Origin of the sequence: Ewingella allii (assembly GCF_044430645.1) — a bacterium.
Classification (GTDB): domain Bacteria; phylum Pseudomonadota; class Gammaproteobacteria; order Enterobacterales; family Enterobacteriaceae; genus Ewingella; species Ewingella allii.
In genome coordinates this window covers 115,343-222,005 of record NZ_JAWUDN010000009.1, presented here as the reverse complement: position 1 = coordinate 222,005, position 106,663 = coordinate 115,343, and the positions used below count along the sequence as shown (strand labels likewise).

The following is a 106,663-nucleotide window of genomic DNA, read 5'->3' as shown; positions in this document are numbered from 1 at the left end:
TGCCTTCGCTTCAGGCTTCGAGCCTTTGGTCTCGAACCGTTCGCTCAGCGCCATTTTTGACTGCGGTTTTGAGGCATCTTGGCCGTGCCGTTTCAGTGGGTTTGGTTTTGGGGTTGTTTTTTACGGATTGGATGGAATGGTTCGGTGTAAATGCCAGTAGGTCGCGTTCAGAAGTGACGCCGAGGGAGTGGTTCGAGACCAAAGGCTCGAGCCGAGCGAAGCGAGACAGCGTTGCAAAGCAACGACCCGAAGGGCGAGGCCAGAGGCCGAGTAATCCCGAACTGAGGGGACCGCCTAAGCGGCGGCACTTCGCGACGATCACCGTGGCCGCTGAAACACGTCCATTCCAACCCTGCGCAGCCTCGATCTTTCAGCAGCAAAAAAACGCAGGATTCCAAAGGGTTTCGTTTAAAACCCTTTGGGCCAGTGTGGGCGGCGAGCCCACGACCTTGACCTTAAGAGCGGGTTTGGGCAGCCCCCCCAAAGCCCCCAAACATGGCTCAATGTTCAATACATTCCTATTGCCACTTTCTCGCTATTGATAGCTAAATTCCTTCGTTTATATCCATTTTAAAAAGGTTTGTTATAGAACCACTACTTTAGTTCTAAAGCCGTCACGGCGGACTTTGGTGGTGCTCACTTGCCAATAATAAAAAGGGTATATCCATGCAAAATATTCGCCGTTTGAACGCGGTTTCCCGCGCTCTGGCTTTAGGGCTTTTATTAACCACCACCAGCGCGGCTATGGCTGCTGACGGAACGCCAGTTCAGGGCGGCACCTTGATTTATCTTGAACAGCAGGCTCACACCAACTTATATCCACCAGCAGGCGGCTTCTATCCGAACGGCGGTATCCTTAACCAAATTACCGACAAGCTGACTTACCAGAACCCGGAGACGCTGGCGATTGAGCCGTGGATCGCTGAGTCATGGTCTTTCAATGCGGATAAAACCGAGTACACCTTTAAAATTCGCCCGGGGGTTACCTTCTCAGACGGCACGCCGCTCGATGCCAACGCCGTGGCGAAGAACTTCGACACTTACGGCTTAGGCAATAAAGAACATCACCTGCCAGTATCCGAAGTGATTAACAACTATGACCACAGCGAAGTGGTTGACCCACTTACGGTGAAATTCTTCTTCAAGAAATCCTCGCCGGGCTTCCTGCAAGGTACCGCCACCATTGGCTCCGGCTTAGTGTCGCTGAGCACGTTAAACCGCGATTTTGACTCGCTGGGCGATGCCACCCACATCATCGGCTCTGGCCCCTTTGTGGTCAGCAAAGAGACGCTGGGGCGCGAAGTCGATTTAACCGCGCGTAAAGACTACAACTGGGGGCCGAAAAACCTTAAGCAGCAGGGTCGCGCTAACCTTGATGGCATCAAAGTAATTGTCACCAATGAAGACAGCGTGCGCATTGGCGCGCTGCTGGCCGGTCAGGCTGATTTTATTCGTCAGGTTCAGGCTTATGACGAAAAACAGGCCAAAGACCAAAACTTCCCGATTTACGCTGCTCCGACTAAAGGCGTCAACGACGGCATCGCCTTCCGCCCTGATAATGCGCTGGTTTCTGATCTTCGCGTGCGTCAGGCGTTGCTGCACGCCACCAACTCTAAACAAGTGGTCGACACCCTGTTCTCCCCTAACTATCCACAAGCTACCTCGGTGGTGGCCAAAACCGCCGCGGGCTATGTGGATTTGAGCAACAAACTGACCTATGACCCGGCGCAGGCCAAAAAGCTGTTAGACGAAGCTGGCTGGAAAGCCGGGCCGAACGGCGTTCGCCAAAAAGATGGCAAAACCCTCTCTCTGACCGTGTATGAATCCCTGCCACAGCCGCAGAACAAAGAAGTGCTGCAACTGGTTTCCCAGCAGTGGGGTCAGGTCGGCGTGAAGCTGAATATCTTGGCGGGTGACGCCGGTAGCCGCGTGGCGGACAACCTCGACCCAGAGAAAACTGCCGCTTACGTGGTGGAAGTCGGCCGTGCCGATCCGGACGTCATCAAAAGCGCCTTCTACCCGACCAACCGCGACGTGCTGCTGCAAAAAGGCGGTTCAAGCAGCAAGGTGAAAAGCTTCCGTGACGACAAACTCAACGACCTGCTGACGGCGGTTTCTGCCGAAGTCGACCCGAAAAAGCGTCTGGCGCTGACTGGCGACGTGCAGAACTACCTGTTGGATCAGGCTTATGTCATTCCAATTTTCGAAGAACCGCAGGTGTTTGCCGGTGCTCCGTACCTCAAAGGCGTGAACTTTGAAGCCGTGGGCCGCCCAAGCTTCTACGGCGCATGGTTGGAAAAGCACTAACAGGCAGGAGTAGACAATGAGCCGATACTTTAGTGGTCGCATCGGGCAGGCAGTGCTGGTGCTGTGGGCGGCGTTTACCGTCTCCTTCATCCTGCTGCAAGTGCTGCCGGGTGACGCCATCCTTATCAAATTCCAGAATCCCGATATGGGACTCAGCCCGGCGCAGATCGCGGATATGCGCGCGGTGTACGGAGCAGATGTGCCGGTTTGGCAGCAATATCTGCACACACTGGGCAATTTCCTGCGCGGCGATCTGGGTTATTCGATTCAGGCAGGCGTGCCGGTGACGGAGCTGCTGAGCAGCAACTTCCCGCCGACGCTGCGACTGGCGGTACTCGGCTTTATCTTGGCGGCGGTGGTGGCGGTGGCCATCGCCTTCCTCTCCAGCCTGTTGCACTTCGGCTGGCTGAAGTCGGCATTCCAGTCATTGCCGTCGCTGTTTATTTCGATCCCAACCTTCTGGCTCGGCATTGCGCTGATCCAGTTCTTCTCTTTCCACTTACGCTGGATCCCGGTGATTAACCCGGGTGAATGGGTCGGGCTGATTCTGCCGATCGTTACGCTGGCGGTGCCGATTTCAGCCCCGCTGGCGCAAATTTTGATCCGCAGTATCGATCAGGTGCAGACCCAGCCCTTCGTGGCCGTCGCCCGTGCCAAAGGTGCGTCGCGCAGCGGCGTGTTGTGGCGCCACGTTGCGCGTAATGCCCTGCTCCCTGCCCTGACCATTGCCGGATTGCTGTTTGGCGAGCTGATTGCCGGGGCACTGATCACCGAAACCGTCTTCGGCCTTAACGGGCTGGGGCAGCTGACCCAGCAGGCGGTCAACAATCAGGATGTGGCGGTGTTACAGGCCATTGTGGTTATCTCCGCCGCCGCCTTTGTTGGCATCAACTTGTTGGTCGACTTGGTTTATCCGTTACTGGATCCGCGCCTTAAATCCACTGCCGGAGCGCACGCATGAGTAGCTTACCCATTGAGCAGTTAGGTCAGGAGAAAACACGCCTCGCGCCTCGCCCGAAAACCCGCAGCGCCCTGTTCACCCGCGTTAAGCCGGGGCTGATTCTGGCCTGGGCGGTGATGATCGTGGTGATTTTATGGGCCATCGCGCCGTGGCTGTTCACCTCTTATAGCGGCACGGAAGGCATTGCCGGGGCGCAGCGTCTGGCACCTCAGGCCGGACACTGGCTGGGCACCGACCAGCTGGGCCGCGATGTCTACGCACGCATTGTTTACGGCGCGTCGCACTCGCTGTCCGGCGCACTGGTTGCCGTGGCGCTGGGGCTGGTACTCGGCACCGCGCTCGGGCTATTCGCCGGCGCAGTTGGCGGCTTTGCCGATACTCTGGTGATGCGCATCGTTGACGTACTGCTGTCGATCCCCGGCCTGCTGCTGTCGCTTTCGGTCATTATTCTGCTCGGCTTCGGTACGGTTCACGCGGCAATCGCCGTCGGCGTCACCTCGATTGCCAACTTCGCACGCCTCGCGCGTTCAGAAGTGGTGCTGGTGCGTCACAGCGATTATGTCGAAGCGGCCTATGGCAGCGGCGGTACCTTCCTCGCGGTGCTGTGGCGGCATATTTTGCCCAACTCGCTGACTGCCGTGCTGGCCTTTTCCGCCCTGCAATTTGGCAGTGCGATTTTGGCAATTTCCACCCTGAGCTTCTTGGGTTACGGCACCCCGCCGCCAACCCCGGAGTGGGGCCTGCTGATTGCCGAAGGGCGTAACTACATTTCCACGGCATGGTGGTTAACCACCTTCCCCGGCATCGTGGTGGTGTTGGTGGTGCTTTCCGCCAACCGTATTAGCCAATCTTTCCGCAGGAGCCGTCGATGAGCCTGAATGTCAGCTTTAACCGCACCGCCGCCGAGCAGCGCACGCCGGTGCTGGCGCTGGAAGACGTCTCCATTGCTTACAGCAGCGGTACGCAGAGCCAGCGCGTGGTGCACAATGTCTCTTTCTCGATTTATCCGGGGGAAGTGGTGGCGCTGGTCGGCGAGTCCGGCTCCGGCAAAACCACTACCGCGCAGGCGATTATCGGCCTGTTGGCGGAAAACGGCCATTTGCAGGAAGGGGCGATTCGCCTTAATGGCACCGACATCAGCCAGTGGTCGCAGCGCCGCCTGGACGCGCTGCGCGGCGCGCGCATTAGCCTGATCCCGCAGGACCCGACCAGTTCACTCAATCCGGTGAAGACCATCGGCGCGCAGGTGGCGGAAATTTTGAACATTCACCGCCGCCTGTCGCGCAAGCAGCGCGACGAGCGCGTGGTGGAACTGCTGGCTCGCGTCGGCCTTTCCCACCCTGAGCTGCGCGCCAAGCAGTATCCGCACGAGCTGTCCGGCGGCATGAAACAGCGCGTGCTGATTGCCATCGCCATTGCGCTGCAACCGGCTTTAATCATTGCCGATGAGCCAACCAGCGCGCTGGACGTCACGGTGCAAAAGCGCATTCTGGATCTGATTGACGAGCTGCGTCAGGAGTTCGGCACCGCCGTGCTGTTCGTCACCCACGACCTCGCGGTGGCCGCCGAGCGCGCCGACCGCCTGCTGGTATTTCGTCACGGCAAAGTGCAGGAACAGGGCATTACCGCCGAGGTGCTTAGCGCGCCGAAAAGCGAATACACCCGCCAGCTGTTCGCAGATGTCCCCGCCCTCTCCGGCAGGCATCGCGCATCACTGCGCGCTACTGGCGGCGAAGCGATTTTGCGGGTTGAAAATCTGGTGAAGGACTTCTCACTGGGCGGCAAAGGCAAACCGGCTTTCCGAGCCGTGGATAATGTCTCCTTCACTATCGCACGCGGCACCACCCACTCGCTGGTCGGGGAGTCAGGCTCTGGCAAGACCACGCTGGCGCGTATTCTGCTCGGCTTCCAGCGGCCGGATTCAGGGGCGGTGTTAATCGACGGGCAGGATATTACCCAGCTGAAAGGCGAACCGCTGCGCCAGCTGCGTAAGCAGATTCAGCTGGTTTATCAGAACCCGTTTGCCTCTCTCGACCCTTCGCAAACGCTGTTTAGCGTTATTGAAGAGCCGCTGCTGAACTATGAACCTATTGCCGCCGACGAGCGCCGCCGCCGGGTGCACAGCATCGCCCAGCGCGTGGCCCTGCCGCTGGAACTGCTCAGCCGTAAACCGCGCGAACTCTCCGGCGGCCAGCGTCAGCGCGTGGCACTCGCCCGTGCGCTGATCCTCGAACCGAAGATTCTGGTGCTGGATGAAGCCACCTCGGCGCTGGACGTCACGGTGCAGGCGCAGATCCTCAGCCTGTTGCAGGAGTTGCAGGACTCCCTCGGCCTGACCTACCTGTTTATCTCTCACGACCTCGCCACCGTCCGGCAGATTTCGCACAGCGTTTCGGTGCTTAATCGCGGTCAACAGGTGGACTCCGGCGACGTCGAATCGGTGTTTGCTCATCCGGGCAGTGATTACACCAAAGAACTGATTAATGCGATCCCGGTCAATGGCCGTCATCGCGCTGCATAACTGAACAGCGTTAAGGAATTGAAATGAGTACAAAACGTCTTGGCTTTTTTACCCGTTTATTGGATGACGCCAGCCCGCAAGAGCGCTATCGCTTAGCCACTGAGCAGATCGTTTTTGCCGAACAGCAGGGGTTTGACGCGGCATGGGTGGCGCAGCACCACTTCCACGAAGCCGAGGGCGGCCTGCCCGCACCGCTGGTGTTTCTGGCACAGGTTGCGGCGCACACCCGTTTCATCCGTCTGGGCACCGGGGTGATCACGCTGGCGATGGAAAATGCGCTGCGCGTGGCCGAAGACACCTCGGTGCTGGATTTGCTCTCCGGCGGGCGTCTGGAAATTGGCTTAGGATCGGGCGGTACGCCGACCTCATTCCCGCCATTTGGCTTGGAAAGCAGCCAGCGCGGCGCGGTATTTAGCCACAACCTCAACACATTGTTACAGGCGTGGCGCGGCGAGCCGCTGGCTGGAACCGATAACCGTTTATACCCGGCTGCGCCTCAGCTGGTGAACCGCGTCTGGCAAGCCACGTTTTCCGTCGAAGGCGGCACGCGCGCGGGCTTGGCCGGTGATGGCCTGATGCTGTCACGCACCCAGCCGCGCCCGGCGGATGCGCCTAACCTGACGCTGGCCGAGATTCAAAACCCCATTATTGATGCCTACCTTGCCGCCCTGCCTGCGGGCGTCGAGCCGCGCATCATGGGCTCGCGCACCGCCTTTGTGACCGAAGACGGGGCCGAAGCGCGCCGACTGGCTGAGAAAGGCCTGCGCCGTCAGGCGGAGAACCATCGCGCCAATGGTCAGACGGTTCACGGCGACACCTTGGATGACCATATTCGCGCCTTTGACGCGCACATTGGCTCGCCGGATCAGGTGACGGCTTCCCTGAAACTGGACAGCGCGCTGGCGCGGGTGACCGACCTGTCATTCCAGGTTCACTCGATTGACCCGCCACACCCATACATTCTGCGCTCCATCGAACTGCTGGCCCGCCACGTCGCGCCAGAGCTGGGCTGGACGCGCCGCACGCCAAAATCCGTGACTTCACCTCTGCACGAACTTGTTTAAGGAAACGCCATGACTACCGCTCAAGATTTGCTCGACCAACTGGCTGTGATTGACGCTGGTTCAGAACTGGCGCAGGCGCGCGAAACTCGCGATGCCGCCACTCGTCACGCCCAAGGGAGCTACGAAACCATTTTTAGCGCCGACGACGGCGTGGATTTCACCTTGGCCGAACGTCTGTTGCTGGCTGAAAACGTCGCCCGCTGGCATGGCGACAGCCAGCTGGCTTCCCACTATGCTGAGCGCCTAAACGCCCTGCCCGATGAAGGCAACACGGCGCGTTTGGAGTCTGCACTCGACCACGGCGAACGCCTGAGCTTTAAACCGGCCAGCGCCACCGCCGCCCACTTACAGGCTTTGCAGCAGGCGGGCTGGTCATTAGACGCCATCGTCACCCTGTCGCAGCTGATTGCTTTTGTCAGTTTCCAGACGCGCCAATTGCGCAGCTACCGCTTGATTGGTGGTCATTCGGTGGAGAACGCCAGTGACCGGAAAGTTGCGGCGGGCCACTGGCGTCACGATGGCAAAACCCACAGCGGGCGCTCTGCGCCGAAGGTGTTTACGCAGGCCGAACTGGGCTGGGAGCCGTGGATCCCGTCGAAGAAGCTGGAAGAGTTTGATGCCGAGCAGCAGGCTATTCTGGCGCGCTTCGGCCATACCGACTCCGACTATTTCCGCCTGTTAGGCCGCAACCTGCCGGTCCTTGAGCAACGCACCCTGACCGACAAAGGCATTTTCTACACCAGCGGCGGCCTGCCGCGTAAAGAGCGCGAAATCGCCGCCACCGTTGCCAGTAAAATCAACGGCTGTATCTACTGCGCCTCGGTGCATTCGCGCAAAGCCAGCCAGTTGTCCAAGCAGACCGAAGACGTGCAGCGTCTGATCGACACCGCGCCGGGCGGCATTCTCAGCGAGGGGCAGTCCCCGCGCTGGCAGGCGCAGATCGACTTCGCCGCCGCGCTCTCCGCCACGCCGCCAACCGCCAGCAGCGCCCATATCGTCCGACTGCGCGAAGAGGGGCTGAGCACGCTGGAAATCGTCGACTTAGCGCAATCCACCGCCTTCTTCGCCTGGGCCAATCGCCTGATGTTAACGCTGGGAGAACCTTTTGATGACTGAGATTTCAACGCCGGAACAGGCAGTAGAAACGAAAACTGAGATAACGCCGCATCTCGACCACGCGGTGATTAACGTGGCCGGATTGCTGGATCACGCCCAGCAGCAATTCCGCCGCTTGGGCTTCCAGCTCACGCCGCGTGGGCATCATTCGCTGGGTTCGAGCAATCATCTGGCGATTTTCGGCGAGAACTATCTTGAACTTTTAGGTTATGAAGCCGCCAACGAGCACACCCGCAAAGACCTGTGGCTCGCGCCGCTCGGCCTGACCGGGCTAGTTTGGAAAACGCAGGACGCCTCGGCGGTATTCCAGCATTTGCAGCAGCAAGACATTGCGGGCTCAGCGCCCGCCGATTTTTTCCGTCCGGTGCAGCTTAACGACGGCTCCGAGCCGAATGCGCGTTTTCGCACCGTGCCGCTCTCCGCCGAGCGCGTGGCCAATGGCCGTAGCTTCTTCTGCCAGCACATCACGCCGGAGCTGGTGTGGCGCACCGAATGGCAGCGCCACCCGAACGGGGTGAGCAATATCACCGGTTTCGTTATCGCGACCTCCGCGCCGCAGGAGACCGCCAGCGTTTATGCCGAATTGTTCGGCGAGTCGGCGCTGAGCCACGGCTCGCACGGTCAAGTGGAGATCAAAGCCGGACGCGCCACGGTGCGTTTCATTCCCCCAGAGCGCGCCACCGCCCTGTTCGGCAAGATCCCCGAAGGGGAAAACGGCACGGCGCGCATGGTCGCGCTGGAGTTTGCCACCGCGTCGCTGGACTTGGTGAGACAAAGTTTGAAAGTCGGCGAAATTGCGTTTTCGGATACGCCGGAAGGCGTTGTGGTCAGGGCTGAAGATGCACTTGGGGTGGCATTGAGTTTTAGGGAATGAGTCTGGGGGCGGCTTGCGTTGGCATGCAAACTGGCCTTTAAGGTCAAGGTCAAAACCGTGCGCTGCCGCCACACCGGTCTTAAGGTCAACACCTTGCGTTGCCACGCAAACTGGCCTTTAAGGTCTAGGTCAAAACCGTGCGCTGCCGCCACACCGGCCTTAAGGGGCGCCTATCGCCGCGCCCCTTAAGAATCCCCGGCTCTTTACTGCGCGCTGTCGCTGGCTGGATGGACGTGTTTCAGGTACTTCAGTTATCCACCGCAAAATGTCGCCGCTTAGGCGGTGCCTTCGCTTCAGGCTTCGAGCCATAGGTCTCGAACCATTCGCTCAGCGCCATTTTTGACTGCGGTTTTGAGGCATTTCGACCGTGCCGTTTCAGGGGGTTTTGCTTTGCTCCTCCCCTATTTAGGGGAGGAGCAGAACGTCGTTCTGACCTTCAAATTGATGAAAAGTCTAAACTAACTCCCACTCGCGCATCTGTTTTTTGATTTCTCTTGCCGAGGCCAGCCGGATTTTTGGCACTGTCCATTGTGCAAACTGCTTCGTATAACGTTGTCGATTTTTCGGTGTGACGAAAATGATGTGGTGGAACATGTCCCAGTTCAGACTGTCTTTGCCCCCTTCCAGAGCGCCGTAGCGATGTTTTTCGAACAATGTCCGATTGAGATAACGCACAACGCTTAATGCCGTGGAGACATCCAGCACAATAATCCCCGTTGCTCTGGCGAGGCGCTGTGGCTGCAACTTCGAGTAATTGCCGTCAATAACCCATCTTTCGCCTTTTATCTCTTCATCGTGAAGCGCGATGAATTCCTCCGTTGGCCGAGGCTGCCACTGAGTGTTAGGTAGATGATACAGCCGGTCGAGATGAACAATCTTCAAATCCAACTTCTTGCCGATGGCATCAGCAAGCGTTGATTTACCACTATTAGAAGGACCCAAAATACAGATTCGATGACCAAGATCAGAAAGTTTCATGAGTACCTCAAAGAGCAACTGCTAAGCAAAAAGGGGCGGCATTATAAGCAACCCATTGCCAGCTTTCTACTTTGAAATAGAGAAGAGATAACACCAACCTAAACACTGGCTGACTGAAACGGCACGACTGAAAAGCCCCTAGACGGCAGTCAAAAATGACGCCGAGGGAGAGGTGAGAAACAACGAGCGGGGGTATACGAGTTGGTCCGAACCCGAACTGAGGGAACCGCCTAAGCGGCGGCATTTTGCGGTGAACACCGAGGTTTCTGAAACATGTCCGCCCAACCAGCGAAGCGCGCAGTGAAAGAGCCCGGGGGTCCAGGGGGCGGTGGTGATAAGCCGCCCCCTGGTCGGTGTGGGCCGAAGCCCACGGTTTTGACGTTGAAGTTAAAACTTCACGGCAGGTCTGGGCAGCCGCCCATCAAAACTTATAATCAACCGCCACAAAGTATCGACGACCATCCTCGTTATAACTGTAAGCATCGCGATTCAAGTCTTTATCCAGCAGGTTCAGCACGCCGGCGCGGATCTTCACGGCTTTGTTTACTTTGTATGAGCCGCCGGTGTCCCACATGGTGTAACCGCCCGGCGTCGCGCCGTTGTCGGTCACGGTGCGGGTCTGGCCTTTCATGTTGGCAGTCAGATAAAGATTCCAGTCGTCCTGCGGGTTCCAGTCAAGGGTGGCGTTGGCGGTGTGGAAGGGCAGCGTGTTGAGTGGCTTGTTGCCGCCATTGCTCAAGTCGCGCCCGTCGTTGTAGGTGTAGTTAAGCTTCAGGCCAAAGGCTTCGCTTAACGGCAGCTTCAACTCCGTTTCCAGCCCGCGAATACGCGCTTTGTTGACATTGTAATATTTGAAAATCGGATTGCCCGATTTATCAAAACCCACAAAGTTACTGTAGCTCGGTGCCTCCGCGCGGTCGCGGGTGCGGTTGATGCCAATCATGTCGTCAACGTCGTTCTGGAACACCGTGGCGCTGGCGGTGACATCTTCCAGCAGCCCCTCTTCGCCCGCGTAGTACAGGCCAAGTTCGACGCTTTCGCTGGTTTCTGGCTTGAGGTCCGGGTTACCGACGATTTGACAGGCGCCGCGACAGGAAGCGCTGGTCCAGTCGGAACTGAGTTGCAGCAGAGACGGGGCTTTGAACGCCGTGGCCCAGCCCCCTTTTACCGTCACGGTGTCGGTAGCGTTATAGACCAAATAAGCACGCGGCGACCAGTTCACGCCGTAGTTTTCGTGGTCGTCCATGCGCACGCCGCCGGTGAAGGCCAGATTTTCAAACATCCGCCATTCATCTTCGACAAAGATCGCATACTGGTTGGCCTGAGTGCTGCCGCTGCCGGACAGATTGATATTATCTTCCAGCTTGTCGTTGCGATACTCACCGCCGAGGGTGAATAACTGATTGATTTCACCCAGAGGCACGACAATTTTGCCGTCCAGCGAGTTGTTTTTCGAGGTAATAGTGTCGCTGTTTTTATTCTCAAGATTTTCGCCGTAGAAGCGCAATTCGGTATTCGCCCAGCCCCAGCGGCCATTGTGGCCCAGCGAGTAGTTTTCGCGCTCGAGACGGTTTTTATCCAGCGTGTCAGAATCGCGATCCTGACGGTTGAAACCATACCCGAAAGTCATGTCCTGATTGTCTTTTGGCGTCAGGGTGAATTCAGCATTGGCGTTGCGCATGGTGTAGCCCTCAATGCGCGGCAAACCGGCTGAACCACTGGAGGAATCCGTCTGATCTTTCTCACGTTTTCCCAGTGCACCGTAGACTTTCACCCCGAGCATGTCGTCAATTAACGGGCCGCTGGTGAAGAAATTACTGTTATAGCTATCGCCGCGATCGCGGTGCTCCTGCACGGTGGTATCCGCACTTAAGGTGCCGTGCCAGGCTTTGCCGACTTTGCGGGTGATGATGTTGACCACGCCACCCAGCGCGTCGGAGCCGTAGAGCGAGGACATCGGCCCGCGCACCACTTCGATGCGTTCGATGGACTCTGTGGGGATCCAGCTGAGATCAAAATCGTTATGGCGGAATACGGCGTTGCGCGAGTTAACGCGTTTGCCGTCGACCAAAATCAGCGTATAGCTACTGCTCAGCCCGCGAATACTGACGCCTTGACGGTTGTCGCCTTCGCTGGTGAGCTGCACGCCTGGCACGTCTTTCAGGACATCTTTCAGGTTTTGTACCGGCTTTTTATTTAAATCATCGTGGGTGATGACGCTAATACTGGCGGGAGCATCTTTGAGGTTTTGCTGCACCGAAGAGGCGGTAACGACTATCTGATCCTCGTTATCCTTTGCCTCTTTAGCGTCGTCGGCAAACACCGGAAACGCTGCGGTGAACAGCTGTGCGCATAATCCGGCCTTCATTGCCGGTGTCCATGTAACCTTGACCATGTTGCATTCTCTCCATGAGATAAAATAACAAGCGAACTTGTTAAATAGCCAATATCACCGGATGACAGGCGTGGGTGTGCCGCCCGGGATAAAGGATTGTTATTTGGTTTAGGCTCACAAATTGAAGGTTGAAGCATCAGGCCACTACTTTGGCGACCTGGTTATTTATAAAAAAGACTGCGCATATGCTCTACTTGTTTCGAGTTGCCGAAATGCAGCCAACGCATCTGCAGCTAGAAACATGACGGGCATTTTATATAGAGGGGGCGCTAACTAACCCATCAATCAAGATTTGCGGCGTTCCTTGCGAGCAGCGCTCGATACGTCCGCGCACGCCATAGACGCGTGCCAGACTGTCCGGCGTGATCACCTCTTCCGGCTCTCCATCGGCAATCAGATTGCCGTCTTTCAGCATCAATACGCGATCGCCGTGGCGCAGCGCGATATTGATGTCATGCACCACCACCACGGTGACGATATTGCGTTTTTGCGTCTCTTTGCGCACTAAGTCCATCACGTGGAATTGATAGTTCAAGTCCAGTGCAGACAAAGGCTCGTCGAGCAGCAACAGCGACGGTTGGCGAATCAGCGACTGCGCCAAGCCCACCAACTGCTTCTGACCACCAGAAAGCTGGTCGAGATAGCTCAGGGCCAGATGTTCAATCCCCAGCTGCTGCAACAGCGTCATCACCTGCTCGGTGGTTTCCGCCTGTTTGCCATTACTGCCAGAGGCGCGTTGAGCCACAATGATCGACTCCAGCACGTGCAGATGCACACCCGCAGGCAGCGACTGAGGCAGATAGACCACCTGCTCGGCGCGGCGGGCAAAAGGCATGGGCATCAGGTCGTGGCCGTCGAGGATCAGCTGCCCTTCGGCGCGATTCAGCCCGGCCAGCGAGCGTAGAAGCGTGGATTTCCCACTGCCGTTCGGCCCCAGCAGCACGGTAATTTTACCCCGTGGCAGCATCGGCACATTGAGGTCACTGATCACCAGACGTTTCGGGTAGCCCGCTTTAAAACCGCGGATTTGCAGCCCTTGGGTGGCCGCGTTCAAGTCAGTTTTTGCAGTAAATTCTAAAGTGGTATCAGACATCAGACGTTCCCCCGATGACGCAGAATAATACTCAGGAAGAACGGCACGCCAACCAGAGAAGTCACAATACCCACCGGAATAATGACGCCCGGCACCAGATTTTTTGAGGCAACGGAAGCCATCGACAGTACCAGAGCACCAATCAGCGCACTGGCTGGCAGGTAGAAGCGATGATCCTCACCGAACATCAGGCGAGCAATGTGGGGCGCAACCAGACCGATAAAGCCGATTGGGCCGACAAACGCCACCGCCAGCGCGGAAAGAATACTGATTCGCAGCAGAGTGCCGAGGCGCAGGCGGCGCACGTCGATACCAAAGCTGATGGCGCGATCTTCGCCGAGGCGTAGAGCGGTCAGCTTCCACGCGCTCATCATCGACCAAGGCAGCAGCACAAAGAAGGCCAGCAGCATCACGCCCAGCTTGACCCAAGAGGCACGCGCCAGACTGCCCATGGTCCAGAACACCAGACCTTGCAGTGTATCTTCAGTGGCAATGAACTGCATCAGCGAGACTAAGGCATTGAAAGTAAAGACCAGCGCGATGCCGAACAACACCACGCCGGAGCTGGCAACCCGCGTCCAGCGCGTGATGCCGTCGAGCATCAATGCGGCGAGTAAGGCGAAGATAAAGGCGTTAGCCGAGATAAACCACTGATCGGGCACGCCCGGAATACCAATGCCGAGCACAATCGCCAGCGCGGCACCGAAGGCCGCTGCCGAGGAGACGCCGAGGGTAAACGGCGACGCCAGCGGGTTGTTGAGGATAGTCTGCATCTCTGCCCCGGCGAGGCCGAGCGACATGCCCACCGCGATAGCCATCAGGGCATAAGGCAGGCGGATATCCCAAACAATAACGCGTGTCCCGGCATCCGCAGAGGCGGAATCAAACAGCGTTTGCCAGAGTGTACCGAGCGACAACCCCGATGGCCCCATCACAAAGTCGATCAGCAGCGAGGCGACAATCGCCAGCACCAGCACCAACATGATTAATAGACGGCGACGGACAATATTTTGGTAGCGTCCCATCACGCTGCCATCAGCCTGCGGGCTGGTATTCAGCAAGGGATCGGTAGTTGCGCTCATGTTTCTAGACATCTCAGTGATTTATAAATCTCAAACGTGCAGCAGCTTACTGCCCGCTTTCCTGTTTTTTGGCTTCAGTCCAGTAGGTGCCGGAAGGCTCTACCGCCAAAAACTGTTGGTACATCTGTTTCATGGTCTGCTCAGGATCTAAATCAGCAAACTTCTGCGGATAGAACCACTTAGCAAACGCCTGCACCGCCAACACGTTATACGGTGAGTTGTAATAATTGTGCCAAATACCGAAACTGTGCCCCTCTTCCACCGCCTTCAGGGTAGAAATCCCCTTGCGCTGAAGCAGCGGCGTGAAGCTCGCCTGAGCCTGCTCTGGCGTCACCTGCGCGCCCAGAATCAGACTGGTCGGCAGTGAGGTATCTCCGGCTTTCTTCGGCGCACCGCCACCGCTGGCGATGTAAATGTCCGGCTGGGAAGCGATCACTTTTTCCAGATTGACCAGTCCCAACGGACCCGGCAGCAGCGGCTTGGAAATGTTAACGCCACCGGCCAAATCGATGAAGTCGCCCATATTGCCATTTCCGGCTGAGCGGCAGCATTCATCCGTGGTTGATGCACGCAGTTCAATAAACACTTTCGGTTTATTTTCTTCACTCACCTTGCTGGTGACATCAGTTACGCGCTTGATATTGTTGCGATAAAACTGGATGTAATCCTGCGCCTGCTTTTCACGGTTGAGCACTTTACCCAGTAATTCCATACTTGGCAGAGTATTTTTCAGCGGCGAGGTGCGGAAATCGATAAACACCACCGGCACGCCCGCTTTCTCAAGCTGCCCAACTAACTCGCTGCTGCGGCCGGGGCCGTGCCCTGCAAGGCCAAAGATGGCGATATCAGGTCGCAGCGTCAGCACCTTCTCCGGGCTGATGCTGTCAGCCGTCGTAGTGCCAATCAGCGGTATTTTATCAATTTGCGGAAACTTCTCGCGATACACCGCATAGGTTTGAGGGTCCAGTTTACGGAAATCCCCCTGCCAGCCGACAATGCGGTCAAAGGGCTTCTGCCCTTCCAACAAAGAAACCGCGTAAAACAGTCGGCCTTCGCCCAAAACAATGCGCTGTACATTATCCGGTACGGTCACGGTTCGCCCGGCGATATCCGTTACGGTAACCGCTAATGCCTGTGTGCTGCAAAGCCCCAGAATCAGGCTAATTGCCGCGCCCTTCACTCCTGTAAAACGATATTTATCCTGCATAATCATCTTCTTGCAATTCCTTTACGTTTCCCTGAAGAGGGCATAACAATAATGGAAACGATAATAATTATCAATGCGATATGCAGAAGCTATTAAGACTACAGGATGTTCTGGCCGGAAAAAATCAATGGCAGGTAACAAAGCGTTAACCTGTACTACTAAAGGCTTCTCGATAAAAAAAGGCAGAGCTTTAGCCCTGCCTTTTCCATATCTTGCTGTTTTATCGGTTATTTATCTTGGTGCTCAGGAAATTCCATTTCGCTGTATTTCACGACTTTGGTGCCGCGAGTCCACTTGTAACCGAACCAGATGATCAGGAACAGCGGCAGGCCAATATAAGTCGCCGCCACGCCATACCAATCGATAGTATCTTTCAGGAACGCCTGATAGTTCTGACCTAAGGTGATAATCAAGCACAGCACAAAGGCGAAAATCGGGCCGAACGGGAAGAAACCGGACAGATAAGGCAGGTCCTTCAGGTCACGCCCCTGCGACACATAGCCGCGACGGAAGCGATAGTGGCTGATCGCAATCCCCAACCAGGCGATGAAGCCGGTCATGCCCGAGGTGTTCAGCAGCCACAGGTAAACCGTTTGGTTGCCGAACATGGAGCTGAGGAAGCACAGAGCCGCCACCACGGTAGTGGCATAGAGCGCGTTGCGCGGTACGCCGCCTTTGGACAGCTTGGCAAAAATACGCGGCGCTTTACCTTCGGAAGCCAGAGTAAACAGCATGCGCGTTGAGGCGTACATGCCTGAGTTACCGGCTGACAGCACGGCAGTTAGGATCACGGCATTCATTACCGCAGCCGCTGACAGCAGGCCCGCATTGCGGAATACCAGCGTGAACGGGCTGACGCTAATATCGCCCACTTCGTTGCGCAGCAGATTCGGGTCGGTGTAAGGGATGATCAGGCTGATCACCAGAATCGCCAGAATATAGAACAGCAGGATACGCCAGAACACCTGACGCACGGCGCGTGGGATGTTTTTGCCTGGATTTTCAGACTCTCCGGCGGCAACGCCAATCAGCTCGGTCCCTTGGAAGGAGAAGCCGACTATCATCGCCACGCCAATCATCGAGGCAAAACCTCCGGCAAACGGCGCATCGCCAATCGCCCAGTTATGCCAGCCCGCGCTTTCGCCACCGCGCATAATGCCGGTGATCATCAGCACGCCGACGATGATGAAAATGATCACCGTGACCACTTTGATCAGCGAGAACCAGTATTCCGCTTCACCAAAACCGCGCACGGAGATGTAGTTCAGCAGGAAGATCAGGCCAAGGAATAAAGCGCTCCAAATCCAGCCCGGCGTGTCGGGGAACCAGTAGTTCATCACCAGCTGAGAAGCCACGAGGTCAACGGCGATGGTCACTGCCCAGTTGTACCAGTAGTTCCAGCCAAGGGCGAAACCAAAGCCCTCTTCGACATATTTCGAACCATAGGTTGAGAAGGAGCCGGAAACCGGCATAAAGGCCGCCAGCTCGCCAAGGCTGGTCATCAGGAAATACACCATGATGCCGATTAACGCGTAGGAGAGCAGCGCGCCGCCCGGCCCTGCCTGAGAAACCGTCGCCCCAGAGGCAACAAATAAACCAGTACCGATTGAACCGCCAATGGCGATCATAGTTAAGTGGCGGGCTTTAAGCTCGCGACGCAGGCCAGACGGTGCCGGCTGCGAATTTTTAGTCGATGGTTGAGCCATTTTTGCCCTGTTTAAGCTGTTATTTGAAATTTTACGCGCGGATTGTAGCAAAACGTGACTGTCTGAATAGCAGGAACGACCTGTTATAAGACACCTTCATAATAGCCTAGGGATCATTAGCAAACCTTGGGGGTAATACGTCAAGTTGCAGGGTTATTCGCCCTGCAACTCACAGTATCTCACTCTTTATAAAGGGTCTTTACAGTAATCGAGGAAACGCGATAAGGCGTTGGAAATATGTTTCTGACGATGATGAATCAGGTACAGCTTGCGCACCAGCGGCGGAATGGGCAGGTGAATTTCCACCAAAGTACCACTGGTCAATTGCTCCGCCACCACCCGGCGAGATAAACAACTGATACCGATTCCATGGCGAACCGCGTGTTTGATTGCCTCGGAGTTGCCAAGCTCCATCACCAGATTGAAATCTGGCATTTGCGGGAGAAGCAGGTGATCCAGCACTTCTCGCGTACCTGAGCCGCGCTCGCGCAGGATCCAAGGCTCCTGAGCCAGCCTCTCCATGGTGACGTTTTTCCCCGCCAGCGGGTTGGCCGGGGCGCAAAACACCACCAATTGATCATCCAGCCAAGGCTGGGTGAGCAGCTCGGGCATGGTGCATGGCCCTTCAATCAGGCCGAGGTCAACGCGAAATTCCGCCACCGCGTTAATCACATCATCGGTATTGCCGACATTCAATTCCAGCGGCGTCGCGGGAAAATCCAGTCGGTAATTGGCAATCATTCCCGGTAGCATATAGTTACCGATGGTACTACTGGCGCCGATACGCAATGAACCATTGTCTTTACTGAACAATCGCTCGATTTCTGCCGCCTGCTCCAATAAAGCCAGAGCTTTAGGATAGAGCAGACGACCATGCTCGTTAATGACCAGCCGTTTCCCCACACGGTCAAACAACTGGACGCCGAGCTGACCTTCGATATCAGCCAGTGCTGCACTAACCGCAGATTGCGATAGCGACAGAACAACTGATGCCTGCGTCGTCGATCCGCTTTTCAACACCTCGGCAAAAACTTCAAGTTGTCGCAATGTAATGTGCATAAATGGTTATCCGTCACGCGAGCCACTTCGCCCGCGTTTTGTGTTGCTCATCAGAGGTTTTTTTAGTTTCAAAAGTGCGAATCGCAGAATGAACCATCCAAATCCGGCCTCATTCCTTTGGTTTCGTTTAAGTATAGCCGCAATGCACCTGTCAATCATGCTGAGCAACAGTTGTCATATTCTATACCGCTTTTTACGATAGGTTATAAAGTTATAATCAATTTCTTTTTTATATAAGCCGCGGTTAGTCTTATCTCAGGAATCACTGAGAAGGCCAATACCATGAATCATGCAACCCACCCACTCAACGAAAAACAGGCGCATCGCTTCTTCCCACAGCCAATGTGGTTTGGACGCGTTTTGCCCGGTTTAGTTCTCACCGGCGCTGTCACTCTCGTCTCCTTGTGGTTGAGCAACTTCCCGCAGCTGAACCATTTGGGGCTCAGCGCCCTGACGCTGGCGATTTTGATAGGTATGGTTATCGGCAACACGCTCTATCCGTCGATTCGACCTGTTTGCCACGACGGTGTGAATCTCGCCAAGCAGCGCCTGCTGCGCCTTGGGATCATCCTTTACGGGCTGCGCCTGACCTTCGCGCAAATCGCCGACGTCGGCGCGACCGGCATTCTGATTGACGCCCTGATGCTCTGCTCTACCTTTGCCCTCGCCTGCTGGCTGGGCAAAAAGGTCTTCGGGCTGGATAGCGAAACCTCCATGCTGATAGGCGCCGGCAGCAGTATCTGCGGGGCCGCCGCGGTGATGGCGACCGAGCCGGTGCTGAACGCCAAGAGTGAGAAAGTCACGGTGGCCGTCGCCACGGTGGTTATCTTCGGCACCGCCGCCATCTTTATCTATCCATGGCTGTGGCAGCTCAATCTGCAACACCACTGGGTTGATTTCAGCGCGGCGCAGTTCGGTATTTACACCGGTTCGAGCGTGCATGAAGTGGCGCAAGTGGTGGCAGCGGGTCAGGGCGTTAGCCCGGATGCTGAAAACGCCGCGGTGATCGCCAAGATGATCCGCGTGATGATGCTGGCCCCCTTCCTGCTACTGCTTTCAGGCTGGAAAAGCCGGGGCAAGGTGCAGGCTTCGCCAAACGGCGGCCGCATGAGCAACATCACCATTCCATGGTTCGCCCTGCTGTTTATCGCGGTCGCCGCCTTTAACTCGCTGGATATCTTGCCGCACAGCTGGATTGCGCCGCTGATCACCCTCGACACCGTGCTGCTGGCCATGGCGATGGCGGCGCTGGGCCTGACCACTCACGTCAGCGCGCTGCGTCAGGCGGGTTTGAAGCCGATTCTGCTAGCCGCCGTGCTGTTCATCTGGCTGATTGTCGGCGGTGCGGGAATCAACGGTTTGGTACAGCATTTCTTCGGCTGATAACAAACTCCTGAAGAGTTTTTAACACTTCTCTGCTGCATGCCAACCGCCAAGGCGCTATGATCCGAGCATAACAAGCATGAATCGCAGAGGAGTGAACATGAAGTTTATTGGTGCACATGTCAGTGCCGCGGGTGGCGTCGATCAGGCGGTTATCCGCGCGCACGAGCTGGAAGCCACGGCGTTCGCGCTGTTTACCAAGAACCAGCGCCAGTGGAAAGCCGCACCTCTGCCAGAGGATGTGATTGAGAAGTTTAAGGTCGCGTGCGAAAAATACGGCTATAGCAGCAATCAAATCCTGCCCCACGATAGCTATCTGATTAACCTCGGCCACCCGGTGGACGAAGCGTTAGAAAAATCTCGCGAAGCCTTCCTTGATGAGATGCAGCGCTGCGAGCAGCTCGGCCTGTCGCTGCTGAATTTCCATCCGGGTAGCCACCTGATGCAAATCGACGAAGATAAATGTCTGGAAAAGATCTCTGAGTCGCTGAACATTGTGCTCAGCCAAACCGAAGGCGTGACGGCCGTCATCGAAAACACCGCCGGTCAGGGCAGCAACTTGGGTTTTCGCTTTGAGCATTTGGCGAAAATCATCGACGGCGTAGAAGACAAAAGTCGGGTAGGCGTCTGTATCGATACCTGCCACGCCTTCGCCGCAGGCTACGATTTACGTACTGAAGAAGAGTGCATCCAAACCTTCAAACACTTCGAAGACGTGGTGGGCTTCAAGTATCTGCGCGGTATGCACCTGAATGATGCCAAGAGTGCCTTTAACAGCCGCGTTGACCGCCACCACAGCCTTGGTGAAGGTAACATAGGCAAAACCGTCTTTAGCTGGATGATGCGCGATCCGCGCTTCGACGGCATTCCGATGATTCTCGAAACCGTCAATCCTGATATCTGGAAAGACGAAATTGCCTGGTTGAAGTCCGAGCAGAAAGCTCAGAGCTAATCAGCTAAATCTGCAATAAACTCCAATAAAAAAGGGCGCCTGGGCGCCCTTTTCTTCTCCTGCTAACTCGCTATTACTGAGCAACCACTTTTGCCGCCAGAGCAGCATCGGAACGGCGCAGCAAGGCGTAAGAGACACCTGCCAGCAGCGTACCGGCGATAATCGCCACCAGATAGCCGAGGATTGGCGTAATTGCGCCTGGAATAAGCAGCACGAACAGACCACCGTGCGGTGCCATCAGTTTAGCGCCGAATGCCATGGAGAGTGCGCCGGTCAAGGCACCGCCCGCGATACAGCAAGGCAGGACACGCATTGGGTCACGCGCCGCAAACGGGATCGCGCCTTCAGTGATGAAGCACAGCCCCAGCACCATCGCCGCTTTGCCGCCTTCGCGCTCACCCTGTTCAAACTTCTTACGCGCCAGAATGGTCGCCAGACCCATCGCCAGCGGTGGCACCATACCTGCCGCCATAATCGCCGCCATTGGGGCATACACCGAGGAGCTGAGCAGCGTCACGCCAAAGGCATAAGACGCTTTGTTCACCGGGCCGCCCATGTCGGTACACATCATCGCACCAAGGATTGCGCCGAGCAGAACCGCGTTCGCCGTCCCCATGGATTGCAGCCAGTTAGTCAGGCCAACCAGAATTTTAGAAACTGGCGTACCCACCACGTAAATCATCACCAAGCCAGTAACCAAGCTCGCCAACAAGGGAATGATTAGGATAGGTTTCAGTGCTTCCATACTTTGCGGCAGACGCAGCTTGCTACCAATAAATCTGGCGACATAGCCCGCAAGGAAACCGGCGATAATCCCGCCGAGGAAGCCAGCGCCGGTGCTCACGGCCAGCATGCCGCCAATCAGGCCCGGCGTCAGGCCCGGACGGTCAGCGATGGAGAAAGCAATAAAGCCAGCCAGTACCGGCACCATCAAAGCAAAGGCGGAAGCCCCACCGATTTGCATCAAGGCTGCGGCCAGCGTGCCTTTCACTTCAAAAGCTTTAATCCCGAAGGCGAAGGAGAGCGCGATACACAGGCCCCCCGCCACCACCATTGGCAGCATGTAGGACACGCCGGTCAACAGGTGGCGATACGGACCTGCGCCCGTCTCTTTCTTCTTACCGGCAGCCGCCTGAGAACCCTGCTGTTTCGGCTCGAAGACTTCGGCTTCAACCAAGGCTTTGTCCAACTCCTGCTTGGTCTTTTTCAAGGCCAGGCCGGTGGAAGTGCGATACATCGGCTTACCGGCAAACTTCTCCAGATCCACTTCAATATCAGCCGCCACGATAACCAAATCGGCTTCAGCCACTTCTTCTGGCGTGATGGCGTTACCCGCGCCAACGGAACCGCGCGTTTCGACTTTCACCCACCAACCGCGTTTTTTAGCTTCGGTTTCAATGGCTTCAGCCGCTATAAAGGTGTGAGCCACGCCGGTCGGGCATGCGGTGATCGCCACAATGCGTTTCGGGCCATTGCCTGCCGCCGCTTTAGCCGGAGCGACTGCTGGTGCGACATAAGCTTTGGCTTCCGCCGAGGCGCGTTGCAGGAAGATTTTCGGCTCGCGAATAGCCAGTGCGACATCGCCAACAAACACATTTTTGCCGACCAGCTGGGCATCAGCCGGTGCGTTGTCACCCGCCACCACCACCAGCTCGGCGTCAGCGACGCTTTCAACCAGAGTGTGGCCTGTTTTCGCCGCAGCAGCAGCGAGCATTTTTTTCGCCAGTTGGCTGCGAGCTTGTCCCAGCGAACTGTCTAACATCAGCAGCGTTTTCATTCTGCCTCCTGCGGTCAATTAAAAGGTTTCAGATCAACACGGGCCATCATCGCTGCCAACTGCGGGCGATCGGTGACGCCGACGTTACTCTGGCTTACTGCCAAAGCAGCCACGGCGGTGGCGAGTCGTAAGGTATGTTCACTTGATTCACGCATCAGCAGGCCGTAAATCAGCCCGCCCACCATGGAGTCGCCGGCACCCACGGTGCTGACCACTTCACAAGCCGGCGGTTTGGCAATCCATGCGCCAGACGCGTTAACCCACAGCGCCCCTTCGGCACCCAGCGAAATCACCACGTGGGCGATCCCCTGGTCGCGCAAGGCGTGCGCGGCTTCAACCACGTCGCTCAATTCAGGCAACTTGCGTCCGGCCCAAATTTCTAATTCGCGGCGATTAGGCTTCACCAGCCAAGGTGCGGCTTTCAAACCGGCAACCAGCGCTTCGCGGCTGCTATCGAAGATGATGCACGGGCACTGGCTGCGCAGGCGCGTCATCCAGTCGGTAAAGGCTTCCGGGTCAACGCCGGTCGGCAGGCTGCCACAGACGGCCACCATGTCGAACTGGCCGAGCCATGAGAGGGAATCTGTGACGAAACGCTCCCAGTCCTGCGGCGTAACGTTAAAACCGGAGAAGTTGAAGTCGCTGACTTCGCCATCTTTCTCGGTCAGTTTGACGTTGATGCGGGTACGGCCGGAGACCACCTGAAAACGGTTGGCAATGCCAAGGTCGCTGAACAGGTGCTGAAAGCCGTCCTGATTGTCTTTGCCGAGGAAACCGCCCACGGTGACATCAATGCCTAAGTCTTTCAGAACCTTGGCAACGTTAATGCCTTTACCGGCAGCGTGCAGCCCGGCGGTTTGCACCAGATTCACTTCACCCCGTTCAATTTCAGGGCAGTAGCCGACTAAATCGTAAGCCGGATTTAAGGTAATTGTGGCAACTCTGCGACTCATGCTCCCTCCCCAAGACCCGCGGCAATAGCCTCGCCGATGGTTTTCAGTGCCAGTTCTGCATCTTCGCCCTTAGCGGTGAAGCGCAGGTGATGTCCTTTTTTCACGCCCAGCGCCACGACTTTCATCAGGCTGCGGCCGTTGGCAGGTTTACCGCTGCCATCGAGATTGGTCACGGTGATTTCACTGGTGAACTGCTTGATTACGTTAACCAGCGCGGTGCCCGGCCGGGCGTGTAAACCGTGTTCATTTCGCACCACGAACTCTGCCGTCAGCAGGTTGGTTTGCTCTTCCACCTCGCTGGTCAGCAAGGCCAGCACGCCCACGGCGTCCGCCGTCAGCAAGCGTTCAGCTTTTTGGCTGATCAACAGGTCACTGAGGTAGTTAAGGACGGTTAACGGCTGGTCGTCGGCCACGGCGATGGTCAACAGCGCGGCCACGGTTTCGCCTTCATGCTCAAAGGCTTTGGCGGCGCGGCTGAAGGTCGCGGCGCTTTGCAGATTGCCTTCGGTGCTGTCACTCAGCCAGATGCCTTGGCCGAGATTGAGCGGCTTGCGGCTGATAACGTCGCTGACGAACGCGGTGTCCGCCGCGCCAATCTGCTGCAAACGACCGGCATTCAGTGCCTGAAGGGTCATCAGGTTGTCGGCGGCGACGTCGAGGGCGATAAGCTGGGTGTCGAAGTGGAATTCAGCGGCGTTTTTCTCGCCCATCAGCAGGCTGCGCAGCTCTTCAGCAGAGTCGGTTTTCGCCATGCGTTCGGCCACGCTGTCATCACTTAATACGTGAGTCAGCTGGCGCAACAGGCTGAGGTGCTCGTCAGAGCGGGCCGCGATGCCAATCACCACAAAGGCGGTCTGCCCCTCTCCCCACGCAATACCCTGCGGGAACTGGTAAACCTGAACGCCGGTGTTGAGCACCAAGTCGCGGGTGTCAGTGGTGCCGTGCGGGATAGCAATGCCGTTACCCAGATAGGTAGAGGTCTGCAACTCGCGCTGCAACATGCCATCGACGTAGCCTTCGCTGACGCGCCCGGCCTGGGTCAGCGCAGCGGCAACCTGGCGGATCGCCTCTTGCTTATCGCTGGCTGACGCCCCGAGATGAATATCTTGCTGTGACAACTGGAACATAATTCTCCTCTCCTGCTGAATTTGAATCGTTTCAGCTTCATTGAGAAAAAAGGAGCGCTGCCAGATGAAACAGGTAATCGGACAACGCTGAAACGTTTCAAGCAGTCTCATTCTGGGCGATTTTTAAAGCAAGCATTCCCTGAATTGGCGTAACATTTTTTTGATGCCACGCACATTTTGCCCGTCAGAGGCCCATTTTCTACCCACGAAAAGCTAAAAGCTGAAGCTGTGCTGAAGTGCTCCTGAAGTGGCTGTAAGCTGACCTTAACGGCCAAGAGAGAGGCGAAAACCGATTCCACGGCGCGGCGTTTTTTACCACAAAGTGCGGTTTTATTATTCAGTATGGCAAATACACTGCTGTTTACCTTTTTACTGATTAAAACCGGTTTTTGTTTTTTTTAAACAGGCGTAACATTCGCGCGAATTTATTACTCTCCTAGACGGGTTTTCCCCTAAAAATGTCGACATCTACCGCTACAGCTCGCCGCCTCCCCGACATCACGTCAACGGCCTTTTTGATCGTTGCCTTCTTAACCGGGATCGCGGGCGCACTGCAAACTCCGACGCTCAGTCTCTTTCTGACCAGCGAAGTGCATGTCAGCCCCTTTATGGTGGGGATCTTCTTTACCGGCAGCGCGGTGATTGGCATTTTCGTCAGCCAGCTTTTAGCCAGTTGGTCAGACAAACGCGGGGACCGCAAAACGCTGATCCTCTATTGCTGCATTTTGGGCGCACTGGGTTGCGTGCTTTTTGCCTTTAACCGCAGCTACTTTGTGCTGCTGTTGGTGGGGGTGCTGTTGTCCAGCTTTGGCTCAACCGCTAACCCACAGTTATTTGCGCTAGCGCGCGAACACGCCGAAAAAACCGGCCGCGAAGCGATGATGTTTAGCTCGATTTTGCGCGCACAGGTTTCACTGGCGTGGGTAGTCGGCCCGCCGCTGGCCTTCGCGTTAGCCATGGGCTTTGGCTTTACCTTTATGTACAGCGCGGCGATGCTGGCCTTTCTGGTCTGCGGCCTGATGGTCTGGATGTTCCTGCCGTCCATGCCGAAAGCGCGGGTCAAAACCACCGCCACCATTGAAGCACCTCGCCGCAACCGTCGCGACACCCTGCTGCTTTTTATCGCCTGCACATTAATGTGGGCCGCTAACAGTATTTACCTGATCAACATGCCGCTTTACGTGGTGAACGAGCTGCACCTGCCGGAAAAACTGGCGGGAATTTTGATGGGAACCGCCGCTTGTTTGGAAATTCCCACCATGCTGATCGCCGGCTATCTGGCGCGCCAGTTGGGTAAACAGTTCCTGATGCGCTGCGCGGTGATTGCGGGGGTGGTGTTCTACGCCAGCGTGCTGTTCAGCACCAGCCCAATGGCGCTGATTGTTTCACAGTTGCTGAACGCCATTTTCATCGGCATTTTGGCGGGAATTGGCATGCTCTACTTTCAGGATTTAATGCCGGGTCAGGCGGGCGCGGCCACCACGCTGTTCACCAATTCAACCCGCGCAGGCTGGATTTTGGCCGGGTCGCTGGCGGGCGTCATTGCCCAGTTCTGGAGCTATCACGCCGTGTTTTATGCCGCTTTCGCGATGGTGGTCGGCTCGGTGTTTTGTATCTGGCGGGTGAAAAATGTCGATGAAACACCGGTAGAAGCGACAATCACGATCAATGAATGATGGTGCATTCATTACCGTCAATTAAGGCGCGGTATCCGCTTCCAGACGAGTGAGGTAGATCAAGGCGTCGTCGCGATGGGTATGACACATTTCGCGGCTGGCTTGCAGACTGGCACAGACCTTGGGGCGCAGCGGCGAAGTGAAAATGCCGCAGAGGAAATTGTCCGCCAGATGGATGCAGCGCGTATTGGCCGGTTTGCCGTTTGGCATCCCCGGTATCGGGCTGGAAATCGAGGGCGCAATACAGCAAGCGCCACAATTGGTACGGCAATCCATTAGCGCCTCCGTTTGGCGGGTTAATTGAGGCGCGACAATAACAGTCGCCCTTATCACTCTCCAGCGAAATCTTTCTCCCGCGACCACTTTCTGACTAGACTTTATGATGCGACAAATGGCGCTAAATCGGCGGCAAAGTGCGGGATAACGAGTAATCTGCTTGCCTGAAATCGGCGGCGCGAGTAACGTGTCGCCAAATATTTTTAACTCCCCTTATGACAGGTTATTTATATGGCACGTGCTAACGAAATTAAACGCGGCTTCGTTGTTAACTACGACGGTAAATTGCTGCTGGTAAAAGACATCGATGTTCAAAGCCCAAGCGCGCGCGGTGCCAGCACCCTGTACAAAATGCGCTTCTCCGACGTGCGCACTGGCGGCAAGGTTGAAGAGCGTTTTAAAGGCGACGACATTCTCGATACCGTCACCCTGACCCGCCGTAAAGTGAACTTCTCTTACGTCGATGGCGACGAATACATCTTTATGGATGATGAAGATTTCACGCCTTACACCTTCAACAAGGCGCAGATCGAAGACGAACTGCTGTTTATCCCGGAAGAAGGTTTGCAGGGCATGCAGGTCTTGACGCTGGACAGCCAACTGCTGGCGCTGGAATTGCCACAAACCGTGGATCTGGAAATCATCGAAACCGCGCCAGGCATTAAAGGCGCGTCAGCCAGCGCACGCAACAAACCGGCGGTCATGAGCACCGGTTTAAGCATTCAGGTCCCCGAGTATCTGAGCCAGGGCGACAAAATCCGCATTCATATCGCAGAGCGTCGTTATATGGGCCGTGCTGATTAATCAGCGGCGAATATGACTCCACATCAAGAGCGCTTCGGCGCTCTTTTTTATGCCTGAAAAGCTCGAGTTACATTCCGCACTCATTCCACTTTCGATCTACTTCACAGATTCCATCTGAATCTGGACTAACCAATTTTCATTTCTGTCGTATGACTTTACACTCGAAGTCCTGATTTATGGCCCCATTGTCATCTGCATCACCGCTCCTGGCAGGCCATTAAAGAAAAAGACCTATTTTGGCCTGACCAATTAATCTAATTCTTATCATTGGAGTGATGCATGAAAACAATCGCCACGGAACACCTCCCTTCGCAAGTTCAGCTTCCCCAATACGATCGCGACCAGCTGAAAAGCCGCATCGTGCATATTGGCTTTGGGGCTTTCCATCGCGCCCATCAGGCTTTGATGACTGACCGCGTGCTGAATAAGCAAGGTGGTGATTGGGGGATTTGTGAAGTCAGCCTGTTTGGCCGCGACAATCTGATTAAAGCGCTGCGCCAGCAGGACAACTTATTCACCGTGCTGGAAAAAGGGGCCGAAGGTAATCAGGCCATCATGATTGGCGCGGTGTGTGAAACACTGCATGGCCGGATCGAAGGCATTAACGCCGTGGTGGAGAAACTGGCTGAACCTCAGGTTGCCATTGTCTCACTGACGATCACGGAAAAGGGCTACTGCATTGAGCCAGGCAGCGGCAAGCTGGACCTCGACAACCCGCAGATTCAGCAAGACCTGACTGGCGAACAGACGCCGTCAACAGCGCCGGGCATTCTGGTCGAAGCCCTACGTCTGCGCCATCAGCGCGGTTTGCCCGGCTTTAGCGTGCTCTCTTGTGACAACATCCCGGAAAATGGTCACGTGGTGAAAAATGCCGTGCTGGGGCTGGCTCAGGCGCGCTCCGCCGAGTTAGCCGCGTGGATTGAAAGCCATGTCACCTTCCCGAGCACCATGGTGGATCGTATTGTCCCTGCCGCGACGGAAAACGCTCTCGACGAAATCACCGAGGCGCTGGGCGGCGTGGCTGACCCTTGCGGCATCGCCTGTGAGCCATTCATCCAGTGGGTGGTAGAAGATAACTTTGTGGCGGGCCGCCCGGCGTGGGAAGAGGTCGGCGCGCAGCTGGTCAGCGACGTATTGCCCTTCGAGCAGATGAAACTGCGCATGCTGAACGGCAGCCACTCATTCCTCGCATACCTTGGCTATCTGGCGGGTTATCAGTACATCAATGAATGTATGGAAGACCCTAACTATAAGCGCGCGGCACACAATTTGATGCTGAAAGAACAGGCGCCGACGCTAAGCGTCAAAGGCATTGATCTGGAAGATTATGCCGACAGCCTGATTGCCCGTTACAGCAACCCGTCGCTGAAACACCGAACATGGCAGATTGCGATGGACGGCACCATGAAGCTGCCGCAGCGCATGCTCGACTCCGTGCGTTGGCATCTGCAAAACGGCGGTGACTTCAGCCTGTTAGCCTTAGGGGTTGCGGGTTGGATGCGTTACGTCGGCGGCGTAGATGACGCCGGCGCGGCGATTGAAATCAAAGATCCGATGGCAGACAAACTGGCAAAAATTGTCAGCGAGAGTGAAGACGGCGAAGCGCGAGTCAGCGCCCTGCTGGCCCTCCACTCCGTGTTTGGCGACGCGCTGGCGAAAAACGCACAGGCCGTGGAGGCCATTCAGCAGGCTTACGCCAGCTTGCAGAAGCATGGCGCGAAGCAGAGTGTCGCCAATTACGTGGGTTAAGATGCAGAATTGATGCTGACACGGCTGCTTTCAGGCAGCCGTTAATCATTTAGCAGAGAGGGCGTGGATTCAAACAGATAACCATCGAAAGCCGGATCTTCAGCGTCCGACACCGCCAGCAGCAGCGTTTTGACATTTTCCAGATGCTGCCACATCGCCTGTTTTGCCGCTTTGGCATCGCGCCGCAGCACTGCTTGTAGGATTGTTTGGTGATCTTGCAGCCATTGATGGTGATCGTTTTTCCCCACGTGCTGCTGGATGCCGTGCCACATAGGGCTGCGATGGCGCACCTGCCACAGCTCCGCCACCATATTGGCTAACACGCTGTTTTGAGACGCCTGTGCCAGCAGGTTGTGAAACAGCTCATCGGCAGTTTCATCCACCACGCCCTGCTCGATAAATTGCCGCTCCATCTCAATAGCATCGCGCATTTTTAAGATGTCCGCCTTGGTGGCCTGGGTGGCGGCAAAGGCGGCGACTTCGCTTTCCACCAGCTGTCGCGCCTGAAGCAGCTCAAAAGGTCCAAATCCGCTATCCCCCTGAAAAGTACTCCACTTCCCCGACGGCTCCGGCTGCTGGGTCAGCACATAGACGCCGGAGCCTTTACGCACTTCAACCACCCCTTCTAGCTCAAGCATGATCAGGGCTTCGCGCACCACGCTCCTGCTAACGGCAAAGCTTTCGGCAATTTCTCTTTCTGGGGGCAGCCTGTCGCCCGCCATAAAATCCCCTGCCGCAATGGCGCTACGCAGTTTGCCGCCGATGTCCTGATAAAGCCGCATTGAATGACTCCAAGGGAGAATTGGTCTGGCAGATTAAACGAGGATTATTCGTTTAGCGCCATAGAATAGGGAAAAGTATATCACCGGGTTATTAGTGCAACGAGTATCAAGGGCGGGAAGTGCTGACGAGGTCAAAATTGGGCTGACCAAAAGCTGGATAGGTCAGGCCGAAAAGGAGGTAAGCGGTCGCTTTCCTCCTTGGTCGACATGAGTATTAGCCCGCTAGTTGTAACTAACGGTCATGATAGCCAGATGAGGATTGTTATTAACATTACGGGTAGAAACCTGCCCGATAGAGTGCGGCAGTGAAAAATTAGGAAGATTTTTAGTATCGATAGTGTTGGTCTGCTGGATGGTTTTACCGCCCCTGTAGCATTCACTGACCACTTTATTGGCGGACGTATTCAACATACATCCATCTTCAACGATGGCGCCATAAAAACGGATGGTGCCACCTGAAGAACTTACTGCCGCCTGTGTCATCCCTGAGGTACAAAATCCAAAAAACAAGATCGCAATGACTTTGTTCATGGGTGCCTCAATTACAGTTAGTTTACTTACGTGAAACATTAATTTAACCAATATAAAAATACAGACTTATCTGACAAATAAGTAGGGTTTCGCCTACAAGATTTTCTTATGCACAACGTGCTCTACACCTCTATTTCATCGGCGGAATACTGGATTTTCTTGATAGCTGGCGGCATCTTATTACTCCAAATAATGACCCATGACATGCAATGCCAATAAAACCGTTTATTTTCATATAGTTAACGTAACGCCTTTAATAAGGGATTTTTGATGACCAAAACCAATCTGATCACCGGCTTTTTGGGAAGCGGAAAGACCACTACCATTCGCCATTTGCTGGCTCAGAAACCTGAGGGGGAAAAGTGGGCGGTATTGGTTAACGAATTTGGTGAAATTGGCATCGACGGCGGCCTGTTGGCAGACAGCGGCGCGGTGCTGAAAGAGATCCCCGGCGGCTGCATGTGTTGTGTCAACGGACTGCCGATGCAGGTAGGCCTGAATATGCTATTGCAGCAGGCAAAACCGGACCGGTTGCTGATCGAACCCACGGGCTTGGGCCATCCGAAGCAGATTTTGTCGCTGCTAGGTTCCGAGGTGTACAAAAGCTGGCTGACCCTCAACGCTTCACTCTGCCTGCTTGATGCGCGCAATCTCAGTGACCAACGCACGGTGGAAAACGAGAATTTCCGCGATCAGCTGGCGGCAGCGGACATCATCGTGGCAAACAAGTCCGACGTTTATAGCGAGCACGACCATCAAGCGCTTAGCGCGTGGCAGAACCAGTGGGCCGCAGGCCGTGAAGTGGTGATTGCTGCTCAGGGGCAGATTGATATTAGCCTGCTGGACAAGCCGCGTTTAAACCAAGTTCAGCTACCCGACGGTGCGCATCATCACTCTCACCCTGCGCAAAAAGGGTTGGCGGCGCTAAGCCTGCCAGGCCATCAGCGCTGGCGGCGGGCGTTAAATCAGGCTGACGGCTATGCAAGCTGCGGCTGGATTTTCGACCAAGAGACGGTTTTCGACACTACAGGTTTGCTCGACTGGGTGCGCCTGGCGCCGGTAGACCGAGTGAAAGGCGTCATGCGTATTAAGGAAGGCACCTTGGTGGTCAACCGTCAGGGAGAAGATTTGCATATTGAAACTCGCCCGATGGCGCCCTTAGACAGCAGAGTTGAGCTAATTACTCGCAATGAAACCCAGTGGAATGAACTACAATCTTCTTTGTTGAAGATTCGTTTAAGTTAAGCGGCTTACCGTATCGCCCACAATATTACTTAACATTCGCTAATTAACAGGTCCCTACTTATGTGGCGTCGCAATATCCCCTCTATCCTGATACTGAATGTATTGGGTATTGCTTTGTTTTTATCTTATTACCTGCCCGCGAACCACGGCTTCTGGTTCCCTATCGACTCGTCGATTTTCTTCTATTTCAACCAACATTTGGCGACTAACCAGACCTTCCTGCACGTGGTAGCCATCACCAACAACCGGGCTTTTGATGGTATTTCACTGCTGGCAATGGGCCTGTTGTACTTTTCTTACTATATAAAGAGGGATACCGCCGGACGCCGCCAGATGATTTTGATTGGTTTCGTCATGCTGCTGACCGCCGTGGTGCTTAACCAGCTGGGGCATTTACTGCCCGTCAGTCATAAAAGCCCATCGCTGAGCTTCCCAGATGTGAACCGCGTGAGCGAATTGACCGGCATTCCGACCAAAGACTCTTCGGGCGACAGTTTCCCCGGCGACCACGGGATGATGCTACTGGTGTTCACCTGCTTTATGCTGCGCTACTTGGGTAAAACGGCCTTTAGCGTTGCGCTGCTGATCACCGTCATCTTCTCCCTGCCGCGCCTGATGATCGGCGCACACTGGTTTACCGACATTGCAGTAGGGTCATTGTCCGTGGTGTTAGTGGGAGCAAGTTGGTGGTTGATGACCCCGGCAAGCGACAAATTGGTAGGTTGGTTAGACAGAACATTACCCAAGTTGCGTTCAAAATAAGCCATTTTTAGGCCAAGCATATTTTTTAACATCTATTCATAAATATTATGGTTCGGCAGGTTAATCTCACACTGCCGAACTTTCCGTTTAGACATTATCTGGCATAGCTTTATTGAATTTTTATTACACAGCCCGCTTGTGCTGTGCTTTTGAGCCAAAGCCGTACAAATAACGCTCATCTCTTTTTACATTAACGCTAACATCACTTTACATCACAATTTCATATAAAAAATCCCGCAAAACCTCTCGCAATCCCTTATTCATTACGGTACTCTCCAAAACGCTTGCACAGAAATGTGGCATAAATGGCTTGATCCAAGAAAAAGTGTGTCGTAACGCACATTTCCCTCGTCAAGCGTTTGCTGCTCCTGTTTGCGGCAGGTAGTCTCGCTTCGTTTGGCAATTTATAACGATTAAATCGTTAAGGACTTCAAGGGATAACAACAACAATGGTCAAGTCTCAACCGTTTATGAGATATGTTCTGCGGCTGATACCCGCAATTGGCGCGGCAATTCTTCTCTCCGCGTGTAGTGGCACACATTCTTCGAATACAGAAAACGCGCAAACTGATATGCGTGCAGTAAATGACAAAGATGGTCTTCTACTGCAAGCCTCTCAGGATGAATTCGAAGCAATGGTTCGCAGCGTCAACGTAAAATCCAAAATCATGGATCAGTACGCTGACTGGAAAGGCGTTCGTTATCGGTTAGGTGGTGACAGCAAGCGTGGTATCGATTGCTCAGCCTTCGTTCAGGTAACCTTCCGCGAACAATTCGGCATGGACTTACCTCGTTCAACTTATGAACAAGAGGAAAAGGGCAAGAAAATCCAGCGCACGAAATTACGTGCCGGTGATCTGGTTCTGTTCCGTGCAGGCTCTACGGGTCGCCATGTAGGCATTTATTTAGGTAACGATCAGTTTGTTCACGCTTCCACCAGCAACGGTGTGATGATTTCAAACTTAAACGAAACTTACTGGAATAAACGTTTCCGTGAAGCAAGACGAGTTTTAGTTAGTGGTGAACATAGCTAACGTATAAATAAACTCTTGTTGTCCCAAGCCAAGCGAACTATAAAAAACGTCATCTCCGGATGGCGTTTTTTTTTGTTAATTTTATTAGGCTTCGTTATAAAAATATTTGAAGTTTATTTAATGACAGTTAATCATTTCTCTACGTTATACTTTGAATTCCGCAACATACTGAGTGAAGGTTGAAAAAATGGGGTTGAATTCGGCTCTCACCCATAGTGTTTTACCCAGACGTACTTATCTTATTCGAAGCCTATTTGCCGCCACCCTGCTCTTTTTCATTTTCTCTGCCGCAACGCTCTACACCATTGCGATAAAAAATAAACAGCAACAACAGCAAGTCAGCGATCGCACCGTAGAGTACAGCAAAGCGTATTTGCAAAATCTCACCGCAACCATGAAACGCCTTAGTCAGTTGCCAGAGAAAAACTGTGACATGGCAACCGATCAGCTAAGCCGCGACGCGGCCCTTACCCTTGGGGTTCGCGATTTCCTGCTGGTCCGTGAAGGCAGGGTCTACTGCTCGTCGGCGACCGGCGAAATGTCTCTGTCTGTGCAAGACTTTTTCTCCGGACTCGACTGGCGCAAGCCGCTGGATATTCAGCTTGAGCAAGGCACCAGTTTCATTCCAAACCGGCCGGTGATTGCCGTCTGGTATCGCAACCCTGACGTCAGCGACAGCGGCATTTTGGCCACCATTGAGCTGACGCTTTCTCCTTATATGCTGTTTGCCCAAACCGACGAAGGCTACCACGGCTTTGCACTGATAGTCGGCGACCGGGCACTGACCTCCATCGGCAGCTCGCTGATGGCGGTAAAAGATCTGCCCCATAGCCACTATTCTGAAATCAAAATCGATGACTATCCTTTCACTCTGCGCCTCTACGCGCCGCAGCTGACGGGTGAGAACATCCGCTTTACCCTGCTTGCCAGCCTGCTGCTGAGTTTGATGGTCGGCGCACTGATCTATTTCACCCTGATAAGCCGCCACAGCCCGGAGCGCGAAGTGCTGCTTGGCCTGAAGCACAACCAATTCTTTGTGGAATATCAGCCGGTGATGGAGACCCAAACCCTGAAAGTGGCGGGTATTGAAGCCCTAATGCGCTGGCAGCACCCGGTGGAGGGGCGCATTCCACCGGACATCTTTATCAATTTTGCCGAGTCGCAGGGATTGATCGAGGCGTTGACCCGTCGCGTGATGCAGCTGGCAGCCGCCGATGCCCATCGCCTGATGCAGGTCATGCCGCCAAAAGCCAAATTCGGCATCAATATTTCGCCGCATCACATGAAAAAAAGCAGCTTCCGCGATGACGTGATGGACTTCTTGTTCGCCATGCCAAAAGACTATTTTCAGGTGGTGTTTGAAATTACTGAACGCGGCATGGTGGATAACGAAAGCGCCATGCGGGAATTCAACTGGCTGCGTCAGCAAGGCATTGAAATCGCCATTGATGACTTCGGAACCGGCCACAGCGCGTTGATCTATCTGGAGAAATTCACGCTGGATTACCTGAAAATCGATCGCGGCTTTGTGATGTCTATCGACCAAAACACCCTGATCGCCCCGGTGCTGGACACCGTGCTGAAACTGACCGAAGAGTTAAACCTGAAAACTATCGCTGAAGGGGTAGAAACGGTTCAACAGGCCAAATACCTGCGTAAACACGGCGTCAGCCTGCTTCAAGGCTACCTCTACAGCAAGCCACTGCCGGTGGATGAAATCATCGATTACACTCGCCAAGTGAACGGCGGATTGCTCTCTCCTGAAAAGTAAAAGGTTCTTAAGGTTGAGGATTTCTCTCCATGGTACATTTTGTCTTAGACTCTGTTTGATACTGTGGTAAAACAGCAGGAATAAGATAAAAAGACGCTATTGGTAGCATTTTCAACCAGTTTGCCATCAGCAAATTTAGCGGCAGACATCCCGAGCACCTGAGGTGCCGGGAGCGCCCCCCTTTTAGTAGGAGCGACGTGCAGGATGTTTTCGCGACTCATCACAGCAGCTTTATTTTCCGCGCTGAGCCTTTGCGCTCAGGCCGAAGTTATTCAGGACAGCTACGCCTTCTCCGTTCTGGGTGAACCTAAATATTTTTCCAACTTCAGCAACTTCGATTACGTCAATCCGGCGGCGCCGAAAGGCGGCACCATTCGCCTGGCGGCCATTGGCACCTATGACAATTTCAACCGCTACGCCTCGCGCGGCAACCCGGCGGTGCGCAGCGACACCCTTTACGACAGCCTTTTTACCACCTCTAGCGACGAAATCGGCAGCTATTATCCGCTGGTTGCCGACTCCGCGCGCTATGACAGTAACTTCCGCTGGGTCGAAGTCGATATTAACCCACGCGCCCGTTTCCACGACGGCAGCGCCATCACCGCCAGCGACGTGGCGTTCACCTTCAGCAAATTTATGACCGAGGGCGTGCCGCAGTTCCGCGTGGTGTACAAAGGCGCCGAGGTGAAAGCCATTTCACGCCTGACGGTGCGTATCGTCCTGCCGCGCCCGGACAAAGATATGATGCTCGGCCTGCTCGGCTTGCCTATCCTGCCGCAGAAGTTTTGGGAAAAGCATAAGTTTAACGAGCCGCTTTCTACTCCGCCGTTGAGCAGCGGCCCTTATCGCATCAGTGATTACAAACTGGGACAGTTCGTCACCTACTCCCGCGTGCCGGACTACTGGGCGGCCAATTTGCCGGTCAACCGCGGGCGCTATAATTTCGACACCATTCGCTACGACTACTACCTCGACGACAGCATTGCGCTGGAAGCTTTTAAATCCGGTGCTTTCGACTTCCGTATGGAGGCTTCGCCGAAGAACTGGGCGACGCAATATAAAGGCGCCAACTTCAGCAAAAACTACATTGTGAAGCAGGATGACCAGAATCAGGCCGCGCAGGACACCCGCTGGCTGGCCTTCAATATTCAGCGCCCGCAGTTTAGCGATCGTCGGGTGCGCGAGGCGCTAACCCTGGCCTTTGATTTCGAATGGATGAATAAGGCGCTCTACTTCGGCTCGTGGCAGCGCGCTAACAGCTATTTCCAAAATACCGAGTACAGCGCCAGCAACTACCCTAACTCCGCCGAGCTGGCGTGGCTGGCTCCGCTGAAGGGGCAGATTCCCAACGAGGTCTTTAGCAAGCTTTATCACCCACCTAGCTCCGACGGCAGTGGTAATGACCGCACCAACCTGCTGAAAGCCACTGAGCTGTTAAAACAGGCGGGCTGGGAAGTCAGAAACCAGCAGTTGGTTAACGCCAAGACCGGCAAGCCATTCACCTTTGAATTGCTGCTGCCTGGCGGCGCGAATACCCAGTATGCCCTGCCCTTCCAGCATAATCTGGCGCGTTTAGGTATCAAAATGACCCTGCGCGAAGTCGATAATTCACAGTTTATTCGCCGTATTCGCCAACGGGATTTCGACATGGTGCCGAACGTTTACAGCGCGATGCCCTACCCCAGCCCTGACCTGCAAATTATCTGGAACAGCAAATACATTGATTCAAGTTATAACCGCCCCGGCGAGAAAGACCCGGCGGTCGATAAGCTGACAGACGAGATAGCCGCCAACCAAGGCAAGCAGGACGCCCTGCTGGCTCTGGGACACGCGCTGGACCGCGTGCTGACGTGGAACATGTATATGATCCCCATGTGGTACAACAACCACCAGCGCTACGCCTACTGGGACAAATTCTCCATGCCATCCATTCAGCCAATGAATGGACTGGAGCTGGACACCTGGTGGTATGACTTCAACCGCGCTAACCGTTTACCGGCAGAGCGGCGCTAAGGAGGGCCTGTGACATCCTACATCCTGCGCCGCCTGCTGCTGATCATCCCCACCCTGTGGGCGATCATCACCATCAACTTCTTCATTGTGCAAATCGCCCCCGGCGGCCCGGTCGATCAGGCTATCGCTGCGATTCAAATGGGTAAAAGCAGCGGCATCCCCGGCAGCGGCGGCGGCAGCGATCTCGGCAAAGCCTCGCCTGGCGTGGGGCAAGTAGGCGACAGCCAGTATCGCGGCGCGCGCGGGCTGGACCCGGAAGTCATCGCCGAAATTACTCACCGTTTTGGCTTCGACAAGCCGCTGCATGAGCGCTATTTCGACATGCTGTGGAGCTATGTGCGCTTTGATTTCGGCGATAGTCTGTTTCGCGGTTCCAGCGTCATGCAGTTGGTCAGGGACAGCCTGCCGGTGTCGGTCAGCCTTGGCCTGTGGAGTACGCTGATCATCTATCTGGTGTCGATTCCGCTGGGCATTCGCAAAGCGGTGAAAAACGGCACGGCTTTTGATAATTGGAGCAGTTCGCTGATCATCATTGGCTACGCCGTGCCCTCTTTCCTGTTCGCCATTCTGCTGATCGTGCTGTTTACCGGCGGCAGCTACCTCGACTGGTTCCCGCTGCGCGGCCTGACCTCGCCCAATTTCGACCTGCTTCCGTGGTATGGCAAAGTGACCGACTACCTCTGGCACATCACGCTGCCGGTGCTGGCGACGGTGATTGGCGGTTTCGCCACCCTTACCATGCTGACTAAAAACTCCTTTATGGATGAGATCCGCAAACAGTATGTGGTGACGGCGCGAGCCAAGGGGCTGAGTGAGAAGAAAATTCTGTATCGCCACGTGTTCCGCAACGCCATGCTGCTGGTGATTGCCGGGTTCCCGGCCACCTTTATCAGCATGTTTTTTACCGGCTCACTGCTGATTGAAGTGATGTTCTCGCTGCAAGGGCTGGGCCTGCTGGGCTATGACGCCATTGTGTCGCGCGACTTCCCGGTGATGTTCGGCACGCTGTATATCTTCACGCTCATCGGCCTGTTGCTGAACATTATTAGTGATTTCACTTACACGCTGGTTGACCCCCGCATCGACTTTGAGGCCCGCCAATAATGACGCTAAGCCCTCTGAATCAGGCGAGATGGGCGCGTTTTCGCGCCAATAAACGCGGCTACTGGTCGCTGTGGATTTTCCTCACGCTGTTCATTCTTTCTCTGCTTTCCAACATCCTTGCCAATGATAAACCCCTGCTGGCGAGCTATCAGGGCCAGCTGACGGTGCCGTTTTTGTTTGATTACAGCGAAACCACCTTCGGCGGCGAGCTGCAAACCCCGACCGACTATCAAGACCCCTTCGTCGTTGGGCAAATCGAGAAACACGGCTGGGCGATTTGGGCACCGATTCGCCACAGCTTTAACTCGATCAATTTCGCCACCGATCAAACTTTCCCTTCGCCGCCTTCTGCCGACAACTGGCTGGGTACCGACGGCGACGGCCATGACGTGTTGGCGCAACTACTGTACGGCCTGCGTATTTCGCTGTTTTTCGGTATCACGCTGACGGTACTCTCCTCGCTGATTGGCGTGCTGGTTGGCGCGACCCAGGGCTACTACGGCGGGCGTATTGACCTGCTGGGCCAGCGGCTGATTGAAGTCTGGTCGGGGATGCCGACGCTATTTTTAATCATCATGCTGTCGAGCGTGGTGCAGCCGAACTTCTGGTGGCTGCTGCTGATTAGCGTGCTCTCCGGCTGGATGATTCTGGTTGGCGTGGTGCGCGCCGAGTTTTTACGCACTCGCAACTTCGACTATATCCGCGCCGCGCAGGCGATGGGGGTCAGTGACCGGATGATCATGCTGCGCCACATGCTGCCGAACGCCATGGTGGCGACGCTGACCTATATGCCCTTTATCCTCTGCGGCTCGATAACGACCCTCACTTCGCTGGATTTCCTCGGCTTTGGCCTGCCGCCGGGGTCGCCGTCGCTGGGTAATCTGCTGCTGGCCGGGAAGAATAATTTGCAGGCCCCGTGGCTCGGCATCAGCGCCTTTGTTGCGCTGGCCCTGCTGCTTTCACTGCTAATCTTTATCGGCGAAGCCGTGCGCGATGCTTTTGACCCATCGTCAAAGCCGCAGCCAGTCTCCACCAAGGGCCGCTGATATGAGCCACTCTGCTTTGTTAGACATCCAACATCTCAGCGCGGCCTTCGAGCTGGGCGACACCTCGTGTCAGGTGATAAGCCAAGTTTCGCTGAAGGTTGATCAAGGGGAAACGCTGGCACTGGTTGGCGAGTCCGGCTCAGGGAAAAGCGTCACCGCGCTGTCGGTGCTGCGCCTGCTGCCTAACGTGACCTATCCCGAGGGAGACATTCTGTTTGCCGGCCAGTCGCTGCTCAATGCCAGTGAAAGCACCCTGCGCAAAGTGCGCGGCAACCAGATTGCGATGATTTTTCAGGAGCCGATGGTTTCACTGAACCCTCTGCACAATATTGAAAAGCAGCTGGCGGAAGTGCTCTCTTTGCACCGGGGAATGGGCCGCGAAGCCGCGCGCGGCGAAATAATCAGCTGTCTCGACCGCGTGGGGATCCGCCAGGCGACATCTCGCTTAGGGGATTTCCCCCACCAGCTTTCCGGTGGCGAGCGCCAGAGGGTGATGATTGCCATGGCGGTGCTCACCCAGCCCAAGCTGCTGATCGCCGATGAGCCGACCACAGCGCTGGACGTCTCGGTACAGGCGCAGATCCTCAAACTGCTCAACGAACTGAAGCAAGAGCTGAATATGGGGATGCTGTTTATCACCCATAACCTGAACATTGTGCGCCAGCTGGCAGATAACGTGGCGGTGATGCAGCACGGCAAGGTGGTGGAAACCCAGCCGCGCGCCCTGCTCTTCAGCCAGCCGCAGCACCCTTACACCCAGCGCCTGCTGCAAGCGGAGCCGCAGGGTCGCCCACGGCCGCTGGATAGCACCCAGCCGGTTCTGTTGGAAGTTAAAGACCTTAGCGTGACCTTTTCCCGTAAACGCGGCTTACTGCGCCGCACCGTTAGCAGCAAGCAGGCGGTGAATAAACTGAGTTTCAGCCTGCGTCGCGGGGAAAGTATTGGCGTGGTGGGGGAATCTGGCTCAGGGAAAAGCACCACCGGGCTGGCACTGCTGCGCCTCATTAGCTCGCAAGGGGAGATCCTGCTCGGCGGCAAGCCGCTGCATCAGTTGACTCGCCGCCAGATGCTGCCTTATAGAAGCCGGATGCAGGTGGTGTTTCAGGACCCCTTCTCGGCGCTGAACCCGCGCTTTACCGTGGAGCAGATTATCGCCGAAGGATTATTAGTTCACGGCAAGCTTGACGCCAATCAGCGCCAACAGCGGGTGATTAAGGTGATGCAAGAGGTGGGGCTGGACGCCGAAACGCGTCATCGCTATCCGGCAGAGTTCTCCGGCGGGCAGCGCCAGCGCATTGCTATCGCCCGCGCGCTGGTGCTCGAGCCGGAAATCTTAATCCTTGATGAGCCAACGTCGTCGCTGGATAAATCGGTACAGGCGCAAATTCTGGCCATTCTCAGCGAGCTGCAACTGCGCCTCGGCCTGTCTTATCTGTTTATCAGCCACGACCTGCGGGTGGTGCGCTCGCTGTGCCACCAACTGATCGTGCTGCGGGACGGGGAAGTCGTGGAACAAGGAGATTGCGAGGCGATTTTCCGTGCGCCAGCACACCCCTATACGCAGGAGTTGCTGTCACTGTCGGCCTTAGAAGATTGAAGCGCGGAAAGTTAGAAAGGGTAAAGCGCGGAGACAGTTTCAGCGATAGCCGCGCCGGTATTTTTCAGTCGGCAGAGGGTGGCGCTTTCATCGTCGCGTTTTACAAACAGGCAGGGCTGGCCGTCGCACTCGACGACAGAGCTTTCCACCTGAATCTCCTGCAAGCACTCGGTCAGATGGTGCATAACCTGCCACGCCACCTCGCCTTCGTGGCTCAGTAGCTTCAGTCCAATCAGGTTGCTGCCCTCTTCGCTACCCGGTAGCGGAATCGGTTCAACCTTGATGCCGTCAAAACCCGTTAACCAACGGTAACTTTGCGGCAAACGATGTACTACCGAAAGTTGGATATTATTCACGAGGATCCCCAGATGATTCACTCATTACTTCATTCACGCAAACGCTGCGTGTATAGCAAGTTATAGCCTTTGAACTCAAAGTGCGCTCGCCGATTCAACAAAATAATTAACATTATTGTAACTTCACGAACACAAAATGTTGGCTAATTGATGATTTTATGTCCAGCTCGTGGTCGTTCTGCGAGCCAGATCTCGTTTTGACCTCTTTGTAACCTTTTTCACCCCATATCTCAACCAATTTAATTCATCGGCGTTACTTTCTTGACTCTATTTTTTTACAATTTAAAAACATCTTTTGTTAAAGAATATCGCACGATTTGTTTTCACCCTTTTTAATTTTAGGATTATTATCCGCACCGTTTTTACTGCTTTATGTTTTTACTGCTTTCCCTTTCCTGAGCCCGCTTGGCTCATATTCCAATACCAGCGAGAATTGAAATGGATAATGATCCGTCAATGATTGATAACAATGCGCCCGAAAATGGTACCGGTTTCAGTCGCCGTGACCTGATTAAAGGGCTCACCTCTGCGATGGTGGCCACCACCTTACTCGGTTTTCCGTTCCTGACTCAGGCGGAAAAAGCCACGGCAGAAGCCTCCCCGGTAATTTTTGGTCAGTTCTACCTTGTCTCTCAAGCCGTCACTGAGCATAAGAATCTCAGCGAAGGGGCCTCAGCCCAAATTTTCAACGCCCTGTTGCGCGGCCAGTCCGACTTCCCTTTGCAGGTCAGTAGGCTACATGCCCTGGTTAACAGCAATCAGACAGCAAAACAGCTGCAAGCGTTAGCCAAACAGCAAGGTCTGGGCGATCTAGTGACTAACATCGTCACCGCGTGGTACACCGGCTCGGTCGGGCATGGTACCGATTCCATTTTAATCTCTTATAAAGACGCACTGATGTACCGCCCGGTGAGTGATGGCCTGATTGTGCCAACTTACTGCGGCAACGGTCCGCTGTGGTTCACCGCCGCGCCGCCAGCCGCCGCCATGCCCGAAGCGATGAGTGCCGACCGTTTCGGCCCGGCTACAGATACCAACCAAGTGAGTAAATCCTGATGAAAAAACCTGAATTTATGGCGAACGGTGATGCGTCCGCTGATGTGATTGTGGTCGGTTCTGGCGTAGTTGGCGGCATGATTGCCGATCAGCTGGTCAGTCAGGGTTACTCAGTGTTGGTGCTAGAGGCCGGTTTGCGCATTGAGCGCGCTCAGGCGGTAGAAAACTGGCGCAACATGCCGTTTGAAAACCGCGCTGGCTCTGACTATCAGGGGCTTTACCCGCAGTCGGAAAACGCCCCGGCTCCGCTCTACTTCCCAGAAAACAACTATGTGCATCTGACCGGCCCGAGCGCCAGCAGCTTTAAACAGGGCTATCTGCGCACCGTCGGCGGCACCACCTGGCACTGGGCAGCCTCCTGTTGGAGACACGTACCGAACGATTTCAAAATGAAAACGCTGTACGGCGTTGGCCGCGACTGGCCGATCTCCTATGACGAGCTTGAGCCTTATTACTGCCGCGCCGAAGAAGAGATTGGCGTTGCCGGGCCAAACGACCCCGAGCTGCAATCCCCTTCCGAGCGCAGCAAGCCCTACCCGATGGAGCAGGTGCCTTACGGCTATGGCGACACCCGTTTTGCCGAAGTGGTGAACCCGCACGGTTATCGCTCAGTGCCCATCCCCCAGGGCCGCAGCACCCGTCCGTGGAATGGCCGCCCAACCTGCTGTGGCAACAATAACTGCCAGCCAATCTGCCCAATCGGTGCCATGTATAACGGCATCGCCCACGTCGAACGCGCCGAAAACAAAGGTGCCGTGGTGCTAGCCGAGGCGGTGGTTTACAAAATCGATACTGACGAAAATAACAATGTCACCGCCGTTCACTGGCTGGACAACAAAAAGCAGTCGCATAAAGCCACCGGCAAAGTGTTCGCACTGGCCTGTAACGGCATTGAAACCCCGCGCCTGCTGCTGATGGCGGCTAATGAGAAGAACCCGAACGGCATCGCCAACTCGTCCGATCACGTCGGCCGTAACATGATGGACCACTCGGGCTTCCACTGTACCTTCATCGCCCAAGAGCCGCTGTGGATTGGCCGCGGCCCGGCGCAGAGCAGCTGCCTGGTTGGCCCACGCGACGGCGAGTTCCGCAAAGAATATTCCGCCAACAAGATGATCCTCAACAACATCAACCGCGTGATCCCGGCGACCTCCAAAGCCCTGCAAATGGGTCTGGTGGGTAAAGAGTTGGATGAAGAGATCCGCCGCCGCGCCATCTATGGCGTGGACCTGTCCATCAGCCTCGAGCCACTGCCAGACCCGAATAACCGCCTGACACTGAGCAAAACCCGTAAAGATCCCCACGGCCTGCCGTGCCCGGATATTCATTACGACGTCGGCGATTATGTGCGTAAAGGCGCAGAAGCGGCGCACAAGCAGCTGGAGCACATTGGTCAGCTGTTTATGGCCGATGAGTTCAACATCACCACCAGTCTTAATGCCAACAACCACATCATGGGCGGCACCATTATGGGCAGCGATCCGAAAGATTCTGTGGTAGACGGCAACTGCCGCACCCACGACCACGCCAACCTGTGGTTGCCGGGCGGCGGCGCGATCCCCTCTTCCAGCGTGGTCAACAGTACCCTGACCATGGCGGCACTGGGCCTGAAAGCGGCCGATGATATGGCGAAGAAACTGGCAGGTGCGGCATGAAAATAACGCTTCTGAAGGGCATCAGCCTCGCGCTGTTTGGCATCGCTTTGAATGGCGCGGCGCAGGCCGATCTGTCACAGGCAGAGCTGGCGCAGCAGGGCAAAATGGTCGCCAGCGCGGCCGACTGTCAGGCTTGCCACACCAATCCGGGCGGCCAGCCTTTCGCCGGGGGATATCCGATCCACTCGCCGATGGGCACCATTTTCACCACCAACATCACGCCATCCAAGCAGTTTGGTATCGGCAATTACACTGAGGAGCAGTTTGCTCGCGCGGTGCGCCAAGGGGTGCGCCCGGACGGCAAAAACCTCTACCCGGCCATGCCTTACACCTCTTATAGCCACATGAGCGATGAAGACATCAAAGCCATGTATGTCTACTTCCAGACGCAGGTCAAACCGGTCGAAAGCCCGACGCAAGAGACGGCGCTGCCCTTCCCATTCAATATGCGGATTGCCATGGCGGGCTGGAACTTGATGTACCTCGACAACACGCCGTTTAAACCGGATGCCAGCAAAAGCGCCGAGTGGAATCGCGGCGCTTATCTGGTCAACGGTGCCGGGCACTGTGACACCTGCCACACCCCGCGTAACCTGATGATGGGTTCGGTGACCGATAAGCCATTGGCTGGCGGCATGGTCGGGCCTTGGTATGCGCCAAATATCAGTTCAGATCCGGTGAGCGGGATTGGTAACTGGACCCAGGCTGAGCTGGTGGAATACATGAAAACCGGCCGCGCTAATGGCAAGAATCAGGCCGCTGGCCCGATGGCAGAAGCCGTCGAAAACAGCCTGCAATACCTGCCTGACTCCGACCTGAACGCCATTGCCTTCTACCTCAAGAACAGCCCCCCGGTGCGCGACCCTGAGGATAAGCAGTCTGCCGATACCTTTGGTAAAGCCTTTAACGTCGAGGAAGGTTTGCGCGGCGCCCATCCGGCCAACGCCAATGGCACCATTGATAGCGGCGCGGCGCTGTTCAGCGGCTATTGCGCCAGCTGCCACCAGCCGGACGGCTCGGGCAGCAAAAATCAGGCTTATCCATCGCTGTATAACAATACCGCGACCGGGCTGGGCAATGCGTCTAACCTGATTTCGGCGATTCTGTACGGCGTTGATCGCAACGTCGGCGACCACCACGTGCTGATGCCGAAATTTGGCGAAGGCTCTTATGTCGGCCAGCTTAGCGATCAGCAAATCGCGGATATTTCCAACTATGTGCTGACCCACTACGGCAACGCGGCGATTCAGGTGAATGCTCATGACGTCGCGGTGTTACGCGCTGGTGGGCCGATCACCCTGCTTGCCAAGTTGCAGCCTTATATGGCTCCGGCGATGGTGGCTGGCGTGGTTATCTTATTAGTGCTGATTTTCTGGCTGGGAAGACGGCGTGCTAACGCCTGATTGAGAGGAAATCAACACCCGGCGCTCTGCCGGGTGTTTTCATTTTAAGCTTGGTGCAGACTAGCCGCGCCCGACCAGCGGCATGGCCGACGCCATAATGGTCATGGATAACACGTTGGTATCCAGCGGCAGTCCGGCCATAAAGGCCACGGCTTCCCCCACTCTCTCTACCGGAATTACCGGCTCTTCGGCAATCTCGCCGTTGGCCTGCATCCTGCCCGCCAGCGCCAAATTCCCCATATCCGTCGAAGCATTGCCAATGTCGATTTGCCCACAGGTAATGTTGAAGGCGCGGCCATCCAGCGCCGTCGATTTGGTCAAGCCGGTGATGGCGTGCTTGCTGGCGGTATAAGGGGCTGAGTTCGGCCGCGGGGACTGGGCCGAAATCGAACCATTATTAATGATTCTGCCCCCCATCGGGCTTTGCTGTTTCATCAATCCCACCGCGGCGCGGGTGCATAAGAACGCGCCGGTCAGGTTGGTATTGATCACCGACAACCACTCCTGCACCGGCAACTGCTCGATGGGCAGGTCTTTGGCATTGGTGCCGGCATTGTTAAACAGTAGGTCCAGTCGGCCAAAGGTGGCTTGAATATCAGCAAACAGCGCATCCACTGATTCTGGATTGGTGACGTCCAGCTGGCGCGCAATCGCCTTCCCCGACGGCAGCTCTACCAGCGCCTGTTCCAGCTTCTGCGGGTTGCGCCCGGTGATGATCACCGTGAAGCCCACATTGGTCAGCGCTTTTGCCGCGTTCAACCCGATACCACTGCCACCACCGGTCACTAAGGCTATTTTGGTCATGATCAATCCTTTTAATTCAATGCCCGTTTACACGGCAGCCAGCATGCCACCGTCAATAAAGAGTAGATGACCGTTGACGAAATCGGAGGCCTTGGAGGACAGATATACCGCGCCGCCGATCAGCTCTTCCGGGTTGCCCCAGCGGGCGGCCGGCGTGCGTTTGCACAGCCAGTCGGAGAACTCTTTGTTATCCACCAGCGCCTGGGTCATATCGGTTTTGAAGTAGCCCGGCGCGATGCCGTTGACCTGAATATTGTAGCGGGCCAGCTCGACGCACATGCCGCGGGTCAACATCTTCACCGCCCCTTTCGACGCGGCGTAAGGCGTGATGGTGTCGCGGCCCAGCTCACTCTGCATTGAGCCAATGTTGATGATTTTGCCGCGTTCGCGTTTCACCATGTAACGCGCCACGGCCTGTGACACCAGAAACACGGATTTTTGGTTAACCGCCACGATGTCGTCCCAGTCTTTCTCAGGGAATTCGGTAAATTTGTGGCGGCGCTGGATACCGGCGTTGTTAACCAAAACGTCAATCGGGCCGATTTCACTTTCAATCTGGTCAATGGCGGCGTTCACCGCTTTGCTGTTGGTGACGTCAAACGAGATGGCGTGAGCAATAAAACCTTCGCCGCGCAACGCCTCGGCCGCCTTTTCGGTGGTGTCTTGCGAGGTGCCGTTGACGATAATTTCTGCGCCGTGCTGCGCCAGCCCTTTCGCCAGCAGGAAGCCAATACCGCGCGTTGAGCCGGTGACCAGAATTCTTTTATTATCGAGGGAGAACAGGTTTGTCATGATGGCGTCCGTCTATAAATAAGCTGTAAAAGTGAGGAATTCGATATGTCACACTTAAGCGGTTTATCGGCGGGCAAACTGTGACGCAGATCACTGTGCTCCGTGTTAACAAACTCTGTTACCACAAGCGTGATCGCTATCATTTTGCTAACATGTTTCCTGCATAATCATGCTTCTTTCTTCTTACAGGACCCTGCACGGATGAGAAACCAGCGCGTCACCTTGCAAGATATCGCGTTACTCGCCGATGTAACCAAAATGACCGTCAGCCGTTTTTTGCGTACCCCTGAGAAGGTGTCGCCCGAGACGCGCGATCGCATTGCTAAAGTCATGGAAGAGGTGGGCTACCCGCTGGAAGATGTCGAACGACCGCAAAAAACGCCACGCATTGGCATTCTGGTGCCCTCTTTTAATAATCAGATTTTCTCCGATTTGCTGGCAGGCATCGAATCTGTCACTTCGCAGCAGGGCTATCAGACGCTGGTAGTGAACTATGAGTACAGCAAAGAACGGGAAGAAGAGCATATTATCAATCTGCTGACCTACCAGCTGGCAGGTCTAATCCTGACTGACTCAGTACACACCCTGAAAGCTGACAAATACCTGAATGCCGCCGCCATTCCTATCGCGCAGGTGATGGACCTCGATGACACTCATGGCCGTATCGCGGTGGGTTTCGACAACTTTAAGGCCGGGTATGATATGGCTAACACCCTGCTGGCGAGCGGCAAGCAGCAGGTGGTCTATTTCGGCTCGATGTCCGACGCGCGGGACAAAAAACGCTACCAAGGTTACAGCCTGGCGATGCAAGAACGCGGGCTGGAGCCAATGCACATCACGCCGAACCGGGTGTCGTCGGTGTCGATTGGCGCGGGTATGTTAGCGCTGGCGCAGCAGCTCTACCCCGAGGTTAACGCAGTGTTATGTACTAACGATGATATTGCGGTGGGCGTGTTACAAGAGTGTCTGAAACAAGGGATCAAAATCCCCGAGCAGATGGCAATTTCCGGCTTCCACGGTCTGGATATTGGCCTCGCCACCACCCCGCTGCTGGCCAGCGTCATCACCCCGCGTTTTGAAATGGGCAAAGTGGCAGCGGAGATATTACTGAAAAAAATCAAAAACCTGCCGACCATTGAACGCGTCGACCTGCATTACCGCATCTCCCTCGGCGGCACCATTTAACTCCCCTTTATCCTCCCCTCGCCGGGGAGGAACCCAGATCACGTTACCAGTAACATCCTTTTTTAACATGATCCAACGTGACCTCAGTCACAAAATAGTTTCCTGAAAATGCTTTTATTAGGGCATCAACTGAGAAGTGCAGTGTCACTTTAAAGATAATCCGAATAGCAGCAGGTAACTGACATGACTTCACTGAATAAAGCGCGGGTATTAATTCTGGCTCCGGTAATGGATAGCCTGACTGAAAAATTGGAACAACAGTTTTCCGTTGAGAAATATTTTGAACAGGATGATCCGCACTCATTTCTGGCGAATAAAGGAAAAGGCATTGTCGGCTTAGTCACGCGCGGGGATTTCGGCGCAAAAAATAGCGTGCTGGAATTACTGCCGGACTTAAAGGTTATTTCGGTATTTGGCGTCGGCACCGATGCCATTGATGTAGAGTATACTGCCGATAAAAATATCCACGTCGAAATTACCGAAGGGGTATTAACCGACGACGTCGCCGATATGGCTTTGGCGTTATTACTCGCCACTTCGCGCAATATTTGTCAGGCCGACCAGTTTGTTCGCGACGGTAAATGGCCAAACGGCGGTTTCCCATTATCCAGCAAAGTCAGCGGCAAACGAGTGGGGATTTTCGGTATGGGTCAGATTGGTCAAGCCATTGCCCGCCGCGCGCTGGGCTTCGACATGACCGTGGCTTACGCCAGCAACCACAAGAAACCTGAACTTCCTTACACCTTCTACCCGGACGTTAAGCAGCTGGCAGCCGAAAGCGATGTGTTAATTATCGCCGTCTCCGGTGGCCCGAAATCAGCCGGAATTATCGATAAATCGGTATTTAACGCCCTGCCAAACAGCGCGCTGGTGATCAATATTTCTCGCGGCAGCGTGATTAACCAAGGCGATTTAATTCAGGCATTAACAGATAAACAAATCGCTGGGGCGGGTTTGGACGTATTTGCCGAAGAACCTCAAGTTCCACAGGAATTAATTGCCATGAACAATGTGGTATTACAGCCGCATTTGGGCAGCGCAACCCATGAAACACGTCAGGCAATGAGTGAGAAAGTCCTGAGCAATTTACATAAACATCTGGATTAGAAATATTGCTCCCACCCCATGACCTTAAAAAAAGGCGTTAATAAAAGCGCTTTATATAAGAACTGATGGACCCTTTGCCGGTGATGTAAATCACCGGTAGAGATTCCCTGTATAACCGAGGTGTTAACGATGGATAATAAAATCCCTAAAGCCCGTTGGTTACGCGTCATCACGCCAATATTAATCGCCTGTATTATCTCCTTTATGGATCGGGTGAATATTAGTTTTGCGATGCCCGGCGGCATGGATGCTGAATTAGGTATTACCGCCTCGATGGCCGGTCTTGCGGCAGGTATTTTCTTCATTGGTTATCTGTTCTTACAGGTGCCCGGCGGCAGCATTGCGGTTCACGGCAGCGGCCGTAAATTTATTGCCTGGTCACTGGTAGCGTGGGCGGTAATTTCCGTGCTGACCGGCATGGTCACCAACCAATATCAACTGCTGTTCCTGCGCTTCGCGCTGGGTGTCTCTGAAGGCGGGATGCTGCCGGTAGTGCTGACCATGGTCAGCAACTGGTTCCCGGATAAAGAGCGCGGGCGTGCAAACGCCTATGTGCTGATGTTTGCCCCGCTCGGCGGCATGATCACCGCCCCGCTCTCCGGCCTGATTATTGACGCCCTCGACTGGCGCTGGTTGTTTATCATCGAAGGTGGCCTGTCGCTGGCGGTGATGCTGTTCTGGTGGTTCACCATCAGTGACCGCCCGGAAGAAGCCAAATGGCTGTCCGAGCGCGAACGCGACTACTTGGTAACAGAGCTGAATCGCGAGCGTGAAGCCCTGCGCGCCTTGGCCCCGGTGCAGCGCGCGCCGCTGAAAGAGGTGTTCCTCAACGGCTCGATTCGCAAACTGATCATCATTAACTTCTTCTACCAGAGCGGGATTTACGGCTACACCCTGTGGTTGCCAACCATCTTGAAAAACCTGACCGGCGGCGACATGAGCTCGGTGGGCATGCTGGCAATCATCCCTTACGTCTGCACCATGCTGGGTATTTTGACCATGTCGGTATTCTCCGACAAAACCGGCAAACGCCGCATGTTTATTGTGCTGCCGCTGTGTGGCTTCGCCGCCTGTCTGGCCGCGTCGGTGATGGCTAGCGGCAATATCTGGGTTTCCTACGGGTTCTTGGTCGGCAGCGGGTTCTTCCTGCAGGCCGCCACCAGCGCCTTCTGGACCATCCCGAGCAAGGTCACCACGCCAGAAGTGGCGGGCAGCGCGCGCGGCGTGATCAACGGTCTGGGTAATCTCGGCGGCTTCTGCGGCCCTTATCTGGTGGGCGTGCTGGTGGGCCTGTATGGTCAAAGCACGGCGATTTACGCGCTGGTTGCCTCACTGCTGATTGCAGCGCTGGTGACCATGACGCTGCCGAAAGAGTGCGATATGGCGCTGGTTCCCGGCGCTCGCGCCAAGGCGATGGCGGATGACTACGCGCGGGCCAAAGCGTCGCGTAAAAGCCAGAGCGTGAATGCGCAGATTGCAGGATAAAACGAGGAGCTGGCTCCCTGCCCTAGATCGGGAGGGAGCCAGAGGAAGTGACTTAAGACTCTTTCGCCACGGCCGCTTTTAGCGGCCGACTTGCATATAAGTAGAGCATCATGGCGATAGCCACGCAGAACGCCATACTGATGGTCATCGGCCAGGCGCTGTGCGCAGGCACCATCGCCAGCAGCGCGGTGATTAACGCCCCGGTGCCGAAACGCAGGGTTCCCGCCAGAGAGGCCGCCGTGCCCGCCATGTGAGGGAAATCATCCATAATCACCGCCATCGCATTCGACGTGACCATGGCGATAACCCCGACATACCCCGCCACGCCGATAACCAGCGTCCAGAATGGCAGATTGAAGATGCACACAATCACCAGCCACAGCCCCATCACGAACTGCACCATCAGCCCAAAGCGGAACATCCACTCCGCCCCTTTGCGGCGAACATAGCGGCCGTTGATCACCGTCAGGATCACCAGCGCCACCACGTTTAAGGCGAAGTAGAAACCAAAGTTCTGTGGAGAAACGCCGTTCAGCTCGATATAGACAAAAGGCCCGGCGCTAAGGAAGGAGAACATCCCGGCGAAGGAGAAGCCGCTCGCCAGCATATAGCTCAGCACGCGCTTGTGGCGGAACAGCGAGGCGAAGTTGCCGAGGCTGGTGCGCAGGCGGAATTTCTGCCGACGCTCAACCGGCAGCGTCTCTTTGATATAGACCCCCACCAGCGTCGCGGCGATCAGCGCGGCAATCGCCATCGCCCAGAAAATCGCGTGCCAGCTAAACACCACCATCAGCAAGCCACCCAGCATAGGCGCCAGCAGCGGAGCGACGGTCATCACCAGCACCACGAAAGACATCATTCGGGAGAACTCGTCTTTGGTGAACATGTCGCGCATCAGAGCGTTGATCACCACGCTCGCCGCCGCAGCCGACAGGCCGTGCAGGAAACGCATGTGGACCAGTTGCTCAATCGACTGCGCCATTGCGCAGGCCGCTGCCGCTAACGCGAAGACCAGCACGCCCCAGAAGATAACCGGCTTACGACCAAGGCTGTCTGCCATCGGACCGTAGAAAAGCTGCCCAACGGCAAAGCCCAGCGTGTAAGCGCTGAGGGTCATTTGCACACTGCCCGCTGGCACGCCAAACTCTTTGGCAATGACCGGCATACTTGGCAAATACATGTCGATAGCCAGCGGCATCAACATCGACAGCAATCCCAAAATGAAGATCAAACCCACATGGGATACCCGTTTCTCTTCCACGTTCACCTGCTCCTTTTCACGACATAAAAATCATTAATTATCAGAGCCAAACCCTAAATCATTCGCGTTGCAACAAGGCGGCAACCGGGGTGAGCAAGGGCAGCCAACGCCGTTGCAGCGCGAAGGATGACGGGTTTATCGGCCAGGAACGTCTACGCTGGCTATCTCTGCTTCTGTTAATGGGCGGTATTCGCCCGGCTCTAGATCTTCATCTAACACGATGTCGCCAATGCGTTCGCGGTGCAGCTCCACCACGCGGTTACCCACGGCGGCAAACATGCGTTTTACCTGATGGTAACGGCCTTCGCTGATGGTCAGGCGCACGACGCACTCTTCCAACTGCTCCAGCACGGCTGGCTTGGTCAGCGACTCTTCATTGTGCAATTGCACACCGGCGGTGAACTGCGCGGCGGTATCTTCGGCCAGCGGCTGTTCGAGGGTTACCAGATAGGTTTTCTCGCAATGATGTTTCGGAGAGGTAATGCGGTGCGACCACTGGCCGTCGTCGGTCATTAAGACCAGACCTGTGGTATCGATATCCAGACGCCCTGCGGCATGCAGCTTGTAAGCCACCGGCTCTTCGAGGAAATAGAGCACCGTCGGATGATCGGGGTCATCGGTTGAGCACACATAACCCTGCGGCTTGTTGAGCATAAAGTAGCGAGGACCGGTGATCTGCTCCAGCACGTTGCCGTCGAATTCGACGCGCTGCTGGGGGTCCAGCTTTAGCGAACCGGTTTTGACGATCTCGCCGTCCACGGTCACGCGTTTGTTACGAAGTTCGCGCAGCGCGATTGCGCGGCTTACACCCAGCTGCTGGGCTAAAAATTTATCGAGACGCATTGAATCTGCCTAACCTTTCTTGGCGACCTCGCAGGCCGCTCTACTGATAAAATACAACACCCCGCCGCTACCAAAAGGCTGCTGACGGGGTTGAGAGTTATTCGGTACGTATCTTTGCAAAGCGTTAGTCATCGCAGAGCGTGACCAGAATTACGCGGGGGCAGCCGGGCTGCCGATGTGAACATTCAGTATAGCCGTGCTTGCCGCATCATCATAGAACCTTATCAATGAGAAACAAAAACACGGCACGCAGAGATAATCGCCATCAATGCCAAAAGTTGGCATACTCCATAACTGGCTTTATTTACAGTACTAACCTGTGTGGATTAACGTGACTGCTTTTACACTTCGCCCCTACCAACAAGATGCCGTTGACGCCACGCTGCGTCATTTTCGCCAACATGACGAACCGGCGGTGATTGTCTTACCCACCGGCGCGGGAAAAAGTCTGGTGATCGCCGAGTTGGCGCGGGTTGCCCGTGGCCGCGTGTTGGTACTGGCGCACGTCAAAGAGCTTGTGGCGCAAAACCACGCCAAATATCTCTCCTACGGGATGGAAGCCGACATTTTCGCCGCCGGGCTGAATATCAAACAGAGCAGCGGCAAAGTGGTGTTTGGCAGCGTGCAGTCGGTCGCGCCCAATCTGGCGGCCTTCGGTGGCGAATTTTCCCTGTTGATCATCGACGAATGCCATCGAATTTCTGACGACGAAAACAGCCAGTATCAACAAATTATTCATCATCTGCGCAGCAATAACCCGCGCCTGCGCCTGCTGGGCCTGACCGCCACGCCTTATCGGCTGGGCAAAGGCTGGATTTACCAGTATCACCATCAGGGCATGGTGCGCGGTGACGCCGACAGCCTATTCCGCGACTGCATTTATGAATTGCCGCTGCGCTACATGATTAAGAACGGCTTTCTGGTGCCGCCGGAGCGGCTGGACATGCCGGTGGTCAGCTACGATTTCAGCCGCCTGCAAGCCAACAGTAACGGCCTGTTTAGCGAGGCGGACCTCAATGACGAGCTGCGCCAGCAGAAGCGCATTACGCCGCATATCATCAGCCAAATTGTCGAGTTCGCCGCCGAACGTAAAGGCGTGATGATTTTTGCCTCGACGGTCGAACACGCGGGCGAAATCTACGGCCTGCTGCCCGCCGGGCAAGCCGCGCTGATCAGCGCCCAGACGCCTGCCATAGAGCGCGACCGGCTGATCAACCAATTCAAGCAGCAGCAACTGCGTTTTCTGGTCAACGTTTCGGTGCTGACCACCGGCTTCGACGCGCCGCATGTCGACCTGATTGCCATTCTGCGCCCTACCGAATCCGTCAGCCTATACCAGCAAATTGTCGGCCGCGGGCTGCGGCTTTCGCCGGGCAAAACCGACTGCCTGATTTTGGATTACGCCGGAAACCCGCACGACATTTTCACCCCTGAAGTGGGCAGCCATAAGCCGGGTAGCGACAACAAGCCGGTGCAGGTCTTCTGCCCTGCCTGCGGTTTCGCCAACATCTTCTGGGGGAAAACCACCGAGGACGGCACGGTTATCGAGCACTTTGGCCGCCGCTGTCAGGGCGTGTTAGAAGATGACGAGGGGGAGCGAGAACAGTGCGATTTCCGCTTCCGCTTCAAAAGTTGCCCGCACTGCGGCGCAGAAAATGACATTGCGGCGCGCCGCTGTCACCAGTGTCAGGAGATTCTGGTCGACCCGGACGACATGCTGAAAGCCGCACTGCGCCTGAAAGATGCGTTGGTGCTGCGCTGCGGCGGCATGAATCTGGAAAACGGTCGCGATGAGAAAGGCGAATGGCTGAAAATCACCTATTACGATGAAGACGGTGCCGACGTCTCCGAGCGTTTTCGTTTAAGCACACCCGCCCAGCGCATGGCGTTTTTGCACAACTTCCTGCGACCACATCAGCGCGCGCCGGGAGTGCCGCTTGAGTGGCAAACCGCCGCAGACGTGGTGGCCCAGCAGGTATTGCTGCGTCATCCCGACTTTGTGGTAGCGCGGATGAAAGGCCAGTTCTGGCAAATTCGCGAAAAAGTTTTCGATTATCAGGGGCGCTATCGGCGGGCCAATGAGCTGCGCGGATAACATCCAGATAGGCCTTTTAGTCCTAATGACAATCCGGTATAATGCCGCCCGCTTTCGCCTCGCGTGGAAGCTGTAATACTCAACTCGTCACTCGGTCGCAGGTGGCGGGGCAAACATTCTTATATAGAGAAACATACATGTTCACTATCAATGTAGAAGTACGTCCAGAAGCAGAGCAGGGCAAAGGTGCGAGCCGCCGCCTGCGTACAGAAAACAAATTCCCAGCTATCGTTTACGGTGGCTCAGCTGCTCCAGTTTCTATCAAACTGGACCATGATTCTGTTAAGAACATGGAAGTTAAAGCGGAGTTCTACTCTGAAGCTATTACTCTGGTTATCGACGGTAAAGAAACCAAAGTTAAAGTTCAGGCTGTACAGCGTCACCCGTTCAAGCCAAAACTGGCTCACATCGACTTCGTTCGCGTTTAATCGCTAACTGAGTTGTAACGCATCGGGACGCCGTGCGAGAACAAATAAGAAACGCCGCTTAATGCGGCGTTTTTTATATCCTTCATACTTGAAGCTGCCGCTGCGTTGGCCGCTCTCGCAACCCGAATCACTGACCAACGTCAGCTCATCGGGATTGACTCCATTGCCGCCTTGCTGCAACTCCAATTATTTCGGCTATACCTGTGTTCGTATTACTTTTTACTTACTCGACGATCGACGTTGCAACTGGTCGCGCAGATTCGGCGGTGTGCCTTTGATAGTTAACGTGTCGGTGGCCGGGTCCCAGAAGATGCGCTCGCCCATCAGCATGGCGTCGAAATTGATGCTCACCCCGCCGCCGCTACCGGCAAACTTGGTTAACTGGCGCAGCGTGCCGCGATCGGCCGGGAAAGTCTCTTCCAGCTGATAACCCTGCTCTTGGGAAAACTCTTTGAATTTCTTGTCGTCCCAGGGTGGCAGCTCGTCGGACAGCGCGTCGAGGGAGATCTCCTCCCCCGCCTGAAGCTGTTCGTTGCAGTAGCTATAGACCTGCTGGCGCACATTTTGGCGTTCGTTCTTATCCAACTGGGCTTCTGCGCAGAAGTCATCCACCGCCTGCAATAAGCCACGGTTTTGCGCTTTAGTGTCCAAGCCTTCTGCCGCAGCGAGGAAATCCATAAAGAAGTCGGACACTTTACGACCCACGCGGCCTTTCAGGAAGGTCAAATAGCGGGTGGATTCTGGATTGGTTTCCCACTCGGTTAAATCAATTCGCGCGACAATGTCGGCATGGTTGATGTCGAGATAGTGAATGCTGCTGACGTCCAGTTGCTCGTTAACACGCATACTGCTACGGCTGTTAAGCACGGCAATCAGTAAATACTCAACCGCCAGAAAGCGATAATGGCAGAACAGCACCACGCCGCCTTCGGCAAAAGGATATTTCGCCAGTTCATCGCGCAAACGGCCGGTGGCCCCGCGGCTAAAGCCAAGGAAATCCTCATCGCCTTTGCGGCAGGCGCGCAAAGACTCGGCCAGTTCGCTATCCTGATTAAACAGCCCATAAGCTTTGCTTTTCGCGCTGTACACGCGATGCAGTTCGGCCATCATCTCTTCAACCGCGGCATTCGGGGTTAACAGCGTATCGCGCAGCACAACGTCCAGCGTTTGCTCGTCACGCTTGTTCAACTGGTGTAGAGCAATCTGCTCGATATCCAGACTCATGGCTTCTCCTAAAATGAGTGTCTTTATATAAATGCTGTAGAAATATCTGAAAAGGGGGCGGCTTGGTGGAATGATTTTTTCGCCGAGGCGGGTATTCAAACACTTAATATAGAGGGCTTGCAACCGCAAAGCCTTGAAGTTGGAAACACAAATAAATACATCTCATCAATACCCCAACGTTCAACACATTATAAAAATGCGGAAACTGATGCCACGATACGTTAAGATATTGCACTTTGTCAGGCTTTGAGCACATTAATCCATGCCACAATCATCTCGTTACAGTGACGAACACGTTGAACAGATCCTTTCGGAACTGGCCACCGTACTGGAAAAACACCGCGCACCCACCGATCTCTCTTTGATGGTGTTGGGCAATATGGTGACCAACTTAATTAATACCAGCGTTGCGCCAACCCAGCGCAAAGCTATCGCAGGCTCTTTTGCTGGCGCGCTTCAGGCGTCAATAAGAGAAGATAAAGCCCATTAATCAACTATTTGCCCAAAACCTCTTATGGTGACAAATCGTCAGCGCTATCGCGAAAAAGTATCCCAGATGATCAGCTGGGGGCACTGGTTCGCCCTATTTAACATTCTGCTCGGTCTTGGACTCGGCAGCCGCTACCTCTTTGTCTCCGACTGGCCCTCTTCTCTCGAAGGACGCATTTACGCGTTGGTAAGTTGGCTTGGGCATTTCAGTTTTATTGGCTTCTCCGCCTACCTGCTGATCATCTTCCCCCTGACCTTTGTGGTGATGTCGCAGCGGCTGATGCGTTTCTTATCCGCCATTTTAGCCACCGCCGGTCTGACGCTGTTACTGGTCGACACCGAAGTCTTTACCCGCTTCCACCTGCACATCAATCCTGTGGTGTGGGAACTGGTGGTCAACCCCGGTCAAGGCGAGCTGGCCCGCGACTGGCAGCTAATGTTTATTGCCGTGCCGGTGCTGTTCCTGATCGAAATGCTGTTTGGCACTTGGGCATGGCAGAAGCTGCGCAGCCTGAACCGTCGCAATTTCGCTAAGCCGATTGTGGCGCTGTTTATCGTCAGCTTCTTTGCCTCGCACCTGATGTATATCTGGGCCGATGCCAACTTCTATCGCCCAATCACCATGCAGCGTTCAAACCTGCCGCTCTCCTACCCAATGACCGCGCGTAAGTTCCTCGAGAAGCACGGCTTGCTGGACGCACAGGCTTATCAGCAGCGCCTGATTGAGCAAGGCAACCCAGAGGCGCTGTCGGTAGAGTACCCACTCAATGACATTAGCTTCCGCGACACCGGCCCTAAATATAATTTGTTGATGATTGTGGTGGATGGTATTCACGCCTCAACCACGGTCAAAGACATGCCAGCGCTGACCGATTTCGCGCGGCAAAATGTTAGCTTCAACCAGCATTACAGCTCGGGTAATCGCGTGGATAGCGGCCTGTTTGGCCTGTTCTACGGGATTTCGCCAACCTATATGGAAGGCATTATTGCCGCGCGTAAGCCTTCTGCGCTGATGTCCTCGCTGGCGAAACAGGGCTACGAGTTTGGCCTGTTCTCCTCCGACGGCTTCAACAGCCCACTCTACCGTCAGGCTTTGCTGACCGACTTCACCTTGCCGACCCCAGCGGCGCAGGGCGATACCCTGACGGCTCAGCAGTGGCAGCAGTGGTTAGCCGCGCGCGGTAGCCGCCCGTGGTTCTCTTACGTGAATCTGAACGGCGTCTCGACGGCGCTGCGTCAAGGCAGCAATGCCGCCGTGCCGACTGGCAATGTCTTTATGCAGCGTTATCAGCAAGGCGCGAAAGAGGTGGATCAGCGTATCAGCGAGATCCTGCAAGACCTGCAAAAACGCGGCGAGCTGGATAAAACCGTGGTGGTGATCACCGCCTCCCACGGCATTGAATTTAACGAGAACGGCACTTGGGGTTCAGGCAACAACATGAACCGCGACCAGATGCGTGTACCTCTGGTGGTTCACTGGCCGGGCACCCCTGCCCAGTCGATTAATAAGCTGACAGATCATGAAGATGTGATGACCACCCTGATGCAGCGCCTGCTGCACGTCACCACGTCGCCAGCGGATTATTCGCAAGGTGAAGATCTATTTGCCGCCAAACGCCGCCATGACTGGATCTCCACCAGTGATAACGGCACGCTGGTGATCACCACGCCAACCCAGACGCTACTGCTGGAGCGCAACGGTGATTTCACGGCTTATGACGAACAAGGCAAACGCATCAAAGATCAGAAACCTGAACTCGGCCTGCTGTTACAGGTTCTGACCAATGAGAAGCGCTTTATTGCGGATTAGTTTTCAGACGACTCCACACTAAAAAGGCGTTTTCGTTGCAGCCAGTTTGGACACGGCCAGCACGGAGAAACGGCAGCGTACTCAAGTACGTGAGGCTTTCGAGTACTGCCCGGGTTCAAAATGGCAAATAAGATAGCCTTTTTAAAGCTGCGCCAGCCATAGGCGCAGCTTAATCCCCCAATATGACGTCCAGCCCGTCGTGGTACTCACCACCCTGCCCTTATCGATAATCACAAACGTCGGAGTGACGCCAATGTCCCACGAGGCGGAAATATCGCCGCGCGGGTCATTCACCACCGGCATGCTGATATTCTTGCCCTGCAAATAGCGCTCGATTTTGTCCTTATCCCCTGAACGCAGCGCCACGCTCAACACGTTGCCGCCGTTAGCCGACAGCTTGCCGACGTCCGGAGTGGTGAACTTACAGACGCTGCACCAGCTGGCCCAGAAGTAAACCAGCAGCGGCTGCTGCTGGCTTTTCTCATTGAGCGTCAGGGTCTGGCCATCGAGGGTCTGCAATGTCTGGTTGCCGAAATCGACCGGAGCCTGCGGCGCGCGCATGAAGTCCATGCCGAACAGCACCGCCATCAGCAGTACCGCGCCAACCAAGATCTCTTTAGCCCAACGTTTAGCTTTTCCCATCTTTCACCTTCTTCAGCTGGGCATTCACCAGCTCTTCTAAGTCCTGATAAGAGATAGCGCCGGGGATGATCTGGTCGCCAATAATGGTCGCTGGCGTACCCTGAATGCCCAGCACTTCGGCAATTTCCACGTTAGTTTTCAAGGTGGTATAGCTTTCTGGCGTGACTTTTACCGGCGGCAGGCCGACTTTGGCGATGGCAGCGTCGATGCTCTCCTCGTCATGCGGGCCTTTTTTCGACATCAGGCGCTGGTGCAGCGCCATAAATTTGTCCGGCTGCTGCTCCCACACGGTCATGGCAGCGCGAGCAGAGCTGATGGAACTGGCGCCACGGAATGGCAGCAGTTTTAGCACCACCGCGACGTCCGGATGCTCCTTCACAACTCTCTCCAGCAGAGGATCAAACTGCTTGCAGTAAGGGCAGTTGTAGTCGGTGAAGGAGACCAGCACCAGCTTGGCGTCTTTAGCACCAAAGCGCGGCGTGGCCGGGTCGCGGAACAGCATATCCTCCGGCGTCGGGTTTTGTGGCGCAGCCTGCGCTAAAGCCATCGGTGAAAGGGCCATCATTAAAATCAGCATTAAGGTTTTCATTATTTATCTCCACGGGCGTCTTGCAGCCCTTTTAAAACGGCGTCGCGAGTCAGCAGTGGCGATAAAATCTCACCCGTTGGCAGGCCCGGACCATAAATTTGGTTGAAAGGAACGGCAACGCTGCCGCGCTTTTGCAGGAATTCATTAATCGGTTTGGAAGGACGGCTCCAGTCACCGCGCAGGGCCACCAGGTTGTCGGCGGTCAGAGCTTTCTGCACGTCTTCGCGCAGTAAGACGTTAAATTTGTTGGCTTTGCAGGTGACACACCAGTCTGCCGTGACATCCACGAACACCACTTTGTTGTCCGCCACCGCCTGAGCAATCGCCTGCTCGGTTAGCGGCTGCCACTTCACGGCATCCTGTAATGGCTTAGCGCCGTTGGTATAGGAGAGCGCCGCCGCTAGCATCACCAGCCCTGCCACCAGCAGGCTGACACATAGGGCAATGGCGGTATTACGCGCCCCGTAGCGGCGCAGCGAACCCACCACCAGCGCCAGCAGGAACACCGCCGCGACAATCAGCACGCTTTGCAGACTGAAGTGGTTGAGCATCAGGCTGAGCAACCACAGCGACGCGGCAAGCATCAGCAAGCCGAGCGCCACCCGCAGGCGCAGCATCCAGCGCCCCGGACGCGGCAGGCGCAGCGCCAGTCCCGGCCAGGTTGCGATCATCAGCCACGGCAGGCTCATGCCGATGCCCAGCATCAGGAATAATCCCCACAGCACGGGCAGAGGTGCCGCCAGCGCGAAGGCCACGGCGGTGCCCAAGAAAGGCGCCGAGCACGGCGTAGCTAGCAGCGTCGCGAAAGCCCCTTCGGCGAAATTGCCCTTCAAACCGCCACGTTTTTGCGTCGCCAGACGGGTGGTCATGGCAGAAGGCAGGTTGATTTCGAACAGGCCCAGCAGGTTGGCGGTGAACAGCGCGGTCACAATCACCATAAAGCTGATAAACCATGGGTTCTGGAACTGAATTCCCCAGCCAAGGGTCTGGTTACTGTAGCGCAGCACGGTCATCAGCAGCGCCAGCGCGAGGAAAGAGCTGATAATGCCCGCCGAAGAGGCCAGGAACTGCACCCGAACGCTTTTACGGTCGCGCTGCTCCACCTGCAAAATCGAGCCGAGTTTCATACCCAGTACCGGCAGCACGCACGGCATCAGGTTAAGAATAAAACCACCGGCCAGCGCCATCAGCGCCACTTGCCACAGGGCAATGCTGCTCTGCGTGGCGGGTGCCAGAGGCTCCATCTTGAGGTCGAGCTGCTGGGCGATACCGCGATCCGCCAGCACCGCGCTGACCGGCTTGCCCGTCAAGTCTCCGGCTTTATCTCCCCACTCGTCGGTGACTGGCACGGTGATCTGCGCAAGCATGCCGTCCACCTTGACCGTCGGCTTGCCGAATGAGCTGCCTTCGAGGGAATCGATAAACAGCTCCGGCTGCTGCCAGCCTTGAGCGCGCTCGGCTGAAATCAACAAAGTGCCCTGCCGATAACCCGCCGACACCTTATCCGCCAGCCCCTGCGCAATCGGGATTTGCCCCATAGCGCTGGCAAAACGGCTGGCGAAATCGCCTTGGTCACCGCCTGCGCGCAGGTCCAGATTGAAGTCGTAATCGGTGAGGATACAGACATTGCTACAGGTCGGCAGGGTCAGGGTTCCCGCCAGTTTCTCAGGTACTTTGCCTTTGATAACAATCGGCAACGTCACATTGTCGTGATAGCCCTGCGTGGTTATTCCGGCGACGTCGAAACGCGCGGGAGTCGGCCAAGACCAGTCGGCCTTAGTTGATGGGTCTTGCCAGGCGATAACCGGCGCAACGCCGCCCTCACCCGGCGATCGCCAGTAGGTTTTCCAGCCTTTTTCGAGGCTGACAGACAGTAAAAGATGGGTTTCATCCGCCGCGCCGTCGGCAGGCTCAGCCTGAAAACGCACTTTGGCATGGCTGTTTTGCGGGCTTTCTAACCAGCCGGAATCCGCCGCATGAATGGCAGGTAGCCACAGCAGCAACAGGCTGGCAATCGCCGCCCTGAAGGCATAACGCATAAATTTTCTCCAAAAATAAAAGACAACATCCGAATCAAAAGGCGGACGTGTTTTTATTCCCGGAAGACGCAGAGCCGCAGATGCACCCGTAGTATCGGCACTGGAACGACTTCAGGCAGGCGAGTACGAAGAAGGGCCACGTTGCCAGGCGAGAGAAATGCCAGCAGCAAGCTAAAGACCAACAGCGCGAAATCAAGAATGGCAGGAGGAACGGAAAGCAGTGATTTGCTGCTCAACTCGCAAGGAGTGGGAGTTTCAGTCAGATCGGACGTCGGCTGGGATGAGACCGTTTGGGACACGGCGTCCTGACGCAGAGAGGCAGACAACGCGTTCAGCCCGGCGATGCGCTGCGTCATACAGGTAAGTATGACCAGACAAGCCAGGCAGAAAAAGAGCAGTGCTGAACGCCGTTTTTTATCCATTAATCCCTCATGAAAGTACGCCAGTATTCTAGCCACCGACCAAACATTCACAAGGATTATGTATCCGCCATTACAGGACTTTACGTTCAAGGTGCTGAAATGGCACCCAATCCGTCGCCTAAAACATTGGAATCGGCCAAGCGATACTGTATATTTAGCCAGTTAATTACCTATTAAGGATTGAGACTAAATGTTAGTAGAGCTGGTGTATGACAAACGCAATGTTTCCGGCATTCCTGATGCCAACGACAAAATCCATGCCGAATTAACCAAACGCGTTCATCGCCTGTTCCCGGATGCGGCGGTGAAGGTCAAACCGATGCAGGCCAACGGCTTGAACACCTCGGGCGCCAGCAAGCAGGACCGTTCGCAGTTGAACCAAATGCTCGAAGAGATGTTTGAAGAAGCGGATGAATGGCTATCCGTTGAATGAGACAGAGAAAGGTTCGCCATTAAGGCAAATAACGGGTAAAAGCTGCTCAGCAAGTCGTATTTACTTACAAAGGGCAATTGAATTAAACATAACCCAGCAACGGCTTATTATAATATGTCTATGATACTAAAAATCATATCAATCAGAATGATGAGTCCTGTTATTTCCGCTGGGTTTTTAACCATTTCTGGGTCCATAACCCCCTTCGCGACGGCAGGCTTGTCATTTTTGGCACTATCACGCCCATGACTTTGCGAAGTAAACATGCCTCCAAAAAAACCGACTAAGCCGGCTGCACAACCCCACTTTTATTCGAAGCGTTTTGCCCTTATTTGTGTTGGCATTTTGGGTTGTATGGCATTTTTACTGGCCCGCGTAGGCTATTTACAGCTGCTGAACCGCCCGATGCTTGAGCGTCAGGCCGACCAGCGCTCTTTGCGCTCCACGGTGATCCCAGCCGATCGCGGCACCATTGCTGACCGCAGCGGGCATCCGCTGGCACTGAGCGTGGCTTCCAAAGACATTATTGCCGATCCCTTCCGCGTCCTTCAGCTGCATAGCGATCTAAATAGCCCGAAATGGCAGTATCTGGCGCAGGCCCTGAACATGCCGCTGCCCCAGTTACAGCAAATTATTACCAGCGATCCTAATCGGCGCTTTGTCTACCTTGGGCGTAAAATCGAGCAAGGCATTGCCAATGATATTGCTCAGTTGCATCTGGGCGGCATTACCAGCCAGCACGATGACAGCCGCTACTACCCGATGAGCGACGCCGCCGCCAATCTGGTGGGGATTGTCGGCACGGATAACGAAGGTCTGACCGGCATTGAGAAAGGCTTTAATACCCTGCTCGAAGGCAAGCCGGGCATGCGCGAATACCGCCAAGACGGCCACGGCAACGTGATTGGCGTGTTGAAGGAAGTCCCGCCGCAACAGCCGCCAACGGTGAATCTGAGTATCGACAGCTTTATGCAGTACGTGATGTATTCACGCCTGCGCGCCGGCGTGATGCTCAACCAGGCGGACTCGGGTGCCGCCGTGCTGGTGGATGTGAATACCGGGGAAATTCTAGGGATGGCCTCCTACCCTTCTTTTAACCCGAACAATTACGCCGGCGTTCAGCCAAAAGACATGCGTAACGTGGCGATAAGCGACAGCTTCGAGCCGGGTTCTACGGTAAAACCTCTGGTTGTGATGGTGTCGCTGGCGCGCAAAATGATCCGCCCGGACTCGGTGCTGGACACCCACCCGTACACCGTCAACGGCCACTTAATCAAAGACGTCGGCCACTGGCCTGCGCTGACCATCACCGGCGTGTTGCAGAAATCCAGTGACATCGCGGTATCGCACATGGCGCTGGCGATGCCCGCACAGGTGCTGGTTGACCTCTACCACTCCTTTGGCTTGGGTAAACCGACCGACTTGGGCATTGGCGGCGAGAGTAGCGGCTACTTCCCGCTGCACCGCGATCGCTGGGCTGACATTGAGCGTGCGACCTTCTCCTTTGGCTACGGACTGCGCGTAACGCCGCTGCAAATCGCCCGCGAATACGCCACCATTGGCGCATTGGGCATTTATCGCCCACTGTCGATCACCAAGGTGACACCACCGGTGATGGGTAAGCGCGTGATGTCGGCGGACGTGGTGCAAACCGTGATCCATATGATGGAAAGCGACGCCCTGCCCGGCGGCTCTGGCCTGAGCGCGGCGGTGCCGGGTTATCGTTTGGCAATCAAAACCGGTACGGCGGAAAAGCTGGGGACCAGCGGCAAGTACGATGGCGGCTACGTCAACTACACGGCGGGCGTGGCTCCGGCCAGTAACCCGCGAGTGGCTCTGGTGGTGATGGTCAACAACCCGCAGGCGGGTAAACACTTTGGTGGTTCAGTGGCCGGGCCGATTTTCGGCCAAATCATGGGGCAGGTGTTGAATCATATGAACATTGCTCCTGACGCACTGGTGCCTGAGACGCCGCCGGAAACCATCATCAACGGCGGCCAAAAAACCAACTTAGTGCGCCGTAACGCCAGCTCAGAGTGATTTTTTACCCGCGCAGACTGGATTTCTGCGACTAATATGGGTAACTTCCCGCTTGTCTCGCCCAGCAAGGGTAAGCTAAGAGGAAGAGTGAAAACTCTGAGAAGTAAAACGATGAAACGGCTTTTTATGGTTTTAGTGGTCTTTGTCGCAGTGTGTGTCGCCGTTATTGCATTAAATATGCACGGCACCGGCCCTTGGTAATAGGTACCAGCCACTTTCCAGAGAGGGGTGATTTTGCCAACAGGTAAGCGATTTATCCTACTGATTATTGCGATTTTGGTTGGCATCGTCGTACTCGACGATATTATCGCGCGGGTTATCCACTGGATCTTACTGCACTAATCAATGGCCCGTTGGGTCGGAGCGAGTCCTCTCCGTCATCGGGTCATTTTTTGCCTTACCCCTGAATTTATAAGGGTTTTCTTTCTCAACAACACCTCTCTGCTACTTAAGGCTCCTGCGCCATCACGGCGAAGTTGTGTATAATAGCTTATCGAACATTAAGAAAGACGGGTTATGGCTCAGGACATTCATCTCACAATCGTCTGCGCACTCAGCAAATGGATCGAAGGCCATCTTGGGCGCGTTATCCACCTTGAAGAATTGGCTGAATACTCGGGCTATTCGCTGTGGCACATGCAAAAACTGTTTAAAGAATCTACCGGCATTTCGCTTGGTAAGTACATCCGTGAGCGCCGTTTGGCGAGCGCGGTCTATCAGTTAAGCAGCAGTGACACGCCGATTTTCGATATCGCGATGGATTTTGGCTTTGGCTCACAGTCGCATTTCACTTACATGTTCCGTAAGCGTTTTAACATCACGCCTTATGAGTTCCGCCAAAATCCCGATATCAAGCTAGAAGTCGCCCCGCCGCTGCATATCATTCATCAAAAAACGGCCTAAATTCGGTGTTAGAATCCAAAGTCGCTCAGTGAAGGATAATCATCCGGGCGACGCCCTAACGGCCAGTCGAACTTGCGTTCACTCTCTTTGATGGGCAAATCATTGATGCAGGCGTAACGGGCAAACATCTGACCTTCCTCATTAAATTCCCAATTTTCATTGCCGAAGCTGCGATACCAGTTGCCGGAATCATCACGCCATTCATAAGCAAAACGCACCGCGATGCGCGCGCCGTCGAAGGCCCACAGCTCTTTAATCAGGCGATATTCCAGCTCTTTGGCCCACTTGCGCTCCAGAAAGGCCACCACGGCGTCTTGCCCTTCGGCGAATTCACTGCGGTTTCTCCAGCGAGTGTCTTCGGAGTAAACCTGACGCACGCGCTGCGGATCGCGGCTGTTCCATGCATCTTCGGCTAAACGAACTTTTTCAATCGCGCTTTCACGGGTAAAGGGCGGCAATGGCGGTTTAATTGGCATAAGCACCTCAGGTTAGAAATTTAGGTAGACAACTCTGTCTACGTAATTAAACTAGCTCAAGTAGACAGAGTTGTCTACACTAACCATCGCCGAAAAATGAAATCAATCGCTGACTGGAAATCCTAATGCCTTTCTCTCCTTCTACCGACATCAGTACGCTGGCTGCTCGCGACCGCATCCTGCTGACGGCTCATCAGCTGTTTTACCGCGACGGCATTCGCGCCACGGGTATTGATCTGATCATCAAACAGGCTGGCGTGACCAAAGTGACCTTTTACCGCCATTTTCCTAGCAAGAATGCCTTGGTTTTGGCTTTTCTGGAGTATCGCCATCAGCGCTGGATGAGCTGGTTTACCAACAGCTTGCAGAAAAACATGGCGCAGCCGAATGCCCAACTCGCCGTTGCACTGCCAAAAACGCTGGAAGAGTGGTTCTGTGATGAGGATTTTCGCGGCTGTGCCTTTATCAATAGCGCGCTGGAATTCGCCGAAGCCCTGCCCGAAGTGACTACCCACGCGGCGCAGCATAAGCAGCAAATGGCTGAGGAGATTGCGCGTTACCTGCCTCAATCAGCACCCGATTTTATGGCGCAGGCCATTGCGCTGTTAGTGGATGGCGCGATCGTTAATGCGCAGATTGGCGGTGAGAATAAACAGGAGACTGCCCTGCTCTGCTCGGTGCTGGAGCTATGGCTTGTCCCGCGAGCAGCCTAGGCGACGGGCACAAAAAACGCGGCACGGGCCGCGTCTTCTGTTACTGCATCATTCTGTGTCTGAGAATGCCTGTCTCTGGTGGCAATGGTCCACCCGAACAGGTTAGAACTGGTACACCAAGCCAACCGCCGTGACGTTATCCGTGTTGATACCGGCATTTTGGGTGAACTGGTTGTCATCAAGCAGGTTGATTTTGTAGTCGACGTAAGTGGACATATTTTTGTTGAAGTAATACGTCGCACCCAGATCCACGAATTTGACCAAGTCCTGATCGTCGTAGTTGTTACCCACGCGGTCAGTACCCAAATCAGAGCCGCGAGTCTGGTTATAGGCCACGAACGGACGCAGACCGAAGTCGAACTGGTAGCTGGCGTAGGCTTCTACAGACTGAGCTTTGTTAGCATAACCGTAAGCTTCTGAATCCGTCGAACCGAAGCGTGACGCGTTATAGGACTGGGTAAACATCGCCGCCAGATAGACATTGTTGGCGTCATATTTCAGGCCGCCGCTGAAACCTTCGGCTTTCTTACCATTACCCATAATGCCCGGCGCGGAGTTCTGCTCGTCGGTGCGGTCTGAGTTGAAGAAGGCACCGGCCACGCTGACGCCAGCGCCAATGTCGTAACTCAGAGACGCACCGTAGCCGTCGCCGTTCTGCGTCAGGACGTCACGCGTACCCGGCTCACCGCCACCGCTGTCGTTTTTGCCTTGATATTGCAGAGCAAAGTTCAGGCCATCGACTAAACCGAAGAAGTTGTTGTTACGGTAAGTGGCTACGCCGTTGGTACGCTGGAACAGGAACTGGTCCGCGCCATAGGTGGAACCATCGAACTCTGGCTGTAAGTCGGTCCATGCCGCGACGTCGTACAGCACGCCGTTGTTACGACCGTAGTCGAATGAACCGTAATCGCCGAATTTCAGACCTGCAAAACCGTAACGGGTAAATGAACGGTTATCTTCACTTTCCGCCTGATTGGCTTGCACCTGATACTCCCACTGGCCGTAACCGGTCAGTTGGTCAGTGATCTGAGTTTCGCCTTTGAAACCAAGACGGATGTAGCTCTGATCGCCATCAGAACCTTTATCGCTCGAGAAATAATGTAAACCATCGACCAAACCATACAGGTCGAGTTTATTGCCATCTTTATTATAAACTTCTGCCGCACTTGCTGATCCTGCGACTAATAAAGCCGGGATCATAAGAGAAAGAATACGACGTTTCATTTTGAGCTATCCTCGTAGGGTGTCGAGCCTGCCACTGATTGATAAATGCAAGGTGAAGGTAAAACGTTTCGAATTATATGCTCGACATGGCAAATCCATTCTCTGGATATAAAGGGAATTAATCCAGAAAGAAAATGATACCAAATTAATGATAATGTTTCTGAACAATTATTAGATGTAAGAAAATATTAATAGAAGGGAACTTTTCGCTAGCTTTACACATGTTAAAATAAAGCACTAATCGCTAAAATACTGAAAAAACCTTACAAAACAACAAACTAAAATACATGACAGAGCACTAAGTGATAAAGCAAAAAAAGTGGGAATCTATATACTTTATCTCGCTATCATCATTATTGTTAATTATTACCCTCATTACCAGATTATCTGGAAACAACAACCGGTCTTATGACCGGTTTTTTTTTGCCAAAAATGCGGTAGTTTCTCTATGTGACATTCCCATGAAAATGTTATTTCCTCGCGGTAGTATAATAATAATAATTCGCAAATAATTTACTTTTGACATATTAACTCCTTATTTCCTACATACTCCTTCCGTATTTCTTATCGCTATTTACTTAATGCCTTCACATTTCCGACAGCATTTTATTAATATCCGCTAGAAAAATAACCAGTAATAATGACCATAAAACAGTCAGTTAATTAATCTTGCGGGTTTGCTCTCCACAAAGATCTCATTATTTGTACAGTATTAGTCACGCGGCGGGCGGATCCGGTACTATAAGAGCAATCTCGCTGATGTGATGATTTGCAACCGATACACTGTCGCCTATCTAAGGCACGTCGCGCGTTAAATTGATGACATCGCCCCCCCTATACGTCCCGAATTGAAGGAATCTCATGCCACAAGAGAATCAGCACGACAACCTCTCCAAAGCCAGAATGCTTCTGGCAACCCGCCGTTTTGTTAAACTCGACGAGTGGCTGTTGTCGCTGATGCGTGGTTGGCAAAACCAAACTGATACTCACAGCGATTACGGTCTGGTGCTGCATCCGGGTACGCTGATCGCCGGGGCTGAAAACCATACCGTTGATCCGCTGGATATCCTCAGTGACTGGGCGCAGCAGTGCCCGCAGAGCTACCACGCCCACGTGCTGCTGGGAATGTTTTGGCACGAACAGGCTTGGGTCATCCGCAATGCCAACGGTGAGCATGTAGAAGATAGCCAGTGGCTCGGCGCTCAGCTGTGCTGTGACTATGCCGTATTGGCGTTCCTGCGCGCCATCGAGTTGCACCCTCGCCCAACCCACGCTTTCCGCCACCTGATGAACCTGACCGGCGGCTTTGGCGAACCTTACTGGCTGCGCGACCTGTTCGCGGGCAAAGCCCCACTGCCGCTGCATGAGAAATTCAACATTGCCGGCAGTCAGGTATGGCAAACCGGCGTGGGCTATCTGCACGCCATTGGCGTCGAACCAGCCACTCACTGGCCGCAAAGCCTGCCCGCCGCGCTGCAGCAGACGCGCAAGGCAGAGGAAGAGGCGCTGGATTATTGGCTGCGCATGGCAATGTCGGTGCGCCACAGCGATGTCGGCACCATGGAGTCCTACCTGATTTTCCACTCTGCCGCCTGGGGCGGTGACGATAGCCAGCAAATGGCGATAATCGACGGCCCGCTGTGCGCCGAGTTTGACGAAGACGAGCGCAACCATTTCCGCGCCAACGCCCTGATTGACGCCCTCTCCGGTGAGATTGCCGATAAAGACTCCGAGCGCGCGCAGTACCTGCAAGCCCAGTTGCACCACCTGCTGGCTCAGCCACTGCCCGACGCCACCCGCATTCGCTTATTAGATTTGTACGGCACCTGCGCCGCCTATTGGCAGGATGACGATCAGGCCGGGCTGGAGATTTATGACCAGCTGTTCGCCGTCTCCCCGCAGGCCATGCCGGGCCATTTCGCCGCGATGTTTATTTCCAGAGCAGTGCTGGCGAATGAGCAACAGCAGGGGCTGCCGACGCTGACCAGCCTGCTGATTCGTGCTATTAACCGGCCTGAAAATCCGGTGCTGGTGGCCTATGCCGCCACGGCAGTGCAATTTGGTCTGTATGGTTTGCCGCAGCAGCCCGAGCTGAGTGATGACTTGCTTGACCACGCCGTTCGCCTGATCCAGCTGTCTGGCAGTGACAGCGCGGCCAAAGATTTGATCACCATCGCCCACGATATGGCGATTAACGATGACTTCGACGCCGCCCACTTCCTGATGACCGAAATGGCCCGGCGCGGCAATGCGCTGCACACCTACGAGCTCTATTTCTTCTACCGTAACGGCTGGCATCAGGAGGTTCCCGAAGCTTTCCACAGCGACAGCAATGCGCTGGAATGCGTGCTCAGCGCCGCCCGCTCGGGGCTGGTTCCAGCCATGTTTGCCTGTGCCAACGCCCTGCGCGAAGGCATTGGCGGTGAGGTGGATTACCAGCAGGCCATGCAGTGGTATCAGCGCGCGATGGACGCCGGGCACGCCTCGTCCGCCTACTGGCGTGCCAGCTGCGCGTTGGATCTTGGCCCGGAGCAGGACAAGCGCCTCGCGGCCGAGCAGTGGTTGCCGGAGATCTTAATGAATCCGTCCCATCCTGAGCGCAGCGAAGCGGCTTATACCCTCGGCATGGCGTGGCTGACGGGCAGCGGCGTGAAGAAAAACCGCCACATCGCCGGCCAGTTTATGGAGTTTGTGTTGGAGTTAGATCCAAGCTCCGACGCCGCGCGTCAGGTTCTGGAAGAGCTGAGCGGCTCGCTGCGCGGCCGCATGAATCTGTGGCAGGACAAGCGTAAATCCGACGAAGACGACGTGGTAGCTAAGTACCGGGTTCAGCCGGAGATTGAGTAAATCTTTCTTGCTCCTCCCCCTTGCCAGGGGGAGGAGCAGAACCCTATTCAAATCAACAAAACTCATCTTTCCCGCAGCGACTCTTTCACCTTATTCAGCGGCTTAATCAGATAATCCAGCACGGTTTTCTGGCCGGTTTTGATCTCTACGCTGGCCACCATTCCCGGCACTATTGGGAACTGGCGACCGGCTTTATTGGTTAACACGGCTTTGTCGGTACGGACATACACGCGGTAATAGAACTGGTCGCGCTTGACCTCATCCTGCAAGGTGTCTGGCGACACGCTCTCCACCTGCCCTTTCAAATCGCCATAGATCGAAGAGTCATAGGCGCTGATTTTCACCGTGGCTTCAAGGCCCGGGCGGATATAGGCGATATCGCGCGGGTTGATGCGGGTTTCAATCAGCAGCTGATCTTCAATCGGCACGATTTCCATCAGCTTGCCGCCCGGTTGCAGGACGCCGCCGACGGTGCTGACCTGAATATCTTTGACGATGCCGTGAACCGGCGAAAACAGCTCGGAGCGCGTCACCTGATCCTCTTTACCGGCCATCACTTGCAGCTCGGCGTCGAGGTCGGCGTTGTTCTTCACCTGCTCCTCACGGGCGCGAACCGCGTACTGGTTGATAGCATCATCGATTTTGCCGCGCAGCTCGCTGGACTGGCGCTGGAGGCGAATCACTTCCACCTGCCCCGCCGCGCCTTTCGCCACCAGCGGCTGGGTCATGCTGATCTCCTGATTGACTAGCTTTAGCGACTGTTGCAGGTTGCTGACGGTTTCGTCACGGTTCTGTTTTCGCGATAAATAGAGCTGGCGCTCGCGGGCTACCAGTTCCGGCGATTTCATAGTCTCCGGGCTGAATTTCAGCGGCGCGCCGGTCAACTCGGCGCTTAAACGCTCCGAAGACGCGCGCAGCGTGCGCACTCGGGAAGCCGCCTCGCCGTAGTTGGACTGCGAACGGGTTGGGTCGAGCTGGGCCAGCCGTTGGCCGCGATTGACAATGGAGCCTTCCTGCACCAGCAGCTTCAAAATCACCCCGCCGTCGAGGGAATCAATCTGCTGCGCCTTGCTCGATGGCGTGACCTTGCCCGTGCCGACCGTCACCTCGTCGAGGGTAGCGAAGTAGGCCCAGACAAAAAACAGCACCAGCCCAATCAGGGAAACCCAGACAATTCCCGACACCTTTTTCTGTTGAGCGTCCAGCTCATCGTGCAATGTTAAATGTGCCATATTCAGTCCTTATGCGCTCAGGCTGCGCCCTGTTGGTTACCGGAAGCAGCCGCGACGGCCGGCGTGGCGGCGGTGTTAGCGACCGCGTTACCCAGAATTTGATCGCGCGGGCCGTCGGCGATAACCCGGCCGTTGTCCATCACCACGATGCGATCCACCAGCTTGAGCAGCGCCGGACGATGGGTGACCACCACCAGCGTGCGGCCCGTCAGCCAAGTGTTCATCTGGCGAATAACATAGTCTTCCAGCTGTTCGTCCATCGAGGCGGTTGGCTCATCTAAAAGCACCACCTGCGGGTCACGCAGGATCAGGCGACTCAGCAGCACCATCTGGCGCTGGCCGCCGGACAAGCCGCGCCCGCCCTCATTAATAATCTTATCCAGACTCGAGGCATCGGCCTGCACCATAGAGAGCGCGCCGCTGATCCTCAGGGCTTGCAGCATCTCCTGATCGGTGGCGTGCGGATAACCCAGCATCAGGTTTTGGCGCAGCGTGCCGAAGAACAGCCGCGAATCCTGCGACAGATAGCCAAGCTGGCGGCGCACGTCGGCGGGTTCGATGCGTTTCATGTCCACGCCGTCGATGATCACCTTGCCCTGCGACGCCTCGGCCTGGCCGGAAAGCAGCTTCAGCAGGGTCGATTTCCCGGCACCCACCTTGCCCAAAATCGCTACGCGCTCGCCCGGTTTAATCTCCAGTTGGCCAATCCCCAGCACGTTCGGCGAGTTCTCTTTGTCATAGGTATATTGCAGATTGCGCAGTTGATAGTGCCCGCTCAGGGTCGGGCAGTGCGACAGCTCGGCGTCTTCCGGGCGGTCGATAGGCTTTTTCAGCAGATCGTCCAGCCCTTTCATGGCGCTTTTGGCGTGCTGCCAGCGTGAGAACACCATGGTCAGCTGCATCAGTGGCGCGATGGTGCGGGAAGAAAGCATGCTGCTCGCCACCAGCGTACCGGTAGTTATGTCGCCGCTGAGCACCAGATAGACCCCCGCCACCAGCATGCCAGCGTAGGTCAATTGCTGGACCGTCGAGGCCCAGCCGGTCAGCCGCGCGCCCCACAGACGCTGCTTCATGCCGACCGAGGCGCTGACTTCGTGAGTCTGTTCCCACTGGCGCTGGAAATAGGCTTCGGCCTGTAAGGCTTTAATATCTTCAATGCCTTCAATGGTTTCCACCAGCACCGCGTTGCGCAGCGCCCCTTCGCGCATCCCCTCTTTCGCCAGCTTCGCCATCGGCCACTGGATCAGAATGCCGGGAATGACAATCAGCGGAATAGCCAGCAGCGGAATGATCACCAGCGGCCCGCCGATAAAGAACATGATGCCGAGGAACAGCAGCACGAAAGGCATATCGGCGGCGGCACTGACGGTGGTGGAGGTCAGCAGTTCGCGCACCTGATCGATTTCACGCAGCTGCGAAATGAAGGAGCCGGTGGACTTTGGCCGGTCATCGTTTTTGATGTTCATGGCGCGCACAAAGAACAGCGACGAAACCTTGAGGTCGATGCGTTTGCCCATCAAATCTGACACCAGCGTGCGCATCAGGCGAATAACGTATTCCAGCGCGGCGGCCAGCACCACGCCGAAGAACAGCACCCACAGGGTGGGCAGTGACTGGGCCGGGATCACCCGGTCGTAAATCTGCATTGAGAACAGAATACCGGCCAGCGCCAGCACGTTACCAATCACCGACGCCAGCGAAATCTCTGCGATTTTACGCCCCGCGCCGCGAAAGTTATCCCAGAACCAGTGCTTCTTATAGGGTTGAACGAACTCGTCAATGCGTTGGTCGCGACCGCGCGCCGCCACGCCGACTAAAAACACCGGGCCAGAGCCTTGTTGAAGTAAGGTGGAAAGCTCGGTGGAGCGCAGCAGGTCGCCGCCGTCAGTCAGCCAGTAGTCGGCCTGACCGTCATCGTGCAGCCGCTCAATGACCGCGATGCCGCCCTGCTCGAGCTGGATAATGGCTGGCAGCACTTCCGGCCGCCAACGGACCTTAGTCCAGCTGACCATGCCAACCTGTAGCCCAATCAACCCACTGAGGCGGTCAAGCTGGCGGCCCAGCGACTGATTTTCAAACCAGCGCATTTGCTGGCGCAGATAGAGCGGGTCAGAAGGTTTACCAAAAATTTCAGCCACGCGCACCATGGCGCTGATCCAGACATCAATCGACGGCGGTGGAGCCTTGGCCGTGGCGTTAGAGCGGGTTTCTTCACTGTTCGTTTCGGTACTCATATCGCCTCTTTACGCATTCTGTGCGGACAATCGTTTTATAAAGGGTGGTCAGAGAGAAGGAATGGTGTCACCAGTCTCTTTTTGTCGGTCGATGCCCAACATATCCACCAGATTGTCTACGGCTGCGGCATAGCGCACTGTGGCATCCCAGCCGTCGTACAGCGCGCCGATGCGCATGGTGTCAGCCTGAAAAACGTCTTGCTCGACGCTGAGTAAGTCGTTCAGGCTGCGTTTGCTCAGTTTGTACTCGTCCTGATAGACGCTGCGGGTGTGCGTCGCGCTGGCGTATTGGTCCTCGCCCGCCACCTGCCTCTGCTGGCCGCCAATCATGTCGGCATAGGCCGTGGAAGCTTTCTGGTTGATGTCCAGCTTGGCCTTTTCCACATCGGCCTGCGCCGCCTGGCGCTCCCCCTCCGCAGCACGGGTTTTGGCGCTGACCGCGCCGCCCTGATAGACCGGCGCATCCACCGCCAGCTGGAGCTGGTCGTCCCAGTAAGAGCCGCCGCTGCCTGCGGCATTCTGGTAACGGGTACGTCCCGCCTGTACTTTGATGGTTGGCCAATGCTGCGATTCCGCCTGATTCACCCGCTCAATCGCCGCCTGCTGCTTGGCCTGAGCGGCGCGAACCAGCGCGCTGTTTTCATAGGGGATTTTGTTGAGTGTGACTTTTTGGTTGAGTAAGCTTTGCGGTAAATCCGGCAGATTGTCGGAGACCACGCCGGTCAGCACGGTGAGCTGGGCCTGCGCTGAACGCTGCTGGGCGCGGTATTGTTCGACGGTGGCGCGCATCCCGGCAATGCGGGTTTCGGCCTGTAACACGTCAGATTGCGAGCTTAACCCCGCGTCGGCGCGCAGCTTGGCGGTGTCCGCCACGCGTTGCAGTGATTCAATGTTATCGCGAGCCGCCACGCTCAGCGCCTGATAGCGCTTCACTTGCAGATAGGCTTGCAGCGTACTCAGCGCAACGTCGGTCATGGTGCCGTAAAGGGCGTAACGGTAGGAGTCGGAGAGGCGTTCTTGCTCGTCGATACTGCCGCCGGTGCGCCCAAAGTCATACAGCAGCTGGCTGAGCTGAATGCCGCCAGACGCGTTGTTATCCAGCGTGCCGGAGGAGTCGGTTTGGCGCGACTTACCTGCGGTCCCCTGCAAAGAAATTTGTGGATACCAGGCACTTTTCGCCACATCAAGGTTGCCCGCGCCCACGCGAATTTGCGCAGCCGCCTCGGCTATCTGTGGGTTGCGAGCAAAGGCGCGCAGTATGGCATCTCGTAATGTCAGGCTAGATCGCATCTCCTCGGTAGGTGCTGCTTGCCAATCAAACTCTGGCTGTTTTTCAGCCGCGAATACTTTCCCACTGTTTGCACCAGCAACAACTATCCATATCGTCCCCAGTACCACGGCAAATTGCCGCGATGATTGTTTCTTTTTCATGAGCGACACCACTTTTCTCGCCGGATTATTATTATTTTTCAGCCTTTTCTGGCCTTACCCATTCGTTTACTGCCTAACGCTCATTGCAAAAAAAATGCCCCCGGCGCTTACACGCTCGGGGGCTTGACTCTTAGCTTTGCTGTTGTACGTGCAGACCGTGCTGAACCAATACGTCTCCCAACGTGTTGGTGCTAGCCAGCGACGCGTTGTGGTAGACGTCAAACGTCAGGCCATCCACGGTACGCTGTCCGGTTTCAGTCCAAGCACCATCACTTCCTGTGACCAGATTCACCAGACTTCCCTCGCCGCCTTTGATGATCACTTCATCATTGGCCGAGTCTTTAACCGACTGTGCTTCGAGCAGGTTCAGCGTAATGCTGTTCGTGCCAGAGTTACCGAGGTCAAAGATGTCGATATGCTCGACTTTGAAGCCCAACAGGGTCAGATCCAGATGCTGGTTGGTGCCGCCAAGTTGCAGGGTATCCACGCCAGTGCCACCGTCGATATGACCGAAGTCCAGCGTATCCACGATGATGATGTCGTTACCTGCCGTACCCACAACATCCTGCTGGGTATGCTCAACTTCAATCGTCACGCCGCCGATGGAGAACGCCGTTTCAGCATGGGCCGTGGTGCTGGTGTCGGTAGACGCCACCTGCGCTCCGGCATCCGCCGTGACCAGTGGGTCGGTCAAGGTGCTTGCCGCGTGGTGAGTGGTGTCAGTGGTTGAGGTATCGCTGCTGGTGGAATGCAGCGCCGCCACCGCGTGGGTGTCGTCCGTGGCCTGTACATCCAGCGACTGCGCTTGCAGCGAGATCAGTGGGCTACCCGCCGCCAGCCCCACGTGGAGGTTGATGCCGTTACCCGCCAGATCCGTCGCCTGAAGTCCAACCACGTTACCGGTCAGCGCGCCCAATAGAGTGAAGAGGTTATAAGCCGCAAACACCTCACTGCCGAACTTCGCCTGCCACGAACCGTCTGCCTGCACTACCGCGCCAAGAGTGGTACCCAGCAAGGTGACGCTGATAATGCCGCCCTGCCCGATGTTGGCGCTGCTGCCTTTCAGCGTCAGGCCCGCACCGAGGATGCCACCAATCAAGCCAGTCAGAGAGCCAAGGCCGTCGAGGGAAACCAGCGGCAGGGCGTGTGTTTTGATGACCAGCGGGCTGGTTTGGGTGGTGATGTTACCCACCGCATCGGTGATGGTGACTTTGACCGTGGTTGCGCCATCGGCAAGCGCCTTCAGCTCAGCCGCGGTAAAGGTGACATTCCACGCGCCGTTAGTGATGGTGCCAGTATGAACCACCCCACCTACGTTGACCGACACCGAACCGTTCTGCACGTTAGTCGTGCCGGTCAGCGTGGTGTTGCTGCTGGCTTCGGCCAGATTGAGGAAGCCGTCACCGCCAAACAGCGTGCCCAGATTCAACGTTGGCAGAGTATGGATACCCACGGTGACATTAGCGCTGGTATCCACGGTGTGGTTCGCGGCGTTGGTGACAGACACACCTACCCCAACCGTACCGTCAAGCAGGGTTGAAAGCAGGCTTGGCAGCACGTTGACGGAGAAGGTGCCGTCTGCTTTCACCACCGCCGACAGGCTGGCCCCGCCGATAGTCACCGTCACGGTAGACCCTTCAGCATTGGTGGTTTTACCACTGATAGTCTGCGTAACCAGCGCTTGCACCGCATTCAGCAAACCATTGTTGAACAATGGATCCAGCGTGATGGTCGGCAAGGCATTGGCGATCACATTCACCGCGTTGGTGATAGTACCGACGTTACCCACGGCATCGGTGAAGGTCGCGGTGACGTTCTGCAAGCCATCGGTAAGAATGCCTTTCAGATCCAACGGCGGTACGGTGACGCTAAATGCCCCGCCCACGCCGACGGTCGCCAGATAGGTTTTCCCGTTGAGGGAAATCTGCACCTGAGAACCGACAGAGACGTTGGTCGCCACGCCGCTGATGGTTTGACCGGTCAGCAGGTCAACCACGCTCAGCACGCCGTCACCAAAGATTGGGTTAAGTACAATCGATGGCAGGTTGTGAATACCGACGTTCAGGCCGGCGTTGACGCCGTTGGTGTTGCCCGCCGCATCCGTGACCGTCACGCCGACGTTGAGGTTGCCATCCAGCAACTGGCTCAGCTGCAGTGGCGTCACTTGCACGTTGAACTTACCGTTGCCATCGACAGTGCCGGTAAGCACCAATGGCCCCAGCGTAACTTTGACCGACGAGCCGGCCGTGGCGTTCAGCACGGTGCCGCTGATGGTTTGGGTCAGCAGCGCTTCGGCCGCGTTGAGCACCCCGTTGCCACCAAACAGTGGGTCCAGCACCACTTTCGGCAGGCTATTGATGATGACGTTGGCATTCACGTTGGTCGAACCGACGTTACCCGCGTCGCTCACTACCGACACGCCGATAGCCAAGGTGCCGTCAGCCAGCGCTTTCAGGTCGCCCGGTTGCAGCGTAACGGCAAATTTGCCGCCCGCGTCGGTTACGCCAAGGAAGGTTTTGCCGCCCAGCGTCACTTTCACCGTGGTCCCCGCCGTAACGCCGGTCACCACGCCGCCAATGACCTGCGACGTCAGTGCATCCACCGCGCCCAGCACGCCATTGTGCAGAACGTCAGTCAGGCTGATGGTTGGCAAGGTGACGTTAATCGCCGCCTGCGCGCCCACGCTGGTGGAGTTGCCGTTGGCATCGGTCAGCGAGACATTGACGCCGAGGTTGCCGTTGGTCAGGCCGCTTAACAGGTTAGATGGCACAGTGACACTGAAGTGCCCAGTGGCATCAACCTGCGCGGTCAGAGGCGTGCCCCCGCCGACTTGCACCGAGACTGTGGTACCCGCCGCGACATTTTTCACCACGCCGGTAATGGTCTGGTTCAGCAGGATATCCGCCGCGTTCAGCAAGCCATCGCCAAACAGCGGATCCAGCACGATTTGCGGCAGATTGTGCAGTGCCACGGTCAGCGGGTTCAGCGCCTGAGTCAGCACGTTGCCCGCGGCATCAGTGGCGGTCAGAATAACCGGCACCACACCGTCGGCCAGACTTGCCAGAGCACCCGCAGGGATAGGGATGCTGAAAGCGTTATTGAGCACGGTTCCGGTAAAGGTCAGCGCACCGACCGCAATCTTAACAACGGTGCCGTCGGCCGCGGTCAAAGCACCGCTGACAGTCTGCTCAGCGCCAGAAACCACGGTATTGAGGATGTGGTCCACATTGCCCAGACCGGAGGTCAAGTCGCCCAGCACTGGCAAGATTTTCGCCACGTTGAGGTCGATAACCTGCACTTTGGTGTTACCCGCGGCATCGGTCAGCACGACGTTTAGCGCCAGTGGACCGTTTGGCAGATTAGCCAACAGCGTCGGAGGAATGCTCAGGTTAAATTGACCATTCACACCGACATCGGCCGTGATCGTTTGTCCGCCGATTTCCACCGCCACCTTGGCACCGACCCCCGCATTGGTGGCGACGCCGCCAATGGTTTGGGTCAGCAACAGGGAAGCCGCGTTGAGCACTCCGCCCACCAGCCCGCTGGTGATATCCAGATCCAACAGGCTGTTGAACAGCACGTTAATGCCCACATCGACGCTGGTGGTGTTGCCGGCCTTATCGGTGACCGACGCGGTGAGGACGTTTGGCCCATCCAGCAGACCTGACAGGCCCGTTGGCAGGATATTAGCGCTCCAGGCTCCTCCCGGCTGAATCACCGCAGTACCCACGGTGACGCCAGCAATCTTGATAGTGACGGTCTGCCCTGCTTCGGCGCTGGAAGTACCGGTCAGCAACTGCGTGACCAACCCTTCCGCGAGATTCAGCACGTTGTCGCCCGCCAGCACGCCCACGCTCAGCAGAGGTGCTGCGGTGTTGGTGGTGAAGGTATGAGGCGTGGTAGTGACGTTACCCGCCGCGTCACTCAAACTGGCACTGATGGTGTTTGTACCCGCTGGCAACCCTTGCAGATCCGCCGCCGGAACCGTGGTGCTCCATGCGCCACCCGCACCGACCAGCGCGGTATAGGTTTTGCCGTTCAGGGTCACTGTCACCGTACGGCCAGCTTCCGAGGTCGAGGCGGTGCCGCTGATGGTCTGGTTAGCCGCAGCTTCAGTTCCGTTAAGCACGTCATCACCGGCGAAGGCATTGACGGTCAAGGTTGGTGGAGTACGGTCAACCACGATGGTTTGTGTCACTGTCGCCGTCGTGCCATTAAGGCCAGTCATCGACGCTGTAACGGTATAGTTACCATCCGTTGGGAAGGTGACTAATTGCGACAGCCCGACAATAGTCCAGGTACCGCTAGCGCTTGGCAGTGCTGGGAAGGTGCCCACGACTGGAACACCGTTAACAAACACGGTAATTAACTGCGGAGTCAGTACAGTTTGGTTATTCAGATACTGACCGGTAAAGGTCATGATCAAGCCGCCATCATCCGTTGAGTTGATGATGTTATCGACACTGATTGGGTTAAGTGTCAGGAACGCCGGAGGAGGCGTCAGATTGACCGTAATATCATGGATATCTGGCGTCGCAGCATTGCCCGCAAGGTCAGACACGTTGGCCGTGATATTGGTTGCACCATTACTTAGCGTCTGCAGCTGAGCAGGCGTAAGAGGGATGCTCCAGCTACCGTCGGCCTGAACAACAGCGGTCAAACCGGTGAGTGAACCGACGCTGACGGTAACAGTTCGCCCAGCCTCAACGTGAGTCGTGGTACCACTAATCGTTTGCGGTGCGCGGCTTTCACCGAAGTCCAGAACGTTATCACCCGCAAACGTACCTACCGTCACGGTTGGCAGCGCAGCAGGGTCTGTCGCAATGCCCACCAGAGAAATTGCCGTGTTGGTGTTACCCGCCGCATCTGTCGCAGTGACGGTGATGGTCTGGCTGCCCTGCGGCAGAGTCGCTATCTGCGCCGGAGTTAAGTCCAACACCCAGGTTCCGTCAGTGACGGCGGCGGTGAAGACTTGCCCACCGATATTGACGCTAACGCTGGTGCCGTCCGTGATACCGCTTATCAATGTTCCCGCTGCCGCTTCGGCCAAATTAATGTAGCCGTCGGTGGAAACGTTGTTCACGGTAACCACTGGCGGTGTGAAGTCAGTGGTGAACGCAAATGGCACAGTTTTGGTGTTGCCGCTGGCGTCGGTTGCCGTGATGTTGATGGTGTGATCGGTGCCAGTCAGGCCGCTCAGCGCGCCCGCAGGCAGAGCCAGCGTCCAGCTACCGCCAGCCGTGACGGTGGCGTTATAGTTGGTGCCATTAACATCGATCACCACTTTCACCGCTTGGCCCAGGCCAATAAGGCCAGTGTTCCCCTCAATGGTGAGAGGTCCCGCTGCTTCGGCGATATTCAGCACATTATCCGCACCAAACGGCTGGTTGGTGATGCTTGGGTTAGGAATGTTCAGATCAACCGTAAACACTTCTGGCGAGCTGATATTGCTGTTGCCGTACTGGTCGATGCTGGTCACGGTGATGGAGTGCGTCGGCAGCCCGGCGATATCCGCCAGTTCAGAAGCGGTTAGATCCAGCGTCCATTTGCCGTCTGCGTCCACGGTAGCGGTCAGCGGCGTAGCGATACCCGCAATGGTAACCGTCACGGTTTGGCCAGCGCCGGTGATGCCAGTAGAGCCGCTGATAGTCTGGCCTGCGGCCAATTCAGCAGCGTTGAGCACGCCGTCACCAAACACCAAGTCTATAGTTGGGATAGGTGGTGGCGTCAGCTGAACAGAAATATCTCCGGCTTTGGTGCTAACGTTGCCCGCCGCGTCGGTGACGGTGACGGTGGCGGTCCAGGTACCGTTCGGCAAGCCTTGCAGGGTTGCGGCATCCAGCGGCAGCGTCCATGTGCCGTTAGCTGAATTCACATCGGCAGTATAATCCTTACCGTTAAGGTTCACCGTCACTGTCTGACCATCAGAAGTGATCCCGGTGGTACCGCTGATAGAGCCACCCAGCGCGGCTTTTTCAATGTTAATCGCCCCGCCGAAGCTGTCAGTGAGCGTCGCCACCGGCAAGGTATTGATGTAGGAGGTGAATAGCACATCGCTCGACACGCTGTTGCCCGCGGCATCGGTCACCGCCACGGTCAGGGTGTTTTGGCCGTCGGTCAGGCCCACCAGCGTCGCTGTTGGGATAGTCGCCGTCCAGGTACCATCTGGACCCACTACCGCCGTCACTGACTGTCCCCCAATCGTCAATATCACGCTGTCGCCCGGCGCGACTTTGCCGGAGATGATCTGGTCAGCGCCTGACTCCAGTTTGTTCAATGCGCCATCGCCAAACAGCGGATCGACGAGAGAAGCCACAGGAGGCGTCAGGTCGACCGTCACGCTGTGCGACGCCGAGGCCGGGTTGCCCGCCGCATCGGTGTAGCTCACGGTAATGGTGCCTACGCCGTCCGCAATATTTTGTGGCGTGATAAGGCCCGGTGCCACGGTGGCGGTCCATATGCCATCAGTTACCGTCCCGGTCACTTGTACACCCGCGATATCGACCTGCACCTGCGTACCGTTTGGCAGATTGGTGCTGGTGCCGGTGACAACGAAGCCATCGGCAGCCGCGGTGATATTAACGAAATCGAGTGCCTCTAGCGTCAGGACTGGCAAGTTGTTGATTGCCAGCTCAATTGCCGGATTAACCGTAATGTCTGCCACATTGCCTTGAGCATCGGTCACGGTGGCGGTGATCACCAGTGGGCCATCGGTGGTGATGGCTTTCAGGTCAGCCGCTGGGATAGTCAGCGTCCAGTTGCCGTCTTCAGGCACCAGTACCGGGTAAGGCTTGCCGTCGACGGTCACGGTGACCGTCAGGCCCGCCGGAGCCGTACCGGTAATTGGCAGGCCGAGTGCTGCTTCCACGGCATTAACAATGCCATCGGCACCAGCATCCACCACGATAGTCAGCAGCGGAGGCGTGGTATCTACCGTCACCTGATGGGTGCCGGTCGCCACGTTTTCAGCAATATCATTACCCGTCGCGGTAATGGTGTATTCCTGATTTTGCAGCGCCTGTACGTCGGCGACAGGAACGGTGGTGCTCCATTTTCCGTCATCTCCAACGATCGCCGTGTAAGGCTTACCGTTGAGCGTGATGTTAATGGTTTCGCCCGCCACCAGGTGGTTGGAGGTCCCACTGATCACCAGAGGCTGGTTGTGCTCGGTGCTGTTGATGACGTCGTCACCAGCAACTTTATCAATGGTAATGGTTGGCAAGTTAGCTTCGCTCGCCAGCACATTGACCTCGTGACTCGCCGATGCCGGGTTACCCGCCAGACTGGTGGCGTTAGCCGTGATCGTGGCCTGACCATCACTCAGCCCGGCCAGATCGGCAGCCAGCACCGTGGTGGTCCAGTTACCCTCTCCATCAACCACGGCGGTGTAAGTCTTGCCGTTGAAGGTCAAGGTAACTTCACGCCCCTCTTCAAGCTTGGTCGAGGTGCCGCTGAGCACCAGATCTTGACCTTTCTCAGTGGCGTTGATGTAGTCATCATTAGAAATCGTATTGATGGTCAGCGTCGGGGTGTAGGCCGCGCCAGCCTCAATGGTGAATTCATGGTTGATGGTGGTGGTGTTGCCCGCAGTGTCAGTCAGGGTGGCCGTAATGGTGTGAGGGCCATCGCCCAGAGCTTGCAGCGCGTCGTTAGGCAGTGGAATTGACCATTTGCCATCCGTGTCGACGGTGCCTTCATAGGTCACGCCGCCCAGAACCAGACTCACTTTGACGTTTTGACCACTGTCGCTGACTGATGCAGTCCCGGTCAGGGTGATAGGTTGCAGCAGTTCAGCGGTGTTGATGATGTCGTCACCCGCCACCAGATCAACGGTCAGCGTTGGTGCTACTGTGTCGACGGTGGCCTCAATGGTGCTGCTGCCGGTAGCGCCGGACGCGCTGGTCGCGGTGACTTCAATGCTCAGCGCCCCTTGTGGCAGGCTTGCCAAGGCGTTGGCCGGTACGTCCAGCGTCCATTGACCATTGGCGTCCACGGTGGCATCAAAGCTGATCCCGCCGATGTTCACCTTCACGGTTTGTCCCGCGCCGGTCGCGCCGGTGGTCCCGGTCAGCGTCTGCACTTCAGCCAGCTCGGTACCGTTGAGGATGGTGTCGCCGAATGGTGCGTCGATAGATGGGAACAGCGGGCTAGGCACGCCAGTGACATTGACGGTGCCGTCAACCAGGGTTTGGTTGCCCGCCGCGTCAGTGACCGAAACGCTGTATGGATGGTCGCCGACCGCCAAATCGCTCAGGGCATTTGGTGGCACCAGCACAGACCAAGAACCGTCGGCCTGAACCACGCCGGTGTAGGTATGGCCGTCAATAGACACGGTGACCGGACGACCTGCATCGCCGATGTCGCTGGTCCCTTGGATCAGGAAGCCCGTCGCCACTTCGTCGGTGTTCAGCTTGTCATCGCCGGTCAGTGGCTCAACGCTCAAGGTTGGAGCCGTCAAGTCTACGGTCACATTGGTAGTGGTTGTGCCCGTGTTACCCGCTGGGTCTGTGACAGTCACCTGTAGAGGCGAGGAGCCATCAGTCAGGCCATTGAGCGCGTTAGCCGGGATTGTGACCGACCAGGTGCCGTCATTGTTAACCGTGCCGGTGTAATCTACCCCGCCAATGTTCACGGTGACTTTCTGGTCTGGGCCGACAGCGCCGGTGTTACCCGTCAGAATCTGATCGGCCGCCGCTTCAGGCTTGCTCAGCACGCCGTCGCCAAATGGCGTATTCAGCACTGGGACTGGCAGTTGGGTGAAGACACCCACTGGCTCAGTGACCGTGGTGCTGTTGCCCGCCGCGTCTGACAGGGTGGCGGTTAAAGTGTATTGACCATTGGCTAAGCCCAAGAGCGCGTTAGCTGGGATCTCCGTGGTCCACTTGCCGTCCCCCCCAACTTCAGCCAGATAGGTTTGGCCATTGATGGTCAAGGTAACGTTGCGCCCCGCGTCAGCAGGATCTGCGGTACCACTCAGCGTCACGGCGGCAGCCGCTTCGGTTGCGTCAATGTAGCCGTCGCCCGAAATTGGGTCGATAGTCAGGGTTGGCGCGGTGAAGTCGACCGTCACGTTAGACGTGAGAGGCGTGCTGTTGCCCGCCGCATCGGTGGCAGTCACGGTGATCGCGTTATCTGTCTGCGGCAGCGCCTGCAAATCAGCCGATGGGATGGTCACTGTCCACTGACCGTTGCCACCCACTGTGGCGGTGTAATCTTTACCACCGAGCGTCACGGTCACGGTTTGACCATCGCCAACTATGCCGGTAGAACCACTCAGCGTCTGGCTGGTGGCGGCTTCCGCCGTACTCAGCAGGCCGTCGCCAAAGGGTTGATTGATAGTTGGTGCGGGCAGTTGGTGCGTGTAGACATCCAGCGTGACGGTGCTGCTGACCGCGTTGCCTGCGGCATCGGTTGCGGTCACTTTCACCGCCAGCGGCCCGTCGCCAAGCAGCGCAAGATCGGCTGCCCCAACCGGCACGGTCCAAGTACCGTCCGCGCCAACGGCGGCGGTGTAGGCTTTACCGTTCAGAGTGACAGTGACGTTAGCGCCCTCGGCCACGTTGTGCGATGTCCCGCTGATGTTGATGCCTGCGCCCGCTTCCTGCGCGCTCAGTTTGTTGTCACCGGTGATTGGGTCAATCGCCAGACCACTCAGCTCGGTGTTGATGGTCAGTGGCAGAGAACCTTGCGCCGGGTTGCCTGCTTTATCAGCCACTTCGGCGGTCAAGGTGCTTGAGCCGTCGGTCAAGGCAGTCAGGTCAGCCGCTGGAATTTGCACGCTCCATGCGCCGCTGGCTCCCACGGTGGCGATGTAAGTTTTGCCATTCAACGTGATGGTCACTTGCTGTCCGGCTTCTACATTGGTGGTGGTACCACTCAATGTTTGGTCGGCCAGGCGTTCGGCCCCGTCGATCACGTTGTTACCCGCAAAGGCATTCAGCGTCAGGGTTGGTTGAGAATCAACGCCGGTTGCCAATGTAACATTGGAGGTCTGGGTGGTGGTGTTGCCCGCTTCGTCAGTCAAGGACACGCTCAGCGGATACTGCCCGCTGGCCACGCCGTTCAGCACGCCAGCCGGAATATTTACCGTCCAACTGCCGTCACCGCCCACAACGCCGGTATAGGTAGCGCCGTTGAGGTTCACGGTGATGGTTTTACCTGCTTCGCTGACGGAAGCCGTCCCTGTCAGTTCAATCGCCGCCGCTGCTTCCGCGCTGCTGACAATCCCGTCGCCGGCCAGAGGATTCACGGTCAGCGTTGGCGCGCTCAGGTCAACGGTCACATTGCTGTTAATAGTGGTGCTGTTGCCGGCGTTATCGGACGCCACCACCACGATCGGGTTGCTACCTTCCGGCAGAGCTTGCAGATCGGCCGATGGAATGCTGATCGTCCAGCTACCATTGGCGGCGACGGTGGCGGTGTAGTCATGGCCGCCAAGGGTGACGGTGACGGTTTGGCCGTCGCCCGCTTTGCCGGTAGAGCCAGTCAGCGTTTGCGCCGTGCCTGCTTCGGTAATGTTTAGGAAGCCGTCGCCGAATGGCGTATTGATGGTTGGTTCTGGTACCACATTGTCAACGCCAACGGAGACGCTATTAGTCAGCGTATTGCCGTTAGCATCTTTAGTGACTGCACTGACCGTGGTGGTGCCTGGGTCAATTCCCGCCAGTTCAGGGCTGGTGAAGTTCACTAACCAGCGGCCATTGGCCAGCACTTTTACGGTATGCGACACAGTACCGAAGGTTACTACCACGTCGGTGCCCACCGGCACGCCGTAAGTCGTACCCGTAACCTGAATACCGTTTTCCGTTTCCACCGCGTTGATGACGTTATCGCCCGTTACCGGGTCAATTGCCACGCCGTTCTCAGTAATATTTACCGTGAAGTTATCGGTGCCAGAGGCTGAGTTACCGGCCTTGTCCGCCACTTCTACCGAGATAGTTTGAGTGCCGTTAGTCAGCACCTGCATATCGGTAACCGGGATGATGACGCTCCAGCTGCCGCTCTGCTGAACTTCAGCCGTGTAGGTGTGGCCGTTCAGGGTGATTTTAACGATCTGGCCCGCTTCCACGTTGGCCGTGGTGCCGTTCAGCACTTGCGCCGTTTGGACTTCCGCACCGTCTACCGCGTTATCGCCACCAAATGGATTGATGGTGATAGTCGGTTGGATACTTGGGTCGGAAACCACGTGGATGGTATTGGTGGTGGTGGTGCCGTTGCCCGCCGCATCGCTCAACGTAGCATTGATAACAAAATCACCATTGAGATTGTTCAAGGCACCGGCTGGCAGAGCAACGCTCCATACGCCGTTCGGCCCAACCGTCGCGGTATAGCTTTCATTGTTCAGCGTGATGGTGACTTCGCGCCCGGCCTCAGAGACAGAAGCCGTCCCCGACAGGGTTAACGACCCTGCGGCTTCGGCCAGGCTGATTTGCCCATCGCCCGCCAGCGGATTGATAGTCAGGGTTGGCGCTAGCGTATCTACCGGCACAGTAGCACTGATAGTCTGGCTGTTACCGGCGACGTCTGTCGCAATCACCTGAACCGGCGCCGTGCCGTTCGGCAAGTTGCTCAATACGCTGGACGGAATGCTGACGCTGAAAGTGCCGTCATTGGCGACCGTGGCGGCAAATTGCTGGCCGCCGATGATAACTGTTACATTCTGGCCTGCGCCTGTTACGCCGGTGGTGCCGGTAATGGTCTGCCCAGCGGCGGCTTCGCTGCCATTCAAGGTGCCATCGCCAAACAGCGTATCCAGCACCGGGGCTGGCAGGTTGTGCACGTAAACGTTAACGCTGCCGGTGGTCGAGATAGGGTTCCCGCCGCCATCGGTGGCGCTCACCTCGATATTCTGCACGCCATCGGTCAGTGCCTGAATAGCAGCTGCTGACAGTTGAATGCTCCAGGTGCCGTTGGCGGCAACATCCGCCTGATAATTCACGCCGCCGATGTTAACGGTGATCGCGCCCACGCCAGCAGGGACGTTGAAGGTGGTCCCGCTGATGGTCACGCCTGCCGCAGCTTCAATGGCATTGATGTTGCCATCCACGGAAATAGGATCGATGGCGATACCGCCTAACAGATCGTTAATCTCAAACGGACGGTTTCCAGTCGCTTGGTTGCCGGAACTGTCACTGACCGTCACGGCAAAGTCTGCCGGGCCATTGCCAGCATCGGACAGCGCCGAAGCTGGAATAGTCACGCTCCACGTGCCGTCTGCCCCCACGATACCGGTGTAGGTTTTGCCATCAAAAGTGACAGTAACCGTGTTGCCCGCCTCGACGTTGGTGGTGCTACCGGTCAGCTTCTGGTCAATCTGAATTTCTGCGCCGTCCACGATGTCATTGCCCGCAAAGGCGTTAACAGTCAGCGAAGGCTGAAGCGCCGGATCGGCGGCGACGTGTACGGTGTCAGTGGTGACGGTAGTGTTGCCCGCGGCGTCAGTCAGCGTGGCGGTGATGGTAATATCACCATTTATCCCGGTCAGCGTGCCGGCTGGCAGGTCAAAGGTCCATTTACCGTCTTCGCCAACAATGACGTTATGCGGCTCACCGTTTACATTGAGAACCAGCGTGCGGCCGGCTTCAGAAGCCGATGCCGTACCAGTAATGGTGATAACGCCAGCGGCTTCATTGAATGAAATTTTATTGTCAACGGCCACAGGATCGATAGTGACGTTTGGCGCAAGGGTATCCACATCGACCGCAATTGGGGTGCTAATACCGCTAGAGTTACCGGCAGCATCTTTCACTTCGGTGGTCAGGCTGTGCGGGCCTTCGGCCAATGGCGTCGTTGGGGTATAAGACCAGTTACCCGTGCCATCAACGGTCACGGTTGCCAAGACGGTATCGCCATCACGAATAGTGACCGAACTGTTCGGCTCGGCCTTGCCACTCAGGGTTGGCGTGGTGTCGTTTGTCGCGCCGGTGATTGGCAAATCATCGTTATTCACCAGTTTAACGTCGGTCGCAGCACCCGGCGCCGTGGTATCAATTTCCACAGCAATTGGGGCACTGATGCCGCTGGAGTTACCGGCCGCATCGCGCACTTCGGTGGTCAGACCGTGTGGGCCTTCCGACAGCGGATCTTGCAGCGTAACGCTCCAGTTACCATTTTCATCAGCAATGGCGCTGCCCACGATGGTGTTGCCATCACGCACAATGACTTTGCTGCCCGCTTCGGCTTTGCCGCTGACGGTTGGCGTGGTGTCATTGGTGATGCCATCCACCGGCAGGCCGTCCTCATTAAGGATTTTCACCGCCGTTGCCGGCTCAGGATCGATAGTATCGATATTCAACACGATAGGGGTGCTAACGCCGCTGGTGTTGCCTGCGGCATCGGTGACTTCAGTGGTGATGCTGTGTGGGCCTTCGGACAGCGGCTGATCCAGAGTCAAACTCCAGTTGCCACTGCCATCAGCTTGTACGGTGCCAAGTACGGTGTCGCCATCACGAATAGTGACGATGCTGCCCGATTCGGCTTTACCGCTGATGGTTGGCTGGGTGTCATTGGTGCTGCCGTTAGTGCCGATCGGCGTGTTTTCACCATCGGTTATCTGCACGTCGGTGGCTGGCGAAGGCGAGCTGGCATCCACGACAACAGCAATTGGGGTAGTTGGCGGGCTAGCGTTACCCGCAGGGTCAGTAACCACCACGGTCAGGCTGTGATCGCCATCGCCCAGCGGTGGATTCGGTGTGAAGGTCCAGTTGCCGTTGCCATCCACCGGCGCGGTGCCAATCACCGTGCCGCCATCGCTGACGGTAACGGTGCTGCCCGGCTCAGCTTTACCACTCAGAGTTGGGGTGTTGTCGTTGGTGGTGCCGGTGATTGGCTCGTTGGCGTCATTGACCAGCGTGACGTCAGTTGCCGCACCCGGCGCGGTGGTGTCAATTTCAACCGCGATAGGTGCACTCACGCCGCTAGAGTTGCCCGCAGGATCCGTCACCTGCGTCGTAATGTTGTGAGTACCCTCGCCCAGCGGCTGGGTTGGCGTAACGCTCCAGTTGCCATTGCCGTCGGCCACGGCGGTACCAATCACTGTATTACCGTCGCGAACGGTAACGGTACTGCCTGCTTCAGCCTTACCGGTAATGGTCGGCGTAGTGTCGTTTGTCGCGCCATTGATCGGCTGGTTAGCATCGTTAACCAACGTCACATCCGTCGCCTCGCCAGGCGCGGTGGTGTCGATAACCACCACGATCGGCGTACTCGGGGTACTGGTATTTCCGGCTGGGTCAGTGACTACGGCGGTCAGACTGTGGTCGCCATCGCCCAGTGGCGGGTTAGGTGTGAAGGTCCAGTTGCCGCTGCCATCCACCGGCGCGGTGCCGATCACCGTGCCGCCATCGCTGACGGTCACCGTGCTGCCCGGCTCGGCTTTACCACTGAGGGTTGGGGTACTGTCGTTGGTGGTGCCAGTGATAGGTTGGTTGGCATCGTTGACCAGCGTCACATCAGTCGCCACACCCGGCGCGGTGGTGTCAACGCCAATGGTCACGCCCTTGGTAACGGTTTGCCCGTTGGAGCCGGTTACGCTGACGTTGGCCACATAGGTGCCGTCCGCCAGACCTTGCAGGTCGCCCGCGGGCAGAGTGATGCTCCATGAGCCATCTGCCGCCGTGGTGGTGGTGTAAGTTTTGCCATTGAGGCTCAAGGTCACGGTCTGCCCGGCGGCGACGTTGGCCGTCGTGCCGCTAAACACCTGTGAGCTACCGACTTCGGCTTTATTCAAAACATTATCGCCGGCGAAGGTTGCCAGCGTTAGGGTAGGATCTGGGTTCGAACCGCCAGGTTGTCCTGGCTCTCCGCCATTGTTGCTACTGCCGCCACCGCCGCCACCGCCGCTACTCGCAGCAATGGCAATGCCCGCGCCTAATGCCACGACGCCAAGCACTGCGCCGAGAATGGCCGGATCGAAGTTGGAGCCGTCGAGGAGCAGCGCGCCGACGTCTGGCACAGTTTCATAACCCGGCACCACCGCTACGGCAGAGCCGGGAGCAACGCCGGTATCGACGAAGGTGGCATGTTCAATCGGGTGCACGCCGTCATCAAAGATCAGCTCGCTGTGGTGGCCTTTGCCATCGGTGGTGAAGAAGCCTTGATAGCGAACTGTGCTGCCATCCTGCATGTGCAGGATAAGATCGTTCCCCGCGCGCTCGTAGCTCGCAACCGCCGCGCGCGTAGCATGGACACGTACAATGCTGAGTTGGTTGAGATTGACGGTCTGGCTGGCGCCGGACACTTGGGAAATTACGCTGCCGTTAGTACGGGAAAGTACGTCGACGATGACATTGCCTTGTTGAGCCATGCTGTGTGCCCCTTAAACCCAGAGTAAGTAAATACGCACCACAAAAGTTCCTTTTCGACAGAGTCAAAAAGCGAACTGCGGTGAATTTTAAGATCATGAAAACAATGATTTACTTTCCAACTGGCGTAGGGTGCTGCATGTAAATCCAACAAAAAGGCAATAATATTTCCTGTTTTTCACAGGTTTTTTTAGAAAAAAGTCAGGCTTGAATTTGCCTTAACTCCAATAAGTTATATGCATGATTTAACCCAAATACATTAAAAAATTGTTATCAATACGATAAGAAAAATGAATCGAAACATTTTGAAATATAAGTTTGACGGCGTTATTTTTGTCGTCTACGCCATAAAATTTGACTTTAATTACTTGATGATCAAGAAATTTGACTTAAGAGAGAGTTTTAAGGATGTGCTACTTTTTTGCTTAGTTAAGCTTTTTTCATCTTAAAAAAGCATAACTAAAACTTAACGATTGTGTGATCGACACTAAAATTTCACATTTTATTTACACAGCAAAAGCAGACAAATAGGATTATTGGTAGTAACACGATAAAAACTGGGCTGCTAAAATATGCCGCCTGAATTCAAAGGTTCAGTTGCCACCTTGTGTCGGGTATGTGATAAAGCACAGTCCTGTAACGCTTTTTTGTTTTCTTTATCTCAACGGACGTTCGATATCATGCCCAGCCACGACTGCCAACCAGCCTCTGCGCCGTCAGATTCTGCCCCTCTTCCCGGTGTTGCTCAGCAACACGCCACGCGGATCATTTTCTTCTTGTCTGGTTTTGCGATGGCGGCGTGGGCGCCATTGGTGCCTTTTGCCAAATTACGCTTAGATATCAGCGACGGGACGCTGGGTTTGCTGCTGCTGTGCATTGGTGCAGGTTCAACATTTTCCATGCCGTTGACCGGCTTTCTCACCGGTCGTTTAGGCTGTAAAAATGTTATTTTGCTTGCTGCAACAATGCTTTGCCTCGACCTGCCTTTCCTTACTCTGGCCGACGGCGTGGGCACAATGGCATTAGCGCTGCTGGTGTTTGGTGCCGCGATTGGCATGGTGGATGTGGCGATGAACGTGCACGCCGTGGTGGTAGAAAAAGCCAGCGGCCGCGCAATGATGTCGGGTTTTCACGGATTTTTCAGCCTGGGTAGTATTTTTGGCGCACTGGCGGTGACACTTCTTCTGTACTTCGGACTGACGCCTTTTCAATCAATTTTACTTGTGGTCGCGCTGATGATTGTGGCGCTTATTCCCACCACGCCGCACTTCTGGCAGCACACCCGCAATAGTAGTGACGAACCGATGTTCGTCTTGCCGCGCGGCTGGGTGATTTTCCTTGGTCTGCTGTGCTTTGTGATGTTCATGACCGAAGGCGCCATGCTCGACTGGAGCGCGCTGTTCCTCGCCACCGAGCGCGGCGTCAGTAATCATCAGGCAGGAATTGGCTATGCCGTTTTCTCTGTCGCCATGACGGTGGGCCGCCTGACGGGGGATCGCATTATCAGCATCTTGGGACGGTTCAAGGTCCTGCTGCTGGGCAGCCTGTGCGCCAGCCTCGGCGTTATCCTGCTGGTCAACGTGGAAAGCTTGTGGGCTGCGGGAATTGGATTCATTATGACGGGGTTTGGCGCCTCTAATTTAGTGCCTATAATGTTCAGCGCAGCGGGCAATCAAACCTCCATGCCAGCGAATTTGGCGATTGCTTCTGTGACAACGCTTGGCTATGCCGGTATTCTTGCTGGCCCAGCCTTAATTGGTTTTATTGCTCAACTCAGCAGCTTATCGGTTGCACTAAGTTGCGTAGCCGTCTCGCTGCTGCTGGTTACAGCCAGCGCGCGCGCCGTGACTCGATAATCAAGGAAAAGCGTCACCCCTATGCCAAGTAAATATTTGTCGCTGACGTCGACTAACATTACGCGTTTTTTCTGGTTGTTCATCCTGCTGCTGGCCATGGGCCTGGGGATGTATGGTTATAATTACACCAACGCCTATTTGCGAGATAAAGAGAGAACGCTGCAAACTACGGCAGAATTGATGCAAAAACGCATTGATCACTACCGCTATATGACTTACCAGATTTACGACGACTTCACCGGCACGGCACTGACACCTGAAGCCACCGCCGAGCAGGAAGTGCGTCTGCGTCAAGACATGTACTTCATCAATAAGCCGCATAAAAAAACTGATGCGCTGATTTTTGGTACTCATGACAGCTCAACCCTCGACCTGACCCTCAAGATCTCCTCTTACCTTGACGATCAGTGGGGAGCCAAGAGCCAGCCCTATTCTATGTACTATCTGAATGGCCAGGATAACAGCATGATCCTGATCACCACTCAGCAACTACAGCAGCAGGATTCGCGCCTTAAAGAGAATTACTTCACTAATACTCTGCAAGCGCGCCGCGCCGAGATGCTCCAGCAGGCCAACACGCTGGATGAGCGCGAGAGTTACTCCAATCTGCGCCATTCGCGTCTGGCGAATGAGGCTTTCTTCTCGCTGCGCACCACCTTTAACAACCCCGGCCATTTGGCGACGGTGATTGCTTTTGATCTGCCGATGACGGATCTCATCCCGCTGTCGATGGCGCGCGATAACTTCCAGATAACCAACAGCAGCGATGCCGTCAACGAAGGCGATCCAGAGCAAAGCACCGACACTAGCGGCAGTATTGCGCTGCAGGGTTGGTCGGTGAACTTCGCCGCGCCGCTGAGCAACTCGCCGCTGATCCTGACCTATCACGTGCCGGTGGTCAGCATCATCGTGGATTTGACCCGCAACAACTTCTGGCTGGTGTTGATCAATCTGCTGCTGCTGGCGCTGGCGATGACCGGCATCTACTTTATTCGCCACCAGTACATTCGCCCGAGCGAGAATATGGCGGCTCAGTTGCACACCCAGCAGGCACTCAATCAGGAGATTATCTCCAGCCTGCCGATTGGCTTACTGGTTTATAACTTCAGCAATCACAGCGTGGTGGTGAGCAATAAAATTGCCGACCAGCTGCTGCCGCACCTCAGCCTGAACAAAATTGCCAATATGGCCGAGCAGCACCACGGGGTGATCCAAGCCACGGTGAACAACGAAGTTTATGAAATTCGCATGCTGCGCAGCCAAATCTCGCCAGAGACTTATCTGTTCTTGCTGCACGACCAAGATAAAGAAGTGATGGTAAACAAGACGCTGCAACAGGCGCGCCGCGAGTTCGATAAGAACCTGCAGGCTCGCAAACTGATGCTGCATAACTTGGGTATTGAGCTGAATCAGCCGCTGAATGAGTTGAATGACTTAGTGCAGTCGCTGAGTGAAAGTCAGGACGACCGCGAGCGCCAAACCCTGCACGGCCGCCTGTTGAATGAGTCACGCAACGCGCTAACGCTGGTGGATAACATCACCCTGCTCACCCGCCTTGAAACACAGGACTGGCAGCCGTCCCATCAATCTTATGGCCTTTCGGCGCTGGTCGATGAACTTTTGCTGCAGGCGCTGCCTAAGGTTAATCAGAAGGGATTGATGATCCTCAATCATTACCATCCTGAACCTGATTTAAATTTACTGGGTGATGGCCAGGCCTTGAAGAAGGTGCTGTCGCTGCTGATTGATTACGCCATCGTCACCACCTCGGTGGGCAAAATCACCTTAACCACCGAGCATGATACTGAGCATCCGGGGCAGCTGATTTTCCACATCACTGATACCGGCAGCGGCATCTCTAAGGAAGAGTTGAGTAACCTGAATTATCCGTTCCTGAGTCAAACCATGGTCGATCGCTTTAACCACGGCTCGGGGCTGACCTTCTTCCTGTGCAATCAGTTGTGCAAGAAGCTGGGCGGCCAGTTGGAAATTCGCAGCAAGATTGATATCGGCACGCGCTACACCGTGCGTATCAAGCAGACGCTGGAAGAACAAGAAGATCAGGCAGCAGATGAAAAGCTGCTGGATGACGTGACGCTGCTGCTGGATATCACGTCTGAGGAAATTCGCGGGATTGTGACGCGCGCGATGAATGCTTACGGTGCAGTGTGTATCGTGGCGGACGAGCGTCAGGTAACGCGCGAGTATGACGTTTTGCTGACAGATAACCCGCAAAACAGTGACAAATATACCCTGCTGCTGACCAGCGATGAAGCCGGTTTCCAGCAGTTGGAGAAGCATTATATCCGCGTCAATTACAACATCAGCAGTGCGCTGATCGACGCAACCCTACTGTTAATCGAACAGCAGTTTGCTGAATCTGATGACAGTATTTCATCCGAAGAACCCGGTGAAGACTCTCTCGAGTTTTATGAAAAACAGCTAAAATCAAGCGATTACTACCAGCTGTTTGTCGAGACAGTACCGGAAGACCTAGATAAACTGTACAATGAAAATGAACGTCGTGATTTTACATCGCTTTCCCAAACCGCGCATCGCCTTAAAGGGGTATTCGCCATGCTGAACTTAACCCCGGGCAAACACCTATGTGAAACGTTAGAACAACATATCGTCGCTGGCGACGTACTGATGATCACTGATAACATTAATCACATTGATTCTTTTGTCTCCAGACTGCTGCAGCAAGGTAGCTAATCACATGAATAATATGAACGTAATTATCGCTGATGACCATCCTATTGTCCTGTTTGGTATTCGTAAGTCACTTGAACAAATTGAATGGGTAAATGTGGTAGGTGAGTTCGAGGATTCTACTGCGCTTATCAATAGCCTGAGCAAATTGGATGCTCATGTTCTGATCACCGACCTGTCTATGCCAGGCGATAAGTACGGTGATGGCATTACGCTTATCAAATACATTAAGCGCCACTACCCACAATTGTCGATTATCGTCCTGACCATGAACAACAACCCGGCTATTCTTAGCTCGGTGTTGGATCTGGACATCGAGGGTATCGTACTAAAACAAGGCGCGCCGACCGACCTGCCAAAAGCACTGGCTGCTTTGCAGAAAGGGAAGAAATTCACGCCGGACAGCGTGGCTAAATTGCTGGAAAAAATCAGCGCTAATGGTTACGGTGACAAGCGTCTTTCGCCGAAAGAGAGCGAAGTTCTGCGCCTGTTCGCAGAAGGTTTCCTGGTCACTGAGATTGCGAAGAAGCTTAACCGCAGTATCAAAACCATCAGTAGCCAGAAGAAATCCGCCATGCTAAAACTGGGCGTAGAGAACGATATCGCACTGCTGAACTATCTCTCATCGGTGAGTTCTCAGCCGGTTGATAAAGAGTAAGTTCAATCAGTAATTACAGGCTCTACGCACGAAAAAGGCACCCTTGAGGTGCCTTTTTTAATGCCTGTTTTACCACTTTCGTGGTGCCCGCGCGGGTAGCTAGACCTTAGTGTCACGCAGTCGGCGTACCGATTTGCTGTAGTAAGCCAGCGTATCGCGCAGGGTTTCCAGCGTAACAGGCTTCGACAGGCAGTTATCCATCCCAGCCTCCAGACAGCGCTGGCGCTGCTCGGCCAAGGCATTGGCCGTCACGCCAATCACCGGCAAGGTGTAACCCAGCTCGCGTAGTTTCTGCGTCAGGCCATAACCGTCCAGCTTCGGCATGTTAACGTCGCTAAGCACGATATCAATTTGGTGGACGTTCATCGCATCCAGCGCATCCAGACCGTCATTGGCGGTGACCACCTGATAACCCATAGAACTGAGCTGATCGGCCAGCAAACGGCGGTTGATCGGATGGTCATCGACCACCAGCAGGTTGATATCGCTGTTGTCTTGGGTAGTCAGCGCGCCCAAAGCTGGCAGGTTCAACCCGCCCTCTTCCGACTCATCTTCCAACTGATAAATCCGGTTGAGCAACGCCGTCACTTCCAGCGGCGTCGAGGTGCTGTGCACCCAGTAGCCCGGGCGCGTTTCCAGCGGCAGTCCGATATGGTCGATGCTAAATTCAATCTGCGCGGCCAGCTCGCCGTTGTACATCAACAGGGTATCAGTGATGAGCACGTCTTCAGCCTGAAGAATGCAGTCAGGCTGCCAGCGCTGGACATTTGCTCCTTGATGGCGCAACAGCTGGGTCAGGTAGCTTTCGAGGTGCGCGTTACGGATTTCCAGCCACAGGTTTTTACCCTGCCACGCATCAAGCGGCTTTTCACATGGGAAAGTGGCGTTATACAGCGGAATTCGCACGGTGAACTGGCTACCCAGCCCTGGCGCAGAGTCTACCGAGATATCGCCATCCATCAGATTAATCAGCTTCTCACAGATAGCCAGCCCCAGCCCGGTACCCTGGAAGTGACGCTGCACGCCGCTGCCCACCTGGAAGAATGGGTCAAACAGACGGGTGATTTCGCGCTCAGGAATACCACAGCCGGTGTCGCGAACCTGGAACTCCATATAGTTACCACAGGTGCGCGCATGCAGCACGATACAGCCCGTATCGGTGAATTTAATCGCATTATTAAGGATGTTCGACAGCACTTGCTGCAAGCGCACTGGGTCGCCCAAGAACGACATCGGCACGTTATGCTCGATAAAGCAGTACAGCCCAAGATGCTTCTTCACCACCAACGGCAGATAGTTACCAGCGATATGGGTGATGACTTCTCGGCAGGAGAACTCCTGCGGCTCGATTTTCAGCTGCTCAGACTCAATCTTTGAGAAATCGAGGATATCGCTGATGATTTTCAGCAGCAGTGCCGACGAGTTATTCATCGCCGTCACCAGACGGTCAACCCCCTGCGGCAAGCCCTGAGTTTGCAGCAAATCGAGATTACCTATGATGCCGTAGAGCGGCGTACGTAACTCGTGGCTGACGGTTGCCAAGAACATGGATTTAGACTGGCTGGCCTGCTCGGCGGCGTTAGCCATCTCCTGCAATGACTCTTCCATTCTGACGCGCGCACTGACGTCGATCAGCACGCAAATTGCCACGTCTTCATTGCGGTAGCGCGAATGCACAAAGCTCAGCTGAATGTTGTTATTGTCTTTGGTGATGACATCGACAAAGTTGACCTGCTGGTCACAAATAATCCGCGTGATGCGCTGGCGGTCTTCCGCCGTCAGCATGTTGATGTAGTTATGCGCCAGCTCGTTACTCAGGATATTCACGCCATCGCTGATACGCAGAATGGAAATCCCCACCGGCGCAGACGCCACTATCTTGTGGTTAAACTGCTCGTGCTCTTCAAGGCGGAAGGCGTTCTGCTCAGCGGGCAGGAAGATTTTCCGCTCGAAAACCCATGCCAGAATAAACAGCAGCAAGGCAGAGAAAATATTCAGCAGAACGGCGTTAAAAATAAGAATTTTAAAGCGTTCAATGACCGTGTTAAACGGCAATGAATAGACCACGCTGAGGCTCGACGGCGATAAGGACTTCTTATAAACCAAATCGTTATAGCCATTCATGTAGCCGAAATAGGTCGACTCTGACGGGAATCCGCCCAGGATCGAAGGATTGCGCCCGCCCTCAGAGAAACTGAGCAAAGGTTCGTTATCGGCATTGAGGATCGTCACCCCCGTGTGCAACGATGATGGTGTCACCATATCTTCCTGGCGCAGCGTCTGCTGGATGCCCATCAGCGCTTCCAGCTTGTTTCCGACATAAATAGGCGTCAAAACATAGAGATAGCCCAAATCTTTATTCGGGCCGGGTGAAACCCAGTACAGGCTGTTCTCTTTATCCTGATTCTTACCATTACGGTACTTGAGGATTTTCTCATGCAGCGATTTCAGAACGTTGCTGTTGTCGCGTTCAATGGGTTGGCTGTTGAGGCCGAAATCGACCATACACAGGCTTTCGCCACCGATGAAGAACACCCGGTTGAGATCGTAAGCATCGGAAAAATTGTCTTTCCAATAATGGATCATGTTACCGAGTGAATTGAGCGAATTGCGGTAGCTATCGTTAAGCTGGCTGCAATCAGATTCTGAATAGAGTGGATGATAAGTTGGCTGAATATTCTTACTGGTAATGACACCGTTGATGATGTCGAGGCCGTTCATCGAATCACTAAGGCGCTTTTCGGCCATGTATTTAACATCCCGCATAATATCTGCGGAATTCTTAATGTAACTCTGCGCCTGATCGTAATTGAGATTGTCCTCATCACGGATTTCCGACTCTTTGTTGTGGAAAATATTCAGGACATAGAATGTCGTCAGCAACGCGCCCAGCGACCACAGCATAAACGCCAATACCCTGAACAGGTAACGGGAGATGCGCAGCGTTGTTCTAAAAGAGGTTAAATATTTCAAAGGACTACCATCGACATTGCGGAGTCACCACAGGGCGGAAAACGACAGTTAGAATACACTATTGTCGCAGAGACTAAAAAGGGCACAACCTAAATAGGATGTGCCCTTCTGTGCGTTTCAAAGCGACTGAAACTTACTCTTTTTCAGCGTCTTCGTCGTCAGCATCATCTTCGACAGCTTCGTCGTCCGATTCTGTTTCATCTGGCAATTCAGCTTCCTGAGCAGCTTCCAGCTCACCTTCAACCGTTGCTACGCCATCCAACTCTTCGTCTTCAACTGGCTCGGCAACGCGTTGCAGACCAACCACGTTCTCATCTTCTGCGGTACGGATAAGCGTCACACCCTGGGTGTTACGGCCTACGGTACTCACTTCAGAAACGCGAGTACGCACCAGCGTGCCTGCATCGGTGATCATCATGATCTGGTCCGCTTCATCAACCTGAATCGCGCCAACCACTGGACCATTACGCTCGCTCACTTTGATGGAGATAACGCCCTGTGTTGCACGAGACTTAGTTGGGTACTGAGCAGACTCGGTACGCTTACCGAAACCATTCTGCGTTACGGTCAGGATACAACCGTCGCCGCGTGGAATGATCAGGGAAACAACGCTATCACCTTCGCCCAGACGAATACCGCGAACACCGGTCGCGGTACGGCCCATCTTACGCACGGCTTCTTCAGAGAAGCGCACCACTTTACCAGCCGCAGAGAACAGCATGACTTCATCTTTACCGTCAGTCAGGTCAACACCAATCAGCTCATCACCCTCGTTAAGGTTGATGGCGATGATGCCAGCGCTGCGTGGGCGGCTGAAATCAGTCAAAGCAGTTTTCTTCACGGTACCGCTGGCAGTTGCCATGAACACGTGACGCCCTTCTTCGTACTCGCGCACTGGAAGGATGGCGGTAATGCGCTCGTTCGGCTCAAGCGGCAACAAGTTGACGATTGGACGACCACGCGCACCACGGCTGGCTTCTGGCAATTGGTACACTTTCATCCAGTACAGACGACCACGGCTGGAGAACATCAGGATCGTGTCGTGCGTATTGGCGACCAGCAGGCGGTCGATGAAATCTTCTTCTTTAATACGTGCAGCAGACTTACCTTTACCACCGCGGCGTTGCGCTTCGTAGTCGGTCAGAGGCTGGTACTTCACATAGCCCTGATGCGACAGCGTCACTACAACGTCTTCCTGATTGATCAGGTCTTCGATGTTGATGTCGGAGGTATTGGCGGTGATTTCAGTACGACGCGGATCGTTGTACTGGTCACGAATCGCTTCCAGCTCTTCACGGATAACTTCCATCAAGCGATCTGGATTTTCCAGAATCAGAATCAGTTCCGCGATTTGCGTCAGCAAGTCTTTGTATTCATCCAGCAGTTTTTCGTGCTCAAGGCCGGTCAGTTTCTGCAAACGCAGATCCAGAATGGCTTGGGCTTGCTGCTCGGTCAGGAAGTATTTCCCGTCGTGAATACCAAATTCTGGCTCCAGCCACTCAGGGCGCGCCGCGTCGTCACCGGCACTTGCCAGCATCGCTGCGACGTTACCCAGATCCCATGAACGGGCAATCAATCCGGCTTTGGCTTCCGCAGGAGACTGGGCTGCGCGGATCAGTTCAATGATAGGATCGATGTTAGCCAGAGCGATGGCCAGTGCTTCGAGGATATGAGCACGGTCACGCGCTTTGCGCAGTTCGAAAATGGTACGGCGCGTCACCACTTCGCGGCGGTGGCGCACAAACGCGGACAGGATCTCTTTCAGGCCCAGAATCTTTGGCTGGCCCTGATGCAGAGCAACCATGTTGATACCGAAAGAAGTCTGCAGCTGCGTCAGAGAGTAGAGGTTGTTCAGAACCACTTCACCGACCGAATCGCGTTTGATTTCAATCACAATGCGCATGCCGTCTTTGTCAGACTCGTCGCGCAGTGCACTGATACCTTCAAGACGTTTTTCCTTCACCAGCTCGGCGATCTTTTCGATCAGACGGGCTTTGTTCACCTGATAAGGGATCTCGTGAACGATGATGGTTTCACGACCGGTTTTGGCGTCAGCTTCCACTTCCGCGCGGGCACGAATTAGGATCTTGCCACGGCCGGTGCGATAGGCTTCTTCAATACCACGGCGACCATTGATGATGGCGGCGGTAGGGAAGTCAGGCCCTGGGATGTGTTCCATCAGCCCTTCAATGCTGATGTTTTCATCGTCGATATACGCCAGACAGCCGTTGATAACCTCGGTGAGGTTATGTGGCGGGATATTGGTCGCCATACCTACTGCGATACCTGACGCACCGTTAACCAACAGGTTAGGGATACGCGTCGGCATGACCGCAGGGATTTGCTCGGTGCCATCGTAGTTCGGCACGAAGTCGACGGTTTCTTTTTCAAGGTCTGCCAACAGTTCGTGGGCAATTTTTGACATGCGAATTTCGGTATAACGCATGGCTGCAGCGGAGTCGCCGTCTACCGAACCAAAGTTACCCTGCCCGTCCACCAGCATATAGCGAAGTGAAAAAGGCTGAGCCATACGAACGATGGTGTCATAGACCGCGGTATCACCATGTGGGTGATATTTACCGATAACGTCACCGACCACACGGGCCGATTTCTTATAGGCTTTATTCCAGTCGTTACCCAGAACGTTCATTGCGAAAAGTACGCGGCGGTGCACCGGTTTCAAACCATCGCGCACATCTGGCAACGCACGCCCGACGATAACGGACATGGCGTAATCCAGGTAAGAGTTTTTCAACTCTTCTTCGATGTTTATCGGTGTGATTTCTCTGGCAAGGTCGCTCATGGAGCTGCTATCCCTCTACTGATTATTCATTGCCGGTGCCTGTATAGGCAAAGGTGTAAAACTATACCACAAAGCTGAGATCTGTGGAAAAGAACCTCCCTATTTCGCGCTATTTTAAATCCAAATTGTCGGCCTGATTCAAACCTTTGGCGCTGCTCCCTCTTCTTTGCACGGCAAACGCCAGCATTTCGCGCAAAGATTCGCCACACAGACAAAACTGAACCTCGGGTGAGGAATATGTATAATCCGCCCTATCAAGCTATAGGGAGTTCATCACGCTCATGAATACAGCATCGACTAATAACACGCAGAATATCGACCACGACGAAATCGCCAAGTTTGAAGCCGTGGCTTCGCGCTGGTGGGATTTGGAAGGCGAATTCAAGCCGCTGCATCGCATTAACCCACTGCGCCTTAACTATATCCTCGAACGCGCCGACGGCCTGTTTGAGAAAAACGTCCTCGACGTCGGCTGTGGCGGCGGCATCCTGAGTGAAAGCATGGCCGTCGCGGGTGCGCATGTAACGGGTCTGGATATGGGCGGTGAGCCTCTGCAGGTGGCCCGTTTGCACGCGTTAGAGAGCGGCGTCAATGTCAGTTATGTTCAGGAAACGGTAGAAGCCCACGCCGAAGCCAACCCACAAAAGTATGATGTGGTGACCTGCATGGAGATGCTCGAGCACGTCCCGGATCCGGCCTCGGTAGTGGCTGCCTGTGCGCGTCTGGTTAAGCCGGGCGGCCACGTGTTCTTCTCCACCATCAACCGCAACAACAAAGCCTGGTTAATGGCTATTTTTGGTGCCGAATACGTTCTGAAAATGGTTCCAAAAGGCACGCACGACATCAAAAAATTCATCAAACCGTCCGAGCTACTGGCGATGGTTGACCGCACTGATTTGGTCGAGCGCGGCATCATGGGCCTGCACTACAACCCATTGACCGATCATTTCAAACTCGGCAAAAACGTTGATGTGAACTACATGATTCACACACAAGCCCTGGCCGATGAGAAAAAATAAAGCACAGGTTTAGCCCTGATGCTGGTATTAACGCGCAGAAAATGGTTTTTAAACCAGATTCTGCGCTTGTAACAAACAGTAAAATCTTAGTTTTTAGCAGTTTGGCGAGAAGTCTGTTAGCTACATCTTTTTTTAGAATAGTTAGCAACACTAATATAGCGTTTTTTTCTAATGTTTAAGAAATCGGCAGTCGATCAAGTTTTCAAAAAATATAAGAAAATCGTATTGTAGATATTGACAGTTTAACCGCCCCAGCAACCACGTACACTCCAGCCCCACCCTGATAAATTCTCCCCAACTTATCCACAAAAATGGCCATTTTGTTCACTTGCAAAAGGCACATCCAACCACTATCTTGTCATCAGAAATTAACAAACCCACAATATATAGTGTTTATATCCTGAGCAGCACACAATGCGCAGATTAGACAGATTTCGCTGGGAATCTGCGTTTCGTCAGGCCCTTTATAAACCTCTAAGGTACAGCCCCTAATGAATCAGAGTCTTCTTGTTACTAAACGCGATGGCCGTAAAGAACGCATCAACCTTGATAAAATTCACCGAGTCATCGACTGGGCTGCCGAAGGGCTTCAAAACGTCTCTGTTTCGCAAGTAGAACTCCGTTCCCACATCCAGTTTTACGATGGGATTAAAACCGGCGACATCCACGAAACCATCATTAAAGCGGCTGCGGACCTGATCTCTAAAGATGCCCCGGATTATCAATATCTGGCTGCGCGTCTGGCGGTGTTCCACCTGCGTAAAAAAGCTTACGGCCAATTTGAGCCGCCAAAACTTATCGATCAGGTTAATCGTATGGTCGATATGGGTAAATATGACAAACATCTGCTGGAAGACTACACGGCTGAAGAGTTCGAGCAGATGGACAGTTTTATTGACCACTGGCGTGATATGAATTTCTCCTATGCCGCGGTGAAGCAGCTGGAAGGTAAATACCTGGCGCAAAACCGCGTGACGGGCGAAATTTATGAAAGTGCTCAGTTCCTCTATATTCTGGTCGCCGCCTGCCTGTTCTCTGGCTACCCGCGCGATACCCGTCTGGATTACGTTAAACGTTTCTATGACGCCATTTCGACCTTCAAAATCTCGCTGCCAACGCCAATCATGTCCGGCGTGCGTACCCCTACGCGCCAGTTCAGCTCTTGCGTGCTGATCGAATGTGGCGACAGCCTCGACTCCATCAACGCCACCTCAAGCGCTATCGTGAAATACGTTTCTCAGCGCGCAGGTATTGGGATTAACGCTGGCCGCATTCGCGCGCTGGGTAGCCCAATTCGCGGCGGTGAAGCTTTCCACACCGGCTGTATTCCTTTCTATAAGCACTTCCAGACCGCGGTGAAGTCCTGCTCTCAGGGCGGCGTGCGTGGTGGTGCTGCCACCCTGTTCTACCCAATGTGGCACTTGGAAGTTGAAAGCCTGTTAGTGCTGAAAAACAACCGTGGCGTCGAAGGCAACCGCGTTCGTCACATGGACTACGGCGTACAGATCAACAAACTGATGTATCAGCGTTTGGTGAAAGGCGGCGACATCACCCTGTTCAGCCCGTCTGATGTCCCGGGCCTGTACGATGCGTTCTTCGCAGACCAAGACGAATTCGAACGTCTGTACGAGAAATACGAGCAAGACGAGAGCATCCGTAAGCAGAAAGTGAAAGCCGTTGAGCTGTTCTCCCTGATGATGCAAGAGCGCGCCTCCACTGGCCGTATCTACATTCAGCACGTTGACCATTGCAACACCCACAGCCCGTTTGACCCGGCTATCGCGCCAGTTCGCCAGTCTAACCTGTGTCTGGAAATCGCCCTGCCAACCAAGCCGCTGGACGATGTTAACGACGAAAACGGTGAAATCGCGCTCTGTACGCTGTCTGCTTTCAACCTCGGCGCTATTAACAGCCTCGACGATTTGGAAGAGCTGGCAACGCTGGCGGTTCGTGCGCTCGACGCCCTGCTCGACTATCAAGATTACCCAATCAAAGCCGCAAACCGTGGCGCGATGGGCCGCCGTACTCTGGGTATTGGCGTCATTAACTTCGCATACTATCTGGCGAAGAACGGCGTGCGCTACTCCGACGGCAGTGCGAACAACCTGACGCACAAAACCTTCGAAGCGATTCAGTACTACCTGCTGAAAGCCTCTAACAACTTGGCGAAAGAGCAAGGTGCTTGCCCGTGGTTCAATGAAACCACTTATGCACAGGGCATCATGCCTATCGATACCTATAAAAAGGATCTCGATGCCATTTGTGATGAGCCACTGCACTTAGACTGGGACGCGCTGCGTAAAGACATTAAAGAGCACGGCCTGCGTAACTCCACGCTGTCTGCCCTGATGCCGTCTGAGACTTCTTCGCAAATCTCTAACGCCACCAACGGCATTGAGCCACCGCGCGGCCACATCAGCATCAAAGCGTCGAAAGACGGGATTCTGCGTCAGGTTGTTCCTGAGTACGAAACCCTGAAAGACCAGTATGAGCTGCTGTGGGATATGCCAAACAACGACGGCTACCTGCAATTGGTGGGTCTGATGCAGAAATTTATCGACCAGGCGATTTCGTCTAACACCAACTACGACCCGGCGCGCTTCCCGAACAGCAAGGTGCCAATGAAACAGTTGCTGAAAGACCTGCTGACCGCCTATAAGTTCGGCGTGAAAACCCTGTACTACCAAAACACTCGTGACGGTGCTGACGACGTGCAGGAAGACATGAAAGCCGAAGCTGCGGACGATTGTGAAAGCGGCGCCTGCAAAATCTAATTGTCTGTTTTTAATTAAATAATTTATATAAAACCCCCGTCAGGGGGTTTTTACTGAGAATTCAGAGGACGTTATGGCCTATAGCACTTTCTCCCAGAACAAAAACAACCAACTTCTTGAGCCGATGTTCTTCGGTCAGTCTGTTAACGTCGCGCGTTTCGACCAGCAGAAGCATGAGATTTTTGAAAAGCTGATCGAAAAGCAGCTCTCCTTCTTCTGGCGTCCTGAAGAGATTGACGTTTCTCGCGACCGTATCGACTTTCAGGCGCTGCCAGAGCACGAGAAGCACATTTTCCTCAGCAATCTGAAATACCAGACCCTGTTGGACTCCATTCAAGGCCGCAGCCCGAACGTCGCCCTGCTGCCACTGATCTCGATTCCAGAACTGGAAACGTGGGTTGAA

At 55.3% G+C, this 106,663-nt stretch carries 72 protein-coding genes and 1 other RNA gene (1 of these 73 only partly in view); 42 read left to right on the top strand and 31 right to left on the bottom strand.

From position 1 onward, the window contains the following. The first annotated feature begins 189 nt into the window (after window positions 1-189). The 8 genes from SBO83_RS18275 to SBO83_RS18240 all read left to right on the top strand — a co-directional run bounded on the left by SBO83_RS18275 (window position 190) and on the right by SBO83_RS18240 (window position 8,843). Window positions 190-277: non-coding RNA, RtT sRNA (locus tag SBO83_RS18275), on the top strand. A 389-nt stretch (window positions 278-666) separates the two neighbouring features. Then, complete coding sequence (locus tag SBO83_RS18270; protein WP_396132470.1) at window positions 667-2,307, top strand: TIGR04028 family ABC transporter substrate-binding protein; 1,641 nt, start codon at window positions 667-669, stop codon at window positions 2,305-2,307. A gap of 16 nt (window positions 2,308-2,323) precedes the next feature. Then, window positions 2,324-3,268 carry an ABC transporter permease gene (locus tag SBO83_RS18265; RefSeq protein WP_034791598.1) on the top strand — a complete coding sequence of 315 codons (945 nt, stop codon included), beginning with the start codon at window positions 2,324-2,326 and terminating at the stop codon, window positions 3,266-3,268. Beyond that, window positions 3,265-4,140 (top strand): ABC transporter permease subunit, encoded by an 876-nt coding sequence (locus SBO83_RS18260; RefSeq protein ID WP_396132469.1) that lies wholly within the window; start codon window positions 3,265-3,267, stop codon window positions 4,138-4,140. The genes SBO83_RS18265 and SBO83_RS18260 overlap by 4 nt, the downstream gene beginning before the upstream one ends. Continuing rightward, the gene (locus tag SBO83_RS18255; protein WP_396132468.1) at window positions 4,137-5,789 is read left to right on the top strand and encodes a dipeptide ABC transporter ATP-binding protein; all 1,653 of its coding nucleotides are present in this window, start codon (window positions 4,137-4,139) and stop codon (window positions 5,787-5,789) included. The genes SBO83_RS18260 and SBO83_RS18255 overlap by 4 nt, the downstream gene beginning before the upstream one ends. Before the next feature lie 23 nt (window positions 5,790-5,812). After that, the gene (locus SBO83_RS18250; RefSeq protein WP_353502698.1) at window positions 5,813-6,853 is read left to right on the top strand and encodes a putative FMN-dependent luciferase-like monooxygenase; all 1,041 of its coding nucleotides are present in this window, start codon (window positions 5,813-5,815) and stop codon (window positions 6,851-6,853) included. Between the two features lie 9 nt (window positions 6,854-6,862). Then, window positions 6,863-7,969, top strand: coding sequence for an alkylhydroperoxidase domain protein (locus SBO83_RS18245; RefSeq protein ID WP_396132467.1), 1,107 nt, complete (start codon window positions 6,863-6,865; stop codon window positions 7,967-7,969). Continuing rightward, on the top strand, window positions 7,962-8,843 hold the full coding sequence (locus tag SBO83_RS18240) for a VOC family protein (RefSeq protein WP_396132466.1): 882 nt from the start codon (window positions 7,962-7,964) through the stop codon (window positions 8,841-8,843). Before SBO83_RS18245 ends, SBO83_RS18240 begins: the two co-directional genes overlap by 8 nt. Window positions 8,844-9,296: 453 nt before the next feature. Here SBO83_RS18240 and SBO83_RS18235 read toward each other — a convergent pair whose 3' ends face one another. The 7 genes from SBO83_RS18235 to yieE all read right to left on the bottom strand — a co-directional run bounded on the left by SBO83_RS18235 (window position 9,297) and on the right by yieE (window position 18,363). Then, window positions 9,297-9,821 (bottom strand): AAA family ATPase, encoded by a 525-nt coding sequence (locus SBO83_RS18235; protein WP_396132465.1) that lies wholly within the window; start codon window positions 9,819-9,821, stop codon window positions 9,297-9,299. Between the two features lie 421 nt (window positions 9,822-10,242). Beyond that, on the bottom strand, window positions 10,243-12,216 hold the full coding sequence (gene cirA / locus SBO83_RS18230) for a catecholate siderophore receptor CirA (protein WP_396132464.1): 1,974 nt from the start codon (window positions 12,214-12,216) through the stop codon (window positions 10,243-10,245). 253 nt (window positions 12,217-12,469) lie between these two features. After that, a complete protein-coding gene (locus SBO83_RS18225) occupies window positions 12,470-13,309 on the bottom strand; it encodes an ATP-binding cassette domain-containing protein (RefSeq protein WP_396132463.1) in 840 nt (279 codons plus the stop codon). Beyond that, window positions 13,309-14,391 carry a FecCD family ABC transporter permease gene (locus SBO83_RS18220; protein WP_034791619.1) on the bottom strand — a complete coding sequence of 361 codons (1,083 nt, stop codon included), beginning with the start codon at window positions 14,389-14,391 and terminating at the stop codon, window positions 13,309-13,311. Before SBO83_RS18220 ends, SBO83_RS18225 begins: the two co-directional genes overlap by 1 nt. Window positions 14,392-14,437: 46 nt before the next feature. Continuing rightward, window positions 14,438-15,598, bottom strand: a complete 1,161-nt coding sequence (locus SBO83_RS18215) for an ABC transporter substrate-binding protein (protein WP_396132462.1) — start codon at window positions 15,596-15,598, stop codon at window positions 14,438-14,440. 227 nt (window positions 15,599-15,825) lie between these two features. Then, window positions 15,826-17,304 carry an amino acid permease gene (locus tag SBO83_RS18210; RefSeq protein WP_034791620.1) on the bottom strand — a complete coding sequence of 493 codons (1,479 nt, stop codon included), beginning with the start codon at window positions 17,302-17,304 and terminating at the stop codon, window positions 15,826-15,828. 186 nt (window positions 17,305-17,490) lie between these two features. Beyond that, complete coding sequence (gene yieE / locus SBO83_RS18205; protein WP_353502706.1) at window positions 17,491-18,363, bottom strand: DNA-binding transcriptional regulator YeiE; 873 nt, start codon at window positions 18,361-18,363, stop codon at window positions 17,491-17,493. Between the two features lie 342 nt (window positions 18,364-18,705). On the opposite strand from yieE, the gene SBO83_RS18200 reads away from it, so the two are divergent. Continuing rightward, window positions 18,706-19,746 carry a YeiH family putative sulfate export transporter gene (locus SBO83_RS18200; protein WP_396132471.1) on the top strand — a complete coding sequence of 347 codons (1,041 nt, stop codon included), beginning with the start codon at window positions 18,706-18,708 and terminating at the stop codon, window positions 19,744-19,746. A gap of 100 nt (window positions 19,747-19,846) precedes the next feature. Then, complete coding sequence (gene nfo / locus SBO83_RS18195) at window positions 19,847-20,698, top strand: deoxyribonuclease IV (protein ID WP_396132461.1); 852 nt, start codon at window positions 19,847-19,849, stop codon at window positions 20,696-20,698. Between the two features lie 73 nt (window positions 20,699-20,771). On the opposite strand, the gene fruA is transcribed toward nfo, so the two are convergent. The 3 genes from fruA to fruB are packed head-to-tail and all read right to left on the bottom strand — an operon-like array spanning window position 20,772 to window position 24,555. Next, window positions 20,772-22,475, bottom strand: coding sequence for a PTS fructose transporter subunit IIBC (gene fruA, locus SBO83_RS18190; protein WP_396132460.1), 1,704 nt, complete (start codon window positions 22,473-22,475; stop codon window positions 20,772-20,774). 14 nt (window positions 22,476-22,489) lie between these two features. Then, window positions 22,490-23,428 (bottom strand): 1-phosphofructokinase, encoded by a 939-nt coding sequence (gene fruK / locus SBO83_RS18185; protein ID WP_034791626.1) that lies wholly within the window; start codon window positions 23,426-23,428, stop codon window positions 22,490-22,492. Beyond that, on the bottom strand, window positions 23,425-24,555 hold the full coding sequence (gene fruB, locus SBO83_RS18180) for a fused PTS fructose transporter subunit IIA/HPr protein (RefSeq protein WP_396132459.1): 1,131 nt from the start codon (window positions 24,553-24,555) through the stop codon (window positions 23,425-23,427). Before fruB ends, fruK begins: the two co-directional genes overlap by 4 nt. 458 nt (window positions 24,556-25,013) lie before the next feature. Between fruB and SBO83_RS18175 the strand changes: the two genes are divergently transcribed. Further along, window positions 25,014-26,231, top strand: coding sequence for a sugar efflux transporter (locus SBO83_RS18175; protein ID WP_353502712.1), 1,218 nt, complete (start codon window positions 25,014-25,016; stop codon window positions 26,229-26,231). A 21-nt stretch (window positions 26,232-26,252) separates the two neighbouring features. Here SBO83_RS18175 and SBO83_RS18170 read toward each other — a convergent pair whose 3' ends face one another. Further along, a complete protein-coding gene (locus tag SBO83_RS18170; RefSeq protein WP_353502713.1) occupies window positions 26,253-26,507 on the bottom strand; it encodes a YkgJ family cysteine cluster protein in 255 nt (84 codons plus the stop codon). 231 nt (window positions 26,508-26,738) lie between these two features. Here SBO83_RS18170 and yeiP point away from each other — a divergent pair, with 231 nt between their 5' ends. Both yeiP and SBO83_RS18160 read left to right on the top strand, forming a co-directional pair. Then, window positions 26,739-27,311 (top strand): elongation factor P-like protein YeiP, encoded by a 573-nt coding sequence (yeiP, locus tag SBO83_RS18165; protein WP_034791630.1) that lies wholly within the window; start codon window positions 26,739-26,741, stop codon window positions 27,309-27,311. Window positions 27,312-27,590: 279 nt separating this feature from the next. Continuing rightward, window positions 27,591-29,060: a fructuronate reductase gene (locus SBO83_RS18160; protein WP_396132458.1), complete on the top strand. Its 1,470-nt coding sequence runs from the start codon at window positions 27,591-27,593 to the stop codon at window positions 29,058-29,060. Between the two features lie 41 nt (window positions 29,061-29,101). Here SBO83_RS18160 and SBO83_RS18155 read toward each other — a convergent pair whose 3' ends face one another. Next, on the bottom strand, window positions 29,102-29,842 hold the full coding sequence (locus SBO83_RS18155; protein WP_353502715.1) for an FCD domain-containing protein: 741 nt from the start codon (window positions 29,840-29,842) through the stop codon (window positions 29,102-29,104). 222 nt (window positions 29,843-30,064) lie between these two features. Further along, window positions 30,065-30,373: a hypothetical protein gene (locus tag SBO83_RS18150; protein WP_396132457.1), complete on the bottom strand. Its 309-nt coding sequence runs from the start codon at window positions 30,371-30,373 to the stop codon at window positions 30,065-30,067. A 270-nt stretch (window positions 30,374-30,643) separates the two neighbouring features. Between SBO83_RS18150 and SBO83_RS18145 the strand changes: the two genes are divergently transcribed. The 8 genes from SBO83_RS18145 (at window position 30,644) to yejF (ending at window position 40,945) form a co-directional block, all read left to right on the top strand. Continuing rightward, window positions 30,644-31,618, top strand: coding sequence for a GTP-binding protein (locus tag SBO83_RS18145; RefSeq protein WP_396132456.1), 975 nt, complete (start codon window positions 30,644-30,646; stop codon window positions 31,616-31,618). A gap of 60 nt (window positions 31,619-31,678) precedes the next feature. Then, window positions 31,679-32,380: a phosphatase PAP2 family protein gene (locus SBO83_RS18140; protein WP_396132455.1), complete on the top strand. Its 702-nt coding sequence runs from the start codon at window positions 31,679-31,681 to the stop codon at window positions 32,378-32,380. Between the two features lie 449 nt (window positions 32,381-32,829). Beyond that, the gene (mepS, locus tag SBO83_RS18135) at window positions 32,830-33,414 is read left to right on the top strand and encodes a bifunctional murein DD-endopeptidase/murein LD-carboxypeptidase (RefSeq protein WP_034791636.1); all 585 of its coding nucleotides are present in this window, start codon (window positions 32,830-32,832) and stop codon (window positions 33,412-33,414) included. Between the two features lie 187 nt (window positions 33,415-33,601). Next, window positions 33,602-35,185 carry a cyclic di-GMP phosphodiesterase gene (locus SBO83_RS18130; RefSeq protein ID WP_353502719.1) on the top strand — a complete coding sequence of 528 codons (1,584 nt, stop codon included), beginning with the start codon at window positions 33,602-33,604 and terminating at the stop codon, window positions 35,183-35,185. Window positions 35,186-35,389: 204 nt separating this feature from the next. Further along, window positions 35,390-37,198 (top strand): extracellular solute-binding protein, encoded by a 1,809-nt coding sequence (locus SBO83_RS18125; RefSeq protein ID WP_396132454.1) that lies wholly within the window; start codon window positions 35,390-35,392, stop codon window positions 37,196-37,198. Window positions 37,199-37,207: 9 nt separating this feature from the next. Further along, on the top strand, window positions 37,208-38,302 hold the full coding sequence (locus tag SBO83_RS18120; RefSeq protein ID WP_396132453.1) for a microcin C ABC transporter permease YejB: 1,095 nt from the start codon (window positions 37,208-37,210) through the stop codon (window positions 38,300-38,302). Beyond that, window positions 38,302-39,348, top strand: coding sequence for an ABC transporter permease (locus tag SBO83_RS18115; RefSeq protein WP_396132452.1), 1,047 nt, complete (start codon window positions 38,302-38,304; stop codon window positions 39,346-39,348). Before SBO83_RS18120 ends, SBO83_RS18115 begins: the two co-directional genes overlap by 1 nt. Window position 39,349: 1 nt before the next feature. Next, on the top strand, window positions 39,350-40,945 hold the full coding sequence (yejF, locus tag SBO83_RS18110; protein WP_396132451.1) for a microcin C ABC transporter ATP-binding protein YejF: 1,596 nt from the start codon (window positions 39,350-39,352) through the stop codon (window positions 40,943-40,945). An 11-nt stretch (window positions 40,946-40,956) separates the two neighbouring features. On the opposite strand, the gene SBO83_RS18105 is transcribed toward yejF, so the two are convergent. Next, window positions 40,957-41,301, bottom strand: a complete 345-nt coding sequence (locus SBO83_RS18105; RefSeq protein ID WP_034791642.1) for a YejG family protein — start codon at window positions 41,299-41,301, stop codon at window positions 40,957-40,959. Window positions 41,302-41,739: 438 nt separating this feature from the next. Between SBO83_RS18105 and SBO83_RS18100 the strand changes: the two genes are divergently transcribed. The 3 genes from SBO83_RS18100 to SBO83_RS18090 are packed head-to-tail and all read left to right on the top strand — an operon-like array spanning window position 41,740 to window position 45,415. Then, a complete protein-coding gene (locus SBO83_RS18100) occupies window positions 41,740-42,357 on the top strand; it encodes a sorbitol dehydrogenase family protein (protein WP_396132450.1) in 618 nt (205 codons plus the stop codon). Further along, window positions 42,357-44,012 (top strand): GMC family oxidoreductase, encoded by a 1,656-nt coding sequence (locus SBO83_RS18095; RefSeq protein WP_185689691.1) that lies wholly within the window; start codon window positions 42,357-42,359, stop codon window positions 44,010-44,012. Before SBO83_RS18100 ends, SBO83_RS18095 begins: the two co-directional genes overlap by 1 nt. Continuing rightward, the gene (locus SBO83_RS18090) at window positions 44,009-45,415 is read left to right on the top strand and encodes a cytochrome c (protein ID WP_396132449.1); all 1,407 of its coding nucleotides are present in this window, start codon (window positions 44,009-44,011) and stop codon (window positions 45,413-45,415) included. Before SBO83_RS18095 ends, SBO83_RS18090 begins: the two co-directional genes overlap by 4 nt. A gap of 60 nt (window positions 45,416-45,475) precedes the next feature. On the opposite strand, the gene SBO83_RS18085 is transcribed toward SBO83_RS18090, so the two are convergent. Further along, window positions 45,476-46,219 carry an SDR family NAD(P)-dependent oxidoreductase gene (locus tag SBO83_RS18085; RefSeq protein WP_396132448.1) on the bottom strand — a complete coding sequence of 248 codons (744 nt, stop codon included), beginning with the start codon at window positions 46,217-46,219 and terminating at the stop codon, window positions 45,476-45,478. Window positions 46,220-46,246: 27 nt separating this feature from the next. Continuing rightward, window positions 46,247-47,011: a gluconate 5-dehydrogenase gene (gene idnO, locus SBO83_RS18080; RefSeq protein ID WP_396132447.1), complete on the bottom strand. Its 765-nt coding sequence runs from the start codon at window positions 47,009-47,011 to the stop codon at window positions 46,247-46,249. A 201-nt stretch (window positions 47,012-47,212) separates the two neighbouring features. Here idnO and SBO83_RS18075 point away from each other — a divergent pair, with 201 nt between their 5' ends. From SBO83_RS18075 to SBO83_RS18065, 3 genes are all read left to right on the top strand, one after another. Further along, window positions 47,213-48,196, top strand: a complete 984-nt coding sequence (locus SBO83_RS18075) for a LacI family DNA-binding transcriptional regulator (RefSeq protein WP_185689687.1) — start codon at window positions 47,213-47,215, stop codon at window positions 48,194-48,196. Window positions 48,197-48,379: 183 nt separating this feature from the next. Next, window positions 48,380-49,303 (top strand): 2-hydroxyacid dehydrogenase, encoded by a 924-nt coding sequence (locus tag SBO83_RS18070; protein WP_396132446.1) that lies wholly within the window; start codon window positions 48,380-48,382, stop codon window positions 49,301-49,303. Between the two features lie 129 nt (window positions 49,304-49,432). After that, window positions 49,433-50,788, top strand: coding sequence for an MFS transporter (locus SBO83_RS18065; protein WP_396132445.1), 1,356 nt, complete (start codon window positions 49,433-49,435; stop codon window positions 50,786-50,788). 52 nt (window positions 50,789-50,840) lie between these two features. On the opposite strand, the gene SBO83_RS18060 is transcribed toward SBO83_RS18065, so the two are convergent. Together SBO83_RS18060 and rsuA are read right to left on the bottom strand one after the other, a co-directional pair. Beyond that, window positions 50,841-52,049 carry a Bcr/CflA family multidrug efflux MFS transporter gene (locus tag SBO83_RS18060; protein ID WP_353502728.1) on the bottom strand — a complete coding sequence of 403 codons (1,209 nt, stop codon included), beginning with the start codon at window positions 52,047-52,049 and terminating at the stop codon, window positions 50,841-50,843. A gap of 135 nt (window positions 52,050-52,184) precedes the next feature. After that, on the bottom strand, window positions 52,185-52,892 hold the full coding sequence (rsuA, locus tag SBO83_RS18055) for a 16S rRNA pseudouridine(516) synthase RsuA (protein WP_396132444.1): 708 nt from the start codon (window positions 52,890-52,892) through the stop codon (window positions 52,185-52,187). Between the two features lie 331 nt (window positions 52,893-53,223). On the opposite strand from rsuA, the gene SBO83_RS18050 reads away from it, so the two are divergent. Beyond that, on the top strand, window positions 53,224-54,987 hold the full coding sequence (locus SBO83_RS18050; RefSeq protein WP_353502730.1) for a DEAD/DEAH box helicase: 1,764 nt from the start codon (window positions 53,224-53,226) through the stop codon (window positions 54,985-54,987). Between the two features lie 137 nt (window positions 54,988-55,124). Continuing rightward, window positions 55,125-55,415, top strand: coding sequence for a 50S ribosomal protein L25 (gene rplY, locus SBO83_RS18045; RefSeq protein WP_353502731.1), 291 nt, complete (start codon window positions 55,125-55,127; stop codon window positions 55,413-55,415). Window positions 55,416-55,634: 219 nt separating this feature from the next. Here the strand turns inward: rplY and yejK are convergent, their stop codons facing one another. Beyond that, the gene (yejK, locus tag SBO83_RS18040; protein WP_396132443.1) at window positions 55,635-56,639 is read right to left on the bottom strand and encodes a nucleoid-associated protein YejK; all 1,005 of its coding nucleotides are present in this window, start codon (window positions 56,637-56,639) and stop codon (window positions 55,635-55,637) included. A gap of 262 nt (window positions 56,640-56,901) precedes the next feature. Here yejK and SBO83_RS18035 point away from each other — a divergent pair, with 262 nt between their 5' ends. Further along, a complete protein-coding gene (locus tag SBO83_RS18035) occupies window positions 56,902-57,129 on the top strand; it encodes a YejL family protein (protein ID WP_034791669.1) in 228 nt (75 codons plus the stop codon). Window positions 57,130-57,153: 24 nt separating this feature from the next. Continuing rightward, complete coding sequence (gene yejM, locus SBO83_RS18030; protein ID WP_396132442.1) at window positions 57,154-58,938, top strand: LPS biosynthesis-modulating metalloenzyme YejM; 1,785 nt, start codon at window positions 57,154-57,156, stop codon at window positions 58,936-58,938. A gap of 141 nt (window positions 58,939-59,079) precedes the next feature. Here yejM and SBO83_RS18025 read toward each other — a convergent pair whose 3' ends face one another. Genes SBO83_RS18025 through SBO83_RS18010 form a run of 4 tightly spaced genes read right to left on the bottom strand, consistent with a single transcriptional unit; the run spans window position 59,080 to window position 62,630 of the window. Next, the gene (locus SBO83_RS18025; RefSeq protein ID WP_396132441.1) at window positions 59,080-59,580 is read right to left on the bottom strand and encodes a protein disulfide oxidoreductase; all 501 of its coding nucleotides are present in this window, start codon (window positions 59,578-59,580) and stop codon (window positions 59,080-59,082) included. Beyond that, window positions 59,567-60,169 carry a DsbA family protein gene (locus SBO83_RS18020; RefSeq protein ID WP_396132440.1) on the bottom strand — a complete coding sequence of 201 codons (603 nt, stop codon included), beginning with the start codon at window positions 60,167-60,169 and terminating at the stop codon, window positions 59,567-59,569. The genes SBO83_RS18025 and SBO83_RS18020 overlap by 14 nt, the downstream gene beginning before the upstream one ends. Next, window positions 60,169-62,208, bottom strand: coding sequence for a cytochrome c biogenesis protein CcdA (locus tag SBO83_RS18015; protein ID WP_396132439.1), 2,040 nt, complete (start codon window positions 62,206-62,208; stop codon window positions 60,169-60,171). The genes SBO83_RS18020 and SBO83_RS18015 overlap by 1 nt, the downstream gene beginning before the upstream one ends. Window positions 62,209-62,261: 53 nt before the next feature. Then, window positions 62,262-62,630 carry a copper resistance protein gene (locus SBO83_RS18010; protein WP_396132438.1) on the bottom strand — a complete coding sequence of 123 codons (369 nt, stop codon included), beginning with the start codon at window positions 62,628-62,630 and terminating at the stop codon, window positions 62,262-62,264. 190 nt (window positions 62,631-62,820) lie between these two features. On the opposite strand from SBO83_RS18010, the gene SBO83_RS18005 reads away from it, so the two are divergent. The 3 genes from SBO83_RS18005 to SBO83_RS17995 all read left to right on the top strand — a co-directional run bounded on the left by SBO83_RS18005 (window position 62,821) and on the right by SBO83_RS17995 (window position 66,006). After that, complete coding sequence (locus SBO83_RS18005; RefSeq protein WP_034791675.1) at window positions 62,821-63,063, top strand: DinI family protein; 243 nt, start codon at window positions 62,821-62,823, stop codon at window positions 63,061-63,063. Between the two features lie 264 nt (window positions 63,064-63,327). After that, complete coding sequence (locus tag SBO83_RS18000) at window positions 63,328-65,103, top strand: penicillin-binding transpeptidase domain-containing protein (RefSeq protein ID WP_396132437.1); 1,776 nt, start codon at window positions 63,328-63,330, stop codon at window positions 65,101-65,103. Between the two features lie 516 nt (window positions 65,104-65,619). Beyond that, the gene (locus tag SBO83_RS17995) at window positions 65,620-66,006 is read left to right on the top strand and encodes a helix-turn-helix domain-containing protein (protein ID WP_034791678.1); all 387 of its coding nucleotides are present in this window, start codon (window positions 65,620-65,622) and stop codon (window positions 66,004-66,006) included. Window positions 66,007-66,014: 8 nt separating this feature from the next. Here SBO83_RS17995 and SBO83_RS17990 read toward each other — a convergent pair whose 3' ends face one another. Continuing rightward, complete coding sequence (locus tag SBO83_RS17990; RefSeq protein ID WP_034791680.1) at window positions 66,015-66,482, bottom strand: nuclear transport factor 2 family protein; 468 nt, start codon at window positions 66,480-66,482, stop codon at window positions 66,015-66,017. A gap of 125 nt (window positions 66,483-66,607) precedes the next feature. Between SBO83_RS17990 and SBO83_RS17985 the strand changes: the two genes are divergently transcribed. Then, the gene (locus tag SBO83_RS17985; RefSeq protein ID WP_396132436.1) at window positions 66,608-67,195 is read left to right on the top strand and encodes a TetR family transcriptional regulator; all 588 of its coding nucleotides are present in this window, start codon (window positions 66,608-66,610) and stop codon (window positions 67,193-67,195) included. Between the two features lie 102 nt (window positions 67,196-67,297). Here SBO83_RS17985 and ompC read toward each other — a convergent pair whose 3' ends face one another. After that, entirely contained in the window at window positions 67,298-68,419 is a 1,122-nt protein-coding gene (ompC, locus tag SBO83_RS17980) for a porin OmpC (RefSeq protein ID WP_396132435.1), read from the bottom strand. Window positions 68,420-69,280: 861 nt separating this feature from the next. On the opposite strand from ompC, the gene SBO83_RS17975 reads away from it, so the two are divergent. Then, a complete protein-coding gene (locus SBO83_RS17975) occupies window positions 69,281-71,266 on the top strand; it encodes a DUF4034 domain-containing protein (protein WP_396132433.1) in 1,986 nt (661 codons plus the stop codon). Between the two features lie 62 nt (window positions 71,267-71,328). On the opposite strand, the gene SBO83_RS17970 is transcribed toward SBO83_RS17975, so the two are convergent. The 4 genes from SBO83_RS17970 to SBO83_RS17955 form a co-directional block, all read right to left on the bottom strand. Beyond that, window positions 71,329-72,498: an HlyD family efflux transporter periplasmic adaptor subunit gene (locus tag SBO83_RS17970; RefSeq protein WP_396132432.1), complete on the bottom strand. Its 1,170-nt coding sequence runs from the start codon at window positions 72,496-72,498 to the stop codon at window positions 71,329-71,331. A gap of 17 nt (window positions 72,499-72,515) precedes the next feature. Further along, a complete protein-coding gene (locus tag SBO83_RS17965; RefSeq protein ID WP_396132431.1) occupies window positions 72,516-74,732 on the bottom strand; it encodes a type I secretion system permease/ATPase in 2,217 nt (738 codons plus the stop codon). Window positions 74,733-74,780: 48 nt separating this feature from the next. Next, entirely contained in the window at window positions 74,781-76,163 is a 1,383-nt protein-coding gene (locus SBO83_RS17960; RefSeq protein ID WP_185689674.1) for a TolC family outer membrane protein, read from the bottom strand. 130 nt (window positions 76,164-76,293) lie between these two features. Beyond that, window positions 76,294-91,467: an Ig-like domain-containing protein gene (locus SBO83_RS17955; protein ID WP_396132430.1), complete on the bottom strand. Its 15,174-nt coding sequence runs from the start codon at window positions 91,465-91,467 to the stop codon at window positions 76,294-76,296. 678 nt (window positions 91,468-92,145) lie between these two features. Here SBO83_RS17955 and SBO83_RS17950 point away from each other — a divergent pair. From SBO83_RS17950 to rcsB, 3 genes are read left to right on the top strand one after another with little or no spacing between them, the layout of a single operon-like run. Continuing rightward, window positions 92,146-93,321: an MFS transporter gene (locus SBO83_RS17950; protein ID WP_353502747.1), complete on the top strand. Its 1,176-nt coding sequence runs from the start codon at window positions 92,146-92,148 to the stop codon at window positions 93,319-93,321. 21 nt (window positions 93,322-93,342) lie between these two features. Continuing rightward, window positions 93,343-96,036, top strand: coding sequence for a phosphotransferase RcsD (rcsD, locus tag SBO83_RS17945; protein WP_396132429.1), 2,694 nt, complete (start codon window positions 93,343-93,345; stop codon window positions 96,034-96,036). Between the two features lie 4 nt (window positions 96,037-96,040). Further along, window positions 96,041-96,691, top strand: a complete 651-nt coding sequence (gene rcsB, locus SBO83_RS17940; protein ID WP_034791695.1) for a response regulator transcription factor RcsB — start codon at window positions 96,041-96,043, stop codon at window positions 96,689-96,691. Between the two features lie 99 nt (window positions 96,692-96,790). On the opposite strand, the gene rcsC is transcribed toward rcsB, so the two are convergent. Both rcsC and gyrA read right to left on the bottom strand, forming a co-directional pair. After that, window positions 96,791-99,664, bottom strand: a complete 2,874-nt coding sequence (gene rcsC / locus SBO83_RS17935) for a two-component system sensor histidine kinase RcsC (RefSeq protein ID WP_396132428.1) — start codon at window positions 99,662-99,664, stop codon at window positions 96,791-96,793. A 133-nt stretch (window positions 99,665-99,797) separates the two neighbouring features. Then, complete coding sequence (gyrA, locus tag SBO83_RS17930; RefSeq protein WP_396132427.1) at window positions 99,798-102,467, bottom strand: DNA topoisomerase (ATP-hydrolyzing) subunit A; 2,670 nt, start codon at window positions 102,465-102,467, stop codon at window positions 99,798-99,800. Between the two features lie 281 nt (window positions 102,468-102,748). Between gyrA and ubiG the strand changes: the two genes are divergently transcribed. The 3 genes from ubiG to nrdB all read left to right on the top strand — a co-directional run. Further along, window positions 102,749-103,486 carry a bifunctional 2-polyprenyl-6-hydroxyphenol methylase/3-demethylubiquinol 3-O-methyltransferase UbiG gene (gene ubiG, locus SBO83_RS17925; RefSeq protein WP_353502751.1) on the top strand — a complete coding sequence of 246 codons (738 nt, stop codon included), beginning with the start codon at window positions 102,749-102,751 and terminating at the stop codon, window positions 103,484-103,486. A 491-nt stretch (window positions 103,487-103,977) separates the two neighbouring features. Next, window positions 103,978-106,260: a class 1a ribonucleoside-diphosphate reductase subunit alpha gene (gene nrdA / locus SBO83_RS17920; protein WP_396132426.1), complete on the top strand. Its 2,283-nt coding sequence runs from the start codon at window positions 103,978-103,980 to the stop codon at window positions 106,258-106,260. A 73-nt stretch (window positions 106,261-106,333) separates the two neighbouring features. Continuing rightward, window positions 106,334-106,663, top strand: partial view of a class Ia ribonucleoside-diphosphate reductase subunit beta gene (gene nrdB / locus SBO83_RS17915; protein ID WP_034791704.1) — the start only. 801 nt of this gene lie beyond the right edge of the window; the window shows 330 of its 1,131 coding nt (coding positions 1-330); its start codon is at window positions 106,334-106,336; its stop codon lies off the right edge, out of view.

Excerpts from the sequence above, each read along its gene's own strand:
- SBO83_RS18270 (WP_396132470.1), top strand. The coding sequence starts at position 667 with ATGCAAAATATTCGCCGTTTGAACGCGGTTTCCCGCGCTCTGGCTTTA.
- SBO83_RS18265 (WP_034791598.1), top strand. The coding sequence starts at position 2,324 with ATGAGCCGATACTTTAGTGGTCGCATCGGGCAGGCAGTGCTGGTGCTG.
- SBO83_RS18260 (WP_396132469.1), top strand. The coding sequence starts at position 3,265 with ATGAGTAGCTTACCCATTGAGCAGTTAGGTCAGGAGAAAACACGCCTC.
- SBO83_RS18255 (WP_396132468.1), top strand. The coding sequence starts at position 4,137 with ATGAGCCTGAATGTCAGCTTTAACCGCACCGCCGCCGAGCAGCGCACG.
- SBO83_RS18250 (WP_353502698.1), top strand. The coding sequence starts at position 5,813 with ATGAGTACAAAACGTCTTGGCTTTTTTACCCGTTTATTGGATGACGCC.
- SBO83_RS18245 (WP_396132467.1), top strand. The coding sequence starts at position 6,863 with ATGACTACCGCTCAAGATTTGCTCGACCAACTGGCTGTGATTGACGCT.
- SBO83_RS18240 (WP_396132466.1), top strand. The coding sequence starts at position 7,962 with ATGACTGAGATTTCAACGCCGGAACAGGCAGTAGAAACGAAAACTGAG.
- SBO83_RS18235 (WP_396132465.1), bottom strand. The coding sequence starts at position 9,821 with ATGAAACTTTCTGATCTTGGTCATCGAATCTGTATTTTGGGTCCTTCT.
- cirA (WP_396132464.1), bottom strand. The coding sequence starts at position 12,216 with ATGGTCAAGGTTACATGGACACCGGCAATGAAGGCCGGATTATGCGCA.
- SBO83_RS18225 (WP_396132463.1), bottom strand. The coding sequence starts at position 13,309 with ATGTCTGATACCACTTTAGAATTTACTGCAAAAACTGACTTGAACGCG.
- SBO83_RS18220 (WP_034791619.1), bottom strand. The coding sequence starts at position 14,391 with ATGAGCGCAACTACCGATCCCTTGCTGAATACCAGCCCGCAGGCTGAT.
- SBO83_RS18215 (WP_396132462.1), bottom strand. The coding sequence starts at position 15,598 with ATGCAGGATAAATATCGTTTTACAGGAGTGAAGGGCGCGGCAATTAGC.
- SBO83_RS18210 (WP_034791620.1), bottom strand. The coding sequence starts at position 17,304 with ATGGCTCAACCATCGACTAAAAATTCGCAGCCGGCACCGTCTGGCCTG.
- yieE (WP_353502706.1), bottom strand. The coding sequence starts at position 18,363 with ATGCACATTACATTGCGACAACTTGAAGTTTTTGCCGAGGTGTTGAAA.
- SBO83_RS18200 (WP_396132471.1), top strand. The coding sequence starts at position 18,706 with ATGTGGTTTGGACGCGTTTTGCCCGGTTTAGTTCTCACCGGCGCTGTC.
- nfo (WP_396132461.1), top strand. The coding sequence starts at position 19,847 with ATGAAGTTTATTGGTGCACATGTCAGTGCCGCGGGTGGCGTCGATCAG.
- fruA (WP_396132460.1), bottom strand. The coding sequence starts at position 22,475 with ATGAAAACGCTGCTGATGTTAGACAGTTCGCTGGGACAAGCTCGCAGC.
- fruK (WP_034791626.1), bottom strand. The coding sequence starts at position 23,428 with ATGAGTCGCAGAGTTGCCACAATTACCTTAAATCCGGCTTACGATTTA.
- fruB (WP_396132459.1), bottom strand. The coding sequence starts at position 24,555 with ATGTTCCAGTTGTCACAGCAAGATATTCATCTCGGGGCGTCAGCCAGC.
- SBO83_RS18175 (WP_353502712.1), top strand. The coding sequence starts at position 25,014 with ATGTCGACATCTACCGCTACAGCTCGCCGCCTCCCCGACATCACGTCA.
- SBO83_RS18170 (WP_353502713.1), bottom strand. The coding sequence starts at position 26,507 with ATGGATTGCCGTACCAATTGTGGCGCTTGCTGTATTGCGCCCTCGATT.
- yeiP (WP_034791630.1), top strand. The coding sequence starts at position 26,739 with ATGGCACGTGCTAACGAAATTAAACGCGGCTTCGTTGTTAACTACGAC.
- SBO83_RS18160 (WP_396132458.1), top strand. The coding sequence starts at position 27,591 with ATGAAAACAATCGCCACGGAACACCTCCCTTCGCAAGTTCAGCTTCCC.
- SBO83_RS18155 (WP_353502715.1), bottom strand. The coding sequence starts at position 29,842 with ATGCGGCTTTATCAGGACATCGGCGGCAAACTGCGTAGCGCCATTGCG.
- SBO83_RS18150 (WP_396132457.1), bottom strand. The coding sequence starts at position 30,373 with ATGAACAAAGTCATTGCGATCTTGTTTTTTGGATTTTGTACCTCAGGG.
- SBO83_RS18145 (WP_396132456.1), top strand. The coding sequence starts at position 30,644 with ATGACCAAAACCAATCTGATCACCGGCTTTTTGGGAAGCGGAAAGACC.
- SBO83_RS18140 (WP_396132455.1), top strand. The coding sequence starts at position 31,679 with ATGTGGCGTCGCAATATCCCCTCTATCCTGATACTGAATGTATTGGGT.
- mepS (WP_034791636.1), top strand. The coding sequence starts at position 32,830 with ATGGTCAAGTCTCAACCGTTTATGAGATATGTTCTGCGGCTGATACCC.
- SBO83_RS18130 (WP_353502719.1), top strand. The coding sequence starts at position 33,602 with ATGGGGTTGAATTCGGCTCTCACCCATAGTGTTTTACCCAGACGTACT.
- SBO83_RS18125 (WP_396132454.1), top strand. The coding sequence starts at position 35,390 with ATGTTTTCGCGACTCATCACAGCAGCTTTATTTTCCGCGCTGAGCCTT.
- SBO83_RS18115 (WP_396132452.1), top strand. The coding sequence starts at position 38,302 with ATGACGCTAAGCCCTCTGAATCAGGCGAGATGGGCGCGTTTTCGCGCC.
- yejF (WP_396132451.1), top strand. The coding sequence starts at position 39,350 with ATGAGCCACTCTGCTTTGTTAGACATCCAACATCTCAGCGCGGCCTTC.
- SBO83_RS18100 (WP_396132450.1), top strand. The coding sequence starts at position 41,740 with ATGGATAATGATCCGTCAATGATTGATAACAATGCGCCCGAAAATGGT.
- SBO83_RS18095 (WP_185689691.1), top strand. The coding sequence starts at position 42,357 with ATGAAAAAACCTGAATTTATGGCGAACGGTGATGCGTCCGCTGATGTG.
- SBO83_RS18090 (WP_396132449.1), top strand. The coding sequence starts at position 44,009 with ATGAAAATAACGCTTCTGAAGGGCATCAGCCTCGCGCTGTTTGGCATC.
- SBO83_RS18085 (WP_396132448.1), bottom strand. The coding sequence starts at position 46,219 with ATGACCAAAATAGCCTTAGTGACCGGTGGTGGCAGTGGTATCGGGTTG.
- idnO (WP_396132447.1), bottom strand. The coding sequence starts at position 47,011 with ATGACAAACCTGTTCTCCCTCGATAATAAAAGAATTCTGGTCACCGGC.
- SBO83_RS18075 (WP_185689687.1), top strand. The coding sequence starts at position 47,213 with ATGAGAAACCAGCGCGTCACCTTGCAAGATATCGCGTTACTCGCCGAT.
- SBO83_RS18070 (WP_396132446.1), top strand. The coding sequence starts at position 48,380 with ATGACTTCACTGAATAAAGCGCGGGTATTAATTCTGGCTCCGGTAATG.
- SBO83_RS18065 (WP_396132445.1), top strand. The coding sequence starts at position 49,433 with ATGGATAATAAAATCCCTAAAGCCCGTTGGTTACGCGTCATCACGCCA.
- rsuA (WP_396132444.1), bottom strand. The coding sequence starts at position 52,892 with ATGCGTCTCGATAAATTTTTAGCCCAGCAGCTGGGTGTAAGCCGCGCA.
- rplY (WP_353502731.1), top strand. The coding sequence starts at position 55,125 with ATGTTCACTATCAATGTAGAAGTACGTCCAGAAGCAGAGCAGGGCAAA.
- yejK (WP_396132443.1), bottom strand. The coding sequence starts at position 56,639 with ATGAGTCTGGATATCGAGCAGATTGCTCTACACCAGTTGAACAAGCGT.
- SBO83_RS18035 (WP_034791669.1), top strand. The coding sequence starts at position 56,902 with ATGCCACAATCATCTCGTTACAGTGACGAACACGTTGAACAGATCCTT.
- yejM (WP_396132442.1), top strand. The coding sequence starts at position 57,154 with ATGGTGACAAATCGTCAGCGCTATCGCGAAAAAGTATCCCAGATGATC.
- SBO83_RS18025 (WP_396132441.1), bottom strand. The coding sequence starts at position 59,580 with ATGGGAAAAGCTAAACGTTGGGCTAAAGAGATCTTGGTTGGCGCGGTA.
- SBO83_RS18020 (WP_396132440.1), bottom strand. The coding sequence starts at position 60,169 with ATGAAAACCTTAATGCTGATTTTAATGATGGCCCTTTCACCGATGGCT.
- SBO83_RS18015 (WP_396132439.1), bottom strand. The coding sequence starts at position 62,208 with ATGCGTTATGCCTTCAGGGCGGCGATTGCCAGCCTGTTGCTGCTGTGG.
- SBO83_RS18010 (WP_396132438.1), bottom strand. The coding sequence starts at position 62,630 with ATGGATAAAAAACGGCGTTCAGCACTGCTCTTTTTCTGCCTGGCTTGT.
- SBO83_RS18005 (WP_034791675.1), top strand. The coding sequence starts at position 62,821 with ATGTTAGTAGAGCTGGTGTATGACAAACGCAATGTTTCCGGCATTCCT.
- SBO83_RS18000 (WP_396132437.1), top strand. The coding sequence starts at position 63,328 with ATGCCTCCAAAAAAACCGACTAAGCCGGCTGCACAACCCCACTTTTAT.
- SBO83_RS17995 (WP_034791678.1), top strand. The coding sequence starts at position 65,620 with ATGGCTCAGGACATTCATCTCACAATCGTCTGCGCACTCAGCAAATGG.
- SBO83_RS17990 (WP_034791680.1), bottom strand. The coding sequence starts at position 66,482 with ATGCCAATTAAACCGCCATTGCCGCCCTTTACCCGTGAAAGCGCGATT.
- SBO83_RS17985 (WP_396132436.1), top strand. The coding sequence starts at position 66,608 with ATGCCTTTCTCTCCTTCTACCGACATCAGTACGCTGGCTGCTCGCGAC.
- ompC (WP_396132435.1), bottom strand. The coding sequence starts at position 68,419 with ATGAAACGTCGTATTCTTTCTCTTATGATCCCGGCTTTATTAGTCGCA.
- SBO83_RS17975 (WP_396132433.1), top strand. The coding sequence starts at position 69,281 with ATGCCACAAGAGAATCAGCACGACAACCTCTCCAAAGCCAGAATGCTT.
- SBO83_RS17970 (WP_396132432.1), bottom strand. The coding sequence starts at position 72,498 with ATGGCACATTTAACATTGCACGATGAGCTGGACGCTCAACAGAAAAAG.
- SBO83_RS17965 (WP_396132431.1), bottom strand. The coding sequence starts at position 74,732 with ATGAGTACCGAAACGAACAGTGAAGAAACCCGCTCTAACGCCACGGCC.
- SBO83_RS17960 (WP_185689674.1), bottom strand. The coding sequence starts at position 76,163 with ATGAAAAAGAAACAATCATCGCGGCAATTTGCCGTGGTACTGGGGACG.
- SBO83_RS17955 (WP_396132430.1), bottom strand. The coding sequence starts at position 91,467 with ATGGCTCAACAAGGCAATGTCATCGTCGACGTACTTTCCCGTACTAAC.
- SBO83_RS17950 (WP_353502747.1), top strand. The coding sequence starts at position 92,146 with ATGCCCAGCCACGACTGCCAACCAGCCTCTGCGCCGTCAGATTCTGCC.
- rcsD (WP_396132429.1), top strand. The coding sequence starts at position 93,343 with ATGCCAAGTAAATATTTGTCGCTGACGTCGACTAACATTACGCGTTTT.
- rcsB (WP_034791695.1), top strand. The coding sequence starts at position 96,041 with ATGAATAATATGAACGTAATTATCGCTGATGACCATCCTATTGTCCTG.
- gyrA (WP_396132427.1), bottom strand. The coding sequence starts at position 102,467 with ATGAGCGACCTTGCCAGAGAAATCACACCGATAAACATCGAAGAAGAG.
- ubiG (WP_353502751.1), top strand. The coding sequence starts at position 102,749 with ATGAATACAGCATCGACTAATAACACGCAGAATATCGACCACGACGAA.
- nrdA (WP_396132426.1), top strand. The coding sequence starts at position 103,978 with ATGAATCAGAGTCTTCTTGTTACTAAACGCGATGGCCGTAAAGAACGC.